105 protein-coding genes, 2 tRNA genes, 1 riboswitch and 4 other annotated features (1 of these 112 running past the window's edge) are annotated in these 115343 nt (G+C 35.9%); of the genes, 38 read left to right on the top strand and 69 right to left on the bottom strand.

Going from position 1 to position 115343, the window contains the following annotated elements; translation table 11 throughout:
• From RWM19_RS00535 to RWM19_RS00430, 22 genes are all read left to right on the top strand, one after another.
• Positions 1-207, top strand: the end of a protein-coding gene (locus RWM19_RS00535; protein WP_294025987.1) for a metallophosphoesterase. It extends 264 nt beyond the left edge of the window; 207 of the gene's 471 nt are visible here — the last part of the coding sequence; its start codon lies beyond the left edge, outside the window; the stop codon is at positions 205-207.
• A gap of 46 nt (positions 208-253) precedes the next feature.
• Positions 254-330: transfer RNA gene (locus RWM19_RS00530), tRNA-Arg, on the top strand.
• Positions 331-386: 56 nt separating this feature from the next.
• Positions 387-1085 (top strand): DUF3196 family protein, encoded by a 699-nt coding sequence (locus RWM19_RS00525; RefSeq protein WP_313982602.1) that lies wholly within the window; start codon positions 387-389, stop codon positions 1083-1085.
• A 143-nt stretch (positions 1086-1228) separates the two neighbouring features.
• Positions 1229-2629, top strand: coding sequence for a trigger factor (gene tig, locus RWM19_RS00520; RefSeq protein ID WP_313982600.1), 1401 nt, complete (start codon positions 1229-1231; stop codon positions 2627-2629).
• 74 nt (positions 2630-2703) lie between these two features.
• Positions 2704-5022 carry an endopeptidase La gene (gene lon / locus RWM19_RS00515; RefSeq protein WP_399553420.1) on the top strand — a complete coding sequence of 773 codons (2319 nt, stop codon included), beginning with the start codon at positions 2704-2706 and terminating at the stop codon, positions 5020-5022.
• Positions 5022-5606, top strand: a complete 585-nt coding sequence (yihA, locus tag RWM19_RS00510) for a ribosome biogenesis GTP-binding protein YihA/YsxC (protein WP_294023880.1) — start codon at positions 5022-5024, stop codon at positions 5604-5606. The genes lon and yihA overlap by 1 nt, the downstream gene beginning before the upstream one ends.
• 96 nt (positions 5607-5702) lie before the next feature.
• Complete coding sequence (locus tag RWM19_RS00505; RefSeq protein WP_313982595.1) at positions 5703-6776, top strand: UDP-N-acetylglucosamine--N-acetylmuramyl-(pentapeptide) pyrophosphoryl-undecaprenol N-acetylglucosamine transferase; 1074 nt, start codon at positions 5703-5705, stop codon at positions 6774-6776.
• The gene (gene murB / locus RWM19_RS00500) at positions 6769-7668 is read left to right on the top strand and encodes a UDP-N-acetylmuramate dehydrogenase (RefSeq protein ID WP_313982593.1); all 900 of its coding nucleotides are present in this window, start codon (positions 6769-6771) and stop codon (positions 7666-7668) included. Before RWM19_RS00505 ends, murB begins: the two co-directional genes overlap by 8 nt.
• Positions 7659-8726 (top strand): FtsQ-type POTRA domain-containing protein, encoded by a 1068-nt coding sequence (locus RWM19_RS00495; RefSeq protein WP_313982591.1) that lies wholly within the window; start codon positions 7659-7661, stop codon positions 8724-8726. The genes murB and RWM19_RS00495 overlap by 10 nt, the downstream gene beginning before the upstream one ends.
• Before the next feature lie 96 nt (positions 8727-8822).
• Positions 8823-9182, top strand: a complete 360-nt coding sequence (locus tag RWM19_RS00490) for an Asp23/Gls24 family envelope stress response protein (RefSeq protein WP_006526510.1) — start codon at positions 8823-8825, stop codon at positions 9180-9182.
• An 18-nt stretch (positions 9183-9200) separates the two neighbouring features.
• Entirely contained in the window at positions 9201-10808 is a 1608-nt protein-coding gene (locus RWM19_RS00485) for a DAK2 domain-containing protein (RefSeq protein ID WP_313982588.1), read from the top strand.
• Positions 10809-10887: 79 nt separating this feature from the next.
• On the top strand, positions 10888-12072 hold the full coding sequence (locus tag RWM19_RS00480; protein ID WP_313982586.1) for an MFS transporter: 1185 nt from the start codon (positions 10888-10890) through the stop codon (positions 12070-12072).
• A 2-nt stretch (positions 12073-12074) separates the two neighbouring features.
• Complete coding sequence (locus RWM19_RS00475; RefSeq protein ID WP_313982585.1) at positions 12075-12785, top strand: MBL fold metallo-hydrolase; 711 nt, start codon at positions 12075-12077, stop codon at positions 12783-12785.
• A gap of 38 nt (positions 12786-12823) precedes the next feature.
• Positions 12824-14836, top strand: coding sequence for an ATP-dependent DNA helicase RecG (gene recG, locus RWM19_RS00470; protein WP_313982583.1), 2013 nt, complete (start codon positions 12824-12826; stop codon positions 14834-14836).
• An 8-nt stretch (positions 14837-14844) separates the two neighbouring features.
• Positions 14845-15522: a ribonuclease III gene (gene rnc, locus RWM19_RS00465; protein WP_294021868.1), complete on the top strand. Its 678-nt coding sequence runs from the start codon at positions 14845-14847 to the stop codon at positions 15520-15522.
• 13 nt (positions 15523-15535) lie between these two features.
• Positions 15536-16810, top strand: coding sequence for a galactokinase family protein (locus RWM19_RS00460; RefSeq protein WP_313982581.1), 1275 nt, complete (start codon positions 15536-15538; stop codon positions 16808-16810).
• Between the two features lie 10 nt (positions 16811-16820).
• On the top strand, positions 16821-18305 hold the full coding sequence (locus RWM19_RS00455) for a helicase HerA-like domain-containing protein (RefSeq protein ID WP_313982579.1): 1485 nt from the start codon (positions 16821-16823) through the stop codon (positions 18303-18305).
• Positions 18306-18431: 126 nt separating this feature from the next.
• The gene (locus RWM19_RS00450; RefSeq protein WP_313982577.1) at positions 18432-22781 is read left to right on the top strand and encodes a PolC-type DNA polymerase III; all 4350 of its coding nucleotides are present in this window, start codon (positions 18432-18434) and stop codon (positions 22779-22781) included.
• A gap of 38 nt (positions 22782-22819) precedes the next feature.
• Positions 22820-23018, top strand: a binding site (T-box leader).
• Between the two features lie 44 nt (positions 23019-23062).
• On the top strand, positions 23063-24838 hold the full coding sequence (gene thrS, locus RWM19_RS00445; RefSeq protein ID WP_294022127.1) for a threonine--tRNA ligase: 1776 nt from the start codon (positions 23063-23065) through the stop codon (positions 24836-24838).
• Positions 24839-25020: 182 nt separating this feature from the next.
• Positions 25021-26511: a PTS transporter subunit EIIC gene (locus RWM19_RS00440; RefSeq protein WP_294022129.1), complete on the top strand. Its 1491-nt coding sequence runs from the start codon at positions 25021-25023 to the stop codon at positions 26509-26511.
• Positions 26511-27365 carry a hypothetical protein gene (locus RWM19_RS00435; protein WP_313982573.1) on the top strand — a complete coding sequence of 285 codons (855 nt, stop codon included), beginning with the start codon at positions 26511-26513 and terminating at the stop codon, positions 27363-27365. The genes RWM19_RS00440 and RWM19_RS00435 overlap by 1 nt, the downstream gene beginning before the upstream one ends.
• A 72-nt stretch (positions 27366-27437) precedes the next feature.
• Positions 27438-27938 (top strand): PTS glucose transporter subunit IIA, encoded by a 501-nt coding sequence (locus RWM19_RS00430; RefSeq protein ID WP_294023366.1) that lies wholly within the window; start codon positions 27438-27440, stop codon positions 27936-27938.
• Positions 27939-27978: 40 nt separating this feature from the next.
• Here RWM19_RS00430 and RWM19_RS00425 read toward each other — a convergent pair whose 3' ends face one another.
• Entirely contained in the window at positions 27979-29664 is a 1686-nt protein-coding gene (locus RWM19_RS00425; RefSeq protein ID WP_313982570.1) for a proline--tRNA ligase, read from the bottom strand.
• A 263-nt stretch (positions 29665-29927) separates the two neighbouring features.
• On the opposite strand from RWM19_RS00425, the gene RWM19_RS00420 reads away from it, so the two are divergent.
• Positions 29928-31436 carry an IMP dehydrogenase gene (locus RWM19_RS00420; protein WP_313982567.1) on the top strand — a complete coding sequence of 503 codons (1509 nt, stop codon included), beginning with the start codon at positions 29928-29930 and terminating at the stop codon, positions 31434-31436.
• 64 nt (positions 31437-31500) lie between these two features.
• Here RWM19_RS00420 and RWM19_RS00415 read toward each other — a convergent pair whose 3' ends face one another.
• Positions 31501-32073 carry a DUF5662 family protein gene (locus RWM19_RS00415; RefSeq protein ID WP_313982565.1) on the bottom strand — a complete coding sequence of 191 codons (573 nt, stop codon included), beginning with the start codon at positions 32071-32073 and terminating at the stop codon, positions 31501-31503.
• A gap of 93 nt (positions 32074-32166) precedes the next feature.
• Between RWM19_RS00415 and RWM19_RS00410 the strand changes: the two genes are divergently transcribed.
• Genes RWM19_RS00410 through RWM19_RS00375 form a run of 8 tightly spaced genes read left to right on the top strand, consistent with a single transcriptional unit; the run spans position 32167 to position 40601 of the window.
• Positions 32167-32547, top strand: coding sequence for a transcription antitermination protein NusB (locus RWM19_RS00410; RefSeq protein WP_294021693.1), 381 nt, complete (start codon positions 32167-32169; stop codon positions 32545-32547).
• The gene (gene xseA, locus RWM19_RS00405) at positions 32544-33953 is read left to right on the top strand and encodes an exodeoxyribonuclease VII large subunit (RefSeq protein ID WP_294023908.1); all 1410 of its coding nucleotides are present in this window, start codon (positions 32544-32546) and stop codon (positions 33951-33953) included. Before RWM19_RS00410 ends, xseA begins: the two co-directional genes overlap by 4 nt.
• Complete coding sequence (gene xseB, locus RWM19_RS00400; protein WP_294023906.1) at positions 33937-34152, top strand: exodeoxyribonuclease VII small subunit; 216 nt, start codon at positions 33937-33939, stop codon at positions 34150-34152. The genes xseA and xseB overlap by 17 nt, the downstream gene beginning before the upstream one ends.
• A complete protein-coding gene (locus tag RWM19_RS00395; protein WP_313982562.1) occupies positions 34142-34978 on the top strand; it encodes a farnesyl diphosphate synthase in 837 nt (278 codons plus the stop codon). Before xseB ends, RWM19_RS00395 begins: the two co-directional genes overlap by 11 nt.
• Positions 34979-34991: 13 nt before the next feature.
• Complete coding sequence (dxs, locus tag RWM19_RS00390; RefSeq protein ID WP_313982559.1) at positions 34992-36851, top strand: 1-deoxy-D-xylulose-5-phosphate synthase; 1860 nt, start codon at positions 34992-34994, stop codon at positions 36849-36851.
• Positions 36852-36860: 9 nt separating this feature from the next.
• Positions 36861-38504 carry a DNA repair protein RecN gene (gene recN / locus RWM19_RS00385; protein ID WP_313982556.1) on the top strand — a complete coding sequence of 548 codons (1644 nt, stop codon included), beginning with the start codon at positions 36861-36863 and terminating at the stop codon, positions 38502-38504.
• Complete coding sequence (locus RWM19_RS00380) at positions 38504-39694, top strand: DNA polymerase IV (RefSeq protein WP_313982554.1); 1191 nt, start codon at positions 38504-38506, stop codon at positions 39692-39694. The genes recN and RWM19_RS00380 overlap by 1 nt, the downstream gene beginning before the upstream one ends.
• Positions 39681-40601, top strand: a complete 921-nt coding sequence (locus RWM19_RS00375) for a tyrosine-type recombinase/integrase (RefSeq protein WP_294023397.1) — start codon at positions 39681-39683, stop codon at positions 40599-40601. Before RWM19_RS00380 ends, RWM19_RS00375 begins: the two co-directional genes overlap by 14 nt.
• Before the next feature lie 109 nt (positions 40602-40710).
• Here the strand turns inward: RWM19_RS00375 and RWM19_RS00370 are convergent, their stop codons facing one another.
• The 21 genes from RWM19_RS00370 to alaS all read right to left on the bottom strand — a co-directional run bounded on the left by RWM19_RS00370 (position 40711) and on the right by alaS (position 61562).
• Positions 40711-40995 (bottom strand): HU family DNA-binding protein, encoded by a 285-nt coding sequence (locus tag RWM19_RS00370; RefSeq protein WP_313982550.1) that lies wholly within the window; start codon positions 40993-40995, stop codon positions 40711-40713.
• An 81-nt stretch (positions 40996-41076) separates the two neighbouring features.
• Entirely contained in the window at positions 41077-42024 is a 948-nt protein-coding gene (locus tag RWM19_RS00365; protein ID WP_313982547.1) for a bifunctional oligoribonuclease/PAP phosphatase NrnA, read from the bottom strand.
• Entirely contained in the window at positions 42024-43220 is a 1197-nt protein-coding gene (locus tag RWM19_RS00360) for an acetate kinase (RefSeq protein ID WP_294023400.1), read from the bottom strand. The genes RWM19_RS00365 and RWM19_RS00360 overlap by 1 nt, the downstream gene beginning before the upstream one ends.
• Before the next feature lie 10 nt (positions 43221-43230).
• Positions 43231-43548: a YlxM family DNA-binding protein gene (gene ylxM / locus RWM19_RS00355; RefSeq protein WP_294021293.1), complete on the bottom strand. Its 318-nt coding sequence runs from the start codon at positions 43546-43548 to the stop codon at positions 43231-43233.
• On the bottom strand, positions 43538-44509 hold the full coding sequence (gene ftsY / locus RWM19_RS00350) for a signal recognition particle-docking protein FtsY (RefSeq protein WP_294021292.1): 972 nt from the start codon (positions 44507-44509) through the stop codon (positions 43538-43540). Before ftsY ends, ylxM begins: the two co-directional genes overlap by 11 nt.
• Entirely contained in the window at positions 44506-47451 is a 2946-nt protein-coding gene (locus RWM19_RS00345) for an AAA family ATPase (RefSeq protein ID WP_313982543.1), read from the bottom strand. The genes ftsY and RWM19_RS00345 overlap by 4 nt, the downstream gene beginning before the upstream one ends.
• A gap of 122 nt (positions 47452-47573) precedes the next feature.
• A complete protein-coding gene (gene mscL / locus RWM19_RS00340; protein WP_294023402.1) occupies positions 47574-47951 on the bottom strand; it encodes a large conductance mechanosensitive channel protein MscL in 378 nt (125 codons plus the stop codon).
• Between the two features lies 1 nt (position 47952).
• Complete coding sequence (locus RWM19_RS00335; RefSeq protein WP_313982540.1) at positions 47953-50100, bottom strand: U32 family peptidase; 2148 nt, start codon at positions 50098-50100, stop codon at positions 47953-47955.
• Complete coding sequence (locus tag RWM19_RS00330) at positions 50097-50579, bottom strand: DNA-deoxyinosine glycosylase (protein ID WP_313982537.1); 483 nt, start codon at positions 50577-50579, stop codon at positions 50097-50099. Before RWM19_RS00330 ends, RWM19_RS00335 begins: the two co-directional genes overlap by 4 nt.
• The gene (locus RWM19_RS00325) at positions 50563-51774 is read right to left on the bottom strand and encodes an L-serine ammonia-lyase, iron-sulfur-dependent, subunit alpha (protein ID WP_313982534.1); all 1212 of its coding nucleotides are present in this window, start codon (positions 51772-51774) and stop codon (positions 50563-50565) included. The genes RWM19_RS00330 and RWM19_RS00325 overlap by 17 nt, the downstream gene beginning before the upstream one ends.
• A gap of 1 nt (position 51775) precedes the next feature.
• A complete protein-coding gene (gene holA / locus RWM19_RS00320; protein ID WP_294023406.1) occupies positions 51776-52780 on the bottom strand; it encodes a DNA polymerase III subunit delta in 1005 nt (334 codons plus the stop codon).
• Positions 52781-52783: 3 nt separating this feature from the next.
• Positions 52784-54460, bottom strand: a complete 1677-nt coding sequence (locus RWM19_RS00315; protein ID WP_294023407.1) for a hypothetical protein — start codon at positions 54458-54460, stop codon at positions 52784-52786.
• Between the two features lie 158 nt (positions 54461-54618).
• Complete coding sequence (locus tag RWM19_RS00310) at positions 54619-55095, bottom strand: ComEA family DNA-binding protein (protein ID WP_294023408.1); 477 nt, start codon at positions 55093-55095, stop codon at positions 54619-54621.
• 42 nt (positions 55096-55137) lie between these two features.
• On the bottom strand, positions 55138-55614 hold the full coding sequence (gene greA / locus RWM19_RS00305) for a transcription elongation factor GreA (protein ID WP_294021283.1): 477 nt from the start codon (positions 55612-55614) through the stop codon (positions 55138-55140).
• 24 nt (positions 55615-55638) lie between these two features.
• Positions 55639-56271 carry a uridine kinase gene (udk, locus tag RWM19_RS00300; RefSeq protein ID WP_294021282.1) on the bottom strand — a complete coding sequence of 211 codons (633 nt, stop codon included), beginning with the start codon at positions 56269-56271 and terminating at the stop codon, positions 55639-55641.
• Positions 56264-56737 carry an 8-oxo-dGTP diphosphatase gene (locus RWM19_RS00295; protein ID WP_313982527.1) on the bottom strand — a complete coding sequence of 158 codons (474 nt, stop codon included), beginning with the start codon at positions 56735-56737 and terminating at the stop codon, positions 56264-56266. Before RWM19_RS00295 ends, udk begins: the two co-directional genes overlap by 8 nt.
• A complete protein-coding gene (gene mltG, locus RWM19_RS00290; protein ID WP_313982524.1) occupies positions 56730-57806 on the bottom strand; it encodes an endolytic transglycosylase MltG in 1077 nt (358 codons plus the stop codon). The genes RWM19_RS00295 and mltG overlap by 8 nt, the downstream gene beginning before the upstream one ends.
• Positions 57807-57808: 2 nt before the next feature.
• Positions 57809-58063: a DUF1292 domain-containing protein gene (locus RWM19_RS00285; protein WP_313982522.1), complete on the bottom strand. Its 255-nt coding sequence runs from the start codon at positions 58061-58063 to the stop codon at positions 57809-57811.
• A 35-nt stretch (positions 58064-58098) separates the two neighbouring features.
• The gene (gene ruvX / locus RWM19_RS00280) at positions 58099-58518 is read right to left on the bottom strand and encodes a Holliday junction resolvase RuvX (protein WP_006526466.1); all 420 of its coding nucleotides are present in this window, start codon (positions 58516-58518) and stop codon (positions 58099-58101) included.
• The gene (locus RWM19_RS00275; protein ID WP_294021297.1) at positions 58519-58782 is read right to left on the bottom strand and encodes an IreB family regulatory phosphoprotein; all 264 of its coding nucleotides are present in this window, start codon (positions 58780-58782) and stop codon (positions 58519-58521) included.
• A gap of 140 nt (positions 58783-58922) precedes the next feature.
• Positions 58923-61562 carry an alanine--tRNA ligase gene (alaS, locus tag RWM19_RS00270; RefSeq protein WP_313982520.1) on the bottom strand — a complete coding sequence of 880 codons (2640 nt, stop codon included), beginning with the start codon at positions 61560-61562 and terminating at the stop codon, positions 58923-58925.
• 36 nt (positions 61563-61598) lie between these two features.
• Positions 61599-61794: a binding site (T-box leader), on the bottom strand.
• Positions 61795-61937: 143 nt separating this feature from the next.
• Between alaS and RWM19_RS00265 the strand changes: the two genes are divergently transcribed.
• The gene (locus RWM19_RS00265; protein WP_313982518.1) at positions 61938-63089 is read left to right on the top strand and encodes an Mbeg1-like protein; all 1152 of its coding nucleotides are present in this window, start codon (positions 61938-61940) and stop codon (positions 63087-63089) included.
• A gap of 18 nt (positions 63090-63107) precedes the next feature.
• Here RWM19_RS00265 and RWM19_RS00260 read toward each other — a convergent pair whose 3' ends face one another.
• The 5 genes from RWM19_RS00260 to RWM19_RS00240 form a co-directional block, all read right to left on the bottom strand.
• On the bottom strand, positions 63108-65300 hold the full coding sequence (locus tag RWM19_RS00260; protein ID WP_313982516.1) for an ATP-dependent RecD-like DNA helicase: 2193 nt from the start codon (positions 65298-65300) through the stop codon (positions 63108-63110).
• Between the two features lie 8 nt (positions 65301-65308).
• Positions 65309-66460, bottom strand: coding sequence for a tRNA 2-thiouridine(34) synthase MnmA (gene mnmA / locus RWM19_RS00255; protein ID WP_313982514.1), 1152 nt, complete (start codon positions 66458-66460; stop codon positions 65309-65311).
• A 27-nt stretch (positions 66461-66487) separates the two neighbouring features.
• Positions 66488-66934, bottom strand: coding sequence for a Spx/MgsR family RNA polymerase-binding regulatory protein (locus tag RWM19_RS00250; protein ID WP_313982510.1), 447 nt, complete (start codon positions 66932-66934; stop codon positions 66488-66490).
• Positions 66935-67023: 89 nt separating this feature from the next.
• Positions 67024-68616, bottom strand: coding sequence for a putative ABC exporter domain-containing protein (locus RWM19_RS00245; RefSeq protein WP_313982507.1), 1593 nt, complete (start codon positions 68614-68616; stop codon positions 67024-67026).
• Positions 68613-69326: an ABC transporter ATP-binding protein gene (locus tag RWM19_RS00240; RefSeq protein WP_313982505.1), complete on the bottom strand. Its 714-nt coding sequence runs from the start codon at positions 69324-69326 to the stop codon at positions 68613-68615. Before RWM19_RS00240 ends, RWM19_RS00245 begins: the two co-directional genes overlap by 4 nt.
• A 379-nt stretch (positions 69327-69705) precedes the next feature.
• Here RWM19_RS00240 and trpS point away from each other — a divergent pair, with 379 nt between their 5' ends.
• A complete protein-coding gene (gene trpS / locus RWM19_RS00235; RefSeq protein WP_294026385.1) occupies positions 69706-70695 on the top strand; it encodes a tryptophan--tRNA ligase in 990 nt (329 codons plus the stop codon).
• 57 nt (positions 70696-70752) lie between these two features.
• Here trpS and RWM19_RS00230 read toward each other — a convergent pair whose 3' ends face one another.
• From RWM19_RS00230 to RWM19_RS00190, 9 genes are all read right to left on the bottom strand, one after another.
• Positions 70753-71631: a YitT family protein gene (locus RWM19_RS00230; RefSeq protein WP_313982502.1), complete on the bottom strand. Its 879-nt coding sequence runs from the start codon at positions 71629-71631 to the stop codon at positions 70753-70755.
• 66 nt (positions 71632-71697) lie between these two features.
• The gene (locus RWM19_RS00225; RefSeq protein WP_313982499.1) at positions 71698-72162 is read right to left on the bottom strand and encodes a RidA family protein; all 465 of its coding nucleotides are present in this window, start codon (positions 72160-72162) and stop codon (positions 71698-71700) included.
• Between the two features lie 3 nt (positions 72163-72165).
• The gene (locus RWM19_RS00220; protein ID WP_294021727.1) at positions 72166-72351 is read right to left on the bottom strand and encodes a hypothetical protein; all 186 of its coding nucleotides are present in this window, start codon (positions 72349-72351) and stop codon (positions 72166-72168) included.
• A gap of 60 nt (positions 72352-72411) precedes the next feature.
• Complete coding sequence (locus tag RWM19_RS00215) at positions 72412-72927, bottom strand: tRNA (cytidine(34)-2'-O)-methyltransferase (RefSeq protein ID WP_294021725.1); 516 nt, start codon at positions 72925-72927, stop codon at positions 72412-72414.
• On the bottom strand, positions 72924-73613 hold the full coding sequence (locus tag RWM19_RS00210) for a TIGR01906 family membrane protein (protein WP_313982496.1): 690 nt from the start codon (positions 73611-73613) through the stop codon (positions 72924-72926). Before RWM19_RS00210 ends, RWM19_RS00215 begins: the two co-directional genes overlap by 4 nt.
• Positions 73600-74193 (bottom strand): RdgB/HAM1 family non-canonical purine NTP pyrophosphatase, encoded by a 594-nt coding sequence (rdgB, locus tag RWM19_RS00205; protein ID WP_313982493.1) that lies wholly within the window; start codon positions 74191-74193, stop codon positions 73600-73602. The genes RWM19_RS00210 and rdgB overlap by 14 nt, the downstream gene beginning before the upstream one ends.
• Complete coding sequence (locus RWM19_RS00200; RefSeq protein ID WP_313982490.1) at positions 74186-75172, bottom strand: hypothetical protein; 987 nt, start codon at positions 75170-75172, stop codon at positions 74186-74188. The genes rdgB and RWM19_RS00200 overlap by 8 nt, the downstream gene beginning before the upstream one ends.
• A 48-nt stretch (positions 75173-75220) precedes the next feature.
• Positions 75221-75293: transfer RNA gene (locus tag RWM19_RS00195), tRNA-Gln, on the bottom strand.
• Between the two features lie 95 nt (positions 75294-75388).
• The gene (locus RWM19_RS00190) at positions 75389-75616 is read right to left on the bottom strand and encodes a hypothetical protein (protein WP_313982488.1); all 228 of its coding nucleotides are present in this window, start codon (positions 75614-75616) and stop codon (positions 75389-75391) included.
• A gap of 123 nt (positions 75617-75739) precedes the next feature.
• On the opposite strand from RWM19_RS00190, the gene gltX reads away from it, so the two are divergent.
• Positions 75740-77194, top strand: a complete 1455-nt coding sequence (gltX, locus tag RWM19_RS00185) for a glutamate--tRNA ligase (RefSeq protein ID WP_294021186.1) — start codon at positions 75740-75742, stop codon at positions 77192-77194.
• An 87-nt stretch (positions 77195-77281) separates the two neighbouring features.
• On the opposite strand, the gene rplT is transcribed toward gltX, so the two are convergent.
• From rplT to truB, 8 genes are all read right to left on the bottom strand, one after another.
• Entirely contained in the window at positions 77282-77638 is a 357-nt protein-coding gene (rplT, locus tag RWM19_RS00180; RefSeq protein ID WP_294021184.1) for a 50S ribosomal protein L20, read from the bottom strand.
• A gap of 16 nt (positions 77639-77654) precedes the next feature.
• The gene (gene rpmI / locus RWM19_RS00175; protein WP_006526445.1) at positions 77655-77876 is read right to left on the bottom strand and encodes a 50S ribosomal protein L35; all 222 of its coding nucleotides are present in this window, start codon (positions 77874-77876) and stop codon (positions 77655-77657) included.
• Between the two features lie 11 nt (positions 77877-77887).
• Entirely contained in the window at positions 77888-78436 is a 549-nt protein-coding gene (infC, locus tag RWM19_RS00170) for a translation initiation factor IF-3 (RefSeq protein WP_006526444.1), read from the bottom strand.
• Positions 78437-78611: 175 nt separating this feature from the next.
• A complete protein-coding gene (locus RWM19_RS00165; protein ID WP_006526442.1) occupies positions 78612-78938 on the bottom strand; it encodes an Asp23/Gls24 family envelope stress response protein in 327 nt (108 codons plus the stop codon).
• A gap of 48 nt (positions 78939-78986) precedes the next feature.
• A complete protein-coding gene (locus tag RWM19_RS00160) occupies positions 78987-80360 on the bottom strand; it encodes a hypothetical protein (protein ID WP_313982481.1) in 1374 nt (457 codons plus the stop codon).
• A 12-nt stretch (positions 80361-80372) separates the two neighbouring features.
• A complete protein-coding gene (locus RWM19_RS00155) occupies positions 80373-81689 on the bottom strand; it encodes an RsmF rRNA methyltransferase first C-terminal domain-containing protein (protein WP_313982479.1) in 1317 nt (438 codons plus the stop codon).
• Entirely contained in the window at positions 81682-82608 is a 927-nt protein-coding gene (locus RWM19_RS00150; protein WP_313982476.1) for a bifunctional riboflavin kinase/FAD synthetase, read from the bottom strand. Before RWM19_RS00150 ends, RWM19_RS00155 begins: the two co-directional genes overlap by 8 nt.
• On the bottom strand, positions 82608-83450 hold the full coding sequence (truB, locus tag RWM19_RS00145) for a tRNA pseudouridine(55) synthase TruB (RefSeq protein WP_313982474.1): 843 nt from the start codon (positions 83448-83450) through the stop codon (positions 82608-82610). Before truB ends, RWM19_RS00150 begins: the two co-directional genes overlap by 1 nt.
• Before the next feature lie 59 nt (positions 83451-83509).
• On the opposite strand from truB, the gene RWM19_RS00140 reads away from it, so the two are divergent.
• From RWM19_RS00140 to RWM19_RS00125, 4 genes are all read left to right on the top strand, one after another.
• A complete protein-coding gene (locus tag RWM19_RS00140; RefSeq protein ID WP_313982471.1) occupies positions 83510-84277 on the top strand; it encodes a tRNA 2-thiocytidine biosynthesis TtcA family protein in 768 nt (255 codons plus the stop codon).
• Between the two features lie 41 nt (positions 84278-84318).
• Positions 84319-84487, top strand: a riboswitch (Lysine riboswitch).
• Positions 84488-84541: 54 nt separating this feature from the next.
• The gene (locus RWM19_RS00135; protein ID WP_313982469.1) at positions 84542-85366 is read left to right on the top strand and encodes a transporter substrate-binding domain-containing protein; all 825 of its coding nucleotides are present in this window, start codon (positions 84542-84544) and stop codon (positions 85364-85366) included.
• The gene (locus RWM19_RS00130; protein ID WP_294021174.1) at positions 85366-86121 is read left to right on the top strand and encodes an amino acid ABC transporter permease; all 756 of its coding nucleotides are present in this window, start codon (positions 85366-85368) and stop codon (positions 86119-86121) included. Before RWM19_RS00135 ends, RWM19_RS00130 begins: the two co-directional genes overlap by 1 nt.
• Before the next feature lie 18 nt (positions 86122-86139).
• The gene (locus tag RWM19_RS00125) at positions 86140-86871 is read left to right on the top strand and encodes an amino acid ABC transporter ATP-binding protein (protein ID WP_313982466.1); all 732 of its coding nucleotides are present in this window, start codon (positions 86140-86142) and stop codon (positions 86869-86871) included.
• A gap of 45 nt (positions 86872-86916) precedes the next feature.
• Here the strand turns inward: RWM19_RS00125 and RWM19_RS00120 are convergent, their stop codons facing one another.
• From RWM19_RS00120 to rplU, 24 genes are all read right to left on the bottom strand, one after another.
• On the bottom strand, positions 86917-88614 hold the full coding sequence (locus tag RWM19_RS00120; protein WP_313982464.1) for a M3 family oligoendopeptidase: 1698 nt from the start codon (positions 88612-88614) through the stop codon (positions 86917-86919).
• 285 nt (positions 88615-88899) lie between these two features.
• Entirely contained in the window at positions 88900-92145 is a 3246-nt protein-coding gene (locus tag RWM19_RS00115) for an FtsK/SpoIIIE domain-containing protein (protein ID WP_313982462.1), read from the bottom strand.
• Positions 92142-94187 (bottom strand): S-layer homology domain-containing protein, encoded by a 2046-nt coding sequence (locus tag RWM19_RS00110; RefSeq protein ID WP_313982460.1) that lies wholly within the window; start codon positions 94185-94187, stop codon positions 92142-92144. Before RWM19_RS00110 ends, RWM19_RS00115 begins: the two co-directional genes overlap by 4 nt.
• A 28-nt stretch (positions 94188-94215) precedes the next feature.
• The gene (locus tag RWM19_RS00105) at positions 94216-94515 is read right to left on the bottom strand and encodes a pore-forming ESAT-6 family protein (protein WP_294025706.1); all 300 of its coding nucleotides are present in this window, start codon (positions 94513-94515) and stop codon (positions 94216-94218) included.
• A gap of 11 nt (positions 94516-94526) precedes the next feature.
• Positions 94527-94826 carry a WXG100 family type VII secretion target gene (locus tag RWM19_RS00100; protein ID WP_313982457.1) on the bottom strand — a complete coding sequence of 100 codons (300 nt, stop codon included), beginning with the start codon at positions 94824-94826 and terminating at the stop codon, positions 94527-94529.
• An 85-nt stretch (positions 94827-94911) separates the two neighbouring features.
• The gene (gene rbfA, locus RWM19_RS00095) at positions 94912-95274 is read right to left on the bottom strand and encodes a 30S ribosome-binding factor RbfA (RefSeq protein WP_294021167.1); all 363 of its coding nucleotides are present in this window, start codon (positions 95272-95274) and stop codon (positions 94912-94914) included.
• A 3-nt stretch (positions 95275-95277) separates the two neighbouring features.
• A complete protein-coding gene (infB, locus tag RWM19_RS00090) occupies positions 95278-97149 on the bottom strand; it encodes a translation initiation factor IF-2 (RefSeq protein ID WP_313982453.1) in 1872 nt (623 codons plus the stop codon).
• Positions 97150-97232: 83 nt separating this feature from the next.
• On the bottom strand, positions 97233-97490 hold the full coding sequence (gene rnpM, locus RWM19_RS00085) for an RNase P modulator RnpM (protein WP_294025710.1): 258 nt from the start codon (positions 97488-97490) through the stop codon (positions 97233-97235).
• 2 nt (positions 97491-97492) lie between these two features.
• Positions 97493-99238 carry a transcription termination factor NusA gene (gene nusA / locus RWM19_RS00080; protein ID WP_313982451.1) on the bottom strand — a complete coding sequence of 582 codons (1746 nt, stop codon included), beginning with the start codon at positions 99236-99238 and terminating at the stop codon, positions 97493-97495.
• A 9-nt stretch (positions 99239-99247) separates the two neighbouring features.
• Positions 99248-99709: a ribosome maturation factor RimP gene (gene rimP, locus RWM19_RS00075; protein WP_294025713.1), complete on the bottom strand. Its 462-nt coding sequence runs from the start codon at positions 99707-99709 to the stop codon at positions 99248-99250.
• Positions 99710-99814: 105 nt separating this feature from the next.
• Entirely contained in the window at positions 99815-101314 is a 1500-nt protein-coding gene (gene glpK / locus RWM19_RS00070; protein WP_313982448.1) for a glycerol kinase GlpK, read from the bottom strand.
• A 100-nt stretch (positions 101315-101414) separates the two neighbouring features.
• A complete protein-coding gene (gene ppdK, locus RWM19_RS00065) occupies positions 101415-104423 on the bottom strand; it encodes a pyruvate, phosphate dikinase (RefSeq protein WP_313982445.1) in 3009 nt (1002 codons plus the stop codon).
• Positions 104424-104586: 163 nt separating this feature from the next.
• Complete coding sequence (locus RWM19_RS00060) at positions 104587-105528, bottom strand: alpha/beta fold hydrolase (protein WP_313982443.1); 942 nt, start codon at positions 105526-105528, stop codon at positions 104587-104589.
• A gap of 49 nt (positions 105529-105577) precedes the next feature.
• Complete coding sequence (locus tag RWM19_RS00055) at positions 105578-108190, bottom strand: valine--tRNA ligase (RefSeq protein ID WP_313982440.1); 2613 nt, start codon at positions 108188-108190, stop codon at positions 105578-105580.
• Between the two features lie 36 nt (positions 108191-108226).
• Positions 108227-108423 (bottom strand) — a binding site (T-box leader).
• 223 nt (positions 108424-108646) lie between these two features.
• Complete coding sequence (locus tag RWM19_RS00050; RefSeq protein WP_313982438.1) at positions 108647-108910, bottom strand: DUF2500 domain-containing protein; 264 nt, start codon at positions 108908-108910, stop codon at positions 108647-108649.
• Between the two features lie 133 nt (positions 108911-109043).
• Positions 109044-109562: an NUDIX domain-containing protein gene (locus RWM19_RS00045; protein WP_313982435.1), complete on the bottom strand. Its 519-nt coding sequence runs from the start codon at positions 109560-109562 to the stop codon at positions 109044-109046.
• Positions 109563-109604: 42 nt separating this feature from the next.
• Entirely contained in the window at positions 109605-109847 is a 243-nt protein-coding gene (locus RWM19_RS00040; RefSeq protein WP_313982432.1) for a hypothetical protein, read from the bottom strand.
• Positions 109848-109922: 75 nt separating this feature from the next.
• Complete coding sequence (locus RWM19_RS00035) at positions 109923-111098, bottom strand: CHAP domain-containing protein (protein WP_313982430.1); 1176 nt, start codon at positions 111096-111098, stop codon at positions 109923-109925.
• A 128-nt stretch (positions 111099-111226) separates the two neighbouring features.
• Positions 111227-112240, bottom strand: coding sequence for a Holliday junction branch migration DNA helicase RuvB (gene ruvB / locus RWM19_RS00030; RefSeq protein ID WP_313982428.1), 1014 nt, complete (start codon positions 112238-112240; stop codon positions 111227-111229).
• A 9-nt stretch (positions 112241-112249) separates the two neighbouring features.
• Entirely contained in the window at positions 112250-112837 is a 588-nt protein-coding gene (ruvA, locus tag RWM19_RS00025; protein WP_294025730.1) for a Holliday junction branch migration protein RuvA, read from the bottom strand.
• A 5-nt stretch (positions 112838-112842) separates the two neighbouring features.
• Complete coding sequence (obgE, locus tag RWM19_RS00020; protein WP_294025732.1) at positions 112843-114117, bottom strand: GTPase ObgE; 1275 nt, start codon at positions 114115-114117, stop codon at positions 112843-112845.
• Between the two features lie 65 nt (positions 114118-114182).
• Positions 114183-114470 carry a 50S ribosomal protein L27 gene (gene rpmA / locus RWM19_RS00015; protein WP_006526413.1) on the bottom strand — a complete coding sequence of 96 codons (288 nt, stop codon included), beginning with the start codon at positions 114468-114470 and terminating at the stop codon, positions 114183-114185.
• A gap of 5 nt (positions 114471-114475) precedes the next feature.
• Positions 114476-114787 (bottom strand): ribosomal-processing cysteine protease Prp, encoded by a 312-nt coding sequence (locus tag RWM19_RS00010; RefSeq protein WP_313982421.1) that lies wholly within the window; start codon positions 114785-114787, stop codon positions 114476-114478.
• 5 nt (positions 114788-114792) lie between these two features.
• A complete protein-coding gene (rplU, locus tag RWM19_RS00005; protein ID WP_298664068.1) occupies positions 114793-115104 on the bottom strand; it encodes a 50S ribosomal protein L21 in 312 nt (103 codons plus the stop codon).
• A 17-nt stretch (positions 115105-115121) separates the two neighbouring features.
• Positions 115122-115190: a sequence feature (ribosomal protein L21 leader region), on the bottom strand.
• Between the last annotated feature and the right edge of the window lie 153 nt (positions 115191-115343).

Raw genomic sequence — 115343 nt, 5'->3', positions numbered from 1 at the left:
GGTCTAGTACGACATGCAAGAGAGCGCGGTTGTGATATTGTATGCTTTGGACATACGCATGTTCCATATGATGAACAGTTTGAAGAGATTCATTTATTTAACCCTGGTTCACTTAGCTATAATCGTGACGGTTCTAAGCCATCGTATATGATTTTACATTTTGATGGACAACAAGTATCTGCAGAATTAAAACGATATAAAATGTAAATTTAATCTTGAAAACTGATAGATATTTTGATATATTAATTGTGCTGTCCTCGTAGCTCAGCTGGATAGAGCTCACGCCTTCTAAGCGTGTGGTCAAGAGTTCGAATCTCTTCGAGGACGCCATATAGAAAAGATACCGTCGGCAATCAGTCGACGGTATCTTTTATCTAGGAGGCTATATGACAAATTACTACGATGAAATTCTTACTGAGATAGAAGGTTTAATGCAACAAGGCAAATATGGTGATGCGAATTTCTTAGTTCAAAAAGAATTGAATATGCCATATATTCCTATTGATATCGAACAAAAATTAAAAAGTTATAAAAGAGAACTAAACTATCGCTTGAGCGATGTAAAAGAGATTAAAGAAGATAGTTTGGATTCTCTATTAAGAAAGTTAAAAGGAAAGCCAAAGTCACAATTAGCAGCTGCCAGTGTATTGGTAACACGTAACTTGCGAGATTGCCTTGTTGAGATTAAAGATTATTTATCTAAAGATCCATGTCCAGAGGCAGCTGCGTTATTGATTGAAGGTCTTTCTGAACAAGAAATTTCTGATGAATTTACACTGATTAAGAATGGCGTTGAATATACATTCTGGTCAGATGATATTGTTCCTGTACATAAGTCTGAAGGTTTCTTGAAGGCACAATCCTATCTAAAAGATTGGTTAGAGAATGATCATCCAAATTTCTATGAGATGGCTAGGACGTTATTAATTCATGAAGTATATGTATTTTTACCGCTGTCTTATGATGTGGACGAAGCAGAAGATTTAGCACTTGCAATGCTGAAACAAGTATCAGATATGATGGATGAAGGGGAAATCTATCAGAAAGTATCTAAACAACTTGCATATGTGAAAACATTGCATTGACTTTCATCCCTAAACTTTGTAGGATATTAGCAGGCATAGTGGTCGAGTGCTAAAATCGACCGTAATATAGTAAAAACATAGCCGAAATATTGTATCTTTGGTATAATATGCAAGCAATAAAAAAGCGAAAAGGAGTTAATAAGATGTCAAATTGGACACTCAAAGAAAAATCAGTTGGAGATTTAACAGTTAAAATTGAAGGTAAAGAATGGGCAGATGCAGTAAAGAAGGCATTCAATAAGATTGCTAAGAATGTATCTATCAATGGTTTCCGTAAGGGACAGGCACCTAAGGCTTTGATCGAAAAGCGTGTTTCTGATAACGAAAGATTCATCACAGCTGTAGATGATAACGCAAACGTATGGATGCGTGCAGCATTAGAAGCTGAAAAATTAGTACCTATTAGCCAACCACAGTTGGATATTAAGTCTATTGATGCAAATGGTGTTGAATTAGTATTTACATTTGCTGTTATGCCTGAAGTGAAGTTAGGCGATTATAAGGGATTAGAATACAATCTTGATGAAGTTGCTGTAAGCGATGAAGAAGTTGAGGCTGAATTAAACCGTATGCGCGAGCAGTATGCAGAAGTTCAGACTAAGGATGGCGCTGCTGCTGAAGGCGATACAGTGAATATTGACTACGAAGGTTTCAAGGATGGTGTTGCATTTGATGGTGGTAAGGGTACTAATTATGATTTAGTATTAGGTTCCCATTCCTTCATCCCTGGATTTGAAGAACAGTTAGTTGGCGTTAAGGCTGGTGAAGAAAAGGAATTAAATCTTACATTCCCAGAGAATTACCATGCTGAAGATTTAAAGGGCGCAGCTGTTGTATTCAAAGTTAAGGTTAACGAAGTTAAGACTAAGGTATTACCAGAAGTTAACGATGACTTTGCAAAGGATGTTAATGCTGCCGGTGTTGAAACAGTCGCTGACTTAAAGAACATGATTCGTACACGTATCGAAGATGGTAAGAAGTCTCAGGCTGAAAACAAGGCTGATACAGCACTAATGGATAAGTTAGTTGAAAATGCAGAAATTGACTTACCAGAAGTACTTGTTGAAGAAGAAGTGAATAACCAAATTCAACAGTTAGCACAACAGATTTCTCAATATGGTATGAACTTCAACCAATACTTATCTATGATGGGCAAGAAGATTGAAGATGTTCGTGCTGAATATACTGATAACGCTACTAAGACAGCGAAGTTAAGATTGATTCTTGAAGAGATTGCTAAGGTTGAAGCTTTAGAGCCAACTGAAGAAGATCTTGAAAATGAATACAACAACATCGCTGCACAGTACAATATGCCGGTTGAACAAGTGAAAACATATATCAGTGTAGATATGTTGAAGCGTGATGTTCGTAACGAAAAGGCGTATGCATTCGTTAAGGAAAACGCTGCTGGTGGCAAGAAGCCTGCGAAGAAGGCTGCTAAGAAGACAACAAAGAAAGCAGAGAAGACTGAAGCTACAGAAGAAAAGCCGGTAAAGAAGACAACACGTAAAAAGAAGAGCGAAGTAGAAGAAACTGCTGAGTAATTCGTTTACAATATAGAATGTTAATAAGACGCTGCTCGCGTCTTATTTTCAAAAGTGATTCAGGAGGTATGAATATGAGCGAAAATGTGAATGTTCGTGTACCTGTCGTATGTACTAGAGGAATTGTTGTATTCCCTGGACATGATGTAATGATTGAAGTAGGAAGACCAAAATCAATCAATGCCGTGAATGAGGCAGGTGCCTCATACGACAGTATGGTTTGGCTTGTTTGTCAGAATGATATTATGGTAGACAATCCAACAGAGAAAGATTTATATACAGTCGGAACAATTGCGAAGATCAAAGTTGTACGTAAGAAAGAAGGTTTCATGCGTGTGACTTTTACTGGCATGCGTCGTGCGAAGTTAGCGAAACTTTACGATAGTAAAGAGCTAATGTATGCAGATGTTACTCCATTAACCGATTCTTATGGTGATAAGAGCGAAGAATACGCATTGGTGAAAAAGGTAGTTGATAAATTAGAAGGAATGGCGCAGGTAGCTGCAGTATTTCCACCTGAGGTTGTACAACAGTTATCTCTTGGTGTAAATGCTGAAACATTAGGGGATCAATTTGGTCAATATTTTAGTTTATTTGACCAAGCAACTCGTCAGCGTTTATTAGAAACGACAAACGTTAATGATCGTTTATTGTTAATCGTTGAAGAGTTGGAAAAACAGCAGCGTTATTCTGAACTTGAGACAGTCATCAATGATCGTGTTAAAGATCGTATTGATGATAGTCAAAAAGAATACTATCTACGTGAAAAACTAAAGGCTATTAAAGAAGAACTTGGTGATGTATCTAATATGACAGATGATGTCGCTGAGTTACGTGAACAGATTGAAAAAAATCCTTATCCAGAACATGTTAAACAAAAGGCACGTGAAGAGTTACGTAAATATGAAATGCTTCCTCCAGGAAGTGGAGAAGCAAGTGTTTCTCGTAACTATTTAGATTGGCTATTAACAGTTCCGTGGTGGCAAACTACAGAAGATATTGAAGATTTAAAGGCTGTACGTAATGTCCTTGATGAAGACCATTATGGTCTTGATAAGATTAAGGATCGTATTATGGAGTATTTAGCCGTAAAGCAGATGACACAATCTCTTAACAGCCCAATCTTGTGCTTAGTAGGTCCTCCAGGTGTTGGTAAGACTTCGTTAGCAAAGTCGATTGCTCGTGCATTAGACCGTAAGTTTGTAAAGATGTCTGTAGGTGGTGTGCGTGATGAAGCTGAAATTCGTGGCCATCGTCGTACATATCTTGGTTCAATGCCAGGTCGCATCATTCAAGGAATGAAGCGTGCTGAGGTATTAAATCCAGTATTTTTAATTGATGAATTAGATAAGATGGGTGCTGACTACAAAGGTGATCCAAGTGACGCAATGCTTGAGGTTTTAGACCCTGAGCAAAATGCAGTATTCTCAGATCACTATCTTGAAGAGCCATATGATTTATCTAAGGTCATGTTTATTGCGACGGCAAACTACTTAGAAAATATTCCTGGTCCTTTGCGTGATCGTTTAGAGATTATTGATTTGTCTTCTTATACAGAACTCGAGAAGGTAAGTATTGCCAAGGATTATTTGGTGCCTAAACAACTAAAAAACAATGGTCTAAAGCCAGCACAGTTTAAATTGAAAGATACAGAGATTCTATACTTGATTCGTCATTACACACGTGAAGCGGGTGTTCGTCAATTAGAGAGAATTATTGCGTCATTATGCCGTAAGACTGTTCTAGCAATTTTACGTGATAATAAGAAATCAATTACTGTTACCAAGAAACAAATTGGTGAATGGTTAGGGAAGATTATCTTTGAATATGGTAATAAAGAAAAGAAGAATCAAATTGGTTGCGTAACTGGTCTTGCCTATACACAGTTTGGTGGCGATGTACTTCAGATTGAAGTAAACCACTTCGAAGGTAAAGGTAGACTTGTTATTACGGGTCAATTAGGAGATGTTATGAAGGAAAGTGCATCTATTGCGCTTGACTATGTAAAGGCTCATGCGAAAGAGTTAAATATTGACCCTAAATTCTTTGATTCCAATGACATTCATATTCATGTGCCAGAAGGTGCAGTTCCAAAGGATGGTCCTTCAGCTGGTGTTACTCTAACAACTGCGATTGTTTCTGCACTTACAGATACACCGGTCTATCGTGATATTGCGATGACTGGTGAAGTAACACTGCGTGGTAATGTATTACCAATTGGTGGCTTAAGAGAGAAGTCGTTAGCTGCACACCGTGTTGGTATTAAGAAAGTCTTGATTCCAAAGAATAATGTTCGCGACTTAGATGATGTACCAGAAACAGTGAAAAAGGCAGTTACATTTATTCCTGTTGAGACTGTTTCTCAAGTGCTTAGGGAGGCGTTGGTGCACTAATGCAGTACCATGATGCATTCCTGCTAAAGACAGCAGCGTTAGAGACACAGTGGCCTGTGAGTGATTTACCTGAAATTATCTTTGTAGGAAGATCGAATGCAGGAAAAAGTACACTTATTAATGGCTTAGTGAATCGTAAAAACTTAGCATACTCTGGTAAGACACCAGGTAAGACAAGACTTTTGAATTTCTTCTCTGTCGATAACAAGGTTGTATTTACGGATGCACCTGGGTATGGTTATGCGACAAGTGATCGTCAAAGTGCTTTGGCATTCGCTAAGTTAATTGATCCATATTTTGCAAAAAGAGATCAGTTAAAAGCAATGATTATTGTATTGGATGCTAGAAGAGTTCCAAGTAATGACGATATACAAATGGTTGAATATGGCAAAGAATCACATCTAGCAATCTTTGCGGTATGCACGAAAATTGATAAGTTATCGAGAAGTCAAATGTTACAGAATTTAAAAAAGATTTCTGCAACTCTAGGTATCCAAGAGAATGCATTAATTCCTGTGAATTCTGAGAAAAAACAAGGCTTAGAAGTTGTTTGGGAAAAGATTGACCAACTTATAGCACAATAGATGGTTTCTACTTCGGTAGATACCATCTTTTGTTTTTACTTTGTCCATCTAAAAGCGTATTATGCTAAAATAATATTGAAATATTAGAGGTATCCTATGAAGATTATGATAGCGACAGGGGGAACTGGTGGTCATATTAACCCTGCACTAGATTTTGCACATATATTGAAACTACGTAATCCAGAAAATGAAGTTATTTTTGTGGGTTCTGATAACCGTATGGAAGCCACTGTCATTCCAGATGCTGGTTATAAATTCTATGGTTTGCATATTACAACAACAGCAGGTTCCATTATTTCAAAAGTGAAATATGCAACGTCGTTGATGCAAGCATATTTTGAATTAAAACAGATATTAAAGCAGGAGAAACCAGATATTTGTATTGGGTTTGGAAATTATATTAGTGTTCCGTTAATTCTTGCGGCACATCATCTCGGCATCAAAACAATGTTACATGAACAGAATAGCTTTGCTGGTAAAGCAAATAAATTTTTAAGTCATTTTGTAGACGCGGTTGTAGGATGTTATGAAAGCAATAAATTACAGATGTCGAAAGCAAATGTACGTATTTTAGGAAATCCATCCGCATCTGTTGTAAAGGATGTCGTTTTTAATCCAGAAGTGATTGAGAAAATAGGATTATCTAAAGATATTCCATTTGTTGTATTTATGATGGGATCGTTAGGATCATCATCTGTTTCAAAAGTTATTGATGAAGCAATTCCACTTTTTGATTATGACTTTCAGGTTATAATTGTAAACGGTAAAGCAAATTCTTATCAGTTTCAAAATACAGATTTCAACAATATAAAGTTTGTACCATATATCGATGGTAAACAAGCATTAAAGGGATGTACACTTGCTGTTACACGTGCAGGTGCTACAACAATCTCAGAAATTTGTGCTTTACCTGCAGCTGCTGTGTTGATTCCTAGCCCATTTGTTGCAAATAACCATCAGGTTTATAACGCAAAAGAACTGGCTGAAAAAGATGCGGCAATTATGATTGAAGAGAATGAGTTGAGTCCCCAATTACTGGCTACAACTGTAAATATGCTTGTTCATGATCAACTAAGATGCAACAAGTTAAAAGAAAATGCCCATAAGCTTGCTAAAGTGAATGCGGCAAATCAGATGATTGATTGGATTGAGGAGGTATTACATGGATAAAATTTTAGAGCGATTGAGCTTTTACGCTACTACAGAAGCAGATAAACCTTTAAGAATGATGACAACACTACGTATTGGTGGAAACGCAAAGTATGTTGTATACCCAGAAACTTATATTGCGATTGATGGAATCTTTCGTATTATCGAAGAGAATCAACTTCCATTTAAAGTAATTGGTAAGGGTAGTGATTTACTTTGTTCTGATGATGAATTTAATGGGGTTGTTATCTGCTTAGATCGTTTCTTTAACCATCAATACTTTGATGGAAATGACCTCGTAGCAGAAGCAGGGTGCTCAATTATTTCTTTATCGACAGAAGCGATGAAGCGCGGTCTTTCTGGATTGGAGTTTGCTAGTGGTATTCCTGCTACTGTAGGTGGATGTATTTTTATGAATGCAGGTGCTTATAATATCAGCATGAAAGATGTTATCAAAGAAGTACTTGTATATCGTGACCATCAGTTAGTATGGTTAAAGGTATCTGAATGTGATTTCTCCTATCGTCATAGTATCTTCCAATCTAATCCAAATTGGTTGATTTTAGGTGTACGTTATGGTTTAACACCAAAGCCAAGAGAAGAGATTGAAGCATTAATGGATTCTCGCCGAAAGAGAAGAGTAGACTCACAACCACTAAACTTTCCAAGCTGTGGTTCTGTATTTAAGAATCCAGAAGGACATAATGCATGGCAACTAATTGATGGTATTGGCTATCGTGGAAAACAAATTGGTGGGGCGATGGTTAGTGATAAACATTGTAATTTTATCTTGAACGTTCATAAAGCAACCGCACTTGAGTATTTGACTTTGATTGAAGAAATTCAAAGAGAAGTTAAAAATAAATATAATATTGATCTCAAGATGGAAGTGGAGAAGTTCAATTGGAAGTAAAGAAGAATCGATTAAACGCAGATTTCGAAAAGATTCCAGAAGCGGTTGAAAGAATCTTTAAAAATAAGCGTTTGGCAGCAAATCTTAAATTATTTCGTTCGAGACAACCAGCGTTATTTAATCTAGCAGTGGTAGTCGCCATTGTTGTGATTATGGTGATGTATTTACTATCACCAATGTCTTCTGTTAGAGCGGTATCAATTGATGGAACAAATTATTTAAGTGATGACTATATTAAGAAAATTGCTGGTGTGAATAACTCTTCAAAATTATATTTTACAGTACCTGTATTAGTGGAAAGAAAACTAGAAGTTAATCCATTAATTGAGGATGCAAAAGTCAGTCTAAACAGTGGTAATACGATAATAATTACTGTAAAAGAAAAGAAGTTAGTTGGCTATCAATCTGAGGGATCTGAACTAATTTGGTTCGGTAATGGTGAGCAAACGACTATTGATGATAGCAATCGACAAGTAGTCGCATCGCTTCCAAAATTAATTGGTTTTAGTGATACAGATTTATTAAAAAAAGTATCGGTCGCATTAAATGAGATTGATGATTCTATTTTGCAGCAGATTTCTACAATCTCTGTATATCCATTACGCTATGATGCACATGCATTACTGGTGCACATGCGCATTGGTAGTTACTTTGTAGCTTCGTATAACAATCTGAAGATTTTAAATGATTACTTTACAATCTACAGTCAAGCTACAGATAAAACAAAGTGTTTGTGGGGGACTAGCAAAGATCAAGTAGCCTATACAGCTGCTTGTCCATGGGAACAGAAGTCATCAGATACAGCAACGGCAGTTACAAATATTACATATTGGTATGATGCTGAAGGCAATGTTCGTACTGATGCAAGTGGTTTACCAATAGAGAAACACTTCTATACAGATGCTGAAGGAAATGTTGCAATTGATGCAAATGGGAATCCTATCGCAATACCAATTGATGATAAAGGAATTGAGGTTATTGATGATAAGTTCCAAGAAAATTACAAAGCAGGATATTATTCTACTGGTGTTTTGAATACACCAACACCTGCGCAGTAACATGAAAATCCTGTGAAATAAACGATATACAGGTAACATATTTTGTATAATAATAACCATTTTGATATAATACATAACGTTAGTAAGGAGTAACTTATGACAGTTGAAAAGAAAACAAACTATGGTAGTATCTCCGTTTCAGAAGAAGCAGTTGCTTCGTTAGCTGGTGGGGTAATTACAGAATCTTATGGTGTTGTTGGTATGGCCAGCAAACAAATTTTAAAAGATGGCTGGGCTGAACTATTAAAGAAAGAAAACTATACGAAAGGTGTAGTTGTTCGTAATGGTAAAGCTGGTTTAGAAATTGATTTATATATCGTTGTAAGTTTCGGTGTTAAGATCTCAGAAGTTGTTACCGAAGCACAGAAGAAAGTTAAGTATATGCTTGAAAAGTCACTCTCCCAGGAAGTTGCCCAGGTGAATGTCTTTGTTCAGGGCGTTCGCGTCGTAGCATAAGGATATGGGGTTATTGTAATGGAAAAGATTAATGGTTTAATTTTAAAAAATTTACTGGAAAGTGGAGCACACAATTTAAGCAATCAACGTAAAGCAGTTGATGCCATGAATGTATTCCCAGTACCAGATGGAGATACAGGTACAAATATGTCTTTGACTATTTTGAATGGTATCTCAGAAGTAACAAAAAGTGGATCTGAGTCACTATCAACTGTTGCGAAGATTTTCAGCCGTGGTTTATTAATGGGGGCACGCGGTAATTCAGGTGTTATTTTGTCCCAGATTTTCCGTGGATTTGCACAGTATGCTAAAGATAAAGAAGAACTTACGGTGAAAGAATTCTCTGAAGCTTTAATAAATGGATCTAAGATGGCGTATAAGGCAGTTATGCGTCCTACAGAAGGTACAATCTTAACCGTTGTAAGAGAAAGTTCAGAGTATGGGGAAATCTTTATTAATGACCATCCTGAAGCTTCTATGGAAGAGTTTGTAAATTATATTGTCGATGAAGCAAATGCCTCTCTACAGCGTACGCCTGAATTATTAGATGTACTAAAGGAAGCACATTGTGTGGACTCTGGTGCGATGGGTTATGTAACAATTCTTGAAGGTTTCAAGTCTTATCTACAAGGAAATCCAATTACTGAGAATCTAGCAGGTGGTAATGCAGAGAGCGAAGTTAGTGAAAAAGCTTCTGGATATCGTGTTGAATATATCGTTACTCTGAGCGATAACGGTAAGAAGACTTTTAAGGAAGAAAGAGTTCGTAAGCAATTAGAACAGATTGGTAATGATATCCAATTGGCTGTAAAAGAAGATACATTTGCATTAAGTGTACATTCTATGACACCAGGGGAAGTATTAATGCTTGGACAGAAGTATGGTAAGTTTACAAAGGTTCAAGTGGAAGATATTCAATCTGACTTACAACCATCCTTGATGGAAGCAGAAGAAGCTGTGATTGAAAATGCAGCTTATGGTATTATCGCTGTAGCTGCAGGTGAAGGATTGAAGAAGTTATTTACTGATTATCGTGTAAACTATGTTGTTAGTGGTGGTCAGACAATGAATCCATCCACAGAAGACTTTGTTACTGCGATTTCTAAGGTACATGCAGATACAATCTATATCTTGCCAAATAACTCAAATATTATTATGGCCGCAAAACAAGCTGCTGAAGTTACAGAAGATAAGAAGATTATTGTTATCGAAACAAAATCTGTACCACAGGGCTTAAGTGCTTGCATTAGCTTCAACCCAGAGGAAGAAGTAGATGTAAATACTGAGGCGATGAATGAAGCTATTACACTAGTTAAGACTGGTTCTGTTACTTACGCTGTTAAGGATACAACAGTAGATGGAAAGCAGATTAATTCTGGCGACTACATGGCTATCTTAGAGAAGGAAATTATCTTTAATGAAAAGGATAAGCTAGCTGTTACGAAGGAACTAATCAAGCAGATGTGTGATGAAGATACAGAAGTTGTAACACTTATCAAGGGTTCTGAAGCTACTGATGAAGAATGTGAAGAAGTTCGTCAATTTATAGAACAGAACTATAATGTAGATATTGATGTTGAAGATGGTCAACAACCTGTATACAGTTTCATTATCGGTGCTGAATAAATCTAATAGGGAACACTCCAATTGTGTGGAATGTTCCTTTTTTTAAATCCTTCATGTATGATATATACGTTAGGAATATATGGATAATACAAAGCAATTAAATATTGAATATTTTTCATTACAATCGTTATTTTGGATGACTTATTGCATGGTTGTTGGTTTTTCAGTAACCTATCTTTTATCATGCGGATATTCCAATTCTGAAGCAGGTTATATCTTGGCTTCCGCAAATATATGTGCTTTAATTTTACAGCCATTTTTTGCGGATTTAGCAGATCGCTCGAAGAAAATTAATGCTATGACTATATTTTTGGTTTCGATTGAGATTATCTTTGTATGCTCAATTGGACTATTCTTTATCGGTGTTCGTTCACTTATATTAACACTTATTTATGTCGTGATGATTACGCTAGCGAATGCCGTGATTTCATTTTTGACATCAATACAATTTTTAATGGATACTTCAAAGTCAAAAATTAATTTTGGCTTATGCAGAGCGGGTGGCTCATTATGCTTTGCGATTCTTTCGGCTTTGATGGGTATCACGGTTGAAAGAATCGGAATGAAATCGATTCCTTTGGCATTATTTATCATTGCGCTATTAATCATCGGATTATGCATATTTATTACTCGTCATAGTATTAATAGTAATATCAAAGCTGTATTGACTTTAGAGAAGAAACGTTCAAGTTCGTTGTTTGTCTTCTTCAAAGAAAATCCGAGGTTTATGATTTTATCTATCGCAATGTTATTTATCTATTACGCTCATGCCTTCATAACAAACTTTACGATTTCTATTGTGCGTAATGTTGGTGGAGACAATCGTGAAATGGGATATCTCATTGCGTTTATGGCACTTATGGAACTTCCAGGTATGATTGGCTTTAAAGAGATCAGTCGTCGTTTTAAAGTATCTTCTTTACTCTTATTTTCGATGATTATGTTTAGTATCAAAGCTATCATTGTTTGGTTATCTCCATCATTGATGACTTTAACTTTTGGTTTTGCTTTACAAGTTGTTTCTTTTGCGATATATATTCCTGCATCTGTGCAATATGCAAATATTATCATTGATGAGAAAGATACTGTTAAAGCACAGATGATGTTTAATTTAATGCAAACTGGTGGTGCGGTATTTTCATCAATCATCGGTGGATGGTTAATTGACTTTAGTGGTATATCACATGCATTACTGGTTGGTGCTATTTTATCTTGTATCGGTACGATGATTGCATTTGCAGGTATACAAAATACAAAGAGGTAACTATGAAGAAATTTACAAATCATATTTATTACATGGATAACAATCCAGAAACAGATCAACCTTACGTCTATCTGATTCATGGCTCTAAGTTTAACTTACAGATAGATGCTGGTAATAGTCCTGAAAACTACCATAAATTTTTATCGGAAGTGAAAGACTTAGGTTTAAATCCACCCAAGCTTTTAGCGATTACACATTGGCATTGGGATCATACCTTTGGTATGGTTACTTGTAGTGTTCCAATGATTGCTTCTGTAAAAACCAATGAATACTTAAAGAAAGTAAAAAATTGGAAATGGACAGAAGAGGCGATGCATGATCGTTTAAAGACAGGAGAAGATATACAGTTTTGTTACGATTGTATGCATAAGCAGTATTTAGATATCGGAACAATTCAAGTATGTAATGCAGATATTACATTTCATAGTGAAATAGAAATTGATTTAGGTGATATTCACGTAAAAGGTATTCAAATTGATACACCGCATACAAGAGATGCTGTTTTATATTATGTAAAAGAAGAGAAAATAGTAATTGCGGCTGATGCGGAATATGAAGACTATTACGATAATAATAGTCAGTATGATCCAGCGCGTTTAACATCCTTTATTCAATTTTTGGAGGGATTAGATTTTGCATATTATTTACGTGGACATGATGACTTTAAACTTACAAAAGAAGAAATCTTAAATAAGCTTAAAGCTGCGTTGTAAACGGAATCATTTTATAAGTTCAATGGTATAATAAACACATGGATTTAAGTGATAAAAGACTAAAATTAACTTCAAAGCGAGTACAAATATTACATGAACTTGGCCTTTATACAACAGATGATCTTTTGATGTATTATCCATATCGTTATGAGGTTATTACAACTTCTGCTTTTTCAGATTGGAAAATCAAAGATAAAGTCTGGTTTGAAGGGGAAGTTGTTCAACTTCCAAGAAGTTGGCGTAAAGGTAGACTTGTAACAACTACTTTTCAAGTGCGCTTTCAGGAGCAAATTTTGACCATTACTATATTTAATCGACCTTGGGCGAAGTCATTAAATTTAAACCAAATATTGACAATACAAGGTGTATATCAGGGTAACTGTAAAGTTACTGCAATGAGCTATGACACAAAGAGTTTGGTAGAACATGCGCCTATTACACCTATCTATAGTATTAAGGATGGGATTCGGCAAAAGACATTACAAACAATTATTCATTCTGTTCTAAATCAATTACACGATGAAATAATTGATGATATTCCTGAAGAATTTAGACAAGCATATCGATTGCTACCACTCAAACTTGCGTATCGTTGTATTCATATTCCAAGTAGTATGAATGAAGTGCAAGCTGCAGTACGTACATTAAAGTATGCTGAGTTTTTACGTTTTTTTACTGCAATTCAACTCATGCGTAGTACGGAGGGAATTCGTATTACAAAAAAGCCGAAAATCTTTTCGTCAAAGAAGATTCAGCAAGCAATTCAAAGTCTTAGCTTTGAAATGACAGCTGATCAAAGAGATACATTAGAGAAGATTTTGTATGATATGGGTAGTACGCATGCGATGTATCGCTTGGTACAGGGAGATGTTGGCTGTGGTAAGACTGTTGTGGCAACACTTGCCTTATATGCAGCTTTCTTAAGCGGATATCAAGCTGCAATGCTAGCACCAACGGAAATACTGGCTCGACAACATTACCAATCAGTAAATGAAGTTCTTGCACCATTTGGCGTTAAAACAGAAGTGTTATATTCAGCTTTATCATCTGCGAAGAAGAATGAGATATTAAAGGATGTGGCATCAGGGAAAATTGATATCTTGATAGGTACACACAGTATGATTCAAGATTCTGTAACCTTTCATAAGTTAGGATTAACTATAGCGGATGAACAACAGCGTTTTGGTGTTGCACAGCGTAAGGCTTTAAAACAAAAGGGTGAGCAAGTTGATTTCCTTTTGATGAGTGCCACTCCAATTCCTAGAACGCTTGCGGCATCTTTATTTGGAGACATGGATGTTAGTACGATAGAGACTATGCCAGCAGGAAGAATTACGCCTTTCACTACACTTATCAAAGAGAATAGTTTTCGTACAGTTTTAGAAGATGTAAAACGTCTTCTTATAAGTGGAAGACAGTTATATGTTATATGTGCAGCCGTCGATGAAAATGAAGAATATCATGCTAGAAATGTCTATGATACGATGGAATCGATACAGAAGTTATTTCCACAATATAAAGTAGCTTGCTTGCATGGTCGTATGTCCACAGACGAAAAACAAGCAATTATGCAAGCATTCCATGACAATGATATACAGATATTGGTATCTACAACTGTGGTTGAAGTTGGTGTCAATGTTGTTAATGCGACAGGGATGATTATCTATGATGCGGACCGGTTTGGTCTATCACAGTTACATCAGTTGCGTGGACGTATCCAACGTGGTAGTGAACAAGGATATTGTTGGTTATTAACAGCCAGTCAAGATGAACGTGTATTACAGCGTTTAGAAGTACTTGTTAAATCAAACAATGGCTTTGAGATATCGTATGAAGATTTACGTTTGCGTGGGCCTGGTGATATACTTGGTACTAGACAAAGTGGTGTTCCAGACTTTATTTTAGGAAATATCGTTGAGGATACCGCAATGATTAATCAAGCGCGAAAAGACGCTTTAAAAGTGATGGAATCTGCAGATAATCCGGATTATCAGATATTATTAGAAACCGTTCAAAAGCGGAATGAAAAAAATGCGGAATATGCGGATTAGGAGGTGTTATTTTGAATATTATTGAATGGCTAGAAAATCGTCATATCAAGGTAAATAATAAAAAGATGGTACAACAGGCTTTTATACATTCTAGTTATGCACATGAGCATAAGAGTAAGAATGATAACGAACGCTTGGAGTTTATGGGAGATGCAGTATTACAACTATGGTCTAGTAATGCGATTTATCCTTTGAATCTAAGTGAAGGGCATATGACACGTTTACGTGCACAACTTGTATGTGAAAAAGCATTAGCAATTTATGGTCGCCAGTTACATCTTAATGATTATTTATTATTAGGTTCTGGCGAAGAAAAGACGGGTGGTAGAAACAAGGATGCGATTATCGCAGACATGTTTGAAGCATTCCTAGGTGCATTATTCCTAGATCAAGGAATGAATGCAGTTGATAACATTCTTTCAGAAGTGATTACGCCAAGACTTGCACATCCTGAAGATGTGGGAGTGATTCATGACTATAAAACAAAACTACAAGAATATGTACAATCTGATTCACGACAGACAGTAAAATATGAACTGGTTAGTGAAACAGGGCCAAGCAACGCACCGGAATTTGTGATGAATGTTTTGGTTGATGGATTAGTACTTGGTACAGGTAGTGGACAATCTAAAAAGCAAGCAGAGCAAAATGCGGCTCGAAACGCATTTGAGAAAATGGCTAAATAATAAGGGGGATATAATGGTCATTACAGATATTATTAACGCAGTCAAGACAGGTCAATTAGACGATAAGTTGACAGCACTCTATGGTGCAGAAGCACTTGCATCACAAAAAGTGCGCTATGAAGAAGTACTTTTGAAAGCGAAAGATTTATTAGGGGATAAAGAAGCACATATCTTTAGTGCACCAGGAAGAACAGAAGTAGGTGGCAATCATACAGACCATCAATTAGGTCGTGTAGTCGCTGCTAGTATTGATTTAGATGTCATCGCGGTAGTTGTTCCTACAGATGATTTTATTATTACATATCATGCTAAGGGATTTAGTGTTAGCCCAGTTGATTTGCATAATTTAGAAATTAATGAGGCTGAAAAGAATACAACAGAATCTTTAATTCGTGGTATCGCTGCTGGCTTCACAAAAAAAGGTTATAAAGTTGGTGGATTTAAGGCATATTCAGAGAGCAATGTACTTTCTGGTGGTGGTATGTCTAGTTCTGCTGCATTTGAAGTATTAATCGGAACAATCTTTAGTCACTTATATAATGACGCAATGATTTCTTCAGAAGAAATAGCCAAGATTGGTCAGTTTTCTGAGAATGTATATTTCATGAAAGCAAGCGGTCTTTTAGATCAGATGGCATGTTCTGTAGGTAGCTTTGCGGCAATGGATTTTGCGAATAAAGAAAATCCACAAGTTACCTCGATCCCATTTAATCCAGCAGATTATGGATACGACTTAATTTTGACAGACGTCAAGGCAAGCCATGCGGATTTAAGTGATGAATATAGTGCTGTACCTCATGAAATGAAAGCAGTTGCCAAATTATTTGGTAAGGAAGTATTAAGCCAGATTTCCTTAAACGAATTGTTAGAGAATACTGCTAAGATTCGTAAGGAAGTCGGTGATCGTGCATTTTTACGTGCATATCACTTTCTAAACGAAACAAGTCGTGCCAAACTACAGGCAGAAGCATTAAAGAAGAATGATATTAAGACGTTCTTACACTTGGTAAATGAAAGTGGTCATTCATCTTATATGTATCTACAGAATGTGTTAATTCCAGGTGATAGTCACAATCAAGCACTCGCGATTGCGTTAGCTTTGAGTGAGTCTGTACTTGGTGATGATGGTGCGTGCCGTGTTCATGGAGGTGGTTTTGCAGGAACAATTCAAGCATACGTACCACACGCAAAGACATCTGAATATATCACCTTGATGGAATCTACATTCGGTAAAGATTGTTGCTACAAGTTACGTATTCGTGACTGTGGTGGTATTTGCGTTATTTAGCGAGGAAAAAATGTTAAAAGAAAACTATATTTTATTAGGAAAAGCAGGCGATAAAGAGATTCGCTTATTGCCAAACATGTTAAACCGTCATGGTTTAATTGCAGGTGCTTCAGGTACTGGTAAGACAGTTACATTGAAGGTTATAGCAGAATCATTAAGCCAAATGGGTGTATCTACATTCATCGCGGATGTTAAGGGCGATTTATCTGGAATGATCCAAGAAGGTGATTTATCTGTTATTTCTGGTAGACTTGAAAAACTTGGTATCACTGATTTTGAAGTGCGTAAGTTTCCTGTACATTTCTTTGATGTCTATCGTAAGAAGGGTCATCCAATTCGTGCCATCATGGAAGAATTTGATTCCTTATTACTTGCGCGTATTTTGGAATTAACAGATGCACAAGAAGGTAACCTTCAAATCATCTTGAAAGTTGCGCAAGATATGAACTTAGATATTATCGACTTAAAAGACCTACAGGCAATGACAAATTATGTTGGTGAACATGCTAGTGAGCTTTCTTTGAAATATGGTAATGTTACAAAACAAAGTATTGGTAGTATTCAGAGAAAGTTATTACAGTTAGAACAACAGGGTGGGACAAACTTATTTGGTATGCCAGCACTTTCTATCCATGATTTAATCTGTACTGAAGGTGGCTTAGGTATGATGAATATGTTAGAGTGCCAAGAGTTATTCCAACATCCACTTTTATACGCTACATTCTTGTTATGGTTATTAAATCGCATCTATCAGGATTTACCAGAAGTTGGTGATGTAGAGAAGCCGAAGATTGTATTTTTCTTTGATGAAGCGCATTTATTGTTCAAGGATGCACCTAAGGCGTTACTCGATAAGATTGAACAGATTGTTAAGTTAGTTCGTTCAAAGGGTGTTGGCGTATTCTTTATTACACAATCTCCAAACGATGTTCCTAATTCAGTTCTTGCACAATTATCCAATCGGATTCAACATGCATTACGTGCATATACACCTACAGAAATCAAAGCTGTTAAGCTAGCTGCTGATTCCTTCCGTGCAAATCCCAATTTAGATACCGCAGAACGTATTACGAATATGAAGACGGGTACTGCTCTTGTATCTGTGTTGGATGAAGATGGTGCTCCGACAATAGTAGAAGAAACAATGATCTTACCTCCAATGTCATCGATGCAGATTGCGGATGATACCCTAGTGATGCAGACAATTCAGCATGATTCTATCTATGGTAAATATGAAAAAGATATTGATCCAGAGAGTGCCTTTGAGAGTATGAATGCTATTAAGGAACAAGAGGAAGAAGAAGTTCGTCTTGCGAAAGAGAAAATAGCACAAGAAAAACTTGCGGCGGCACAAGCAAAAGAAGATGCGAAACGCAATAAAGAAAATGATTGGACTGGACGTATTGCTAAGAAGATTCGTAATCGTACAGAAACAGAATTAATCAATGTTGGAATTCGTTCCGCAAAGAAATTCTTATCCGGTTTCTTTAAGTAAACGATATAGTGGCTAGGACTTCTAGTCACTTTTCTTTATGGTCAATTCTATGTGTTTTCTTATTTAAGAATAGCAAGAATGAGATGTAATTTTATGTTAAAATAAGGGGATGAAAAGGAGTAAGGTATGGCACAATATTTAAGAGATTTAGTGAAGATTGATAATCAAGATGATTTATATGAAGAGATTGAAATTGAGAGAGTTCGATTATTTCGTGCACGGAATCTTTTAGAATTACACTTACATACTCCAAATGTATTATCTTTTGAGAGTTACCAAGAAATTCATCATAAATTAAAAAAACTTACTGGCTCAAATATCCAATTGTTCATACAGCCAGAACAGACTCGTTGTAACCAAGTTGAGATTCGAAAATACTTAGATGTTTTCTTTCAAGCAAATCCAGAGATGCGCATTCTTGAAAGTGGTACTTTCCAGTACGATGCGCAAAAGTGCATTATCAAATATGCGTTTGCTAGTACGTCTGATTGCGACCGTGCAAGTAGTTATATTGAACATGTAGAGTCCTTTTTAGGTACCATTGGTTTGCATGGTGTGACGGTTTTAACCGAAACTTTAATTCCAGTGATGCAAAATGAAATTAAGGAAGTTAGCGTAACGGTTGTTAGTGAAGAAGTTGAAAAACCACAAGAGAAACCAACTTATAAATACCAGCGTACCAAGATGGATGATTTTGAGAAAATAAGCTTAGTTGATGTACATGATCCTATTGTAGATATTCAATTCGAAGGTGAAGTATTTGGAAATGATTACATTGAAATACGTAAGACTGGTAGAACAATTCAATCATTTAGTATATTTGATGGTACAGATGCGATTGCGGTAAAAAGATTTGAAGGGCGTGGTGTAACGAAAGAGGATCTCTCATCAATTCATGATGGTGATTATGTTCGTGTCTATGGAACGATTTCTTATGATAATTTTGCAAAGGACTTAACCTGTATTGCGTCTAATGTTGTAAAGTTAGAAAAAGCAAAGATTGTTGATGCGGCAGAAACAAAGCGTGTTGAATTACACATGCATTCAAATCTATCGGAAATGGATGGTGTTTGTGATATCAAGGATATCGTAACCTATGTATATAACTTAGGACATCGTGGAATTGCGATTACAGATCATGCGGATGTACAGTCTCTTGTAAAAGCGTATAATACAGCGCAATCACTAAAGAAGAAAGATCCTGATAGAGAGTTTAGAGTTGGGCTTGGATGTGAGTTTAATCTTGCAAATGATGAACTTACAATTGTTCGAAATGCGACAAATGAAAATCTAGACGATGTAACTTATATCTCTTTTGACTTAGAAACAACAGGTTTATCTTGTTATTTTGACCACATTATTGAATTTGGTGCAGTTCGTATTAAAAATTCAACGATTATCGATCGTAAACAGTTATTTATTAAGCCTCCAGTATCAATTCCTGGATTTATTACATCAAAAACAAATATTACAAATGATATGGTGAAAAATGCTAAACCATTTGCGGAAGCGATTGATGAAATCTTAGACTATATCAAAGACGATGTATTGGTAGCACATAATGCGACGTTTGACTACTATTTCTTAAATGAAGAGTTACGTCGTATTGGCAGAAAACCATTAACCAATGTTGTAATTGATACCTTGGATATGTCTCGTGCTGTATTACCAGACCGTAGAGCATATCGTTTAGGTAACTTATCACGATACTATCACGTTAATTACAATGAAGAAGAGGCTCACCGTGCTGATTTTGATGCGGGTGCATTAGCAGATGTATTCTTGTGTTTATTAAAGGATGCTAAGGATAAGTTTGCAACAAAGACGATATCTGACTTACAATCCAAGTTACAGTCTGCAAAGTCTTTTATGAAAGTAAGACGAAGTCATGTTTGTGCTATCGCAAAAAATCATGATGGTTTAGTTGCGCTATATAAACTTGTTACAGAGTCTAATACAAACACATTAGCTGTTAATGGGAAGGCAACTGGAAAAGAGGGTACTGACGTGGCTGCTGAACCACGCGTTGTGCGCTCTACGCTTGAAAAGTATAGGGAAAATTTATTACTTGGATCAGCATGCTTGAATGGTGAGGTATTTGAACTTGCATGCAATGGTGATGATGCTCGCTTAGAAGAAGCGATGAAACTTTATGATTACATTGAGTTACAACCTTTAGGTAACTATTCTACTTCCATTGTATTAGGTAGCATTCCTAGTGTTGACCGTTTAAAAGAAGTACAAAAACGAATTATTCGTATGGCACAGAAGTTAAATATTCCGGTCTGTGCCACTAGCGATGCGCATTATTGTACACCTGAACAAAAAGTATTCCGTGATGTATATATCATGTCACAGGGTGTAGGAGGTACAATTCATCCACTTTATATTCGTGATGAAGCGTTACGTTTACGCACAAAGAATCCTGACCAACATATTCGTTTAACAGATGAAATGAAAAATGAATTTGCTTGGTTAGATGATCCAGATTTAATCGAGGAAATTGTTGTACGTAATCCGAATAGTATTTTTGATTTAATTGAAGAGGTAAGACCTGTTCCAGCTGGAACATACCCTCCAGTTATTGAAGGCTCTGATGACAAATTACGAAACATTTGTCATGATACTGCAATGCGTATGTACGGTTTCGAAGGTAAAGTTCCTGAGATTGTAACTGACCGTTTGAATAGTGAATTGGACAATATTATTCGTAATGGATTTGGTGTACATTACTACATTGCACATTTACTGGTTAAGAAATCAAATGATGATGGATACGTTGTTGGTTCACGTGGATCGGTAGGTTCATCTTTTACAGCTACAATGTCTGGTATTACAGAAGTTAATCCACTACGTCCTCATTATCTATGTCCAAAGTGTCATTACAGTGAGTTTTTTGATGATCCAACGATTGCATCAGGTTTTGACTTACCTGATAAGGTATGTCCGCATTGTGGTGAAACGATGCGCGGTAATGGACATAATATCCCATTCCAAACTTTCTTAGGATTCAACGCGGATAAGACGCCGGATATTGACTTAAACTTCTCTAATGAATATCAATGGCGTGCACATGCATTTATTAAAGATGTATTTGGTGAAGACCATGCATTCCGCGCAGGTACAATTGGTACGGTGGCTGAAAAGACTGCCTTTGGATATGTACAAGGTTATTGCGAAAAAATGAAGATTAACAACATGCGAAGACCAATGAAAGATTATCTTGCACATGGTTGTCAAAACGTTAAACGTACAACAGGTCAGCACCCGGGTGGTATTATCATTATTCCGCATGAATATATTGCGGAAGATTTTACACCAGTGCAGTATCCAGCAAATGATCCAACATCTGCTTGGAAGACTACACACTATGACTTTCATGATATTCACGATAATGTCTTGAAGTTTGATATCTTAGGTCACGTCGATCCTACAGCCATGCGTTTATTGCAGAAGATTGCTACAGTAAAACCTTTGGATATTCCAATGAATGATACTGAAACCTTATCTTTATTCTCGTGTGATGATGCATTAAAAGCAGATACGAGAATCTATAAGAAGGAAACAGGTGCGCTAGGTTTACCTGAGTTTGGTACACGTACGACACGTGGAGTACTCGAAGAAACTCGTCCGAAGAAGTTCTCTGATTTGGTTATTATTTCTGGTTTATCACATGGTACAGATGTATGGGCAGGAAATGCACAAGAATTAATTCGTCAAGGGCATACAATTGATGAAGTTATTGGGTGTCGTGATGATATTATGACTTATCTTCTAGACCATAACTTAGAATCATTAGATGCCTTTAAGATTATGGAATCCGTACGTAAGGGTAAAGGTTTAACCGAAGCTTGGGAGAAATCGATGATTGAGCATCAAGTTCCAGATTGGTATATTGAATCCTGTAAGAAGATTAAGTACATGTTTCCAAAAGCCCACGCAGTTGCGTATGTTATGATGGCTATGCGTATTGCATGGTACAAGGTACATGAGCCACTCAATTTCTATATTCAGTATTTAACATTACGTTGTGATACTTATGAAATTGAAACAATGGCGAAGGGCATAGATGTCATTCGTGCACGTATGAATGATATCAGTACACGTATTGCGGAACGTAATCCAGAAAATCCAGTTTCAAATAAAGAAAAGTCATTGTTTGATGTACTAGAAGTTTGTGAAGAACTATATGCGCGTGGATATAATATTTCTAATGTTGATTTATACAAATCACTTGCGGTGGAGTTTAGAGTTTCTCCAGATAACCCAAAGACAATCATTCCACCTTTTACAGTTATTGATGGATTAGGTGTAAACGTAGCAAAATCAATTGAGGAAGCACGTGAAAAGGGTGAATTTTTATCAAAAGAAGATATCCTTAAGCGTACACAGGTTTCTTCATCTATGTTAGTGAAGCTTGCACACATGGGTTGTTTAGAAGGATTACAAGAAAGTAATCAAATGAGTTTATTCTAATCTTGACGTTTTTCACAAGCAGGTCTAAAATTTGAATATCAAATGCGTTGAAAAGGACACGGTATGTATAGTGCTGATATAGAGAGTATCCTATTTGCTGGAAGGGATATGATGCATATATGTATTACTACCTTGGAGCAGTGCTCGAAAGAGTCACCGTAGTTCTACGTTACAGATATAAAGTGTCAACGTTTATCGTTGGAATTAAGGTGGTACCGCGCTATTAGCGTCCTTTTAAAGGAAGGGGCGCTTTTTGTTTGCCCCATTAAAGGAGGAAGATTATGAGAAATTTTAAAGAAGATGCAGCATTAAATACGTTAAATCATAGTTGTGCGCATTTAATGGCTCAGGCTGTAAAACATCTATACCCACAAGCGAAGTTCTGGGTTGGTCCAGTTGTAGAAGAAGGTTTCTACTACGACATTGATTTAGGTGATGAAGTCATTCGTGATGAAGATCTACCTAAAATTGAAAAAGAAATGAAGAAGTGTGCTAAAGCTGATAAGCGTATTGTTCGCCAAGAGATTACACGTGAAGAAGCATTAGAGCAGTTTAAGGATGATGAGTACAAGATAGACTTAATCAACCGTATGCCGGAAGGTACACATATCTCTATGTATACTCAGGGGGACTTTACTGACTTATGTCGTGGTCCACATACAGAAACAACAAAGAACTGTCGTTACTTTAAGTTAATTAAACACTCAGGTGCTTATTGGAAGGGCGATAAAAATAATAAGGTACTACAACGTATCTATGGTGTATGTTTACCAACCCAAGAAGAACTTGATTCTCACTTGGCTGATTTAGAAGATGCTAAACAAAGAGATCATCGTAAACTAGGTAAAGATATGCAAATCTTTATGTTCTCAGATATTGTCGGTGGTGGTTTGCCATTATGGTTACCAAATGGTCTTACTGTTAGACGTTTATTATCAGACTATATTATGAATAAAGAACTTGCTAGAGGTTACCAACATGTATTAACTCCGTCTGTTGCTAGTACAAAGCTATATAAGATTTCAGGACATCTTGCACACTATAAGGATGATATGTTCCCAATTATGTCACGTGACGATGATGAATTTGTATTACGTCCTATGAACTGTCCTGAACATATGATTATTTATAAGTCTCAATTGCATTCATATCGTGATTTACCAATTCGTATTGCTGAGATTGCAAACGACTTCCGTTTTGAAGCCTCTGGTGCTTTAACTGGCATTGAACGTTCACGTGCATTTACACAGAATGACTCTCATATTTTCTGTACAGAGGAACAGATTGCTTCTGAAATTAAAGCAGTTACTGAATTAATTCTAGATGTATATAAGGACTTCAATTTAAATCAGTTTGAATTCCGCCTTTCTTTACGCGATAAGGAAAATACAGAGAAGTATTTTGGTAATGATGAACTTTGGGAAAGAAGTGAATCTGAGTTACGTGAAGTATTAAAGGAAATGAATGTTCCTTATTATGAAGCAGAAGGTGAAGCTGCATTCTATGGTCCTAAGATTGACGTACAAGTACGTTCTGCATTAGGTCATGATGTAACACTTTCTACAATTCAGTTAGATTATCAGTTACCTGAACGTTTTGAACTAGAGTATGTCGCAAACGGCGGTGAAAAGAAGAGACCTGTTGTCATTCACCGTGCAATTCTAGGATCAATTGATCGTTTCGTTGCATTCTTACTCGAAGAAACGAAGGGTATCTTACCATTATGGTTAGCTCCTCGCCAAGCAGTTGTGATTCCTGTATCACCAGAAGCACATGGTGACTATGCAAAGAAAGTTGTTGAGGAACTACGCAAAATTGGTGTGCGTACAGAATTAGATGATCGTAATGAGAAACTAGGTTATCGTATTCGTGAAGCACAGACAAATAAACTTCCGATTGAAGTTGTAGTAGGCGATGGTGAAATTGAAAATAATGGTATTACTTTACGTCGCTATGGTTCTCGACAGGAAACTAAGATGTCCCTTGAAGATTTCTTAATTGCAATTAAAGCTGAAATTGATGAGAAGCGTTTAGCTCCAGAAATTCAAAAGGCTTAGTATTATAGGGAATAGACAAGTTCTATTCCTTTTATCTTTGCCAAAACATGAAAAAAAATTTCATCAATTCCATAATTTCGTAAAATTTTGTGAAATTGTGTTAAAATGCAATTAATAACGAAAGCGATTTCAGCAATGAAGTCCACCTGAAATACATCAGGTTATTCAGAAAGGGAATAGACATGGAAAACTACAAGAAAATAGCTGAAGAAGTTGTTGAAGCTGTCGGCGGTAAATCCAATATTCAGGAAAACTCAACATGCATGACAAGACTTCACTTAACTTTAGCTGACAAGTCTAAAGTAGACTTGGATCGCGTCAAGAAGATCGATGGTGTTATGGGAACTGTTGATGGCGAAGAACTTCAAATCGTTTTTGGACCTGGTAAGGTTACAAAGATTGGTGAAGAAGTATCCGCAATCACAGGTATCTCTGCTGATGAACGCAAAGAAGTTCACAATGAAGATTTAGAAAAAGATATCGACTTACAGGCACGTGCTAAGGAAAACAAGGCTGCTCAGCAAGCTAAACACAACGGACCAGTACAGGTATTCTTAAAGCATTTTGCAAATATCTTCTTACCTGCATTACCAGGTATTGCTGGTGCTGGTTTAATTTATGGTATCTTAAATGTATTGAAGTTATTCTTCAGAGTTCCAGGTATCGCTGCAGTACAACTTGACCCAGCAATTGCTCAATCTTGGTGGTATTTAACACTTAATACAGCTGGTTGGACATTATTTGCTTACTTACCAATTTACATTGGTATGAACGCTGCTAAGGAATATAAGGGTTCTCCAATTCTTGGCGGTATGATGGGTGCGATGTTCGTAGGAAATGCTGCTATGCCTTTATTAATGAAGGTTGGCGATCCTGCAGCAGGTATCAATTTACCAATTACTGGCACACCATTTGACGCTGCTGCTGGTGGTATCTTAGCAGCTGTATTTGGTGGTATTGTAATTGCTCACGTTGAACGTTGGTTAAGAAGTTGGGTTCCTGATACATTAGATATGATCTTAACTCCACTATGTTCATTAATTATCACAGCGTTCTTAGCAATCTTTATCTTACAGCCATTAGGCGCTGTGTTAACAAAGGCTATCTTTGCATTAGCTGATGTATTATTAAACAAGTTAGGATTCATTGGTGCGTATGCATTATCCGCATTACAGTTACCATTAGTATCTGTTGGTTTACACCGTGCATTCACTCCAATTCATACAATTATGAATGATCCAAATGGTGCTACTCATGGTGTTAACTACTTATTACCAATCTTACAGGTTGCTGGTGCAGGACAAGTTGGTGCTGTTATCGCATTATTTGCAAGAGCTAAGAAGAATCACAAGAAGTTATCTGAAGCTATCCTAGCTTCTGTACCTGCTGGTATTTTAGGTATTGGTGAACCATTAATGTATGGTGTTACATTACCATTAGGTAAGCCATTCTTAACAGCTTCATTAGGCGCTGGTTTTGGTGGTATTATGATTTCCCTATTCCATGTAGGTTCTGTTGCACAGGGTGTATCTGGTATCTTAGGATTCTTAATTGTTAATGAAGGTGGCGCTTTAGGTTACTTAGTTGGTTATGTAACTGCTATTGTAGCTGCATTCATCATCACATACTTCTTTGGATGGAATGAAGAGAAAGTGACTGAATTATTCGGTTAATGTTTGACTTTCATCTTCATACGACAAAGTCAGATGGGGTATTAAGCATTGAAGAGATGCTTGATACCCTTCATTTATCTTCCATCCAACCCTTTAGTATTACAGATCATAATCACGCATTAGCGTATGAGTGTTTTGATTACACTCAATTTCCATGCATTCCAGGTACTGAAATTGCCACAAGTTATAAAGGAGAGATTATCGAAATATTAGGTTATGGGATTAATCCATCGGTTATTAATGCATGGTATAAAGATTTTTATAGTGAGCAAAACTTAGAACGTATTGAAAAATTATTATTTAATAGAATTCAAGAATGTGCGCGCAGACAAGGGTATCTTTTCAATAATACACTTTCATTAAATTCATTTGAAAAAGGAATTTCAAAGAAGGTGATGTATCAGGAACTAGTTGATAAAAATCCTATGTTTGTTAGTTATTTTCCTACATATAAAGCATTCTTTAGACAAGGATTGTCAAATCCTGATAGTCCGTTTTTTATCAATGAAGGGGATACATATCTTTCGTTCGATGAAACGATTGACTTGATTCATCGTGCTGGTGGGAAAGCATTTTTGGCACATATTTTTGAATATGATGCATTCCGAAAGAATCACTATATTGATGAAGTGAAAGATAAGTTAGATGGTATGGAATGTTTCCATCCAAGTATTCCTATGAGGGAATCGGTTAAACTCTTTCATTATTGTGAAGAGAATGAATTATATGTAAGTGGTGGAAGCGATTTCCATAAACCAGAAAGACATATTCCGATGGGTGTTCATCTTGATGAAACATTGTTGTGTAGTTCTCGTTTTGACTGGATACCAGAAAGTTTACGAAATCTTTTATAGATTTTGAATGTCGTTGACACTAGAAACAAAACTATACTACTATAATGAAGTCAATGATAGGAGAAGAAAATTATGTTCAATTTTTTCAAGAAGAAAGAAGAATTAAAGAATAATATTATTGTGAATGATGATGCGATTGTTGCAATTGCGGATGGTCAGTTAATTGATGTTGCAACTGTTCCAGATCCAGTATTTGCAGAAAAGATGATGGGGGATAGTGTTGCCTTTACATATGATGGTGATAAGGTTGTACTATGTTCTCCAGCAAATGGTGAATTATCTGTTTTATTCCCTACAGGACATGCATTTGGCATTACTACTAAGCATGGTGTGGAATTACTTGTTCATTGTGGTGTAAATACAGTAGAAGCCAATGGTGATGGTTTTAAAATATTATCCAAGAAACAGGGTGATAGTGTAAAAGCAGGAGATCCAATTGTTGAGGTTGATTTAAAGAAACTACGTGCAAAGTACAATATGAGTACTATGTTAGTTGTAACAAATGCAAATACACAAACGATTCAATTTATTGAACCAACAACTGTAAAATTAGGTCAATCCATTATTAAGTAAAAAAAGGCTCTATACGTTTAATCGTATAGAACTTTTTTTCTTATAATAATTCTTTTAGTTTATCAATAACTTCTGTAACAGGAACTTCTATAGCGTCACCAGTGCGAGATTTTAATTCAACCTTGCCATCTGCTACACCACGACCAACTGTAATTCTAAAAGGAATACCAATTAATTCCATATCTTTAAATTTAACACCTGGACGTTCATCACGGTTATCAAGTACTACTTCAATGCCTTGGGCTAATAATGTATCGTGTAGTTCATTACCAATGCGAACTTGTTCTTCATCCTTCATGGAAATGATTACAATAGCTACTTGGAAAGGTGCTAAATCTTTTGGCCAATTAATACCGTTTTCATCGGCATTTTGTTCTGCTAGGGCAGCCATTGCACGAGCAGGGCCAATACCATAGGAACCCATCCAAACATACTGCAACTGATTGTTTTGATCAAGATACTGTAAGTCTAACGCCTTAGAATATTTTGTGCCAAGTTTGAACGTATTACCAACTTCAATACCATGTGCGAAGTGTACAACTCCTTCACCATTTGGATTTTTATCTCCTTCTTGGATATTTCTTAAATCCCCATGTCCGGTAAGAGTGAAATCTTTTTGGTTTACTCCTGTGTAGTGGTAACCAGTTTTATTTGCACCTACCACAAAGTTATACATGTATAGCACTTCTTCATCTGCATAAAGAGGGCATTGAATATTGACTGGACCAGCAAAACCAATTTCAGCATTAGTCGCTGCCATAACCATTGCAGGATCCGCAAGTTCAACAGAGTTAGCCTCTAGTAGTTTACGTAGTTTTGTTTCATTAACATCACGATCACCACGTACCATAACAGCTACTGCTTTGCCGTCAACGTTATAGATTAATGTCTTAACGAACTTCTTTACATCTTTCTTTAGGAAGTCTGTCACTTCTTCGATTGTACGTGAATGCGGTGTTTCGACTAGAGTAAGAGTTTCTAATGTGTCTTCCTTCGTTGCAATCTCTGGAACACAAGGTGCGACTTCAATATTGCTTGCGAAACTATCATCATCACTTAATACAAGGATGTCTTCACCAAGTGGAGTAATTGCCTGGAATTCTTCTGATAACAAGCCACCCATGACACCTGTATCTGCACGAACAATACGATAATCTAAGTGAAGACGATTCATGATATTCTTATATGCATTAAATTGTTTTGCATAAGATATATCTAATCCTGCTTCATCTTTATCAAATGTGTAAGAGTCCTTCATTGTAAATTCACGCACTCGAATCAAGCCATAACGTGGACGCGGTTCATCACGGAACTTTGTTTGAATTTGATAGAGGGAAAATGGCATATCTTTGTAGGAACGAATCTGCATCTTAGCAGCCATCGCAAATAATTCTTCATGTGTTGGACCTAGTACATAAGGGACACCTTTACGATCTTCTAACGAAAACATTCCTTTGCCAAAACCAGCACGTCTTCCAGAAGATACATAAACTTCCTCAGGAATCAATGAAGGCATTGATAATTCTTGGCAATCTATCTTATTCATTTCATCACGGATAATTGCGTAAATTTTAGATAAAACACGATTACCCATTGGTAACATCATATACACACCAGCAGAGCTTTTCTTGATCATGCCAGCACGTACAAGTAGATTTGAACTTACTGAATCTTCATCTTTCGCATTCTCGCGAATTGTAAAGAAATAACTGTTTTTTAATCGCATAATATACCTCTTATAACCCTTAAGATTATAACATAGTTACCTTTAAATAGAATATTATCTAAAGTTAACATTCTAAGAAATCTTGGGAATGTTAGAATGATTTTTTTGTATGCATTAATCTGAAATAAAATATATACAAAATACATAAATTGTTATATTTCATGCGTATTTATATGTTTTTTTGGAATATTTGTTCGGAATTATTTACATAACTTTATTAATTGATATAATTAGTAAAATTATAAAAGGGAGGAATTACGTTAATGGCATATTACTATGATGAACCTTCACATACTTTTAGTGAATATTTACTCGTTCCAGGATTTACAGGACCTGAAAATATTCCTACCAATGTTTCACTAAAAACACCACTTGTTCGTTTTAAGAAGGGTGAAGAACCAGCGATTTCTTTAAATATCCCAATGATTAGTGCAGTCATGCAGTCTGTATCTGGAGATCGTTTAGGTATCGCACTTGCGAAAGAGGGTGGAATGGCATTCATCTTTGGTTCACAACCAATTGAAAGTCAAGCAGCTATGGTTGCACGAGTTAAGAATCATAAAGCAGGATTTGTTATCAGTGATTCAAATGTGAAACCAGACGCAAAGTTCACTGAAGTTTACGCTTTGATTGAAAAAACAGGACATTCTACAATTGCAGTTACTGAGGATGGAACACCAAACGGTAAGTTAATGGGTCTTCTTACTTCACGTGACTACCGTATATCTCGTATGACTGGCAATGAACTTGTTAAGGATTATATGACACCACGTGAAAATCTAATCGTTGGTGGGCCTAATACAACATTATCATCCGCAAATGATCTCATTTGGGATAACAAGTTAAATACACTTCCTGTTGTGGATGAAAATGATCATCTTCAATACTTGGTATTCCGTAAAGACTATGATTCCCATAAGGAACACCCAAATGAGTTGTTGGATAGTGAAAAACGTTTATTAGTTGGCGCAGGTATCAACTCACGTGACTATGCGGAACGTATTCCTGCATTGGTAGCTGCTGGTGTAGATTGTGTCGTTATTGACTCGTCTGAAGGATATTCAATCTGGCAAGCAGAAACAATTAAGTGGATTCGTCAACACTATGGTGACACTCTGAAGGTAGGTGCTGGTAATGTCGTTGATGCGGAAGGTTTTAGATACTTAGCTGAGGCTGGTGCTGATTTTATAAAGATCGGTATCGGTGGCGGATCTATTTGTATCACTCGTGAAACAAAGGGTATTGGTCGCGGTCAAGCTACTGCTGTCATTGATGTTGCGAAAGCCCGTGATGAGTACTTCGAAGAAACAGGTATTTATATTCCTATCTGTTCTGATGGTGGTATTGTTTATGATTATCACATTACATTAGCTTTGGCGATGGGTGCTGACTTTGTTATGTTAGGACGCTACTTCTCAAGATTTGAAGAAGCTCCAGGTGAAAAGTTGGTTGTAAACGGCAACACTGTTAAGGAATACTGGGGAGAAGGTTCTGCACGTGCACGTAACTGGGCTCGCTATGACCTAGGACAAGGTAAGAAGTTATCCTTTGAAGAGGGTGTAGATTCATATGTTCCATACGCTGGCTCCTTAAAAGATAACGTTGCAATGACTGTTCTTAAGATTAAGTCTACAATGTGCAACTGTGGCGCATTAACAATTCCAGAATTACAAGATAAAGCGAAACTTACACTTGTTTCCGCAACTTCTATCGTAGAAGGCGGAGCACATGATGTTCAAGTAAAGCACAACGATAATACATATAACAAGTAGTATGTTAAAGGCTCTTATGAGCCTTTTCGTTTTGCCAAAATGAAAACCTATAGATAACTATAGGTTAAAACGATTGATATAAATCTTTCTTTTGGTGTAACAGTTCTTTTATTCTCTTAAAAGTATTTTCTTCACCATTTATTTGAATGTAGCGTAGTATGCGCTCAAACAGGTTGGCAGTAAGAGGATGGAGATTTTGTTCATCTTTACTATTTAGATAATAATTTAGTGGTGATGATGGTATATATTGTTCTTTTTGATACACTTTACAAGCTGCGATACGATCGCAGATACTTTCAACCACATAGTTTTGTGGCATTTTAATAGGTTGCCATTTACCATCAATCTTATCCCACCAATATTCCCAATGGTGTTTGTTAAGACCTTTGTGATGAAGCCAACCTAATGAATAGCCATTCAGTTCTTTCTCCCTTGTATAAGGTGAACGATAACCTTGATAATAACGAATACTAGGAATGAGTTCAGAGAAAGAATACTTTGATAAATCATGTGTCAAACCTTGCTTATATAAACCACATTTAAAACAAAACTTACGTACGAGTCTACGATGTTCACCTATTGTTTTAAGATGATGAAATGTTTTTTGAAGAAATGTTGGTTTGTTGTTTTTACTCATGGGACTATTTTAATCCAAGCAATGAAAACAGGCAAGATTATGCACAAAATAGGGATGAACATGGTAAAATATATGTTAGGAGATTATAGAAAAATGAATCGTCATGACCAAAGAGAAAACGCAATGATTACGGTATATCAATACCTGATCGTTCAACGAGATATTCACGCACTTATCAATGATGTTTTTAAAGTTGATGAAAGTGAAATTGATCCATATTTTATTGATGTCATTAAAACATCAATTGAAAATGAAGAACGCTATCGAGAATATATTAACGCAGTCTTAAAGAAGGGCTGGTCTTATGAACGTTTAGGCCTAATTGAGAAGGCAATCTTATTGAACGGATGTGCTGAGTTTGATTTAAAGAAAACGGAGTCTGCTGTTATTATTGACCAATCTGTTCAGTTAGCAAAACGTTACTGTGACTCTGATACATATAAGTTGGTAAACAGCGTATTAGATGTAATATGAGTAGACGAGTTGTCCCAGTCAGTACTCTTGTAAATTATTTAAAGAAAGTAATGGATGAAAATCCAGTTTTACATGGAGTTATGATTGAAGGGGAAATTTCTAATATTCGTATGCCTTACAGTGGCCACTGGTATTTTTCGCTAAAAGATGATCATGCGACCTTGAAATGTGTAATGTTTTCTTCGGCAAATCAGAAGTTAGGATTTAAGCCTGAAAACGGAGATAAAGTCGTTTTAAAAGGTGATGTAAGTGTCTATGTTGTAGATGGTAGTATGCAGATGATTGCGACCAATATGGAACGTAGTGGTATTGGGCAATTATATCAACAGTTTGAATTATTAAAAAAGAAGTTGAGTGATGAAGGTTTATTCGATGCAAGTTTAAAAAAACCTCTACCGATGTATCCGATGAATATCGCTCTTGTAACAGGTAATAATACTGCCGCAAGAGAAGATGCATTAATAACATTAAAGAAACGCTGGCCTATCGCAAAACTCACTGAGTATCCAGCCCCTGTACAAGGTATGGATGCTGCACCAAAAATTATTACAGCTTTACAAGCTGCGGATAATGGTAATCACCAAGTGATTATGTTAGTTCGCGGTGGAGGATCAATTGAAGATTTATGGTGTTTTAATGATGAAACACTTGCACGATATATATCTCAGATGAAGACACCAATCGTTACTGGCATTGGCCATGAGATTGACTTTACTTTAGTTGATTTTGTATCTGACTATCGTGCAAATACTCCAACAGGTGCGGTTGAAGCTGCTGTACCTGATATGCAAGAAGTTTTAGCGACTTTACAAAATTACAGAAGTCGTTTAATGACTGCTATGCGAAATACATTCATGCATGCAAAAAAGCGATTGGTTTATAATGCAAGTCAACCAGTACTTACAAAGCCTGAACGTTTATATCGCGATTCTATTACACGTTTGGATTATTTGGCTGAAAAGCTTATGCGTTTTCAAGGGTTACCGATTGATAAACGACATGAACTTAATGATAAGTTTCATCGGTTTTCACAATTGATACGTGAACGTTCTTTAGCACTACATGAAACAATACAAGATAATAAGCAACATTTGTTAATGTACGCAAAACAATGTGTTCAAACTAACAAGAATTTACTTGTTCAATATCAATCACAGATGAAACATGCATTAAGTATCACTGCAGATGAAAGAAGAACAAGATTAGAAAAGAATATGTCATTATTAAATGCATATTCACCACTGTTAGTACTAAATCGTGGATATAGCGTTACTTATAAGAATCACAAAGTTGTCAATACAACAGAAAAATTAGATATTGGTGACGAAATTAATATACGTTTGGCTGATGGCACAGTAGGTGCTCTCGTTCAAACAAAGGAGGACAGTCATGCCAACAAAGGATAAGTCATTTGAAGAATCAATGAATCGATTAGAAGAAATTATCAATGATCTTGAAGAGAATGAAAAACCTCTAGATGAAACGATTACTTTATTCGAAGAAGGTCTTCAATTAGTGAAGGCTTGTGATACAAAACTAAAGAAATTTGAAACACAAATCAATGATGTAATTCGTAAAAATGGAGAGACTGACGATGCAAATTGAGTCACTTCTGGAAAATTACATAAACTCTCTTCCAGATAGTACAACAAAATCTGCGATGCTATATTCATTAACCGCTGGAGGGAAACGAATTCGACCACATCTTCTCTATACTGTTTTAAAGGGATACAATGTTAATCCGGAGATTGGTAATCCGTTTGCTTGTGCATTAGAGATGATACATACATATTCTCTTATACATGATGATTTACCAGCGATGGATAATGATGATTTACGTAGAGGTTTACCAACATGTCATAAGCAATTTGATGAAGCTACTGCGATTTTAGCAGGTGATGGTTTATTAACGTATGCATTTGAGGTTGCGGCTACTTCAAACGAAGATAGTGATACAGTTATAAAATGTATTTCTATTCTTTCGAAAATGGCCGGTCCTAGTGGAATGGTATATGGACAACAGCTAGATTTAGAAGCTGAAAATAAAGTCATTGATTGGACCATGCTTCAAAGAATTCACGAACATAAGACAGGATGCTTATTGACTGCACCGTTGTTGATGGCATGCATACTTTCTAAACATGAAGAAGATATTCTTGCATGGAAAAAGATAGGATTTTCGCTTGGTCTAGCATTTCAAATTCAGGATGATATTTTAGATATCGAGTTAACAGCGAAAGAATTTGGTAAATCAAATTCTGACCAGAAAAATCATAAGGGGACTAGTGTTTCAATTTTAGGGATTGAACGCGCTAAAGAAGTGATGAACAATCTATATCAATCTGCAACTCATGAAATTCAGTCTTTAACTGGATTCAAATCTGAAGAGTTATTAGAATATGTTCATCAAATCCAACAACGTCGAAAATAGGAGATATATTTCTATGGAATTAAATGAAATTCGTGACCCCGCATTTCTAAAGACTTTAAATAACAGTCAACTAAAAGACTTAGCTGAACAAATTCGTACATTTTTAATCTACTCTTTATCTAAGACAGGTGGACATCTAGCAAGTAATTTAGGAATTGTTGAATTAACAATTGCATTGCACTACGTATTTGATTCACCGAAAGATAAGATTATTTTTGATGTTGGACATCAATCCTATGTACATAAAATTTTAACCGGTCGTGCCGATCGTTTTTCGACGTTGCGCCAATATAAGGGGCTATCTGGTTTCCAAAAACGTAGTGAAAGTGTACACGATGTCTGGGAAGCAGGACATAGTTCTACTTCACTTTCTGCCGCATTAGGTATGGCTGTAGCAAGAGATTTAAACAAAGAGAATTATAGTATCATTCCTGTTATTGGTGATGGTGCTATTAGCAATGGCTTATCTTTAGAGGCACTTAATGAAATAGGTGTTGAAAAACGTAATATTATTATTATTTTTAATGATAATAATATGTCTATTTCAAAAAATGTCGGTGCCATGAATGCAGGTTTTTCAAAGTTACGCACATTAAAGAGTTACACAACTTTTAAATCATCTCTGAAACGGTCCTTATCAGGTAATCCGATTGGTGATGCATTATATAAAGGTTTAAAAGTAGTTAAGGATTCAATGCGTGAAGCTGTAATTGATGGTGGTATTTTTGAAGAATTTGGCCTTGACTATATGGGGCCGGTTGATGGACATAATATTCATGATTTAATTCAAATTTTAGAGACTGCGAAGCATCATAGAGGTCCTACATTAATTCATGTTATGACAAAAAAGGGGAAAGGTTATTCTCCATGTGAAGATGATAGTGAGGGACATTGGCATGGGGTAGGTCCATTCAATATCGAAACTGGCAAACCATTGCATGAAGTACCTTGTGGATTCAGTGCTTGGGGGCCATTTATGAGTCAATGCGTTGCGGAGTTTGCACAGAATGATAAAGATATTGTTTCTCTTACTCCAGCTATGATTAATGGTAGTGGTATGGGTATCTTATTTGCTAAATATCCAGACCGCAGTTTCGATACTGGTATTGCGGAAGAGCACACAGCAACTTTCGCAGCTGGTCTAGCAATTTCTGGTAAGAAACCATATATGTGTATCTATAGTTCATTCTTGCAGCGTGCTTACGATGAGATTAACCATGATATCTGTCGTATGGATTTGCCAGTTGTAATTGGTGTAGATCATGCTGGACTTGTTGGTGGTGATGGTGAAACTCACCAAGGAACATTCGATATTGGTATTCTATCAGGACTACCTAATATGATTATTTCGCATCCAAAAGATGCCCAAGAAGCAAAAGACTTATTGTATACAGCCTTTAACCAGAAACATCCATTTGCTGTACGTTTTCCTAAAGGTGAGGTAAAAACATCTACTGTATGTAAAGCAAATTTCATTCCAATTGGACAGTGGGAACTTTTACATGATTCACATGAAAATAAAGTGGCGATTATCACTTACGGTGATATGGTAAATAAGTTATTAGATAAAGTTGTGTCTAATAATCTTCCAGTAACGGTTGTAAATGCTCGTTATATTAAGCCGCTTGACTATGAGATGATACAGTCTCTTGTAGAACGTAAATTAAAATTATTTGTATATGAGCAAGACTATAAGACAAATGGGTTAGGGGCATTCATTTTGCAATACCTAAATGAATCAGAGATTTGTCTTCCAATCAAGATTTATGGATTGCCAGACAAGTTTATACCACAAGGAACAAGTGCACAGCTTCGAAAAGAATATCACATTGATATGAATACCTTCTTAGCTGATGTACAACAATATTTGTAGGAGAATATTATGCTGAAACACCTGTATATAAAAAACTTCATACTAATTGATGAACTAAACCTAGATTTTAAATCTGGGTTTAGTGCGTTTACTGGTGAAACTGGTGCTGGTAAATCAATTATGTTAGATGCTATTTCCATTTTATGTGCGGAGCGTGCAGGTGCTTCTTATATTTCAAAGGGAAAAGAGAAAGCAATTATTGAAGGTACTTTTGATTTATCCCAAAATAAACATGCATTAGAAATCATGGCAGATGCAGGACTTGAAACAAATGAAGATGTTACCTTTACACGGGAACTATTATCTTCAGGTAAGTCAGTTATCCGCATTGATCATCGAATTGTCACATTATCTCTAGCAAAAGATATTCTACGTGATGAGATTGATATTCATGGTCAAAGAGATACTGCGTATTTGTTGAATACAACTAATCATATAAGATTACTTGATACATTTTTACAAGTAGATGAAGAACTACAACAAGTAAAAGATTCCTATCAATGCTATTCAAAACTATTAAAAGAGAAAGAAAAAGCACTACAGAATGAATTTAATGAAAATGATTTAGAGTACTTCCAATATCAGATTCAGGAAATCGAACAAGCTGATTTAAAAATTGGCGAAGATGAAGAACTCGCTGAAAAAGAAAGACAGTATAAACAAATCAAAAACTCACTTGATAAATATAATCAAGTTTTTTCACTATATGAAAATGGTTTAGCTGATTCTTTATATGATTTACAAAAATTGTGTTTAAATTTAGGCAGTGATGAAAAAACTACAACAATTCAAACATCTATTTCTGATGCATATTATTCTATCTCAGATAGTATCGATGAACTTCATAAACTCGTCGGCGAGTATGATATGGACGAGGAAGAAATTAATGAAATGGAAGAACGTCTCTTTACAATTCAAAAACTAAAACGAAAGTATGGTAATTCCATTGAGCAGATTCTAGCTCAGCAAGAACAACTCAAGCAACAAGTACAGATGTTTACACATCGAAAAGAGTTTATTGAACAAATGGATCAGAAGATTTCAACTGCACTTATTACTTATCAGGAATATGCTTCTAAGTTATCAAAGATTCGGCGAACACGTGCAAATGAACTTGATGATGCAATCCTTATTAATTTAAAGGAATTAATGTTACCAAACGCATGTTTTAAAACAGTATTTACAGACTGCAAACCTAGTGAACATGGAAATGAAAACGTTGAATTTATGATTGCCATGAATAAAGGGGAAGAGCCAAAGTCTCTTGTAAAGACCGCTTCTGGTGGTGAACTAAGTCGATTAATGCTTGGATTAAAGGTTATCTTTACGAAATTACAAGGAATTCAAACTGTCATCTTTGATGAGATAGATACTGGTGTTAGTGGTCCGGTTGCGACTGCGATTGGTCAAAAGATGAAGGCTTTATCAAAGTCATGTCAAGTCTTTGCGGTAACACATTTAGCACAGGTAGCAGCTTGTGCAGATACACATTACTTTGTATCGAAAGAAGACCAAGATAATAAGACTATTACACATGTAAGTGAACTCGATGAAACAGGACGTATTAATCAGCTTGCTTTAATTTCGAGTGGCAGTATTACAGACATCTCAACAAAAGCTGCACAAGAACTCTATCGGAGAAACCATAGCTAATGTATCACGTATATTTTCATATTGATTTAAATGCATTTTTTGCGAATGCAGAAGTATTATTAAATCCAGAATTGAAAGGGAAACCCATTGTAATTTCTGGTGCTACTAGACGTAGCGTAGTTTCTACAGCAAGCTATGAAGCACGTGCTTTTGGCATTCATAGTGCAATGCCTGTTAGTGAAGCACAGAAGCTTTGTAGAGAATTGATTATCGTTGAAGGACACTATACCTGGTATCGTAATCTTTCCGAACGTTTCATGGAAATTGTACGTTCCTATACATATCTTGTAGAACAAGCATCAGTTGATGAGTGCTATGCAGATATGACAGAAGCAATTAAAAAATTTGAAAAACCTTTAGATCTTGCATGGTCTTTACAAAAACAAATATACAATGAACTAGGATTAACATGCTCGATTGGTGTTGCACCAAATATGTTTTTAGCTAAGATGGCTAGTGATATGAAGAAGCCAAATGGTATTACTGTTCTTCGTATTCGCGATGTTCAAGAGAAGATGTGGCCTCTACCAATCAAAGATATGCGTGGGATTGGTACTAAAACAGTTCCATATATGCAAGAAATCGGTATTCGTACGATCGGTGATTTAGCAAACTTTAAAGATATCTCTAAGCTAAGAGAATTATTAGGAAAAAACACAGATGATTTTATTGAACGAGCTAATGGCATAGATCGTCGCGAATTAGAGACAGAATGGGATGCAAAATCAATGGGCATTTCCGAGACGTTATTAGAAGATATTAATGAATATGAGGAATTATCTGGATTAATTAGAACACTAGCTAGAACGCTCTCTAAACGTCTTAAAAACGCAAGTAAAGTAGGTAGCTCTATTCATATTCGAATCTGTTACTATGATTTTAGAAATATAACTCGCGCTATGAAATTATCTACGCCAATTTGGCGTGCTGATGAGATTTATAATGCTGCTATAGCGTTGTTTGAAGATAATTGGGAAGAAGGGGAAGCAGTACGCTTATTAGGTATTACAGTAGGCGATTTTGCGGACGAAAGTTATATCTCCTCGCAACTAAATCTATTTGATGAAACAGCAGCATTTAAAGCGGAGACAAAAGATATTATTAATGATTTAAATGATATGCTTGGTTTAAAGAAAGCATTTGTAAGAGCTAGTAATCTTTTAAAGGAGAATACTCATGAAGATTCATGATGCATTTACAGAATATTTTACAAATCTCAAAATTAACGAAGGTAAAAGCAAGCGTACAGTATCTTCTTATACAAATGATTTAAAACAATATATTCGTTTTTTAGAAGAACATAGCATTACTAATACAAAAAAGATAAAAGCAGAATTAATTGAAGAATTTATCGCAAACCAAGGCGAAAATAAAGCATCTACTTCATTAGCAAGAATGACAGCTGCAATACGCTCTTTTCATCAGTTTATGGCAATGATGCATGATGAATCTGATCCAAGTTTAAACCTACAAGTACATAAAGGTCCTAAAACATTACCTGTATACTGCACAGTGGATGAAATCAAGCGTTTAATGCAATCTTTTGACGATACCAATATTCAGGATAATTTAGATCATACATTATTAGAAACCATCTATAGCTGTGGTTTACGTGTTTCTGAAGTATGTAATCTGACAATTAACCGAGTAGACCTTGATACAGGGAAAATTCGTGTACTCGGAAAAGGGGATAAAGAGCGTATTGTACCAATACCAAAAGGTAGTATTTCACTTCTAAAGCAATATGTTTCAATAACACGCGTTAATCTAATTCAGAAAAAAACAAATCTATTATTTCTGAATCGTTTTGGTCGTAAGATTACTAGCAAATATGTAGAATTGCTATTGCAACGTAAATGTGTTGAGCTTAACTTTCAGAAGCACATTACACCGCATAAACTAAGACATAGTTACGCAACACACATGTTACAAGGTGGTGCTGATTTACGTAGTATTCAAGAGATACTTGGTCACAGTAATATTCAAACCACAGAAATATATACACACGTACAAAATAAACAATTATTTGATGCTTATAATAAGTTTAATCCTTTGGCTTCACAAGACTTAGATATTTCAACCAAGAAGGATGAGTAATCATTTGATATGATACTCATCTTTTTATATATTTTTAATTCGCATAACATACATTATGCGAAGTTATTTATATAATAGAAAAGACACTCAAAATTGAGTGTCTAGTAGATTACTTAACTAATTCCTTTAAGTTCTTAGCTGCCTTGAATCCTGGAACCTTTGATTCAGGAATTGTGATTGTTTCTTTAGTCTGTGGATTGATACCTGTACGTGCTGCACGTGTCTTCACTTCAAACTTACCAAATCCAGAAATATCAACACGACCACCATCTTTTAAAGTACTTGAAACAGTATCAAATACTAAATCAACGATTTCAGCTGCTTCTTTCTTAGTTAAGTTGTGCTGTTCAGCTACTAACTCAGCAATGCTCTTTTTATTTAGTGTTTCTGCCATATTTTGTTTCCTCCTAATATGTTTGTATTTTACTATAGTTTTTATAGCACATTCAATATTGACATTTTTTGTTTATATGTGCTAGTTGCTAACTTTATATAAATCCTTAAGCAAGTTTTGTAAATCATTTTCAGTAAGGTCTTTAACGCCCGAAGCATTCTTATGGCCGCCACCATGGTATTGGTTTGCAATTGTATTTATGATTGCTGTTTTAGAACGTAATGAGCCATCATATAGTTTATGCACATCTACAGTTTTCTCTGTAAAGATAGCCCAAATTGAGAATTCTTTCACATGACCAATCTCATCAATACGATTACGTGCTGATGAAGCACTGATATTGTATTCATGCTGGATAGCTTCTGGAATGATTACATATGCTAAATGCTCACCAAATAACTGTGTATTGGAACGAATCCAATTACTGAAATGGAATGTTTTGTAACTAACATCGAACAATTCTCTATTAATCTCTGGAATTGCCAAATCATATGACGCTAATTTTGCCGCCATTTCTAAGGTATGTTGTGTTGTGTTACTTGTTCTAAAGCATAAGGTATCTGTTAATAGCCCCTTATATAGGTATGTTGCAATCTCATGATTCATAATCTGGTTATCACAGCTTGCAAAGAAACCTGTGAGAATTTCACAAGTAGCAGCTGCTTCTTCATAGACATAATTCTGATTTCCATATGGATCAAGATTTGGATGATGATCAATTTTAATTACTTTTTTTGCAAGTACATATCGTTGATCATCAATACGTTCTTTATTTCCGGTATCCAAAATAATTGCCGTACTGCAGCGTATTGTATTTTCATCTACTATATCAGATGGTGGATAAACAGTTTGATCTGTTGTCTCATCCCCCAATCTATATACCCTTTTGTCGGGAAAGTTTACTTTAATCCAACTACACAAGCCATTCTGAGAGCTTAGAGCATCGCAATCGGGATGCGTATGTCTAAATAGTGTAATAACATCTGCATCCTCAATTGTCTTTAATAATTCCTTAAAATCGAGATTCATTATAGTCCTAACAATCTAACTGTATCGCGTGCAATTACAACTTCTTCATTTGTAGGAACAATCCATACCTGAACTTTTGAATCAGGTTTAGAAATGAGGCATTCTTTACCATGAATTGTAGCATTTAATTCGTAGTCGATACTTAAGCCTAAAGCTTCTTCCATAGCCTTTAAAATACGTTCTCTGCATGCGTCATCATTTTCGCCAAGCCCTGCTGTAAATGCAATTGCATCTACGTGTCCTAATTGGAAGTAATAGCCACCTACAACGTTAATAACACGGTTTGTATAGAGTTTTCCAGTTAGAATACCACGTGGATCACCAGCATCAATAGCTGCTTGAACATCACGAGCATCAGAACTTATACCTGAAATACCTAACATACCAGACTTCTTATTTAAATATGTATCCATATCATCTGGTGTGCATCCTAACTTCTTCATCATGTAGTATACAACAGTTGGATCAATGTCACCACAACGAGTGCCCATCATAATTCCACCTAATGGTGTTAATCCCATAGATGTATTTAACACTTTACCATTCTTGATAGCAGTGATTGAGGCACCGTTACCTAGGTGGCATGTAATCATGTTTAATGTATTAACATCCTTACCCATTAATTCAGCAGTGCGACGATTAACATACTGATGACTTGTACCATGTGCACCATAACGACGAATCTTATAATCTGTATACCATTCATATGGTACCGGGAACATATATGATTCTTCCGGCATTGTCTGATGGAATGCTGTATCAAAGACAAATACATGACCTATATTAGGTAAAGATTCCTTAAATGCTCTATAACATACTAAATGTGCAGGATTGTGTAATGGCGCTAATTCACCATATTCTTCAACAATCTTTTCAACTTCTTCATCTACAACTACAGACTGATCAAATGAGGAACCACCTTGCACGATACGATGTCCTGCACCCTTGATTTCATCAAGATTTTCTACAATGCCAAGTTCTGTTAATTTATTTAATAGAATATCAACAGCTACTTTGTGATTTGGAATTGGAAGTTCCTCAGTTTCCTTTTTTCCATTGTACTTAATCGTGAAGGCACCCATTTGTTGCCCAATACGTTCTGCCTGTCCGCTTGTTAATACTGTTTCGCTAGGCATATCAAATAATTGAAACTTTAGTGATGATGATCCTGAATTTACTGAAATGACTTTACTCATGTCTTCCTCCTTAATCAATTTCTGTATCTAAGCATTGGTCTATTAATTTGCTGACCTCCGCTGAACCAACTTTACGTATCTTATCATATAGCTTGCATCGCTTAGTATACGATGCATGCATGCATAATTTCTCTTCATACGAATCTAACTCGATTCTGCAACGTTTAATTGTATCGTGAATCGCCGCTCGTGATGTATTCACTAGTTCGCTGATTTCTTGCAACGATAAATCATCACGGAAGTAAAAATTACATATCTCTTGTTGTTTTTGTGTTAATAGCTTTTCATAGAAGTCTAATAAACTGTTGTAATATAACTTACTTTGCATTTTCTAATCCTTCTGAAATGCTATATAAATATGCATCTAAGTCAAATGGTCGCAAGTCTTTTGGCTGTTCCCCAAGCCCGAGATAATATACAGGGATATGTAACTTATGCTTAATCGCAATGACAATGCCACCTTTTGCTGTACCATCCATCTTCGTTAGGATAATACCACTAAGATTTGTGGCCTCGGCAAAAATCTGTGCTTGTGATAAACCATTTTGTCCAGTTGTAGCATCTAATACAAGCCATGTATTATGCGGTGCTCCAGGAATTTCCTTAGCTGCCACTCGATTCATTTTTGATAACTCATTCATTAAATTTGCTTTGTTCTGCAACCGACCTGCTGTATCGCATAATAAGATATCTATTTTATTTTCGATAGCATATCTGCATCCATCAACGATGGCTGCACTAGGATCTCCGTTCTCTATTCCCTTGATACACGGTACACCTAAACGTTCTCCCCATTTTGCAAGCTGATCAATTGCACCAGCGCGGAATGTATCCGCTGCAGTAAATGCGACTGACTTTCCTTGGTCTAAAAACATGCGTGCAAGTTTAGCTGATGTTGTAGTCTTTCCTGAGCCGTTAACACCTTCTAATAAGAAAACTGTTGTGCCATTTTCATTAAATGAAATTGGCTTATCTGGTGTAGCTTCATAAATCTCTTTCATTGTTTCAAGCAAGAAATTCATCGCCCATTTAAATGTAATAGTAGGATATTCAGAACATTTTATCTTCATCTGTTCGCAAATATAGTCTGCTGTTTCAATACCTACATCACTTTCCAAAAGGATAATTGTTAATTGTTCAAGGAACTCGTCATCTACCCCTTTGTATTTATATTGCATTTGATTTAATTGATCACCAAATGTTTGTTTTGATTTTTTAAAGCCTGATAAGTATGTTGCTTTATCATCTTTTTTAGAAAAGGCTTCTTTTAACTTATCTAAAAAACTCACGCTTGTACCTCCTCGGTTGTTGCATCTGCCATATTGAGTGCATCATGTAAAGTAACCTTTAACATTTGTGATACACCTTGGTTCTGCATTGTTACACCATATAGTACATCTGCATTTTCCATTGTACCTGGACGATGTGTAACAACGATAAACTGGGTTTGGTGTGTATAGTGATGTAAGTATTGTGCAAAGCGTTCTACATTACCTGGGTCTAACGCTGCTTCAACCTCATCAAGAATTACCATAGGTACTGGCTTAATCTTTAATATCGCAAAGAGTACGCAAAGCGCAATTAAACTCTTTTCACCACCTGAGAACAACATGTTATTTTGAACTGCTTTTCCTGGAGGCTGTGCATCAATATCAATACCTGTATTCAAAATATCAGAAGGATCTTGTAATGTAAGAACAGCTTTACCACCACCATAAAGAGCACGGAAGATGTCATTAAACTCAGCATTAACTTTATCAAAAGTTTCTTTAAACTGTCGCTTCATAACAGTATCCATCTCATCGATTGCTGCTAGAATCTTATCAACGCTTTCCGTTAACTCCGCAATCTGATTCTTTAGTGTCTCGTAGCGTTCATTTACTTCGTTATACTCTTCTGGTGCATTCATATTGATATTACCAAGGCGCTCAATATCTGCACGTAATTGTGCTACTTCTTCTTTGGCATTTTCAATCTGTTCATCTGTCACCTTTGTCTTAGCAAATTCATAGGTCAACTGATATTCACTTGCAAGTCTTTGCAAGCAAGCTTCCATACGTGTTTCAAGTTTACCTTGATCAATCTTTATCGCATTTGCACTAGCTTCTGCAGTACTTAATTCCTTACGCATTTGACGTGTTTGTTGTTCTTTGCGTTCAGCCTCTTGATTGATTTGATATCTTTGTTCACGTTTTGCCTTCATATCGTTCGTGATTGTATCACGCTCTAAATAAGCTTGATTCAAACGTACGATGAGTTCTTCTGTATGTGATTCGTCACCATCTTGATTTAAACCCTTTGGATCTAATAACGCTAAATCATTCTTTAACTTTTCGTATTTTGCTTTCTTTGCATCTACGACAGGTTCAAGTGCAGCAACTGCATAACGTTTTTCGCTCATAGCTTGTGCAGCTTTATCACGTGCTTCATTAGCTTGATTTAGGGCCTTTGTCGCTAGTGTAACACGAGCTGATTCAGCATCAATAAGCGCGTTAATTTCTTCTGCCTCTTTGCGCATAGTCATAATATTAGTATCATGACGAGTCTTACCACCAGTCATAGAACCACCACGGTGGATTACTTCACCACCAAGTGTAACAATCTTATACATACGCTTTGTTAGAGTTGATAATTCATTACCAGCTTCCATATCCTCTACAACAAGAACATTATTTAAAAGACTAGTAATGACCGGTTCAAATTGATCCTGATTCTTCACAAAGTCTGACGCAACGCCTAAATAGCCTTTTGTATTCTGACAGATAATTTGATTATCTTGTGATACATAGCGTGGTGTGCAAACAGTTAACGGTAAGAATGTAGCACGACCAGATTGGTTCCTATTTAAGAAGCGAATCGCATCACGTGCAGCTTGTTCATCAACTGTAACGATATGATTCATCGCAGCACCTAATGCAGTAGATACAGCTTCTTCGTATCCATTTTCGACCTGTAATACTTGCCCAATTACACCAAGAATACCAGATAATGCATTTTGATTATCCATAATAGAGCGAATACCTTGTTGGTTATTAAATGGATTACGCATTAACTGATCAATGACATTCTTGCGATTTTCTAAAGAGCGTAAACGATTAGAAGCTTGGTCATACTCACTACGCTTATCTACAATATTTGCGGCGGCAGCACTTAACTGTTGAGAATATAAACGAATTTCTGTATTTAAAGCATCTAAACGTTTTTGACGATCTTCAAATTCAACACGAGCCTCTTCAATTAATCCGGCAAGTTGCTTGGCTTTTTGCTCATTAGTGCCTGTTTCTACAATATACTTACGCTTTTCATCAAGCTCTGTACGACGCGCTTCTAAACCTGCAATCTCATTGAATTTCTTCATGAGTTCATCTTGTAAGTCATTAATTTCACGGTCTAATGTAGAAATTTGTCTTCTACTTTCCGAAAGCTTTGTTTCATTTATTTGAATATCTGTAGAAAACATAGTCGTCTTTGTTTCTATGTCAAACAGTGCTTTCTTTGCAGATTCGATATCGGCATGGATACTTTCAATATCTTGTACTAATACTGAGATTTCAATTTCTTCTAAGCGTTTTTTCTTCTCGCGATAAATCTCTGCTTTTCTAGCTTGTCTCTTTAAAGGAGATACTTGCTTTTCGAGTTCAATTAAAATATCGTTTGAACGATCAAGATTAGCTTTTGTTCTTTCTAGTTTCGATAAAGATTCTAATTTTCTCTTCTTATATTTAGCAACGCCTGCAGCCTCTTCGAAGATACCACGACGTTCAAGAGGTTTTGCTTCCGCAAAAGTTAAGACATTACCCTGCGAGATAATACTTAAACTATCTTTACCAAGACCTGTATCCAAGAATAGATCAACGATATCCTTTAAACGTACATTCTTACGATTGATTAGATACTCTGCTTCGCCAGAATCACGAAAAAGACGACGTGTAACTTCTATCTCGTCCTTGTCATCATTTAAAATGTGATTTGTATTGTCAAATACTAGTGTAACTTCCGCCATATTAACTCTACGACGGTCAGCACTACCCGCAAAAATAACATCATTCATTTTATCGCCGCGCATGCTTTTGGCACTTTGTTCTCCAAGTACCCAACGAACAGAGTCAGCGATATTTGATTTTCCACAACCATTAGGACCTACAATACCAGTAATTGGATGATCAAACTGGATAATCGTACGATCCGCAAAGGATTTAAATCCCTGCATTTCGATTCGCTTTAGAAACATAAAATCTCCTTAAATCTCTTAGATATTATAACAAAATCACCTTCTTCAAACCACAAAAACGGGAAATTTAACAAATATTAATTGAAAAAAACAGCCGAGATATACAGGCTGTTTCAGAAAGATTATTTGTTCTTTAATTGTTCTAAAATCTTTTCTAATAGAACTGTTTCATCGCTCTTTACAGGTGCAGCTTCTTCCTTCACTTCTGGTTTCTTAAGCTTGTTAATTGCCTTAACCATAACGAACAATACAAATGCTAATAAGAAGAAATTAATTACGGATGAGATAAATGCACCAATCATCAAGTTAACAGAACCTAAACTAATTACAACATTTGAGAAGTCAACCTGGAATATTACACCAACTAATGGGTTAATAATATTTTCAATAAATGACTTGATAATAGCTTGGAATGCACCACCAATGATGACACCAATAGCCATGTCCATTACGTTACCACGTAACGCGAACGCTTTAAACTCTTCAATAAAATTTTTCATATTATTTATCCTCCAATATAGATTTTAATTCGATAGTATCATCATCTAGAATCAAGTAATTACCCATGCAGAACGGATTGTCAGTTTTGAAGGCTGACGATTCTAAGATCGAAACTTCGTTAGCATTATATGATATTTCATAACGATTGCCACGTAAATCGCTCATAAACTTTAAATTTTGTTGATTTGTGAAACGATCTTTGATATGCATAAGAGTCCGTTTACCATAAACAAACTTATAAACTGGTGGTTGAAAGCCATAACGTTGTTTAAAAGCATCTAGTGTTTTCTCGATTTGTAAATCATTCATTTCCTCTGAAAGAATAACACCTTTCATACCTGGAATCGATAATACATATGCAATCGCATAAGAATTAACAACATTGAGTGTCATGCCCCCGATACAATCCACAAGCTTATTATTAAAATCTCCAACTTGAGAAACAACTGTATTGATAAGAGTTGCCTTACCTTCTTGTGATTCATGGATTACAGGGGTAACTGTATCATTCTCAACTACATTTAAGTAACTTTCACAATCAAATACTCTTGGTTTCTTTGTTTGAATAATATACTTGTAATTTTGGTCAAACACATTCTCTGTATGATAGTGATACGCTTGTTTGCCTAGTCTTATATGTTGAATAGCACGTAGATTATCTAATTTTTCTAATGCTAATCTACGAGTTTCGTTTATCACGCTAACTGGCAAGAAGATATGCTCAATTTCACCCTTAAGTTCTATAATTCGGTATGCAGATGCACCGGTTTTTGCAAGAGCTGCTTCAATCTTTTCTCTTGTTAGTGGTGCATTTTTTGCTAGTTCTAGATTCACTAAGCTTTCTTGGATAATTGTATGTTCACCATCAGAAACTATCAGTTTTAAAGGTTTTCCAATTCTTGCTTCGTAGGAAACTGTAATATCAACTAATCTACTAAACGCTTCAATGTGATGTTGTACTTCATCTAGCAATCTAGTATCTGTTGTTTTATGCAACTTTTGTCCTCTCTTTGGTCTTCCTTCTTTGCATTCTAGAGTAACAATCTGTCCAGGGTTTGCACTATTCACCAAGAGATTCTTTTGGTCATAAATTTTAACAGCAGTTAATCCAATATCTTCAGGTACGCTTAGAATACGTAAGCCATCATGCTGGTATAGTGGTTTTGAAAGTTTTACCTTTACTTTGCCTTTATAGAAATCTACAACTTCTCCAATTACAACTCCTTGATGATTCGGACGATATTGGCTCATACGTTTAGTAACATCATCATGGAATAGATGGCCTTCTGAAAAACCACGATTAAACATCAGCTTTAACTCTTCTTGACGTTTCTTTGTTACACAATATGTTTCATTACGATAATAAGCATCGATAGCTTCACGGAAAGTCTTTGTGATAAGCCAAACATATTCCGGACGTTTCATACGTCCTTCTATCTTCAAACTACTAACACCTGCTCCTAACAGTTTTGGTAATTGATCAATAACATTCAAGTCCTTTGGACTAAGAATATATTCTCCTTCTTCAAATTCCGAACCATCTTCCTTGTAGTATTTCATGCGGCAACATTGTGCACACATACCACGATTCGCACTGCGTTGTTTCGTAACAACACTAAACTGACATTGACCACTATAGCTAATACAAATAGCACCATATGCAAATACTTCAATCTCCATGCCACTCTTACATGCTTTTTTTACAAGTTCAATTGGTGTTTCACGAGCTAATACCACCCGTTTAACTCCTTGTGTTTTCATATATTCAATGCCAGCAATATTATGGACATGCATCTGCGTTGAACAATGAACTTCAAAATCTGGAAAACATGTACGAACATAATGAAACAGGCCAAAATCTTGAATCAATAAAGCATCCACATCATGGTCATATAAAAATTGAATTTGGTCTTTTGCAGCTTCAATTTCAGGTTCATATAATATGGTGTTCATTGTCACATAAACTTTTACTCCGCGAATATGACAATAACGTACTGCTTCAATTAACTCTTCTCTCGAAAAGTTTCCTGCAAATGCACGAGCGGAAAAAGAATTTAGTCCTAAATAAACTGCATCACAGCCAGCTTGTACTGCCGCAATTAACGCTTCCATATTTCCTGCTGGCGCAAGTAATTCAGTTTTCTTCATAAAACCCCCTTAATCTTTTGATACTCGTTTATAAGTTGCTCTAGTCTCATCTTTGCATTTGCGGCAGAAGTACTAGGCAAACTAATGTGTGGTATATCTAAATGAATATATTGATTATATAATACAGCTGCTTTCTTCCCAGTCGTAACAATCAACTGTATATTTGATTTATGGACTAAACCAGCAATATCATTCGTTTTGACATTCTTGATAGAAGAATCAGAAGATCCTTCAATAGTACAAGAATGAATTACATCCCACATTGCAATATGATGCTGATGACAAAATAACACACGGTCAGTAATTTCTACTTTGAATAAAGCCTCCATTACTGCCCAAAAACGATTGGTCTTATTTGCATAATACATCTTATTTTGTCTACTAATCACAGATGGAAATGAACCTAATATTAATACCCGTGAGTGTTCATCATAGATTGCATCCAAGGGATGTATAACTTTCTTAGCACTGGCTTTCATCGAAATACTTAGCCAGTCCACCGATGGATGTTTCTTTCAAACTCATCGGTATACAATTACCAGTTTCTTTCATAGTCTCAACGATCGTATCAAAACTTACTTTATGAGTAGCACGGACCTTGTTCATGTGAATCGCTAGATTTGCGGCATCAATTGCACGTAGGATACCTTGTGAATTACGTTCGATACATGGAATCATGACATACCCCATAACTGGATCACAAGTTAACCCTAAATGATGTTCAATTCCAATCTCTGCTGCGTATTCAATATCATTTAAATTACCACCCAGAATATATGCAAAGGCAGCACTTGCCATTGAAACAGCAGATCCCACTTCAGCTTGACAGCCACCAACCGCACCAGAAATCGTCGCATTATGCTTAATTAAATTTCCAAAGATACCACCAATAGCTAGAGCATCAACCATAGTATCCTTATCAATCTTCAAGTCATGAATGCAATGATATGTTAAAGCAGCGATAACACCACATGCGCCAAGTGTAGGCGCAGTTACCACCTTATGTGTATCAGCATTTTCTTCGCCTGCGGCGTAAGCATAGCTCATTAGTTTTAAATCATTTGCATACGAACAATTGTTTTCTAAACTCTCTAAATATAACTTACGTGCAACACGTTGCAATTTTAACTTACCAGGTAAAATCCCTGCTTCTGCAGTTATACCTGCATGAATACATTGGACTTCTGCATCCACGATATCAGAAAGATGTTGACGTAAATTTGGCTCATAAGAATAGATATAAGAAAGTAACGATTCATTTTTATCTTGTAATACTTGCTTAATTTCTTTTAGTGTATTTTCCTGATATACTTCATCGTTCCAATCAAGATCTTTTTCCACAATCCGAATACTACCACCACCGATGGAAAATACAGTCCAACGTTGCTGAAGTTCATGTTTATCATTGTATGCGCGAATATAGAATCCATTAGGAAATTCTTCTTCCCATTCAAGAGAAAAAATTACTTTCACTTCACCTAATAAAGTTTGTTCAATAATCGCATCTGTATGATGCCCTTTCCCGGTTAAGGATAAAGAGCCAAAAAGTTCAGCTTCATAGTAAGGAAATGCACCATATGATTCATTAAAGAGCTTGCAGGCTCTCTCTGGTGCTAATGTATGTGAACTGCTCGGTCCACGTCCTATTTTATATAGTTCTTTAATTGATTGCATGTTAACTCCCATTCTTTAATAAGAACTGTTCAAAACCATTTTTGGGATCAATTCGTCCCGCTTTAATACCTTGTTCAAGCGTTGCAAGTTCCTCTAAATATCGTAATACAGTCTTTGACTGTAGATGATAACAACTTTCTAAACCTTTTTTGATTGCCCAATCATCCGCATGTAGTCTTGTAGCAATCATACTATCTGATAATCCACGTTCATACAGTTTTTTAATGTTATATAAGCTACGTAATTTACTTGCAAGCATTGCAATCATCGCAACATAGTCATAACGCGCTTGTAACATTTCATCTACTGCTAATAATGCAGAAGATAAATCATGCGCAACGAATGCATTGCTCATTCTAAAGATATTTAAATCAGCGTTCATCGGTACGATATGTATAATATCTTCAAGATTCAACTCTTTCTTTCCATAAAGATCAATCTTTACAAGAGCATTATGAAATTTCAAAGTATCATTACTAACACGTTCCAACAATTCGCCTCGTGCATCACGTGTAAGTTTATATTTATTCTCTTTTAACTTATCATCTACATACTTTTCAAACTCCCACGGCTTCATGAGTTCAAATTTCACAATTCTAGTATCATAAGACATTAGAAGTTTATATTCTTTCTTTCTGGTATCAGCCGAAAATGTATGACAATAAAATACCAGTAACGTATTTGGATTCGGATTTTTAAGATACGCTTCAAGTGATTTTAAGCGTTGTTCTTTCTCTGCTTCTTGTTTCTCTAATTCTTTCTTAGATGTCTTTACTGCAGCACGCAAGAAATACGGTTCTTTTATTATGATAGCCTTTTTAGCAGAATCATCGAATAGAGAAAATGTATCACAAGCTACCAACGCTTCATCAAAACGAAATGTTTTAGCATTTGAAGCATCAAAGGTTGTGACATAATCTTTTCCTATAGAAAACTCTTTTAAAAGAGTAGCTAAGCGCTCCTCTTGTCGATACATATCTTTTCCACTCAATAAGTAAACTGTCATACGCTAACTTATTATAACAATTTTCCCAGACGATGTTAGAGCGAAATGCTTATGAAAGATACTAAAAAACGAAATATCTCCATAAGTTCCTGTATCCATCCACATAATACCCCTCTTATCCATTTCTTTAATGACAGCACGTGATGGTAAATGACTGGATAAATATGGTTGATTGATACAGATACATACTTTTGGTTGTAAATAATCAAAAAGTTCTGGTGGATTAGCATTTTTAGATCCATGATTTGCAAGTATCATCACATCAACATTTAAAGAATCATAATGATTTAATAAATACGTGATATCACTATGATCTAAATAAGTAAACACGATAAAAGTAAGTTCATTATATTTAAAATACCAAATTGGATGTTCAGTATTTTGCAAATTAAGTTGTTCTGCAACATAACTTTGAGGTGCTGATACTATCTCTACCCCTTCAGTATCATCCCCTAATTCCACCACTGCGAAAATCTTAGAAATACCTTTTGCATGTAGATAACTTTGTAAATCATTTGATATAACTGACTTTGGCTCAGATAGTACTGTTGCACAATTAGAAAGCATTGATTTTAAAATAATATTTGTATTTTTCGGAGTGTTTAGCACTGTTACTTCTGATAATGGATGAACGATAGATAAACTAAGAAATATTATCACAGTACTTGCGATAGTGTATATTCTAAATTTATGTTGTTTAAATAATGCATATACCATTGGTAAAAACAACATTCCAATACCTATGATATTTCCATTTATCTTGATTGATTGAATCTTCGAAATCATTCTAGAAACAAGCGATACTAGCTCTACTATATTTAGACCAGTATACAATTGAATAAAACCCATTATCCAAGTAAAACCCATAAAGTAGCGGATGATGGGATAAAACAAGAATGAAAGTAATTGGATTGATTGAAATTTAATACTACAAATGCTTCCAATCAAACAAGCAGTTATTATCTTACGATGGGATTTTGAAAACAGAGTTTGTAAACGATAAATAAGCGGTATTTGAAACGATAACGAATATAGAGCCCTAGGGAATATAACCAATAAAACTATCGATGAGATTAGAATTTTTACTCTTGTAGGAATATCCACAAACTGCAATATTCCATACAATAACGAGTACACTAAGATAATTGGATAATGATAAAACAGATTTAAAACAATAAGACATAATACTTTAATGATTTTACGTTGTCTTTGTGTACTAAAAAACTTTAAAACATATAACAATAACCATACACTTGCAATATATGAAAAACCAGTTTGATCAAAAATATCTGATATATCAATTCCCTTATTTTTGATGTGAAAGATAATTTGATATAAAATCTCTCTCTTTAAATTATCATCAAGCTTTTCAATATGGTTTTGTACCCAAGAGCGTAATGTGAAATATTGTTGTGTCACTTGTATTTCCGATTGATATGTATAGCCACTAAAACCATTCTCTTTTGCCCACTTGTATAATGAAAATCCATAAAATTTCGAATCATAATCAAATGAATGGATATGTTGCGTAACTTCTACCTCAGCATCAAATGGTAGAGTTGTATTCGTATACACTACAATCCGATTATCGCTATTTTCAATAATTGCATAATTACTTTTTATATCAACGATTCGATATGTTTCTGATGAGATAAAATGAATCTTAGGAAAATACGTCATACATAGGATACAACTTAGAAAAATACAACTCTTAATACTATGATGTCGATACCAATATAGAATACATAAAAGGAAAACAATGAATTTATAGATATCTTGCATATATAGACATAATAGATACATCAATAATACAAGTAATGGATTTCTTAGAATTCCTTTCATAAACAGATTTTATCTTTTATGAAATCAAACTTTGCTTGACCTATCCCTTTTACTTTCATTAAATCTTCTAATATCTGGAATAATCCATGTTGATTTCGATAATCAATGATTGCTTGTGCAGTTTTCTCACCGATTTTAGGAATTTGCAATAACCCATTCAAATCAGAAGTATTAATAGAAATCAAATTCACAGAAATATCACTAGATTTCGTTGGTATTGTTAATACATCTTTATCATGCAAAATAGTCTCTAGGTTCAAACTAGATATATCTGCATTTTCGTTTAAACCCGCTTTCGATAATAGTTCCTGTATTGTTGCATATGGATCTAGAGAAATTACACCTTGTCTTAATACAGCACCGTAAACCGTTACTTGAATTGAAGATTTACTATATTGATTTATATTGATAATGTTGAATTTACCTGATGATAAAATGATGAAACATAAAAAAACAGTAAGTAGTAGTCTCATACGTCCTCCACTTACTGTATTTGTTGTAATCTTAGTGATTCCTTACTTAATCTTAACAATTTCAACTGTATAAGGATTTGCGACACGTACTTCACAAACATCACCAACCTTATGGTCTAGAATTGCCTGTGCTAATGGTGTTTCATTAGATAGGCGACCATTTAAAGGATCTGATTCTGTTGAACCTACGATATTGTAAGTAACTTCCTCCTTAGTATCATTGAAGAATAATGTTACGCTAGAACCGATATGAACAGCTGACTTCTTACCAGCCTTTTTCGTATCAATAAGTTCATAGTTTCGCAGCATGTATTCCAAAGTTGAAATACGTGCTTCTACCTTTGCCTGCTCATCACGAGCCGCATCATAGTCCGCATTTTCTGAAAGGTCACCCTGTGCACGTGCTTCAGCTAGTTCCTGCTTAACTTCTTCACGAACAACATGGACGAGGTTATAGTATTCATCCTGTAATTTTTTTAGACCTTCTTCAGTAAGATATGTTTTATTTTCTTCAGCCATTTTATTACTCCTTACGCTTGGTTATTATAGCATTGTGTGCGTGATGATGCTACTGATTTTTGTTGTGAGTAAATCAATCGCAACCGTATTCTTGCCACCTTCCGGAATGATTACATCCGCATATTTCTTTGATGGTTCCACAAATGCTTCATGCATTTGCTTAACAGTTCCCACATATTGATTTACAACAGACTCTAATGTTCTACCGCGTTCTTTTACGTCACGAACTAAACGTCGAATAAATCGAATATCCGCATCAGTCTCCACGAAAATCTTGATGTCTAGTAAATTTCGAATCTTTTCTTCTTCTAATACAAATAAACCTTCCAGAATCAAGACATCACATGGATAACAATCTTCTGTTTCGTTACTACGTGTGTGATTGACAAAATCATAGATTGGTTTACGAATAGCTTTATTCGCAATTAGATCTTGAATATTTTCGATCAATAAGTCATTGTCAAACGCAAATGGATGATCGTAATTTGTCTTAATACGCTCTTCCATTGGCTTCTCTGCTTGATCTTTGTAATAGTCATCTTGCCGGATAATTAGTACAGATTTTTTATCCGCAAATGTCTTTTTGATTGTTTCAGAGATTGATGTCTTTCCAGATGCACTACCACCGGCAATGCCAATAATAATCGGTTTACTCATTCGTATTTGCCTCTTTCACTTCTGATTTAATAAGTATCTCATTTTCGTCATAGTATAAACGGATTGAAAATGGAACTTCGTTTCGAAACATTTTCTCCAGGAAGATACGATCACCTTCCCAAAGTTCTAAATCTAAAATATCCTTCTTTGGTATATATGCCAGTGTTCCCTCGCTACATTCATGTAGAGTTCCAACATAATCACTTGTTTGATATACATAGATTTCTTCATCTTCATGATGTTCATAATGAAAATGAATGATACCACAATATAGCGCAGATTGTACTTGATATCCTGTTTCTTCTATTACTTCACGTACCATGCATTCATATGGTGTTTCATTTGTCTTTAACTTTCCACCTACACCTATCCATTTACCGTGATTTAAGTCATGTTGTTTTTTATTACGTAATAACATCAACCACTTATCATCATGGACTAGATAACATACTGTACTTTTAATCATTTAAATTTACATGATCTTTCACATTTTGATTATGTTCTGTAAGTGTCTTTGCAAAGAATACTTCACCCGTCTTCGTATCTGCCACAAAGTAGAGATAGTCTGATTCAATCGGATTTAATACAGCTTTAAATACCTTCTCACCAGGATTCTCAATTGGTCCTGGAGGTAACCCTTTGTGTAAGTAAGTATTATATGGTGAATCAAACTCTGCATTAACTTCACAAGCTTGCCACTTATCTGTTTGACGGTCAAAATCGATTGCATAGCATACTGTTACACTAGACTGTAATAACATACCTTGGTTTAAACGATTATAGAACACGCCAGCAATTGTACGGAGTGTCGTTTCATCGCCTCCACCTTCGTACTGTACGATACTTGCTAAGGTATATAATTGATGAATCGAAAGCTTACTCTTAGCAATTGCATCTTTATTTGCTTCATAAACAACTTTTGTTTGATCTAACATCTTTAGTGTTACATCTTTCGCAGTTGTTTCTTTATAAAATTCATAGGTGTTTGGCGCAATATAGCCCTCTAGATAAATACGTACATTGTCTTGGAACATTTCATCAGTAATAAATAGATATGTAGACTTCAAAGAAGAAATCCACTCTTTATCATTCCATAACTGAAGTAACTCATCTTCTTTGACGTTCGTAACTGCCGCAATCTTTTCAGCAATATGTTTTGCCCAGTCACCTTCCGTAACGGTTACAGAAACAGTATCACTTGCTGCTGCTGTTGCACTATTTAATTTTTCTAAAATTGCTTGCAAATCCATATTACGATTTAATGTAAATGTTCCAGACTTAAAATTATTAAGCTCGTAGAGTCTAATATACAACTTCGCAACATTTACATCTTTGATTAGATTCTCATTTTTAAGATGTTGTAAGATATCAGCTGACGTATCACCAGTATTCACTTTAAACTCAACTTCTTCAGAAGTATCTGAAACAGCTTTAATTGATTGTGAATAATAAATATAAGAACTTACGCATCCAACAGCTAATATCAAAATGAGTAATAAAGGAATTAAACTTCTCTTTTTTCTTCGCTTAGCCATGTCTATTCACCATCATCTTCACTGATAAATGCACCTAATACTTCTTGGCACATTTCCCATTCTTCTTCATCGATAACTTCATCCATTGATCCATCTTCGTTATAACTGTATGCATACACATTGCCTTCTTCATCCGTTGGGTCTGTAAATAACACATACTTCTTTGTCTTATCTTCATTTTCAAACGTCAAAAGAATTTCAACTTCACGTTCATTGCCTGTATCATCAGTAATCATCATTGTGTTGTTTTCAATCATCTTATCATCTCTCCTTAAAAAAGGCGTTTGCCGCCTTACTTTACATTACGATCAAGCCAAGTCTGTAGAATCTGTACTGCAGCTAACTGATCAATTTTCTTTTTACGTTTCTTTCTTGATACGTCCGCTTCTAACAAAATACTTTCAGCTACAGCTGTCGTAAATCGTTCATCTTGCATCTTAACAGGGATACCAGATTCTTGTTCAAGAACCTCACCAAACTCTAGACAAATCTGTGCACGAGGACCAACATCATCATTCAATAATAGCGGTAACCCTAGTACTATTACATCTGGCTTTTCACGATCAACAATATCTAGCACTTTATCTAAGGCCATATTGTAATCATCGGGCTTAAAACGAATTGTCTCAATTGTTCTTGCGATGAATCCTGTATCACTAAAACTAACACCACAAGTTACGCTACCAAGATCTAAGCCTAGATAGCGTGTCATTTAGTGATTTGCCTCTAAATAGAAACGAACTAATTCTTCAATAATTTCATGACGTTCCACGGATTGGATCAAACTTCTTGAATTGTTATGTGAAGATATGTACGCAGGATCATCTGAGATCAAATACCCAGCCAACTGATTGATAGCGTTATATCCTCTCTCACTTAATGAAGCTTCTACCTGTTTTAAAACTTCGTGGATTGTTTCGCGACGAATCTCTTCAGAATTAAAGCTCATCGTTTCAGTCAAATTATTTTGTTTCATCATTTTGACTACCTCCATCTCTGTAAATATTTTATGTCATATTTTACAAAAAGTATATACAACCGCTTCATTTCATTGTGTTTATAACATGAAAACTGCCAAAAAATAGGTGCCATATAGGCACCTATTGTAAAACATGATTATTGTGCAAGAATTTCTCTTACTAATGCATGTGCTTCTTGTACTTTGGAAGTATCCTTGCCACCAGCTTGTGCCATGTCAGGTCTACCACCACCGTTACCACCAGTTAGCTGTGCAGCAGCCTTCACAATATCACCAGCCTTCTTGCCCTTAGCAATTGCGGCTTTCGAGCTAGCGCATACAAATGTCACTTTACCATCTGTTGTATTTGATACAAAGACAAATCCATCCGCAAGCTTATTACGAACATTTTCAGCATATGCCTTTAAGCTATTCGTATCAAATCCATTTAGGCTAAGTAGTACACAAGATAAGCCATTAATTATTTCAGCTTGCTGTACTGCTGTATCCGCTGATGATAATAATTCTGCTTGTTTATGTGCATCGTTTTCTTTACGGAGCTGCGCATTCTCTTCTTGTAGTGCAACTAATTTTTCTTTAAATCCTTGCCAAGATTGTAGTTTCATTAACTTTGCGCATTCAAGTAAGTACTGTTCTTCAGTCTTAAAGTCCTTATATGCATCATATTTTGTTTCTGATGTAATACGTCTAATGCCAGAGCCGATAGATTCTTCAGAAGTAATCTTAAATACGCATAAATCAGCAGTATTATTTGCGTGTGTACCACCACAGAATTCCTTAGAGAAATCTCCCATCGATACAACGCGGACTGTATCGCCATACTTTTCATCAAACAATGCAATTGCACCAGAATTCTTTGCAGCTTCAACATCCATCACTTCAGTAACGATAGGCTCAGCTAAAGCAATCTGTTCATTCACAAGACGCTCAACCTCATTCAATTGTTCTTCTGTAGGTTTTTCAAAGTGTGTAAAGTCAAATCTACCATACTCAGCACAATTATAAGAACCAGCTTGCGCAATATGATCACCCAACACCTTCTTTAAAGCAGCTTGTAATAAGTGCAGTGAACTATGATTCGCACGTGTACGTTGACGCTTTTCATAGTCGTATTCACCTTCTACCACATCACCTTCTGAAAGTGTACCATTAACGATTGTAATGTGATGTAGTGGTTGTTTATGTGGTGCTTTTTGCACATTCGTTACATTTGCTTTGAAATGATCATTCCAAACAATACCTGTATCTGCACACTGACCACCACTTTCCGCATAGAAACAAGTTTCATCAAGGATAATATCACCCTCATCAGTCAATGTATTAACACGTACACCATCCTTAAATAAGCCAATAACTTTACCTTTAGAATGTGTATCCGTATAACCTGTAAACTTACTCTCTTGTGTGAAGTCCATTAGGTCAGCTGATTGACCATGCATGGATTGAATATTTCCACGTGCTTCTCTTGCACGTGTCTTTTGAGCCTGCATTTCTTTATCAAAGCCTTCTGAATCAACACGATAACCTTCTTCTTCGGCAATCTCAGTAGTAAGTTCCTTCGGATATCCATAAGTGTCATATAACTTAAACATTACCTCACCAGGTAAAATCTTAGAGTCCGCATGTTCTGCCAATGCATTCTGTAAGAGTGCTTCACCATTTGCTAATGTCTTATGGAAAGATTCTTCTTCCTGCTTCACTAGCTTTTCAATTAATGAAATCTTTTCTTGTAAGTATGGGTAGTAAGAGATCATATTATCTGCTACAACCTTTACAAGCTTATACATGAAAGCACCATCGATACCTAACTTAATGCCATAACGTACCGCACGTCGTAATACACGACGTAATACATATCCACGACCTTCGTTAGAGAACATCGCACCATCCGCAATCGCAAAAGTAACCGTACGGATATGATCAGCGATTACGCGATATGCCATCTTGTATTCTTTTTCGCTATATGAATGTTTTGCATATTTCTCTGTCGCATGGATAATTGGTAAGAATAAATCAGTATCAAAGTTTGTTTCGCCATCTTGAATCAAGCATACAAGACGCTCAAGGCCCATACCTGTATCAATATTCTTCTGTGGTAATTCTTTATACTCATGACGATCAACTTCACCAGGACGACAATCATATTGTGAGAATACGATATTCCAGACTTCAATATAGCGATCATTCTCTAAGTCATCAAAGAATAACTTTTCACCAATTCCTTCTGGATCATACTTTTCTCCACGGTCATAGTATAACTCTGTATCTGGTCCACCAGGTCCACGACCAATTTCCCAGAAGTTATCTTCTGTACGACGAATGTGACTAGGAATCATGCCTACCTTAACCCATTGGTTATAAGCTTCATCATCATCTGGATAAACAGTTACATATAAACGCTTTGGATCAAATCCAATCCACTCTGGGGATGTCAAAAATTCCCAAGCCCAAGTAATCGCTTCTTTCTTAAAGTAATCACCGATTGAAAAATTACCCAACATTTCAAAGAATGTGTGGTGACGTGCTGTACGTCCAACATTTTCAATATCGTTTGTACGAATTGATTTTTGAGCATTACAAATACGATTTGAAGCCGGCTTCTCTGAACCATCAAAATACTTCTTTAGCGCTGACACACCAGCATTGATCCATAGAAGTGTTGGATCATTATGTGGAATAAGACTTGCGCCAGGTTCGATCATACAACCTTTAGACGCAAAGAAATCTAAGAACTTTTGTCTGACTTCATTTCCACTGAGTCGATATTGTTTTTCCATTGTTTTCCTCCTGAACAAATAAAAAACGTTCCTACATCCAGGAACGTAAATACGCGGTACCATCCTGATTCGCACAAATGTGCGCACCTCAATTACTCTGTAACGTAGAGATACGTTGCTGATTAAGCACTCTGTTAAAGGAAGCTTCAATATCGCTTATGGAAGATTTTCACCAAACATCTTCTCTCTACTTCACAGCCAATATCTACTTACCCTTTGTCATTGATTTCTATGAAATTCTAACATTAAAACACTTTAAAATAAAGCGAATTTCATCGATTCGTCAGAAATCTATTATTTTAGGTATAACCCGATAAAAATCAAATCAATGACGATAGAAAAATGATGTGGTACTCTTATTACGAGGTAATGCAAATGACAACGATTTATGACTATCTTGATTGGCGTGGAGATCTTCCATTTACTACTGATCCTTTTAATGAAGTGGATAACACAATCCTAAGTCTTTTGGCTTATGTTCATTATGACGGTATCAACAACATAGAAACTACATTCCAACCACTTCATCAGGTAAGAGATGAATTTTATAAACTACACACACGTGAAGAAATTGCAGAAGTAGAAACCTACAATGGTGTAAATGCTAGATTACTCGACAAGGTATGTGATACAGAGCGTTTCAAAGATGTAAAAATTGGTTATTATATCAGTTATTCCGATAAAGATTTTGTCGTACAGTTTTGTGCAGTAACCTTTAAACTCAATGATATGATTTATATTTCCTATCGAGGTACAGATAACACATTTATCGGTTGGAAGGAAGATTTCTATCTATCCTACACAACCGGAACCAATGGACAAAAAGCAGCGGTCGCATATATCGATCAATTATTTGAAAATGAAACTTTACCAATTCATGTTGGTGGACACTCCAAAGGTGGTAACCTTGCGATATATGCCGCATGTCATTGTAAGGAATCGATACGTAATCATATTACAAAGGTTTGGTCAAATGACGGACCTGGTTTCCAAGGTGAAATGTTACAGTCCCCTGCTTATCAAGCAATTCAAGATAAAATTACGCTCATTATTCCAGACTCTTCCATTATTGGAATCTTAATGAATAATGTTGATCCAAAAATTATCAAAAGCACTGTTAATAACGTACAACAACACGATGCCCTTACATGGATTGTAAAACGTAATCATTTTGAAAAAGCAGAATCATTATCCGCTAACTCCGTATTTCTAAACAAAGCAGTTGATAAGTTTCTAGAAAATTTATCTGAAGATGAAGCCAAGATTGCAATCGACGCGATCTTCTCTATTCTAGAATCAACAGATGCAGAATCATTTTCAAAACTAAAAGAAGGTGGCTTTGATTCCTTGAAGGATATTATCTCTGCCCTTCAAAAATTACCACCAGAGAAATCATCTGTTATACTACGCCTGATTGGAACGATGATTTCAGATAGTGGTAACATACTTGCAAATGATTATATGTCAAAAGTACAAGAACAATTCACTAAAGTAAAAGACTCATTTACCAAAAAAGACGAAAGGTGAGATTAATCCCTCACCTTTTTAAAATCCATAATCACCATTTACATATTGCTTTAATTTCTGTGTCAGTGTAGTTTCTCGTGGATGTAATTCTAATACTTGAATTCCACGTTTAAAAGCTTCAAGTTCACCCAATATGATTAATGCTTTCCGTGCTCTAGTTACACCAGTGTATATAAGTTTTCTCTGTAACATGCCCGCATGTCTTCGCGTAATTGGCATAATCACAATTGGATATTCACTACCTTGTGATTTATGAACACTAATACAGTATGCCAGCGTAATATTAATCCAATTCTCCGGCTTATATTCAACAATAATTTCACCAAATTGACAGATAATCGTAGTCTTATGATCTTCCGCATGCTTTGCATCAATGATTTCTACCAATACTCCAATATCGCCATTGTATACATCATCATCTGGTTGATTTTTTAACTGCAAAATCTTATCACCTTCACGGAAAGTCATGTATCCTGACTTAACTTCTGCTTTATCCTTTGAAGGAGGATTAAACGCCTCCTGTAAAGCATTATTGAGGTAATCGATACCTGCAACTCCTGCATACATTGGAGATAATATCTGAATATCATCTATCGAATAACCTTTCTGCAATGCATCTTCAACCATCATCAAAATATTTCGGCGTATGTCTTCTGGCATGCATGCAAAGAACTTCACATCATGATGATATTCCTCAACATTCACATTTCCAGTATTGATTGCATGCGCTAAATTAATAACATCACTATCAGATTCTTGACGATAGATATGCTTTAACTCAATCAGTGAAAACTCATTTGACTGCATTAAATCACGTAATACACAACCTGGTCCAACACTTGGCAACTGGTCTTTATCACCAATAATACAAATTTTTTTAATTCTCTTACTTGCAAGTAATAAGTTATAGAATAACCAGTTATCTACCATCGAAAATTCATCAACTATTAAAAGATCAGCTAGAATAGGTTCTTCATCATTTTTACCAAATGTATTCGTTTCTAAATCCCATTGTAATAATGAGTGGATAGTTGTGGCGTTTATTCCTGTAACTTCGGCCAAACGTTTGGCAGCTCTACCAGTTGGTGCGGCACAGATAATCGATGAAGATGGATACATCAATTTAAATAACTTAATCATCGCATTTACAACAGTTGTTTTACCTGTACCTGGACCACCAGTCATAATCATAAATGGTCTTTCAAAAAACACTTCTATTGCTTGTATCTGTGTTTCGTCATACGTTATGCCTAAATGTTCTTGTATATCCTCTAAATATGATAGTAATAACTTTGGATCATAGGGATCGATAAATTGATACGGAAACTCTGCTAAAAAACTTGCGATACCAATCTCCGCATCATATTGTGCGATTGGAAAAACACGATTATCTTCTCGATAAATTTGATGTTTTAAGATAGCCTCATTAAAGATTGCTTCAAAATCACATGCTAAGGAACCAAGTTCTTTAAAGAAAGTAGTCTCTAACGTTTCAAAGCGTACATAACTATTTCCATCTCGCATACATAAATCACTTACAAGAGAAACAAGAAGAGCGTATAAACGACGATTGTCCGTATCACTGATTCCTAAACTTTTCCCGATTTTATCGGCTGTCTTAAAACCAAAACCATCAACCTCTTCAATTAAGCGATAAGGATTTTCATTTAATTTGCTTAACGCTTCTTTACCATAGATGCGTGTAATCTTTGAAAGATTTCTTTGACTTAATCCATGGATATTTAAAAACTTTGCTAATTCTTCCATCCCATTATCAATTTGTAAACCCTCAATAATGGCATTGATTTGACGCTCAGACAAATCACCAATTTTTTCTAATATCGCATTGTCTTCACGTATTAAAGTTAAACAATCTTCTCCCAAAACATCCACGATTCGTTCTGCTGTCTTTTTTCCAATACCAGGAAAGTTTACACCTGATAGATAGCGAACAACACCTTCTTTTTCCGTAGGTAATAATTTTGCGAGTGTTTGAATTTGAAACTGCATTCCATAGCGAGGATGTTCAATGTAATTCCCATTAATGCGATATTGTATCCCCGTAATGATTTCTGGAATATTGCCAGTAACAGAAATCACTCTACCCTTTTCATCATTGACTTCAAACTTTGCAGCAGTATAAAAATTCCCTTCGTTACGGAAGAGAATATATGTAAATTTACCTGTTAACGTAATCAATGAATCGTCCATGAATCTCCTTATTTTTCTGTTTCAGGATGTACGAGTGATTTTACATGTTCCATAAGATCTACTTCATCTTTATAAACTTTCTCAATCTTCCCACCCGCAAACATCACATCACCATCATAGAATACTGCTTCTTGTCCTGGTGTTATACTACGAATTCCCTCAGGGAATAAAGCAGTCAATGTACCATCATCATTTAACACAAGTTCAACATCATTGTCTGCTTGACGATATCTAAACTTTGCATGACACTGCATAGGTAGTGTACGGTCAGCTAACCAATTAATACCAGTCACCAGACAAGATGTAGCGTATAATAAGTCCTGATGATTTGCATCAACAACATATAATTCATTTCGATAAACATCTTTTCCAACAACAAAGAACGGACCAATACCACCAATATCTAAACCTTTTCTTTGACCAATTGTATAGTACATAACACCTTGGTGTGTACCTACTTTCTGTTTAGTCGTAACATCGATAATATCCCCAGATTTCATTGGAAGATAATTGCTGAGAAATTCACGGAAACGACGTTCTCCAATAAAACAAATACCAGTAGAATCTTTCTTCTTTGCGATTGATAGACCAAGTCCTTCCGCAATGCGACGTACTTCCGGTTTCTCAATTTCTCCAAGAGGAAATAAAACATGTTCTAATACTTCGCGACGTATCTCTGTCAAAAAATAAGATTGATCTTTATTATGATCCACCGCTTTACATAAAACATGATGATTATCTTCTTCACCAAGTCTTACATAGTGACCCGTCGCAACCGTATCAAACCCTTTTTCTTTCGCAAATTTCATAAAGCTATCAAACTTGATATATCGATTACATAAAATATCAGGATTTGGTGTTCTGCCTAATTTGTACTCATCGATAAATGTCTGAAAAACATCATCCCAATACTCTTTAATAAAATCAATACGCAATAACTCTAATCCTAATTTAGCAGCAACATCCGCCGCATCCTTATAATCCGCTTCTTGTGGACAAACTGGATCGTATAACGTTGGATTTCCACTAAAATCTTCATTTGCGACTGAATCCCAGTTACGCATAAAAGCACAGGTTACATCATAACCCTGCTGTTGTAATAAATATGCTGCGACGGCACTATCTACGCCACCTGATAAACCTACAAGTACTTTTTTCATACTGCTTATTATACAACAAAAGAAGCCCTAATGGACTTCTTTCTGAAATGCTGTTTGAATTGTTTGACAAGCTTTGAAATTTGGGCAACTTTCATTACAACTGTGGTCTGCCAAGCGACGTAACTCTACCGGTACAAATACACCGATTTCCTCTTCGTCATATCCGACTTGGAAATTATTCTCACTCAATATGATTGGGCGTTTTAATACACTAGGATTACGCTTGATAAAAGTGATTAATTCATCTATCTTCATCGAATCAATATCAATATTGGTTTCTTGAATAATTTTAGAACGTTTAGAGATGATATCATCACTACCATTTTCACTTCTCATCAATAGATGCTTTATTTCGTTATCATTTAACAATGTCTTAAAGATGTTCTTCTCTATAAATGGAAGATTACGATCTTTTAACCATTGTTTCACTTTACGGCAACTTGCACATCCTGGAGATGTGTATACAACTATCATAATCATCCTCCTGTTTAGTGATTATATCACGCAATATTTTGAAATGAAATAGGACATAATTTATATTTTATAAAATCTTTATAAACTCCTTATTCCATAGCTTCCATCTTTTCAAAGGCGATTGATGATAATAAGAATGCAAAACATGCCATCACACCACTGGTCAAAATCATACCTAAAAATGCGGCCTCTAGATTGTTAAATACAATCATTGAAACAAGCGCAACAAATACTGAAGCACCCGTACTTACTAGCATCAAAAACAGATCGATAAACTGCGCGAAGAGTTTAAAATCCCCGATTGCTGGTGAAATAATAGTCTGTACCATCATATTAATGTAGATACGACTAGCATTGACACTTACCCCTACAAGCCCAGTCAAAAGAATCTGTAAAGGTGTAAGGCCTAGTACCGATCCACCAATTAAGGCAAGAATCATCGTATCGATAAAAGCACGAATATGTTCGATCTTTGTAGCATTCCATGTCTTATGAATCTTAGTATCCGGAAGTAAGAAAGTATAGTAATTCTGTAATTCTTTCATCCATTTTGAGCGTATAACACCAAAGAATGTAATGTAATACGTAACGATAATTGGGATAACAAATAAACGAACATTCATCAGATCATGCATGACATTATCCTTACGAGATAAGAAATGTAAAGCAACACCTGCTAGTAAGAATAAAAAAGTTCTAAACGAAAAGATAAAGAAACGATTCTTCTTATATTCTAAAAATTGACGATAAAAGATAGCTTTTGCATTGTACCCTTTATACTTTATCGATGCATGCATATACTTCTTAGGCTTTGCACCTACAATAGATACTTCGCCAGCTTTTGCATTTTCTATTGCTTGTTCATATTCATCCGAGAACTTCTCTGCCTCTTCATAATACTCACCTTCACATTTTGACTTATACGCTAGAAACGGTAGAAGAATTGCGGATAGAATAAATAACACTGTACCAAGAACGTTACTCCAATCATAGCCATAAAATATCCATTGCAATAACCCTATACTCCATCCAAAAATGGGAACCATTTTAATAAATGGAGACTTTAGATACTCTACAACAATTGTCATACTATAGCCATGATCGATTACAAGTAAAATGAATCCAACCGCTAAAGCAGCCAATACGATATATAAAAGATAAGAAAAATAACGTATATATTTATTAGGAATAGTTTCATTGCCATAGCATAAAACAATTAAACTCATTTCAATAAAGAAATCAAAACCCAAATAAACAACTACATACAATAAAAACTGTAATGTACTTGCCGGATATAAAATACAACCAAAAATACAGAAAACAATCATGAAAATTGATGAAACCAAAATACTTCTCAGACCACTAAACAACAAAATTTCTTTTGGATGAATCGGAGCTTGAAAAACAAATTGAACATCTGCTTTTCTAAACAACAGTCCTTTTCGCTTGAAGTACTGTATCAAGCCTGGAACACCTAAATACAGTTGTATCACCATAATTAACACAACAAATTCTGATGCGTTTGTGATACCAATCTTATTGAAAAAACTTTTATATCCAGCAGCAAGTAATACAAAATAAGCAATCGCTGCAATTAACATTAAAACAAAAGCTGGTTTTCGAATCAAGCGCTTAAATCCATTGATCAATATGCGTTTATGTAAGTAGATTAAAGCATTCATTCTTGAGACTCCTTTTCATCTTCTTTATCTGTTAGAGAAAAGAACAAGTCTTCAATATTTTGATTCTGTGTTCCATCGTTTTCGTAAGTACCAATTACTTTACCATGGTCCATAATATAAAGAATATCCCACAATTCCTGAACCATCTCTAGCATATGTGTACTTAGAAGAATAGTTACACCTTTATCCTTCATTTCAAAGATTACTTTTTTGAGTTCCTTGATTGCGGCTGGATCTAAGCCTACCATAGGTTCATCAAATAAAATAACCTCAGGCTTAATACACAAAGCACAGATGATACTCACTTTCTGCATCATACCTTTCGATAACTCATCTCCAAGTTTGTCTTTCTTATCCAACATTTCAAATCGAATCAAAAGTTTTTCTACTTCTTTATCTGTAATATGAGAATGATATGCACGACGAACATATTCAATGTGCTCCATCACAGTCAAAGCTCCAAACATAGCCGGAATTTCAGGTACATACGCAAATACCTTCTTGGCATCTACCGTCTTTGATGGTAAACCATTAATCTTAATTTCACCCTCATAACGCAGTAAACCTGCAATACTCTTGATTGTTGTAGATTTGCCAGCACCGTTAGGCCCTAGTAAAATACCCACTTTTCCACTAGGTACTGTAAAACTAATCTGATCAACTGCTGCTACCTTCTTATATTTCTTTGTTAAATTGTTAACTTCTAACATATCGTTAAATCCCCCTATCAACATGCATGAAAGATTAATTGTCATGTATATAAAATTACGCTTACTCTACAAGTATAACATGCAAAAATTATGCTTTGCAAATGTACAATCAAAAAGAACTTATCAATTATATTGATTTATGTTAGAATCATCGTGTATTTGGAATGCAATTACGCGTTGATTTCCCAGAGAGTCAGTGTTTGGTGTAAACTGATATTTCGACAAAGTATGTTTGGAGTTCCACTTATAGAATACCGGAGGTCCGTTATCCCAAATTAAGTGATCCTTTTGGATAAGTCGGGTGGTACCGCGCATATCGTCTCATGCGTCCCTTCAATATGATTTGAAGAGACGTTTTTAATTGCAAGGAGAATTCACTATGAAAAGAATGTTAAGCGGTATTAAACCAACTGGACAATTACACCTAGGAAACTATATTGGTGCATTACGACACTTTGTAGAATCACAGAATGAATATGAAATGTTTGCATTTATCGCAAACTTACACTGCATTACGGTTCCACAGGACCCAAAAGAACTACAAAAGAATCTGAAGGATTGTGTAGCATTATATCTTGCTTGTGGTCTTGACCCAAACAAAGCAACAATTTTCCTACAAACTGATGTTAAGGAACATGCACAACTTGGATTTATTATGTGTTGTCATACCTATATGGGTGAACTAAATCGTATGACTCAGTTCAAAGACAAACAAGCCAAAGGTGAAAAAAACCTCTCTGGCGGTCTATATACCTACCCCGCTTTAATGGCTGCGGATATTCTACTATATAGCCCAGATTATGTCCCAGTTGGTGAAGACCAAAAACAACACGTTGAGTTGACACGAGATGTTGCAGAAAGAATGAACAATCGCTATGGCCAACTCTTTACAGTTCCAGAGCCACTAGTAGCGAAAGTTGGCGCAAGAATTATGTCCCTTAGTGATCCAACAAAGAAGATGTCTAAGTCAGATGAAACAAATAAAGGATGTATCTACTTGTTAGATGATCTTAAAGTTGCACGTAAAAAAGTTATGTCTGCCGTTACAGATAGTTTAGGTAAAGTACATTATGACCCAGAAAACCAACCAGGTATCTCTAACTTAATGCAAATTTTATCCTCCCTATCAAATGAACGTTCATTTGAAGATATTGAAAAAGAATTTGAAGGAAAAGGCTATGGTGATTTCAAGAAAGCAGTTGCGGATGCAGTATGCGCTAAACTTGAAGAGATACAAACACGATACAATGAAATCATCAATAGTGATTTAATTGAAACAACATTAGCAAACGGAGCTAAAAAAGCAAGTGCAATTGCGTCTGAAAAACTTAACAAAGTTCAAAAAGCAATCGGAATGGAAATTCTTTAAACATAGGATGTGTATCAAAACGATACGCATCTTTTTATATATAAAAAGAGTGATGACTCACTCTAAAGGTTTTTGATAATAGTTACCGATAATCTTTTCAACCGCATTTAAGGTCATGAATGCATGTTCATCTGCCTTACGTATACAACTAATTACTTCCGGTAACTGATAGTTATTGACAGTAATTAACAACATTGTATGCGGTTGATGCTTAAAAGCACCTTCAACATTAATTTTCGTAATGCCATGACGTACTGTATTAAAAACAGCTTCACATACTTTATCTGCATGGTCAGTGATGACTTGAATACGTGTAATCTTATAACGTTGGTGCATTGTATTGACTACCTGTGTAGAAACATATTGAAAGATAATCGAGTATAAAGCTTTATCCCAACCAAACGCTAAGCCTGCAAGTACTAAGACAAATGCATTTAAACCAAGCAAATAATTCCAAGTAGGTCTTTTTAAACGTACCGATAAATCAATTGCGATGAAGTCCGTACCACCACTACTCGCATTTGAGCGAAGAGCAAGTCCAATCGAAAACCCATTAATGAGACCTCCAAAAACTGCAATCAATAACATATCCTGTGTAACAATAGGCACATTGATAATAATTGAAAATAGAGAACTTAATGAGAACCAAAGAACAGAATATAAAACAAACTTATGCCCAATACGATTCCAGATAAATAACACAACCGTAAAATTCATTACCCAGTAGATGACACCAAATGGAATTACGAAACCAAGGTGTCTTTCCACTAGCATTACAACGAGTCGTGAAATACCCGCAAACCCACCAGGGAATAAATTACCAGAACTTACGAACGATTCGATTCCAAACGCATACACAAGAGCGGACAATGCGATTGTCAGAATATATTGAATATCTTTCTTTGAAAAAGTCATGTTTAGTTTATGAATAGACATACGAACTTAATCTCCACTACGTACATGCTATATCATACCATAGAAAAATAAAAAGACCCTAGGGTCTTATTGAATATCTAACTTTGTTTCGCAACAATAATCATTACATGTATGGCAACCATCTTCCGCACATAGTACTTCAAGTGCGCGGGTATCCATCGCAAATGCTTCAATCTCTACCTTCGCATTAAATGCAATATCTTTTACTGCGACAGCACTTCTTGCTGGAAATGGCTTTTGAAAGAAACGAGAATAGACTTCATTCATTGCCGCAAACTCTTCCATATTCTTAACAAATACAGTTGTCTTTAAAACATATGACATATTTAAACCGGCCTCTGCTAATAAGGCATCAATATTTTTTAGTACTTGCTCCGTTTGAATACGAATGTCATCTGAAACAAGTTGCCCAGTTATAGGATCAATCGGTAACTGTCCAGAGATATATATAAAGTCTCCTGCACGAACAGCGGGTGAATATGGCCCTACCGCTACAGGGGCATTGTTTGAACTAATCGTTTCTTGAATCATTATTTACTCCTCACTATTACATTCCGAGTCATCAGAAAGTGTCGCAAGAAAATCACGATGTTTCGCTTGTCTTCTCTGCATCAACTTCAAATGTTTTTTACTCGACATCACAAGACAACAATACATAGCTAGAACTAACATAACCATAATGACAGCTAACGAAATGAAATCATCAAAGGTTTCTAACATGTAATCACCATCTTTCCTTGTAAGTATACCTATGAATAATGAGGTTGTCCAAATATATGCCTATTCAAACTGTTGTAAAAAATCTTTCCCTTTAATTACCTCTGTGTGTGATAGTTCTGGAAATCCAAGTTGATCTAAAACTTCATAAACGCATATTGCGACACAGTTAGAAAGATTTAAACTACGTGCTTCTGCCACCATTGGAATACGCACACAGCGGTCATAATTATCATGAAGAATATGTTTATCAATCCCAGTACTTTCTTTACCAAAGACAAGATATATATCCTTCCCTTCATCTTCCTTATAGTTAAACTCTGAAGGTGTCTTTTCACCATATCGAGTGATGTAATAATAGGAACCTTCATGCATGTTATAAAAAGTCTGCCAATCAGGATAGATTTTATAATCCAATTCCTTTACATAATCCATACCTGCACGTTTCAACGACTTATCCGTAATTTTAAAACCCATTGGCTCAATCAAGTGTAAACGACAATTCATTGCCATACAAGTACGCATAATATTACCAGTATTCTGTGGAATCTCTGGCTCATATAAAACAACATTAATCATACTAACCTTCTTTCAATTCTCTGTTTCAACAACACTAGCAAGATCTTCAATAAAACTATCATACTTATAAACAATACTATAATTCCAAAAACAACTGCAAAGAAAAAATTTGATGGAAACATATTGATCATAATTGAAACATTTGGATCTAGTAAAAATAAATCATTGTCGAAAAAAATGTAATGGAAATTCATCCAAAAGCCATTAAAGTCCACGATTGCATAAATCCCCACAAACAAAAGCAGTGAGCCCAAGAATAGTAGACCATTTCTATACGCATTTGCTAGTATCATATAACTTTCATTTCGATGCGTTAGCACCAAAAATGTTAATAACATAACACTGCCAACAAATAGAATCGTTCTTGTGGTCATTGCGTTTAGATATAAATTCTTAACATCTACCATATGCAGTGTTTCACGCTCATCAAAGACCTCACGTTCACTACCATTTACCTTTTCAATAACTTTTATATCATCCCTTTTATCTTGCATATAATCAAGTAATGCATTTGTCGCATTCATGAGTCCATCTTCAGAAATACCAATGCTTTCAGCTGTATGATTTATGGAATATTGAAAGCGAAAGAAAGAACGATTAAAGCATAATAAATCAATGGATGTTAATAATAGTGATAAAAACAAAGCAAGACCAGCAATTGCAGATAAAAATTTATAACCCTTCATGTTCCATCCACGCTTCTAAACGTACAACAGCTTTACCACGATGAGAAATACTATTCTTTTCTTCATTTGTCATCTCTGCCATTGTTTTCCCAAATGGTTCATAGAACACAATTGGATCATATCCAAAGCCATTCGTACCAGCTGGTTCAGTAGCGATAACACATTCCACAGTATCCTCAAATACAACCGGTTCTTGATTTGGTCTTGTAACCGCAATTGCACATACATAACGACAATTACGATTAGTTTCATCTTTCATACGGTCCAATACCACCCGATTCTTATAGGAATATGGTGTATCATGGCCTAACCAACGTGCGCTCTGCACACCTGGTTGTTTATCAAAAGCATCAATTTCTAATCCTGAGTCATCAGAAATCGCCATGATGTTGTACTTATCTGTTATTGCCTGTGCTTTGATAACTGCATTAGCTGAGAATGTTGTACCCGTTTCCTCAATCTCTCCAATATCCGGAAAATCAGCTAAGCTCTTAACTTCAAATCCTTTAGGTTCTAACATCTCTTTAAATTCTTTAATCTTACCAGCATTCTTGCTAGCAACTACAATTACTTTATCCATTTCGATAGATTCCTTTCATAAGATAATGATAATCCGTATTCTTAAATTCATTCACTGCATGTTTAAATGCAGTACTACTTGTTGTAACTCGTCCGTGCATGCATACATATGGATCAATATATCTCTTTTTCGCATTAACCATGATGTCACCAGAAGTATCTTTCACAACATCATAAAGTCTTGTATATTCATCCCAAGTATTACGTAAATCACTATGCGATATCTTATTAACCACTTCAATTTCTGATAGATATAAATCCGATTCTGTAAGGATATTATCTTTCAATGCCTTACGTAATATTTCAGCAAGTTTTTCCATCCCATAGCGGTCAAAGTCGCAAGAATATATCATCCCACAAGATAGAGCACCAAAGGCAAACTCTTCCGCAATCTCAGGATTCTGAAACATAATTTCCTTACTACCATCTTCAAGAACACCAACTACAAGATCATTATAATATTTCTCTATTTCGTTGATTTTACGTTTACGATAATTTAATAAATTTCCAAGAGTATATTCTAAACGATCAGAAGATAATCTTGGAGAGTCATTATCCGCAATCGGATATACGTGATAATCAGAAACTTCATCAACGGATATTCCATCACACAACAATTGATTCATAATTCCAACATCTTGTAATAAGATTTGTCTTGTTTCATCTTCAGTAGATTCTTGTACTAAATAATCATTTTTAACAAAATCTATCACATGTGAAAACACACGTGTTAAGATATCGTGAAATAGACCAGCCAACGTTTGTTTTTTATCATGTGTAAAATGCCATATGATACACGCTACACCAACACTATGTTCATAGCGTGAGTAAGAGCCATAGCTAGAAAATCCTGAGTGTGATGTAAACTGTAGACCACAGTTCATATCCACTCCTTTTAATCGCTGCATGGACTTTGAATAAAGATATGGTTCGATAAATACAGGATAGTCTTTTTTATATAAACTTTGCAATTCATTCATGACTATTATTATATAAAATAAAAGACCTGATTAACAGGTCTAATTAGGCTGGGATAGAGAGATTCGAACTCCCGAAATGGCTGGTTCAGAGCCAGCTGCCTTACCGCTTGGCTATATCCCAATAGCGCAATAACTATTATAGCGAAAAACCTTTCATATGCAAAGACTTTTTTCAAAGACAATTTAGTTATTGCGAATCGTTACATCAAAATAAACTTATTGGTTTGTAACTGTAAATCCAGCATCCTGGAATGCTTTTACGATAATAGATGGGTCAACACCATGGTTAGCTGCTGCCATTAATGGAGTCATAATCTTCGTATGCGGATTCTCATCTACGCAATGACGCATACCGCCAAATCCTAAGGTATCCATAATATCTAAGAACTCAGGAATTGTTGTTGCTAGTTCATAAACTGATTTTGTTAAATCGATTTCCTTCATATTTACCTCATTTCCTATAGTATTTTAGCAAGAAACGTTTAATTACGCATTTAATATTATCTTTCTGCATTGTTATAAGTACATAAAAAGCGTAAAATAAATAAGAATAAAAGGAGTATTACAATGGCTATTAGAACAAGATTTGCACCAAGTCCTACCGGCTATATGCATATCGGTAATTTGCGTACTGCATTATATGCATACTTAGTGGCGAAAAAAGACCCTGAAGGTGTTTATATCCTTCGTATCGAAGATACTGACCAAGGTCGTTTGGTAGAAGGTGCCACAGATATTATTTATGACACATTAAAAGCTTGCGGTCTAAAGCATGATGAAGGACCAGATAATGGTGGTAACTTTGGACCATACGTACAATCTGAACGTGTACGTAGTGGTCTATATCTCAAATATGCAAAGGAACTCATTCAACGTGGTGGAGCGCATTATTGCTTCTGCGATGAAGAATTAATTGCAGCGCAACGTGAACTACAGGAAGCTCGTGGTGAATCCTTTAAGTTTGATGATCCATGTAAGTTATTAACCGTCGAAGAATGTGAAGCCAGAATTGAAGCTGGTGAAAAGTTTGTTATACGTCAAACAATTCCTGAAACAGGAACAACATACTTTGATGATGAGGTATTTGGACGAATCACTGTTGAAAATAATACATTAGATGAACAGGTATTAATTAAGAGTGATGGCTTCCCTACTTATAACTTTGCTAACGTTATTGATGACCATTTAATGGGCATTACAGATGTTGTACGTGGTATGGAGTATCTGTCATCAACTCCAAAGTATAACTTAATCTATAATGCATTTGATTGGGACATCCCAAGATATATTCACTGTCCACCAGTGATGAAGGACGAACATTCCAAGTTATCTAAGCGTAACGGTGACGCATCCTTCCAGGATTTAGTTGCTAAGGGTTATTTACCTGGTGCTATCTTAAACTACATTGCTTTATTAGGTTGGTCCCCATCGGAAGATCGTGAAATCTTCACACTTGATGAATTAGTACAAGCTTTTGATGTAAAGCATATCGGTACTTCTGGTGCCATCTTTGACCCTGAAAAACTTAAATGGGTTAATGGTATGTGGTTAAGAAATATGGACCTAGATTCTTACGAGAAGTTAGTAACTCCATATATTGATGAAGCAGTAAAAGGCAACTTTAACCGCAGACAAATAGCTGCTATCTTACAACAACGTGCTCAAACATTAGCTGAAATTCCAGAGATGTTAACATTCTTTGACAACTTCCCTTCTTATTCCAATGATTTATTCATTAATAAGAAGATGAAGACAGATCCAACTATCGCTCTAAAGTCTTTACAAGCATCTTATGAAGCCTTAAAGAATCAAGAAGATTGGTCGGAAGAAGCACTACATACAACATTACTTGCCTTACCTGCTAAGTTAGAAATGAAGAATGGACAAGTTCTATTCCCATTGCGTCTAGCAATTACAGGTATGCAGTTTACACCAGGTGGTGCGATTGAAATCAGTTCTATCCTTGGTAAAGAAGAAACTCTTCGCCGTCTAGAATTATCAATCAAGCAACTTGAACAATAAATCTTTAAAGGGATGATATCCAAGTGATACCATCCCTTTTCTCATGTCCAAATAAAAAACCGACTTCATAGAAATCGGTTAAAGTTCTTACTTAGCTAATGCCTTCTTAGCTGCGTCAACCAATGCTTCAAATCCCTTTTCGTCATGAATAGCGATTTCAGAAAGCATCTTACGATTAACATTAATTTCTGCTAACTTAAGACCGTGCATGAACTGGCTATATGATAAATCATACTGTCTTGTTGCTGCGTTAATACGAGCAATCCAAAGCTTACGCATTTCACGCTTAGTTTGTCTTCTTCCGATATATGCATAACGGAGAGAACGCATCACTTGCTCATGGGCTGTTCTGTAAAGTAAGTGTTTACTTCCAAAATAACCCTTAGCTAGTTTTAATACTTTTTTACGTCTATTACGTGTAGGTGTTGATCCCTTTACTCTCATCTTCTTTACCTCCTAATTAACCTTGCAACAACTGTCTAGTACGCTTTAAATCGGAACTGTGTGCAGTTGTAGACTTAGCTAAATGCATCTTCTGCTTGTGTGTCTTGTTTGCTGCAAAGTGTGATACGAAGTTGTGCTGTACCTTCAACTTGCCTGTTGCTGTAAGCTTGCTACGCTTAGCGAAGGTCTTCTTTGTTTTCATTTTGATCTTCTTTGGCTTTCTTGCTTTTGCTTTCATAGTATTCTCCTTTACTTACCTTTTTTTGGTGAATATACAACAGATAATGTATTACCTTCCATAGCGGCGGATTTACTTACATCTGCTATATCTGAAATTTGCTCAGTAAACTTGTTTAAAACATCACGGCCAACTTCCTGTCTTGTAATCATACGACCACGGAAGCGCATATCGATACGAACTTTTTGGCCAGCTTCAATCCATTCTCTTGAACGCTTTAATTTTGTTTCAAAGTCATGTTGATCAATAACTGGAGAAAGACGTAACGCCTTAACCTCTGTAACATGTTGATTCTTCTTAGCTTCCCTTTGCTTCTTTTGATCTTCGAAGTGGTAACGTCCATAGTCAAGAATCTTACATACCGGAACTGGCGCATTCGGCGCAACACACATCAAATCAAGTTCCATACTGTATGCTTTTTCTAAAGCCTCACGGCGTAACATTGTGCCAAGTTGTTCCCCATCAGGACCAATTACTAGTACTTCTTTGAAATGAATGTCGTCATTAACCATGTCATGAGACTCTGGTCTTCTGTTTTTATTATTCTTAATTTTACCCAAGTAAACCTCCTATAAATTTAAAAGCAGGTACGAAGATTGCACCTGCTAAAATAATCATTTTGATCATCTCGGCATATACCCAAATCCGTAGGATATCAGGTGAGAAGCGGTGCTCCTTCTTTCCGTTTTTCAAATTCCTATACTATTTAACTAAATTTCCTTATAAATGTCAATACTAGATTTCAAAATCAATGACATTTACCGTCACATCTGCAGGCTTAAATCCTGTCATAAAAACGATATTCTCATATATCTTATTCTGTACTAATTCACATGTAGCAGCCACATTAGCGCCATACTTCACTTTAATATCTGCAGTGATGTGTAATTGGTTATCATCTACCTTTACAGTTAAAGGCTTTGTAAAGCGTGCCTGTGGTACACGAATTGCATTTTCAATATCATCAATACTAATTTCTGCAATTGACTTAAATACTGTCTTGTTAATAGCTATTAAGCCATTTTCATTCTTCTCATTTAAAACAACATAATCTTGTGCCATGTTATTCACCTCTTATATTTACTAGTTTATTATAACAAAATATCAGGTTCAATGGAAATGATCCGTAATTAACCTAGCGAGTTCTAACTTGTTTTTGTCATAGTACTCTATGAATTCTTTGTAATCATCGTATTCATTCTCTAATTGTGTCACGTAATGACGGAATGTTTGCATACACAAATACACCTTATCTTCATGAACAATTTCAATATCATCTATCGCTACAAGTGCGTTAGCTAAAACGAGTTCTAATTCATTCTGGATTGCAAGTGCTTTGTCATCATCAAACTGCTTGAATGTGTTGCGATACCAATTTGGTTCAATAAGCAAACGTTTGATGATGATACAGAAATCTGTGAAATCATCAATATTACTACCTGGCTGTATACTGAATAACATTGCAAAGAATATGTGCCATTGGAAGTTCGAGTTTAACTGTTCTTGCCAATATTTCGCAAAGATTCTACAGAATTCATCATTGGTTTGATGTTCTCTTTCAAGATGAATCTCTTCTGATAAATCAAGTTTACTAGTCGCAAGCATATTGAGCGTTTCTAGATAATCCATCATTCTTTCTTTATTGTGTTCTCCATTGATGAAGTCACGAACATACACATACTGTGCAATCATTGCAGAGCACTTCTTAAAGTCAGACGTAAACCCAACTGATTCTCTCATCTTACGGTTCACTAATTCATTAATACTACGCGCCACAAACTGCTTAAAACCAACTTCATCCATACCAATCTGGGTCTGCTTGCTTTGATGACTAATCTCGTCATACATGATTTCAAGTTGTCTATCAACGACATCTAAGTTATCACGTATCGCACCTAACATATCTTTATTGAATTGATCATAAAGTATAAAATCAGGATTTTTGTAGACAACTTCATGTTCAATTTCACTCCAAAATGCATGCACGAGTGATTTAATCTGTAATTCGAAACGTATGATTTCATCATTAAAAGTGTAGTAACCATCTATTCGATAAATTGTAAAACCATTCCGCTGTATCTGTGGCTGAAAAACACTTAAATCAATAAAAATGTCTGGATTATGATTTGCCACAAAGTAAGGTGTTCCCTTCATTCGTGTAAATTTATTAAATAACGTTTTATATAGTTGATCTTCATTACGAATAAAACGACATTGCATCGTAATCCCAATTAAATCAGTTAAGTGAGAGATTGCATCCTTACCAGCTTCGTATTGAAGATAGAATTGATTTCGAATTAACTTTTCTTTTAAACTATCTTCCGCTTTGATTCTAGAACGTAAAGAAATAACCGGATCTTCTCCATTTAAAAATTCATCTGAAAAGAATTGGTTTAGCTTTCCTTCTGCGTATTGGTATATCGCACTCTTACTTTTATAATATGCCATCGTTTCATCAATAAAAGAAAATAAGTCTAATTTCATGGATTCATCCTTTCATCGTAAACGTAAATTTTTTGGGTATTTATTCTTTAGAGCAGTACCATCACTTTTAGCACCACCTATCACAACACCATGATAGCACACTGCATACCATCCCTTGTTACAAGAAAGATTTAATTGTTCCCCTCGCATATATCGTAGAACATCTTCTTCCTCTAAATTAATCGTATTTTTAAATTTTGTGTAGGCTGACATAAATAGTGCATGACTTGGTGTAAAGCGATTCTTTTCTATTTCCCCAAGAAAAACCTGATGGCGTAGTAAATGGCATTTACCAACTTCATAGAATGGTTGAATACCGCCATATACCTTGTCATTTTTTACAAAATAATATGGATATTGCTTTACAAATAATGTATCAAAGAAATCTTTAGCCTCCTTTGGTAATGGTTGCGATTGCATTATCTTTTTTGTTGATTCTGTAAATTCACCATCTTTATGAAGTTTCGCAATAAAATGACCTTCGCCACCATCCATCGGAAAAATTCTTCTTGCGTAATCAGTATGACTTCCAAGATCAAATGCTTTTCTACCAAAATCGACTTCAATTGGAACTAGGTGCATATCTGGATGTTCTTGCATAAATTTTTTCATGCACATTTCATTTTCTTCCATTGCAAATGTACAGGTACTATAAACCATTGTTCCACCAGGCTTTAAGCACTTATATGCTTCATCTAAGATACACGATTGACGCACAGCACATGCTTGTACATTCTCTAGACTCCATTGTTCTACTGCTTGATCTTCTTTGCGAAACATTCCTTCACCAGAACATGGTGCATCACAGAGTACCATATCAAAAAACTCTGGAAATGCTTTAGAGATATCTTTAGGATCATTATTCAATACAATTGTATTTGCACTACCACAGCGTTCAATATTCTCTAAAAGTATACGTGCTCGGGTAGCATGAATCTCATTTGCTACAAGTAAGCCTTCTTGTTCTAACATTTCAGAAATTTGCGTAGATTTCGAGCCTGGTGCTGCACACATATCTAAAACCTTTATACCTGGCTTAGGATCTAAAATTGTGACTGCTGAACTTGCACTAGGTTCTTGGATATAAAAGAATCCAGCCATATGCTCAGGCGTAAAACCGACACCACTTTTTATATTTGCGTAATATCCATTTTTTGCAAATGGACTCTTTTCTAAATCAAAATTTGTATTCGCAAAAAAATCATCCGGCGTAATCTTAAGAGTATTAATACGTATCCCTTTTCGTGCTGGATTATTTAATTTTTTTAGATATGCCGGATATTCATCCTTTAGCATTTCTTTCATTCGTTCTAAAAATAATTCATTCATACTTTAATAATATTTTCTTAATGTCTCTAACATCTTGTTCAAGTTGCAAAATTAAATTTTCACGACTCTTAAAGCGAATCTCAGGACGTAAGTATTCTAATAACTGCACCTTTAGAATTTTTCCATACAGAGTACCGCTATATCCAATAATATATGTTTCTAAAGATAACTTTTCAGAAGTATTGAACGTTGGATTATGACCAAGGTTCGTCATTGCACCATACACATGATGATCAATTTCCACCATGCTTGCATACACTCCCTCTTTCGGTAACAAGTATTCATCCGAGTAGTCGATATTCGCCGTCGGAAAACCCATCAATCTGCCTTGTTGATGACCACAACGAACGATACCTTCAAGGCTATAGTACTGTCCTAGCATCTTTTTTATCGCTGGCATATTGCCTTGCACTATCGCATCACAGATACGCGTACTAGAAATCTTACCCACTTCATCTTCAACCGCATCTACAACAACGACATCATAATCCGTCTCTTCTTTTAGCGTATTACAATCACCTGCACCATGTAATCCATAGTGAAAATCAAAACCACAAACAATACCCTTTAAATTTAACTTTGCAAGAGTCTTATGAATAAAATCAGTTGGTGAAAGTTCACTCATCTCTTTATCAAAATCTAAAATGATAATATTTTGAATTCCGAGTTCAACTGCACGATTAATTCTTTGTCGCATGGTAGTGATGTGCTTTACATCTTTTAGCCCTTTGATAGTTACCCATGGGTCTGGTTCAAATGTAATTAGTGCAGATTCACAGCTATGTTTTTGTGCAAGAGCTACTGTCGCCTTTACCAAAGCTTGATGACCTAAGTGCATACCATCAAAATATCCAATGCAAGCACACATTGGATTTTGATATTTTTGTACTGTATGAACTCCAATATTGATTACACGCATTAAAATAAACCTCTTAAACAATGATACAATCCATCTTCTCGCAATGCATAAGCCGCAAGCAACTCACCATTAGATGTAAAGATAACTTGTGGATCACGGATATCTAATTTGATACGCTTACCATTTTTAATATCCACCACTCGATCCGTTTCAACAATCTTATATGTTGGATCAATGACCTGTATTGGTGATAAGAATGAGACATCAGATTCTAAATCTTCAAATGTACAAGCATCCTTTAGGGATAGATGTTCTATTTTAGTACGGACTAATGATGACATAATTGCAAGTTCATCTAATTGTTTTCCAAAGTCCGTAATTAATGTACGAATATATGTACCCGAAGATACCACTGCATTCATTCGATAATTGATTTCATCAATCTTCTCTACTTCTAGTGAAGAGATATGTACAGATCTAGCTTCACGCTCAATCTCAATTCCTTGACGAGCATACTCATATAGTTTCTTACCATCTTTTTTGAGTGCTGAATACATTGGTGGAACTTGTAAAATATCACCAGTTAAGGATTGAACTGCATTATCGATTTCCGCTTCTGTATGGATTGATGGAGTCTTTGTATTAATAATTGTTCCCCAGATATCTTCAGTATCTGTCATCTCACCTAGTTTTAATGTAGCTTGATATGCTTTGTGGTTCTTTACACAATACGGTAAAAGCTTGGTATATTTACCAAGCAAAATAATCATTAAGCCAGAAGCTTCAGGGTCTAGTGTCCCTGTGTGGCCAATCTTACGTTCATGAAATATCCTACGGCATTTGGCAACAGCATCAAACGATGTCATTCCAGCCGGTTTATTTAGTAGTATTACTGCATCCATATTGCGTTAATATTATAGCAACATCATGATATAATAGCAAAGTTTGAGGAGCTTAAATTATGTCATTAAAAAAGATTATTGGTGCTATCTATAAAGCAGATACAGATTATAACTTAATCCAAAATGGAGACCGTATTTGTGTCGGTGTCTCCGGTGGGAAAGATAGTATCTTACTATTATATGCATTGTCTATTTACCAAAAAGCCGCAAAGCGTATAAGTGGGAAAGAATTTTCCGTGATTGGAATACATCTTGAGATGGGCTTTTCTGATATGGACTTTACAGAAGTACGTAAGTTTATGAAGGAACATGATATCGAATATGTTGACTATCCGACAAAACTCTATGATATTTTACAGTTACATCCAAATAAGAAAAACGGAAATATCCAGTGTTCTCTTTGCTCTACCCTAAAAAAAGGAGCAATCGTTAAAGCAGCGCAAGAATACAACTGTAATAAAACTGCATTTGCCCACCATGCAGATGATGCAATCGAAACCCTCTTTATGAACATGATCTATGGAGGACGTATCTCGACTTTCACACCTGCAATGTATCTAAAAAATTCTGGTATGGGTTTCATCCGTCCGTTTGTATATGTCTATGAGGATGAAATCAAAAATACTGTTAGACAAGAACAATTGCCAATTGTTAAGAGCACCTGTCCTAATGACGGCTTTACAAAGCGCCAAGACACTAAAGAATTACTTGCGAGTATTTACCAAACCTATCCATTCGCAAAAAAGAACTTCTTAACTTCCCTATCTAATCAAGAACAAATTAAACTATGGGTCAAAGGCGAAGAATGGGAAAAATCAAACAAATAACTTGACATTCAATTTCAAATGTAAGAACATATAAACAATAAAAACCGAATAGAGGTAGCGACGCAAAATAGTAATGCATGGAGCTGGCAAGCAATGATATGTATGAAAGGTAACCGTCGCCGAACGTATAAACTGGCAAGTTTATCTCGTGGGGATATAGAGAACATCTATATCACTCCTTCATGGAAATGAAGTGGCGCTATGACTTATGGACACAGAACCCGTATGTGATAGCATGCGGGTTTTTTTATAAGGAGAATATTTATGAACATGATTAGAAAAGTATCAGTAGCAGCGTTATCCCTCGTATTACTAGCAGGTTGTGGTTCAGTATCCACAAAAGAAACACATGACGATCATAAGTTAACAGTAGGTATGGAATGTAACTATGCCCCATTCAACTGGTCTACAACAACTGCAAATGAATACACACAACAGATTTCAACAGTAGACTATTGCGATGGCTATGATGTCGCAATCGCAAAGAAGGTTGCGGATTCATTGGGTATGGAATTAGAGGTTGTAAAATATGACTGGGATAATTTAATTCCAGGTTTACAAAACAATGAAATTGATGCGGTCATTGCAGGTATGACTGCTACAGATGACCGTAAGATGTCTGTTGACTTTACAGATCCATACTACACTAGTCAAGAAGTTGTGATTGTACGTAAAGATAGTTCACTTACATCCATTACAGATATCCAAGATCTTAAAAGCAAAACAGTTAAGGGCCAATTAAACACTCTTTACGATACAATCATCGATCAGATTGAAGGTGTTAACCATGGTACTGCAATGGATAACTATCCTTCCCTTGTGAATGACTTATTAAACAACGGTTGTGATGCGATTACTGCAGAACTACCTGTTGCTGAAGGAATTGTCGCATCAAATCCAGATTTAACATATGTAACATTCAAAGAAGGCCATGGATTTAAAGCAGATACATCGGTATCTATCGCGGTTAAGAAAGGTAATACAGAATTACTGGATAAGATTCAAAAAGCATTGAATTCAATTTCTGAAGATGAACGTCAACAAATTATGTTAGAAGCTGTAAAGAGACAACCGGCGGTAAACAAATAATGGAATTCATTAATACTATTATCGAATTATTGATACGTTACTGGCCTAGTCTATTACTAGGTATACAAACAACGCTCATCGTTGCTTTATCTGGCACGATTATTGGTCTTGTGATTGGTTTATTTATTGGTGGTTTACGTGCTGTAAAAGTAGATCGTACATCTCCTATCTTTGCAAAAATTCTAAAGAAAATTTTCCAAGTATTATCAAGTATTTATATTGGTATCTTCCGTGGTACTCCAATGATGGTTCAAGCTGTATTTATTTACTATGCACTATTAAATGTCATTCATTGGACAAATCTACAAGCAGCTATCTTTGTTATCTCCATTAACACAGGTGCATATATGTCGGAAATCGTACGTTCAGGCATTCAGTCGGTCGACCCAGGACAGATGGAAGCAGCACGTTCTCTAGGTTTATCAAATGGACAAGCAATGTTAAATGTCATCTTGCCACAGGCAATCCGCAATGCCTTCCCTGCTATCGGTAATGAATTTATTGTAAACATTAAGGACTCATCTGTACTAATGATTATTTCAATCACAGAACTGATGTTCCAGGCAAAATCCATTGCTGGCACAACTTATAAATTCTCAGAAACTTATTTTATTGAAGCACTAATTTATTTAATCTTAACAACAGTTACTTCTATGATATTAAACGTAATTGAAAAGAAACTAAATCAAACTAGTTCAAGCTTGCCACAAAGCGTTACAACACCTGAACAAATGAAGTTCAGCGGCAAAGAATGATAGAAAGGAAACGTTAAAATGTCTAATCCACTTGTAGAAATTAAAGATATCCATAAGAGCTTTGGCTCATTAGAAGTATTAAAAGGCGTTGACTTTTCTGTCGATCAAGGTGAAGTTGTTTGCCTGATTGGAAAATCTGGTTCAGGTAAATCCACTTTACTTCGTTGTATTAACTTGTTAGAAACACCTGATAGTGGAATGATTCATGTATTTGGTGAAGATGTACTTTCCATAAAAGATGTTAATCAGTTCCGTAAACGCGTTGGTATGTGTTTCCAGCAATTCAATCTCTTCGCAAATTATTCTGTAATTGATAACTGTATCATGCCACAGTTAAAAGTACTTAAAGTCTCTAAGCAGAAAGCCACAGAAACTGCACTATATTATCTTGAAAAAGTTGGTATGCACGAATTTGCAAATGCAGATGTTAGAAGATTATCTGGAGGACAAAAACAGCGTGTCGCAATAGCTCGTGCACTATGCATGCAACCAGAAATCATGTTGTTTGATGAACCTACTTCCGCATTGGATCCAGAAATGGTAAACGAAATTCTAGCAGTCATCAAACAACTAGCAGAAGAAGGATTAACAATGATTCTTGTTACACACGAAATGAATTTCGCAAGAAATGTTGCGAATCGAGTAATCTTTATGGATAACGGTAAGATTGAAGAACAAGGAACTCCTGAAGAAATCTTTACAAATCCAAAGAGTGAACGTACTAAAGAGTTCTTAAATGCTGTTTTATAAATAATAACTAAAGGACTTGCATGCATGCAAGTCCTTTTCATTTGCTTATAACGCAGTATCATCAATACTATTGAGATGATTTTCTAGGTAAGTAATAATTTCCTTCACTGTCCCCTCTTCAAACGGAACACGAATACCTGCTTCCTTTACAAGTTTTGTAAAAGATAATGTACCACCAAGTCTACATAGTTTCTTGTAATCTTCCCAGTATGTAGGATCCTTCTTATCCATACGGATATAGAACTGTTGTGCACATACTTGTGCTAATGTGTAGTCGATATAGTAGAATGGGCTTTCGAAAATATGACCCTGTTGGTACCACCATGTACCTTCTTCCAAGATATCGCAACCTTCATAATCCTTATAAGGCATATACATCTTTTCTAATCTTCTCCAACACGCCTTACGCTCTGCTGGTGTCATATCTGGATGTTCATATACTTCATGTTGATAGTGGTCTACTAATGCACCATATGGCAAGAATGTAATTGTACCAGCCATATGAGAGAACTTATACTTTTCTGTTTCTTCTTTAAAGAATAATTCCATCCAAGGATACGCAAAGAATTCCATAGACATGGAATCAATCTCTGCAGATTCCATTGTTGGACATTTGACATCTATTAATTCAATCTGATCAGATAGATATGCTTGGAAAGCATGTCCTGCTTCATGTGTTAATACGTCTACATCACCAGATGTTCCATTAAAGTTACTAAAGATAAATGGTACATCATATTCGTAGATTTCAGTTTCATAACCACCCATCTGTTTATTTGGGCGGCTTACAAGATCCCATAACTGATTAGAATTCATTACATCGATGAACTTACCAGTTTCAGGTGACATCTCATGATACATCTTCACAGCGTAATCTACTAATTCTTCTGCCGTACCATGAGGTTTTGCATTACCAGACTTAAACGAGAATCCTAGATCATAGTATGCAAGTTTATCATAGCCAATACGCTTTCTCTGCTTTTCAAATAAGCGAGCAGCTGCCGGTGTTACATAGTCAAGAATCTGCTTACGATATCCTGCAACCATCTCTGCGTTGTAGTCTAAACGATTCATACGATAATAACCTAATTGAATGTAATTATCATAGCCAAGTTCTTTCGCCATCTTATGACGTACCTTTACTAACTTATCGTAGATTTCATCAAACTCAGCAGAATGTTCCTTAAACCAAGCCATCTTCGCTTCATAAGCTTTACGACGCACTTCACGGTCAGGTGTATCAACCTTAGCACTGATTTCAGAAAGGTTTAATACCTCACCATCAAATTCGATCTTCGCAGAAGCCTTTAGTTTACCATACTCACTTGTCAGTTTGTTTTCCTCAATCATGAGCGGCACAATACGTGGGTCAAATGCCTTAATGGAACATTCACTTAACTGGAAGTAAGTCTCTGGAATTTCCTTTAACAATTCTTCTCTAAAAGGTGCTTCTAATACAGCCTTTACTAATTCATTCTCAATGACAGAATACTGTGGACCTGTCTCATCCCAATAGTTATTCTCTGCATCATAAAACTCATCAGCTGTATTGATACTGTGACGGATATTAACAAGTGTAATCATTGTATATAAATGACGACGTAACTTGTTCATACGCCAGAATGCGTCTAGAAATGTTGCGGCATCCTTCGCCTGTTTCATCTCTGAAACAAGTTCTTCCATCTTGGCCTTTGTTTCTTCAAAGTCAGGACGGGTATATTTCATATCATTAAATTTTGTCATATAAATAAGCCTCCATGCCAGTATTTTAACACCGTTCAATAAACCTTGAAAGTCATACCATCTTTTACACGTAAAGTTCTTAACGATTCGTTAGATTTACAATATTGGTTCGTATCCACACATTGAATGATTGGTTGATTCGATAACTGATATATACAACTAAAATCTTGATTCTTTAAAATAAATATCTGTTCTAAAATATCCTGAAAATGATTGTCTAAATTTACTCTACATTCATATTCCTTTTTTATAATTGGAAACTGAATGTAAATACATAAAGTATCGCTATGACTCATGTCTATCACCCATTTGAAAGAAGCTACATTCAAGTAACTGTTGGTGCATCATTACCAAACCATAGCCAGGTTTCTTTTGGATACATTTTTCAGTTGTAGAAAATAGTGCTTGTATTTCCTGCACGTTATCATTGCTTAAACTTATCTTAGAAGAGATAAGCGTTAAAATACGATACGGTATATTTACTACACTTTGATTTAATATTAACAAGTGAATATCATACTTTTGATTTGTTTCTAGTAGTTTAATTAGAAGTTCTTTATAGTAATCATTCTGTAAAAATATTGTTAAATCCGTAATTAACAAATATGAATCATTTCTATCTTCTAAACTTTGAAATAACTCTTGCATCGTTTCTACATCATCTGTATGAATAATATTTTTTTCTTTTGCATTCTTACAAAATAGATCATCAATCACAAATACTTGTTGATTTCTTTCGTGAATTCGATATAACAAAAGCTGAATTAAATTCTCTCTTTCTTGATATGATTTTCCAATAAACAAATAACTATGATGAAGATTGAAATCTAAAATAAGTTTTGGTTGTTCAAATAAGTAGTAATCATCTATATAGCCGATGGATAATTCTGTATCAACATCGACTGGAAATAACGGCAAAGGATTTAACCATAATGGTTTAACTTTTTTAGGGTGTAATCTACGTATGAAATTTAAAACTTGCGTTATCTGAGCTTGCTGATGCTTTTGAAAGGAAGAAGTGGCTTCAATATTTCCTTCTTGGTCTAAGATTTCGATATGCCGAATCGATTCTTTTTTCGCATGTGCGTATCCTGCTATACCATATTGAATTCCTCCTGCATTAGATAAATAGAATTCACCCGGCCTTTGTAAGGAAGCAGCTCTAGCATCATGAAGAAGTTCCATTGAGTCTTGTCGATCTGCGACACGCATACATATACGGAAGTTTGTATTTGCCCATATTTGATCATTTACAACACCTGCAGGTTTTTGTGTTGCCAGTATCAAATGAATACCCAACGATCTTCCTACACGTGCAATAACAATTAGTTCATCAAGGAATTCTGGCCTTTCCCTTTTTAGTTCAGCAAATTCATCTACTACAATTACCAGTTCAGCTAATGAAGGATATTCAGTATTTGATGTAATTGCTTTTCGATATGAATTTAAATTAATTACAGGATACCCAAACTGATTAGATACTTCTTTAAATAGTTTCTCACGATAGGAACATATGCTCTTTAATGCATGTAAGGAACGCTTCATATCTTCCACATCAAGATTTGAAAGATTGCCGCAGATATGTGGTAGTTCATGACCTTTTAAACATAATACAGAGCCAGCTCCACCACCTTTAAAATCGATTAATACAATTTGTAAGTCTTTAGGCGAAAAAGAAATTGCTAGAGATAAAAGTAATGTTGTAATTAATTCACTCTTTCCACTACCTGTTGTACCTGCAATTAATCCATGTGGTCCATCCTTACATTCATGCAAATCAAAGTATATTGGTTGATGATATGCATCCTTCCCTAAACGTATTTGCATTGATTTTGTTATATCACTATGACACCATCTTTCACTAATATTTAATTCCTCAATCGTATCAACATCATACATTGAAAAGAAAGAATAATTGTTGTCAATTGTATGATGATATTTAGGAAATAATGTTTGTTGAATATCAACTTTTATGAATTTATAGAAATCTTTACACCGATGTACTGTCTTTTGTTCATGATCAAGAACAGTAACTTCATCTCCCTTTTTACTCAGTAAATGTGTCATATGACAGTGATCAATAGTATCAAATGTAATCCATTCTTTAAATTCACTAAGATACTGCTTCGTAAAATTAAACAGTACTTTTATACCAATGAAGTTCTGTGTCTTTGCTCGTAAATTTTGAATAGAAGAAGAAATACAACGTGAACCATTATGATAAATATGTGGAATCTTTTTTAACCAACTAAACTGAATAAAATCATTTGTATCAATCAAACAAGCAATTATTACATCTTGCGGTCGATAAGACATAGAAATATACCTAAGTACATCAAATGTAAATTCATTTAATTGATGTAAAACAACATGATCACCACTTTGAAGTTTCAAAAAATACGGCGCATCTAACGACCTTGCATAACTTACAATGTCATTAAAACGTTGTTGAAATGCACTATCACTTTTTTGAAATTGGAATGATTTTTCAAAAACAAATTTAATGGCACTTTCTGCGTAACCAATTGGAAGATAAATGCATTTTGGATATAACTGCAGTAGTAACTGATTATCATTTACATATAGTCTCTTAACGGAATTTAAATATGATTGATGCATATTATCTATATTTGATTTTAATTGTTCAAGGTAAGCTTCATATTCATTTTTACGTAAGTGTATCTTTTTCTGATTATCTTTTTTCTCATGTAGTTGTTGTAAAGGATTCCAAATAATTGTACTTAACAACATCACACTTGGAAGTAGAATCATCGGTAACATATCTAATATATCTCTACCATTCATATATCCACGATACATGGAGATAGATGCTCCACTCATGGATGCTAAACTCATTGTAATTGCTGGTCCTATAGAGAAAATAACAGACCTTTTTTCATATTGACTGATATGTTCAGGTTCATCTACTGTTAGTGTATATTCATTTATTATTTCTGGTTGATAGATTGTTGTTCTATCTACGTATTGAATTGGAGATAACATAGTTGTCTTAGGAGTAAACTTACTTAAATGGCAACTCGTATTTGATGGATAGTTTACGATGATAAAATCTTCCTCAAATAGAATTCGTAGATAATATGTTTCTAGCAAATCTCCTATTTTATATATCGCATTATGGATACGCTTATGATTCATATATGCATGAATGGAAGAATTTACTTCAATTTGTTTTGTATCAAAATGTATCGTAATAGCGTTTCGATTTAATAACTCTGTAGAAACAGTTATATCATTCATGACTGTACCAATCACTATTGTATCTTGATAAAGATATGACTTAAATCGGCTCCATCCTTGTAGTAAGGGTATGGCTGTAAACCGTATATCATAAATCATACACGATTGTTCATGTTGCAGCAGATAAGAAACACCATCTTCAACAAGCTGTATTACAACACTATTTTCTTTTTGATATAACGTAAAATGAGAACCGAATACTGTATGTTCTACTCGATTCTCATCAACCAATATCAAGCATAGTTCATCTTTATATTCAGTATATAAAATCATTTCCGATTTATCTCAACGACCAATATATGACAATGCACGAGATGCTTTTTGTCTTTTGTTTGTATCACAATATCTGTACCGCCTGATTTATTTCCAATTACTTCACCCGCTGAACTAACTTCAGCGATATCTGTATTCTTACTTATATAAATTAAGTCTTCAACAGTATATCCTTCTGGTAGACCTGTCACTTGTATACGTGTACTGACCCCAACACCAGAAATTAATGAATAATCTTTTAATGTAATTCTCTTTTTCACCTGTATTGCTTCTACATTTGGTACTTTTTCTCTATCTTCGCAACTGCAATGATCAACACTCATCCAGTTTTCATAGGTAACTTTCCCCTTTGGAAACAGAGGTGCATTTGATTCACTAAGAATAGGAATATTTCTGCTAAAACCAAATCTTCCTGCTAAGCTATTACTACTATTCAGTTTTAAATTACACAGCCAATATGCATTTAGTTCTGTACATACTTTGATATCAGGATTTCCTTCAGATAACTCTTCCACAAGATCTGGTTGTACATCAATATCAAATGGTTCTGCTTTACCTTCTTCGTTATAGAGATATGTTTTAGTATGGAAATACCCTTTCGCACCTGCATCAATCTCTGCATCCATTATATTTTGATTGAATGCATGTAATGCTAGGTTCGTACCAAGTGTAATACCTGTTTCAGCACGAATTGATGCGGTAGCTTTCTTACTATGATCAGAAATAATACGCATATTACCATTACGAATCTCACATCCCAAAACATGATTTTGTACAAATGATAATTCAGCTTTACCAGTCGCATATATGTTTAGATTCAGTTTCATTACAACAGATACCATAGGAGCATTTGGCATAGGAATCTTAACCGTACATAATGTAATCGTATCCGTTATAACTTCTTGTTTTGTTTGAAAGATATTCTGTACGGTACTAATAAAATCTTTTGGATTTAGTTTTGAGAAATCTCCATATAACTCCTTATACATACCATTACGTAAACCAATATTCTCTAAAGTAGTAAAGTCTGCTTTCAAATAGCCGTATTGAATTCTATCTTCATCCTTGTCCCATTTATATTGAATATGTAGATTATCTAATGCCGCATTTGCATACAACAGTCCACCAACTTGCAATTGTTTAGAAACCTCTGCATGTAGAGAACTAGTAGTACCTTTTAGTGCTATTCGAAAGCCATTTATTTCGAATGTATGATTGATTAAGCTGGTTGACATTAAGGACAGAGAGTGACTTTGCTCTGTCCCTTCTTGAACTACATTTCCATTTCCATCAACTATTTTTGCATGATTAAACTCTAAATCTGTACCACCTTGAATATCAAATTGTTCAATAACATCTTCCATATTCACTTGTTCTAAAGTTGTTAATATTCCTTGATTTGTATACTCACAATTTACTACACGATAGTATGTATCATCATATACGATATACATTCCATTTCTTATAGAAGAATCTGATTCAAATAATGCGGTTAATCCTTCTTCATCAAATTGTTTCGGCTCATCATCCGCAAACTGAACGTCATCTTTCAATTGAACTGTTGTTTGTGTATCTGTAAATTTTCGATTATTAACAATATCAATAACCTGTGCTAAATATCCAAAAGCCTCTTCTTTTGAAATCTGATCTTTTGGACGAAAACGTTGTCGCTCATCAAGGCTCATCAAACCACTGGCAACGGCAGCCTTGACTTGATCTGGATAACTACAATCTTGTAAATCTTTAATAGTATCTGAAAAACCCTCATGTGTTCTTGAGATAAGATTCATTAATGTATACGCAACCATCTCTCTTGTTAATGTAGCTGATGGATTAAATGCTTTGGATGGGTTTAATACTTCCCATTCAACAGATGATTGTACAACAGTAAAATACGGCGAATTAGAAGTTATATTTAAAAAATACGGTTCCTCTTGTTGATAGTATGTGATGCCTGCTTGTGCAGTAAGTTCCGTTAGCCATTCTCCATTTGTCATTGTATCTGTCACCTTCTTTTTACATCCAACAAATGGAACTAACATACATAACACAAGCAGTACGGCAAACTTCCTAATACTGAATACCGGATGCATTTCCTGTAATTGTTGTTTCTAATGAATCATAACTAGAAACTGTAGTATCTAAAAACTTTGCATACGCATCAATGAGTACACGATACTTCTCGAAACGATTTGCAAATAATTGGAAACGATTTCGAATCTCCTCACCACCATCAGAAACCCAAGTACCATTTAATGATGTTATTTCTTTTTGCATTGCAGTTAAATCATCATACATCATTTGATTCGTTGAACGTAGTTTGGCTGCTGTATCACTTACTTCAGCTAACGAAATTTGAATATTACTCATTTTTTCCTCCTTTACATTCCTAGCATACCAGCTTGACTCGTTAATTCATCTTGCGTATTACGATAACTACGCGCGCTATTACGTAAAAACTCAATATACTCCGTACATAAAATTGATAATTGTTTAAAGTCTGACTGTAATGATGAAAGTTTGGTTGTAAATGCTAGGTTATCTTTCCCTTGCCAACCAGCATTCATCGCATCTACAGCAGAAAATAATGTTGCGACATTCTTCAGATAGGAAGTGTTACGTTCCTCCATGCGCATGGCACACGCTTCTAATTGCATTGGTTCTACGGTAATCTTTCTCATAGTACCTCCTTTCACTTTCTATATAGTGATATAAAGGCTGACTTCCCCTAAAAAAAAACAGAGGATTTCTCCTCTGCTTTACATACTATTCAGATTCTTTCTTTTCTTCACGATGAATACGAGCAATGATTTCATCAATATGTCGACCATTCATCTCTGTTTCATCAATAACAAAACTTAACTCAGGTACACGACGAATTGTCATGCGCTTGGAAAGTTCTGAACGGATAAATCCTGCAGCACGGTTCAATGCACGTAAACCAGCTTGCATACGCGGATTCTGTCCTAAGAATGTTACAAACACCTTCGCATAACTATGGTCATTTGAAACCTGAACATCCGTAATTGTAACAAATCCAACATCAGGATCCTTTACACCAAACTGGATAATTTCAGAAATATTCTTACGAATAATTCCTTCCAATCTTTTTTGTTTTACACTTACCATACTTTATCCTTCTAATGGTACTTCACGATCTTCGTATGCTTCGATTGTATCTCCAATCTTAACATCGTTATAGTTTTCAATCGTAAGACCACAATCAAATCCAGATAGTACTTCCTTAGCATCATCCTTGAATCTCTTAAGGGAAGCAAGTTTACCAGTGTAGATAACGATACCATCACGAATTAAGCGGATATTACAACGAGAAACAAGCTTACCATCTGTAACCATACAGCCAGCGATTGTACCAATCTTAGAAGCCTTATATGTTTCACGAATCTCTGCCTGTCCAATAACAACTTCCTTGTATACTGGCTCAAGCATACCCTTCATCGCAAGTTCCATTTCTTCTGTTGCCTTATAGATGATGTCATGCAAACGAATTTGTACGCCAGCTTCTTCAGCCTTCTTACGAATATTTGCATCAGGGCGAACAGAGAAACCAATAATCATTGCATTCGATGCACTAGCAAGCATGATATCAGATTCTGTAATAGCACCAGCTGTAGCGTGAATAACATTCACACGTACACCAGATACATCTAACTTCTCCATAGAGGACTTAACAGCTTCTGCAGAACCTTGTACATCCGCCTTGATGATAACTGGAATTTCCTTTAAATCACCAGATTCAATCTGTGATGATAAGTCTTCTAAGCTCATTGCGCTTGTCTTACGACGGTCGGCATCAATCTTACGACGCTTACGTCTATCCGCAACTGCACGTGCTTCCTTTTCATTCTCATAAGAACGGAAGATATCACCAGCTTCTGGTACATCATTTAAACCAATAATCTCTACTGGCCGTGATGGACCTGCTGTCTTAAGTTCATTACCATTTTCATCTGTCATACGACGTACTTTACCAAAACATGTACCAACTACAACTGGATCACCATGTTTTAATGTACCATTCTGTACAAGCAATGTCGCAACTGGACCTCTGCCCTTATCAAGTTTTGCTTCAACAACTGTACCAGTTGCTGTACGGTTAGGGTTAGCCTTTAATTCCTTTACATCAGAAACGATTAAGATTGTTTCTAATAATTCATCAATACCATCACCCTTCTTCGCACTAGTATTGACGAAGATAGTATCGCCACCCCATTCTTCAGGCATGATTCCAAGTTCAGCCATTTCAGACTTAACGTGGTCAGGATTTGCATCTGGCTTATCCATCTTATTTACAGCAACAATAATTGGAACACCAGCAGCCTTTGCATGGTCAATTGCCTCACGTGTCTGAGGCATAACACCATCATCAGCCGCAACAACAATAACAGCTAAGTCAGTCACACTAGCACCACGTGCACGCATAGCAGTAAATGCTTCATGTCCTGGAGTATCTAAGAAAGTGACCTTACGACCATTGACTGTAACCTGGTACGCACCGATTGCCTGTGTAATACCACCAGCTTCGCCAGCAGCTACCTTAGAACGACGGATTGTATCCAATAATGTTGTCTTACCATGGTCTACGTGACCCATGATCGTAACAACAGGTGGACGCTCCTGTAGATCTTCCGCAGAATCTTCTTCTACATCTTCCAAGCTATCTGCTTCTCTTTCTTTCACCTTAACGGCTTCAATGTTGTAATTCATGCATACAAGTTCAACCATTTCATCTTCAAGTGCACTGTTGATGGTAACCATCTTACCTTCCATAAACAATGCTTTGATGAGCTCACTTGATTGACGATTTAATTTATCTGCTAATTCACCAACTGTAATACCATCAGTGAATGTAATCTCTGTAATCTCTACTGGTTGTTTAGATTGATGATTCTCATTCTTGTTAAATGGTTTTTTCTTCGTATTGTTACGATTGTTGGAAACATTCTTCTTATTTGCAGGTTTGCGTTTTGTTGGAACTGGCATTTATGTACCTCTCTTTCTTTGTTTGAGATTTGCATCTCGAAATACTGTATCGGTAACATCCCTTCCTTTCAAAATGGATACCACTACTTCATTGCTTTCGCAATTTCATCCCAGAATTCATCTGGAATCTTTTGGGATAATGCTTTTGCTAAAGCATTATTCTTCTTAGCAATTTCAATAACTGCTACGTCTTTCTTTAAATATGCACCATGACCATTTGTTCTACCTGTTGTATCAACAGCTAATGTACCCTCTGGTGTTCTAACAACGCGGAGCAACTCCTTTTTAGGGAGTTGTTCTCCGGTTGCTACACATTTACGCATTGGAATTTTCTTAGGCATGCTTACATGTTTTCATCGTCATCGTAGTATTCTTCATACTCATCGTAGTCGATGTCATACTCCTTCTCTGCTTCAGATTCCTGTTGAGCTTCAATTTCAGCCAGCTCTTCTTCACTATAAACAGGACGATTGTCAGCAACAAGCAAGTTCTTCTTGATTTGTTCTTCAAGATCCTTGTTTCTAACCTTGTACTCTTCTTCTTCCTTCTTCTTTTTCTTCTTGTACTTAGAATCTGTATTCTTAGGCTTAGAAGAATCAACAAGTTTTTCAAAGTGTGAAACATAAGTAGCCTTCTTAGCTAGTTCCTCTAAGTCCGCATGCTTACGAGAAGCTTCTTTTTCTTCTGCAGTCTTTTCAACTACAACTGGCTTCTCCTCTTCAACTGTCTCTTCGACCACTTCAACCACAGGTTCTTCAACAGGTGCTTCTTGATGTTCTTCTTCATCTGGTTGATTAGAAATCTCATCGATAATTGTATCGTTTACTCTTTCCATCATTTCTTCTGGAATGTAGTCTTCATCTTCATCAACAATCGCATCAGGATTTTCAGCTCTAAACTTAGCAATCGCTGCAAGTCTCTTTTCTTCTTCTTCCTTAGCAGCAGCCTTTTGGCGTTCAACATTCTTAGCCTTTGCTTGTTCAGCTAACTTTTGCTTCATTACTTCAGCCTGAGCGAGTAATTCATCATAATCCTTGCCCATATCTTCTAGTTCTTGACGTGTCTTAATATCAATCTTATGACCTGTTAACTTCACCGCAAGACGAGCATTCTTACCACGCTTACCGATAGCTAACGATAATTGATCTTCACTAACGATAACAAGTAAACTATTATCATCTTGTCCTGGTAGAACAGAGATGATTTCCGCAGGTGCTAACGCATTCTTAACTAGTTCTGTTATATCATCACTCCATTGGAAGATATCAATCTTTTCACCATGTAATTCATCGATAATCTTTTGAACACGAGAGCCACGAGGACCAATACATGAGCCAATTGGATCTACATCAGGATTATGTGAGAGAACAGCCATCTTTGTTCTTTCGCCAGCTTCACGAGCAATTGATTTAATTTCTACAACACCCTGATAAATTTCAGGAACTTCTTTTTCAAATAAACGCTTAACAAGAGTCGCATCAGCACGTGATACTAATACCTGTGAACCCTTTGTTTCTTTTTGCACATCAGTAATTACAACACGAATACTTTGTCCTTCTGTTAGTTTTTCATGAGGAATCTCAGCTGACTTAGAAAGTAAAGCAACTGTCTTACCCAAACTAATTAAAGTGAACTTATCCTTAACTGATTCAACAGTACCGATAACCATCTCATCCTTCTGGTCAATGTATTCGTTATATACTGCAACCTTTTCAGCTTCACGAATCTTTTGACGGAATACATTCTTAGCTAAAGAAGCAGCAGCACGTGACATCGAAGTAATTTCCTTCTTTTCACGAACTTGTCCACCTAACTCAGCATTAGAATCAATCTTCTTAGCATCTTCTAATGAAATTTCTAATTCATCATCTTCTACTTCTTCAACAACGTTGTAGTACTGGTAGATATCAATCGTCTTACTCTTCTTATTGATTTCTGCCTTTACTTCAATATCCTGTAATTCAGAATCCTTCTTGAATGCTTTCGCAACAGCTTCTGTTAATGCCTCTAATACGATATTCTCAGGCACATTCTTGTCATCTTCCACACCGCGAATCGCATTTAGAAGTTGTGTGTATTTAATCTCCATGATTTCTCCTTATAATTTAATTGCTAATCTAGCAAAACAAATATTGTTCTTTTCAATCGTTGCAGTACGTTTTACCGCTTTATCACGATACTCTAATTCAATCGCTTCAGCACTAGCAGCACGAACAAATCCAGTAATCTCTACCATCTTCTTAAATGGTTCCTTGAGTTGTACATAGATGTATTCATCTACTAACTGTTCAAACTCAGCATAATCCTTAATCTCTCGCTCTGCACCAGGGCTACAGACTTCCAAACTATACTCTTCTTTAATTGGATCATACTTGTCCAAGACTACGCCAAGCTTTTCACTTACCTCTGCACAAATATCTAAGTCAATCGCATGTGCATCATTGTCAATTGCGACCTGTAATGTCTTTTCATTACTAAGCCAAACAATCTCGTAAAGTCGAACGTGGCATTCGTCAAATACTGGCTGAAATAATTCGATCAATTTATCAATGTTTTCCATATGCCTCCAGACATAACACAAGGAGAGCTTCCGCTCTCCTTATTTCGTTTACAATATACCCCATTTTTAAGGGATTTTCAAGCACAATTCCTCTATAGAATAAGATTATTCCACATTTTTTGTAAACATCCGTGCACAGGCAACTGCCTTTTGCCAACGCTCATATAAATCATTTACATCTGAGATATTCATCATCGGCGTAAAGATATGACTATTTCTTTCTCTTTTTAACTCATCTAAGTTACTCCAATACCCAACTGCAAGCCCCGCTAGATACGCTGCACCAAGTGCAGTAGATTCAACGTTTTCTGGACGTTCAATTACACATTGCATAATATCACTTTGAAACTGCATCAGATAATCATTAGCAGAAGCTCCACCATCTACACGTAATGCCTGAATCGCAATGCCAGAATCTTCTTTCATCGCATCAAGAATATCTCTATTTTGATAGGCAATAGAATCTAATGTTGCTTTCGTCATATCCTCTTTACTTGTACCACGTGTAATACCAAACATCGCACCCTTACAATCATTATCCCAATACGGAGCACCTAACCCTACAAATGCAGGAACTACAATTAATTCATGTTCTTCCTTTGCAGACAAAGCAAGTTTCTCCGACTCTTTTGCCGTCTTAAAAAACTTCAACTGATCACGTAACCACTGTACCGCACTACCAGCCACAAACACTGAACCTTCAAGGGCATAAGTAATTTCACCCTGATAACCCCAAGCAATCGTAGTAACTAGACCATGCTTACTTGGATGTGGTTTATTACCAGTATTCATTAACATAAAGCAACCAGTACCATAAGTATTTTTTACGCTGCCACGCTCGAAGCACTGTTGTCCAAATAGTGCAGCTTGTTGGTCACCGGCAGCGCCAGCAATCGGTACACGCTTACCAAAGAAATACTCAGAAGCAGTATATGCAAAAATACAACTACTATCTTTTACCTCCGGTAACATACACTTTGGAATATTCAGAAGACTGCATAATTCATCATCCCACTTCTTATCATAGATATTAAATAACATTGTTCTAGATGCATTACTGTAGTCCGTCACATGTGCTTTCATTCCAGAAAGACACCATATCAACCAAGTATCAATTGTACCCGCAAGTAACTCACCACTTTCTGCACGCTGTTGACCATTTTCAATATGATCCAAAATCCAACGAATCTTTGTTGCAGAGAAATATGGATCAAGTTGAAGGCCTGTCTTTTCACGAATCATGCTAGCATGATTATTTTGTTTTAACTGATTACAGATTTCTGCAGTTTGACGAGATTGCCAAACGATTGCCTTATAAACAGGGATGCCTGTCTTCTTATCCCATACAACCGTTGTCTCACGTTGATTCGTAATGCCAATACCTTCAATCTGTTCTGGTTTGATATTAGCATCCAGCATACTTTGCATCATACAAGACAATACAGATAACCAGATTTCATTCGCATCATGTTCCACCCAACCAGGTTTAGGAAAGTATTGTTGAAATTCTTTTTGCGCAGAAGAAACAACCTTAGCATCATGATTAAAGATTATCACTCGTGAACTAGTTGTTCCTTGGTCAATCGACATAATATATTTTTCCATGCGTATACCTCATTATCATAGAAATTAAATAAAATTAATTACAACTCAATTATAACGTATTAAAAAGGACTGCCAATATGATAGCAGTCCTAATCATCAATTACTTAGACTTTTTAGTTGTCTTTTTTGCAGGAGCTTTTTTAGCTACTGGCTTTTTCACTACAGCCTTAGGAGCTGCTACTTTCTTAGTAACTTTCTTAACAGCTTGTTTTTTCGCTACTGGTTTCTTAGCAGCTGGCTTTGTAACCTTCTTAGCTGCAGGTTTAACTACCTTCTTAGTAGCAACCTTCTTTGTAGTCTTCTTTGCTACTGGTTTAACAGTTTTCTTAGCAGGAGACTTCTTAGCCACTGGCTTAGTTACCTTCTTGGAAACTGTCTTTGTTGTTGCTTTCTTAGCTACTGGTTTTTTAGCAGTAGCCTTCTTCGTAGCCTTTTTAGCAACTGTCTTCTTTGCTACAACAGTTGATTTAACATCAGCACGAATTGCGGCTTGCGCAGCTGCTAAACGAGCGATAGGAACACGATATGGTGAGCAAGAAACATATGTTAATCCAACACGTTGGAAGAACTCGATACTTACTGGGTCACCACCATGTTCACCACAGACACCCAAGTGAATGTCCTTACGTGTTGAACGACCCTTTTCGCAAGCCATAGAGATGAGCTTACCAACACCATTTACATCTACGTGTGCGAATGGATCGTTATCGTAGATATGCTTACTGTAGTAATCATCTAAGAACTTACCAGCGTCATCACGTGAGAATCCAAATGTCATCTGTGTTAAGTCATTTGTACCGAAACTGAAGAATTCAGCTGTTTCTGCTAATTCATCAGCATTTAACGCAGCACGTGGAATCTCAATCATTGTACCGATCTTATAATCCTGCTTCACTCCAGCTTCCTTGATTACTTCGTCAGCAGTTGTACGAATAATCTGTGCAACATAGTCAAGTTCCTTCTTTTCACCAACTAATGGAACCATGATTTCTGGAACTAGCTTCCAACCACGGTGCTTCTTGTTGATGTTGATAGCAGCCTTGATAATTGCGCGTGTCTGCATGACACCGATTTCTGGATATGTAACGTCTAGACGACATCCACGGTGACCCATCATTGGGTTGAACTCGTGTAAGTTTGCGGCAGCAGCCATCAAGTCTTCTACAGAGATTCCTAATGCCTTAGCAACTTCTAATGATTCTGCTTCAGCCTTTGGTAAGAATTCATGTAGAGGTGGGTCTAGTAAACGAATTGTAACACTTCTGCCACCCATTGCTTCGAAGATTCCTTCGAAGTCACCTTGCTGCATTGGTTCTAATTGCTTTAATGCAATCTGACGTTGTTCAACGTTTTGTGCAACTACCAATTCACGGATAGCCTTGATACGTTCTGGGGAATTGAAGAACATATGTTCTGTACGAACAAGACCAACACCCTCAGCACCAAAGCTTACTGCTCTTGCTGCATCTTCTGGTGTATCAGCGTTTGTACGAATCTTCATAGTTCTACGTTCATCAGCCCATTGCATGAACTTCTTGAAGTTACCAGAAATTGTTGCTGGAACAGTCTTGATTTCACCACGGTAAACTAAACCAGTGGAACCATCTAAGGAAATGATATCTCCATCCTTGAATACTTCACCCTTGACTGTGAATTGTAACTTGGATTCGTTAACCTTAATATCTCCACAACCAGATACACAGCAAGCACCCATTCCACGAGCTACTACAGCTGCATGAGATGTCATACCACCACGTACTGTTAAGATACCTTCAGATACATGCATACCTTCGATATCTTCTGGTGATGTTTCTAGACGAACTAAGATAACCTTACGTCCCATTGTTGCCTTTGTCTTAGCTTCTTCTGCAGTAAATACGATTTCACCACAAGCAGCTCCTGGTGAGGCAGCTAAGCCTTTTGCAATTACATCATTCTTCTTTTTCTTTAGGTCGTCTGCGTCAAACTGTGGATGGAGTAAGTCATCTAATTGCTTAGGATCTACCATGAGTAACGCTTGATCCTTCGTTACAAGACCTTCCTTCTCCATATCTACAGCAACCTTTAAAGCAGCTGCAGCTGTACGCTTCGCATTACGTGTTTGTAACATGAATAGTTTTCCATGTTCAATTGTAAATTCCATATCCTGCATGTCATGGTAGTGCTTTTCCAAACGTGCACAGATATCTGTGAAGTCCTTATATGCCTTTGGCATTACCTTCTTAAGTTCTGCAATTGGAGAAGGTGTACGAATACCAGCAACAACGTCTTCACCTTGCGCGTTAATTAAGTATTCACCAAATAATTTTCTTTCACCTGTTGCAGGGTTACGAGTAAAGGCAACACCTGTTCCACAATCATCACCCATGTTACCGAATACCATGGTTTGAACGTTTACTGCTGTTCCCCAAGAACTTGGAATATCATTCATCTTACGATAGAAGATAGCACGATCATTATTCCATGAACGGAACACAGCTTCGATTGCACGTTCTAATTGTACTGTTGGATCCTGTGGGAAATCTTCCTTCAATTCTTTCTTATAGAAAGCTTTGAAACGATTTGTTAATTCGAACATATCCTCAGCATCTAATTCGATATCCTGAGTAACGCCCTTCTTTTCTTTAACTTCATCAATGATTTCTTCAAAACGTGATTTGGATAATCCCATTACAACATCAGAGAACATCTGTACGAAACGACGATAAGAGTCGTATGCAAATCTCTTGTTGCCAGACTTTTCTTCAACAACCTTAACAACTTCATCATTCATACCTAGGTTAAGAATTGTGTCCATCATACCTGGCATAGATGCACGTGCACCTGAACGTACAGAAACAAGTAAAGGATTCTCTAATCCACCTAATTTCTTACCTGTTGCCTTCTGTAGCATTTCAACATGCTTGTGAATTTCGTCCATGATATTCTTATTGATTTTCTTACCATCTGCGTAATATGCATTGCACGCTTCAGTTGTGATGGTAAATCCATCCGGTACTGGCATACCTAAAATGCTCATTTCAGCAAGGTTAGCACCTTTACCACCGAGCAGTTCACGCATGGAACCATTACCTTCAGAAAACTTATAAACATACTTTTTAGTAGCCATTATAGCCTCCCTTTATCTACTGTTTGATTATAAAGCAACCGGTTACATTTCTCAATACATACAAATCACTTTTGTGAGATTATCCAAGAAATTAACTTACTCTTTTCCATGCACGCATGAAACAGAAAAGACGATATCTTATCGATACCGTCTACTTAATTTGTTATTTTACATACTTTTTAATGAAGTCAAAGAATCGTGGGAAGTATTGTGGATCACTTGTTAAATTACCAAATCTGCCCTGCTCTGAAACATACATCTCTTTCTTGCTTGCACAAGAATAATAGTTATCATACGCGTGGCTAATTGGAACGACGTGATCTTGTAAACCATGTAGGAATAACATCGGAGTTACAGCGTTTCTTAACTGACGTTGTGTACTAATATCATTGAGACTAAAATGCAATACTTGTCTTACATAGAAGTCGACAGATGGCATCACAAACTTACCATTAAACTTTGTAATATCCTGCACTTGCGTTTGGATGATATCTTTGATTTCTTTATATCCACCTTCTGCGATTGCACACTTTACATTACGCGGTAAATAATCACCAACTGCATTCATGACAGAAGCTGCACCTACGTTTATACCAAACAATACAATCTCTGCTAGTGGATCAAGATTGACTAAGAAGTTAATCCAACTAATTAAGTCATAATGTTCACACCAACCAAGACCAGTGTACTTACCTTCAGACATTCCATAACCACGAGCATCCGGTGCTAAGATATTAAATCCACGATGGTCAGCCTCCCACATATGTTCTAATAATGTTCCACTATAAGACGCAATTCCATGTTGGATGATAATCCACTTATGGGAGTCTTCTTGATTCACGATTCGTAATGCATGAAGTTTTAATCCATCATAAGAATCAATGAAATCATCGAAACGATTGCTATGTGCAAACCACTCATTTTTTTCCATCTGTAATAATGGTAGCTGCATTGACGTACCACATTTTTGTAAAAATCTACTATTCTGTAAATCAAACGCATTGCGGAATACATAGTATCCAGCACCTGCATATGCGCTAGCACCAGCCACAGCAGTAACACCCAATACTTTTAATAGCGTATGCTTGTTTTCTTTATTTGACATACTGCACCTCCGTCAATCATGGATTGTTATCATGATTATAACATGTCCACTACTTTTTCAATACATTTAAGCGCTCTTCAATAACAGCGTATTGTTTCTGATATGCTTCAAGTTTTTGTTTTTCATTTTCAATCTTCGCTGCTGGAGCCTTCGCAATAAATCCTTGGTTAGAAAGAATTCCTGTAGAACGTGCAATCTCAGACTTAAGTCTTTCAATCTCTGCTTCAAGCTTCTTGATTTCTTCTTCTGGATTACTTAATTCGCTAGATGGAATATATAAGCTACCACCTTGAATTGTTTCGACTGTTAAGTCTCCTTCAAGTATATCCTGCCACTGTGCCTTTGCAAGCTTCATGATAATTGCAGACATTGCTTCATCCGCCATGATTGTATTACCGTCAAGATCCTTTAATGCAATATGAATTAATGTAGATGGTTTCAAATCATTTACAATCTTAACTTCACGAATCTTTTGGATTGCAGAAATTACTCTTGCCATTGCAGTTAAATCACAAGCAGTTACATTTTCAATAACAGTTGGCCATGATTCTAAGTTGATACTTTCCTTAGCACCTGGTAATAAATCATAAATCTCTTCAGTTACAAATGGCATAAATGGTTGTAATAAACTAACAATAGCCTTTAAACATACGTATAGAGTTGATTGTGCAGCATGTTTAGCTACTTCATCCGTACCATTTAATGCCGTCTTGCTCATCTCAACATACCAACTACAGAAGTCATCCCATACAAAGGAATATAGTTCGTTACCAACTAAAGCAAATTCATACTTCTCCATGTTTTCAGTAACATGTGTAATTGTTTCGTTAAGACGATTGATAATCCATGAATCCGCAAGTGATAGATTTGTTAAATTGACATCTTCTACTTTCATTCCTTCAGGAAGGTTCATGAATACAAATCTAGACGCATTCCAAATTTTGTTAATAAAGTTACCGGCTGCCTCAACCTTTTCAGGAATATAACGCATATCCTGTCCTGGTGTTGAATTTGTTGTTAAGAAGAAGCGTAATGCATCGATACCATACTCCTCAATAACCTTCATTGGGTCAATACCATTACCAAGTGACTTCGACATCTTACGGCCTTGCGCATCACGTAATAAGCCATGAATGAGTACATCCTTAAATGGACGATTCTTTGTAAAATGTCTTGCCTGGAATGCCATACGCGCAACCCAGAAGAAGATAATATCGTACCCTGTAACCATTGTATTGGTTGGATAATAACGTTCAAGATCTTCAGTTTCTTCCGGCCAACCTAATGTCGCAAATGGCCATAGAGCACTGGAGAACCATGTATCAAGTACATCTTCATCCTGTACCCAGTTTGTTGTATCCTCCGGATCAGTTTCACCAACGTATGTTTCACCAGTCACAGTGTTATACCATGCAGGAATGCGATGACCCCACCACAACTGACGAGAGATACACCAGTCTTCAATATTTTCTAACCAACCATTGAATGTCTTTTCAAAACGTTCTGGATAGAAGTTAATCTTTATTTCTTCATCAGCTTGATACTTTAGTACATCTTGAGCAAGTGGCTTCATCTTAACAAACCACTGTTGTGATAGATACTGTTCAACAACGCAATGTGTACGTTCAGAGTGCGCTACGTTATGTGTCATCTCTTCAATCTTAACGAGGTTTCCATCTGCTTCGATTTGTTTTACAAGAGCTTCACGTGCTACATAACGGTCCATGCCTTCATACTTACCACAGAGTTCATTCATTGTTCCATCTGGATTCATACAGATTGGCTTTTCTAAATGATGTCTTTCCGCAATCGCAAAGTCGTTAGGATCGTGTGCTGGTGTACACTTCATTGCACCAGTACCAAAACCAATCTCTACATAGTCATCACCGATAATAGGTAATTCCTGTCCATTTGCTGGATTTGTAGTATGTTTCCCAATCAAGTGATTCAGTGTTTCATCGTTAGGATTTACCACAACACAAACATCACCAAACATTGTTTCAGGACGTGTTGTTGCAACGACGAACTCTTCACCAGTTTCCTTTACAACATATTTGAAGTGATACATCTTACCTGGGTCATCTTGATAATATACTTCAATATTACTTAATGCAGTACGTGCTTCCGGATCCCAGTTAATGATACGCCAACCACGATAGATTAAACCTTCATTGTAGAGTTTAACAAATACATGACGAACCGCATCATTAAAACCATCATCCATTGTAAAACGCTCACGACTATAGTCTAATGAGTTTCCAAGTTTACCCCATTGTGTACGGATTGTTTTAGCATATTCTGCCTTCCACTCCCATGCACGTTCCAAGAACTTTTCACGTCCTAAATCATAGCGAGAAATACCTTCACTCTTTAAGCGTGCATCAACCTTTGCCTGTGTTGCAATACCTGCATGATCCATACCTGGTAAAAACAACATGTCATAGCCCTGCATACGCTTATAACGTGCAATAATATCCTGTAATGTATTATCCCAAGCGTGACCGATATGTAAAATACCAGTAACATTTGGTGGAGGAATTACAATTGTAAAAGGATCTTTCGATTTATCACCTGCAGTGAAATATCCTTTTTCAATCCATCGGTTGTATTTGCCTTCTTCTACGGCTTTGTGGTCATACTTTTGTGCTAGATTCTTTTCCATATTACCTTCTCCTTAAACATAAAAAAAACGTCCTATGCATAGGACGTGTATAAACGTGGTACCACCTTTGCTTACTTCTCAAATAGCGTAACGTGCATCCCTACGGCATCTTCTACTACTACTTCAAAGACACAGCTCCAAGACTACTTCATATTTTCGTTTTATCTGTTTCCACCAATCACAGACTCTCTATCAAAACTGTCAATATTACTACTTCTTTTCTTTGCTTTGGTTAGATTATACCATTGTATCCATCATTTTCAATAAGAAATAATTTAATGAATTACGCTAGATTATAAATATATATTATTCAGCTTTTTCTCATCCTTGTAGTTAACTTTGATAATTTCCTTCGCTATCAATGCATATCTCTTCGTGAGCAAAGAAATGCCTAAGAGACGTTATATATTGATTTTAGAAAATATATTGTAGTTCCAAAAAATTCTGCTACTCACTTTACTCTTTTATCCAATCACCAAAAGATATCAATTGATATCCTTGGAACACTAGCGGCCCTTCCATACCAATATCTACAACATTATAGAAAAATACACTTACCTCAAAATTCTTTTCTCCTTTTTCTGTCATAAAAACCAATTCATATAACGCCTCTGGAGTTGGAATTTTACCCGGAACAGCAAAATATTTACTCACTTTTTTATCAATCAATTTTGCAAAAACCGATTCCCTATTGTATTTATTTTTTGTGGAGCCAAACATATTCAACACCTCCTGAAACACACTATTTTTATTTATTATAATCTAGAATTATCAGTAATGTAAAATAATTTGGGGTTTTAGAAAAAGCGCCGAATTACCAACTATAAGCAGAATCAGGCTCTACAGCGTGCACTTACTTTTGATATAAACTGTTTGCTTGATGTAGATGGAATAGAAATTTAATAAAACTTTCATCATACGGTATAAACTTCTTTAAACCAATCATGTCTATGATTTCTTCAATACCTGCCCATTTTACAGCCTGTACTTCTTCATATTGAAGGGTCAATTTTGAAATATCAATCTCTTTTTCTAGAATATAAATATCATCAAAACCTTCACTAAAATACTTTGTAATAACAGGTGGGGTATTTTCTAAATCAATCTTTAATCCAATTTCTTCAGCAACTTCTCGCATTGCTGCCTGACGACTATTTTCACCAATCATAGCAGAACCACCAACTGTTACATCCCACATATTGGGCCATCCCTCTTTAAAGGTTTGTCTTTGTTGAATCAACATTTGGTTTTTTGCATTAAAGATACATACATGTACAACTAAATGATAAAGATCTTTCGGAATATCATCTCCACGTGTTATTACATGATTTATCTTTTCGCGATCAATTGTATATAAATCCCACTTTTCCATAATAATCCTTCTTTCTATTATCAAAAAATCCGTTTGACCGGATTATAAACGAATAATTGATTTTACAATTGGTAGTCGCATTACAACTGCCGTAACTCTACGATCAGCTTCAAAGAAGAGAATATAGATAATCAGTTTGATATATGGATGTAAACTCAAAAATCCATTTATGATACTAAACAAGAATACAAAAACCATATATATCGCAATATATACAGCAAATGTCATTAAGAAGTAAGCAACCTGATTCATACGTAAATTTCGTTGTTCATCTTTTCTACTCATATAGGTATTTTATTCAAAACAAGTAATGATTTCAACTATCAAAAATGGAAGATACATAACGTATCTTCCAAAATCTTAATAGTGAATGTATTCGAATCTTGATGGATTAGAGATAACACGTGAGTATGGCTGACCATTACGGCTTGCACCACATTCAGATGTAATAACAGAACCATCAGTTGTAATACCCTCTACGATTGCAACGTGACCATAGTAACCATCTGAACCTTCTTGCCCAGCCGCAAATACCATGACGTCACCAACCATCGGTGTATTAGAAACAGAATATCCTAAACTACGAGCTGTATTTGCCCATTGGTTACCATTACCCATCAAACTACCAGCAGTTAAGCCTAACTGATGGCGACGGATATATACCCACCATGTACATTGGCTAAATGAGTAATTATTACCAGTATCACCAGTTTCATGATCCGTAATTAATCCCGCTTTTGCATAAGCCTTCCAAGCTTCATCGGCATCCGCAAGTAATTGCGCAGAACTGATAAATGCACTAGAATTCGAACTATTTTCAAGCGCTTGTTTCGCAGCTTGAATCTTTTCATTTTCCTTTGCTTTACGCTCTTCTTCAATCTTGTTATCAATCACTTCTTGCGGAGTCTTTACTGTAACATTCAACTGTGCAAATGACTTATTACCAGTTGTATCTACAACAGTATATAAAACAGTGTAGTTACCATCTGTTGACATATCTACGTTTCCAGTAATTGTTAATGCTGGTAAAACACCAGAATCATCATTAATATATGAAATGTAGTTGGAAGCGTTCCAAGTATCACCATTGTTAACAGTAACAGAATCAGACTTCAATTTAATAACAGGAGCAGTACTTGTTACAACCTTAATCAATACCTTTTGGATAAAGGAATATCCCAGTGTCTTATCATCAGTATCTTTATTGACTAAAGTTACACGCGCAGTTGCCTGTTGAATACCTGTAAGGTTACGATCAAAGCCTTCTAATATTAACTTTGTTTTACCCATATCGATATTCTTATAATCCATATCTGTTAGAGACTGACTTCTTTCCTGTAAGATAGAATGCTTAATCGTCTCTTGTGGATTTAAATCAGCAGAGCTAACTTCGATGACCGGTAAAACTTCTGTATCGATTGTTGGAGCCGTGTTATCTGCATATACATGTTGTACAGAAGCATATCCACCAAGTAGTACTGTGGCGATATATGCTGCTGCAACAAGACTTGTTTTCTTATTTTTCTTTTTAAACATATCATTATTTTATATGATTCATTGCCTTCTTTGCAAGAAATCGGTAATTTTTCACATAAAATTCACGAATTTTCAGGTCTTTTTACATAAAAAAGCACACATTTAAGTCATGTGTACTTAATAAATTCTTAAAACAATGTATCGGTATGTGTGATATGCAAATGCTCGTAAGCCTTTTCAGTTACAACACGTCCACGACTAGTACGATTCACAAAGCCAATCTGTATGAGATATGGTTCATACACATCTTCCAGTGTTGTTGTCTCTTCTGATATTGCGTTTGCAAGAGATTCAAGACCTACTGGACCACCATGGAAACGTTCAATAATACCTCGCAAGTAACGAATATCGACTTCATCTAAACCAAGGGAATCCACCTTTAAACGGTCTAGTGCAGTTTGAGCAATCTCCTTAGAGACATGACCATCGTTAAGCACTTGTGCAAAATCACGGATACGACGTAGCAAACGATTGGCAATACGTGGTGTGCCACGAGAACGACGTGCAATCTCATCCACTGCAGCAGTATGAATTGGTGCGTTCAATACACGTGCTGTACGACTAACGATAGAACATAACTGATCTTGATTATAGTACTCAAGTTTCGCTACGATACCAAAGCGATCTCTTAGTGGTGCTGATAAATCACCAGCACGAGTCGTCGCGCCAACAAGAGTAAATGGAGGTAAATCCAAGCGTACACTTCTTCCACCTGCTCCATTTTCACCACCAACCATAATATCTAATTCAAAATCTTCCATCGCAGGATAAAGAACTTCTTCTACTTGCTTTGGTAAACGATGAATCTCATCAATAAACAATACATCTCCTGGCTCTAATACCGACAATATCGCTGCTAAATCACCAGCTTTTGTAATGGATGGACCAGAAGCCACTCTAACCTTAGAGTGCATCTCGTTGGCTAGAATAAACGAAAGTGTAGTCTTGCCCAATCCTGGAGGACCATACAAAAGAACATGATCTAAAGATTCATTTCTCTGTAAAGCCGCCTGAATATAGATACGTAAGTTTTCTTTTAGCGTATCTTGGCCTATATATTCATCAAGTGTCTGTGGGCGAAGACTTTCTTCATCATCACCCATTTCTGCATTTGCAGATAACAAACGATCACTCTCTTCCATATGCCTCCTTTACTTTTGTTTGACTAAGAATTGTAATCCGAGTTTTAAATACTTCTCGGTTGTTAATCCAGGGTTTTCACTCATCATATTTGCGACTGCAGATAATTCTCCCTGTTTATAGCCTAAATTCTTTAAACCTTCTAGTGCTTCGCGAACTTCCGCAGGATAAGATACTGTATCCTGTTTTGGTGATGATGTAGGTACAGCAACTAACTTGCCCTTTAAATCTAATACAATCTGACTTGCGGACTTTGCACCAATACCAGGCATCTTCTTTAATAGAGTTACATCACCTGATTCAATCGCAGAAACAATAGATTGATAACCACACTTACTTAACATCCCCATCGCTGTCTTAGGTCCTAGTCCCTTAACAGAGATTAACTTTAAGAATAATGCTTTTTCATCCTGGCTTTCAAAGCCAAATAAACTAATATCATTTTCCGTAATATGAAGATATGTATAGATGAATACTTCATCATTTAGATGTAAGTTTTCTGGATGTGGATATGCCATCTGATAGCCAATATCATGACAATCAACTACAACCCAATCCGCACCATACGATGCTACTTTTCCTTTTACAAATGCTATCATATCACTCACTCTTTATAATCCATGATAAAAGTATTTACGATAACTTGATCACCATCACGCGCGCCAGCTTCATAAAGTGCCTTATCAACACCCATCTTCTGTAGTGTCATCGCAAACTGATATGTCTCTTCTTCCTTATCGAAGTCAACTGTATCAAATAAACGATCAATCTTTTCAGAGTCAACCTTAAATCTACCTGGACCAAGTTTTACAATCTTAAAGTCTGGCTTCTTAGGTTCATAACGATATACAACGGTCTCTTCTGTACTTTCAGGAGTTTCCATCTCAACCTCACGAGCTTTATCAATTTCCGCAAGTGCTGCATAGAGAACCTCATCTAAACCTTTATGCTCTATTGTACTTGTTTCATAGACTTTAATATCTGGATACTTCTTTTTAAACTCCTCCAAATACATGTGTGCATATTCGTCATCCATCTTATTAGCGACCACAATCTGAGGACGCTTTTCAAGTGCTAAATCATAGGTAGCTAACTCCTTATTGATGATTTCATAATCTTCAACAGGATTACGCTCTGCACCAGACATATCAATGACGTGAATCAATACACGACAACGCTTGATATGGCGTAAGAATTCATGTCCTAAACCCTTACCTTCACCGGCACCTTCAATTAGACCTGGCATATCCGCTAGCACAAAACTACGACCGTTTGGCATCTGTACAACACCAATATTTGGTTCCAGTGTTGTAAAAGGATATGCAGCAATCTGTGGATTCGCTCTTGTTACAACGGATAAGAATGTTGACTTACCAACAGATGGAAAACCAATAAGACCAGCATCTGCCAAAAGACGTAATTCTACTTGAACATCTAAGCTTTCACCAACTTCACCTGGTTGCGCATATTCAGGAGCATCATTTCTTGAAGTTGCAAAGTGCATATTACCTAGACCACCCTTACCACCACGAGCAATCAATACCTTTTGTCCTGGTTTTGTAAGGTCAGCTAAAAGATCACCATTGGCCGCATTACGAATCATCGTTCCAAGAGGAACAGGCACAATGATGTCATCTCCTGATTTACCATGCATCTTTTTGATTAATCCTGGCATACCATTGCCAGCCTTAATCTTACGTGTAAACTTTAGCTTCATTAATGTTGTTTCATTGGTATCAACAGCGAACCAAATATCGCCACCTTTACCGCCATCACCACCAAAAGGTCCACCATTTGCGTAGAACTTCTCATGGCGCCAAGCAACACAACCTCTGCCACCATCACCTGCTTTTACATGTAGTTTTACCAAGTCAATCATCAAGGAATCTCCTTTCCTTTAAAAAAGCTCCTGAACCTGTCAGGAGCATTCCATTACTGTTTAAATTAAGCTTCTTGAGGATAAACAGAAACCTGCTTCTTATCCTTGCCAAGACGCTCATACTTAACGATACCTGCAGCTGTTGCAAACAATGTATCATCTCCACCGCGCATAACATTCTTGCCTGGGTAGATCTTTGTGCCTCTCTGACGATAGATGATAGAGCCAGCGTTTGTATACTGACCATCAGCCTTCTTAGCACCTAATCTTCTGCCGGCAGAATCACGGCCGTTCTTTGTGGAAGATACACCCTTCTTACTTGCAAAGAACTGAATATCCAGTGTGAACTTCATAGTATTTACACCTCCATTTTTTTAATTTTAATAAATCGTTGATTCTGTTGTTGAACTGTCTTTAATTGAATAATACCTGCAGCTAGTAACAAATCACTTTCTGCTGTAGGATTATCCACTTTAACCTGAATCAGATTATCACCGACTGTCATTTTCTTAACATCAGTTAATTCATCTAATGCATTCAACAAACCGAATGTAATACCGCTAACTGCTGCACATACCAAATCTTTACCACTCTCAGCAAAACCAGCGTGACCGCTAATTTCTAATGAAGTAATGTGATTATCATGCTGCGTATAACGGATATCAATCATGAGACTTAAGCCTCGATAGCTTCAACTGTCAACTTTGTATATGGTTGACGGTGACCCTGCTTACGACGAGTAGAGCCCTTCTTAGCCTTATACTTGAAGATATGGATCTTCTTTTCCTTGCCTTGCTTTTCAACCTTGCAAGTAACCTTAGCACCCTCTACATATGGAGTACCAATCTTTGTTGCTGCGTCACTAACAAGAACTACCTTGTCGATAACGACTGTGCTTTCTGGTTCAACATCTAACTTTTCAACGAAGATAGACTGACCTACTTCAACCTTAAGTTGCTTTCCGCCTGTTTCGATAATTGCGTACAATTTGAACACCTCCTGACATTTATCATAAGACGCGCCATCAAGGGGACTTACGTACTTAACCCTTTCCTGAGCGGTTACAGACCTCGACAAGAGGGCTGATAACATAAATATACTACATGTAAAGTCCTTTTACGTCAATGATTTCTATTAAATTAACACGTTTAACTTATATTAATTAACACGTTCCTCAATTATTTTTGAAAGTTCCTCTTTTGATTTTATTGTTGGTGAAGGTTCCC

Source organism: uncultured Solobacterium sp., assembly GCF_963517755.1.
Lineage (GTDB): Bacteria > Bacillota_I > Bacilli_A > Erysipelotrichales > Erysipelotrichaceae > Bulleidia.
This window is presented reverse-complemented; position numbering and strand designations above follow the sequence as displayed.

Coding starts and splice junctions, on each gene's coding strand:
- RWM19_RS00525 (WP_313982602.1), top strand. CDS start 387: ATGACAAATTACTACGATGAAATTCTTACTGAGATAGAAGGTTTAATG.
- tig (WP_313982600.1), top strand. CDS start 1,229: ATGTCAAATTGGACACTCAAAGAAAAATCAGTTGGAGATTTAACAGTT.
- lon (WP_399553420.1), top strand. CDS start 2,704: ATGAGCGAAAATGTGAATGTTCGTGTACCTGTCGTATGTACTAGAGGA.
- yihA (WP_294023880.1), top strand. CDS start 5,022: ATGCAGTACCATGATGCATTCCTGCTAAAGACAGCAGCGTTAGAGACA.
- RWM19_RS00505 (WP_313982595.1), top strand. CDS start 5,703: ATGAAGATTATGATAGCGACAGGGGGAACTGGTGGTCATATTAACCCT.
- murB (WP_313982593.1), top strand. CDS start 6,769: ATGGATAAAATTTTAGAGCGATTGAGCTTTTACGCTACTACAGAAGCA.
- RWM19_RS00490 (WP_006526510.1), top strand. CDS start 8,823: ATGACAGTTGAAAAGAAAACAAACTATGGTAGTATCTCCGTTTCAGAA.
- RWM19_RS00485 (WP_313982588.1), top strand. CDS start 9,201: ATGGAAAAGATTAATGGTTTAATTTTAAAAAATTTACTGGAAAGTGGA.
- RWM19_RS00480 (WP_313982586.1), top strand. CDS start 10,888: ATGGATAATACAAAGCAATTAAATATTGAATATTTTTCATTACAATCG.
- RWM19_RS00475 (WP_313982585.1), top strand. CDS start 12,075: ATGAAGAAATTTACAAATCATATTTATTACATGGATAACAATCCAGAA.
- recG (WP_313982583.1), top strand. CDS start 12,824: ATGGATTTAAGTGATAAAAGACTAAAATTAACTTCAAAGCGAGTACAA.
- RWM19_RS00460 (WP_313982581.1), top strand. CDS start 15,536: ATGGTCATTACAGATATTATTAACGCAGTCAAGACAGGTCAATTAGAC.
- RWM19_RS00455 (WP_313982579.1), top strand. CDS start 16,821: ATGTTAAAAGAAAACTATATTTTATTAGGAAAAGCAGGCGATAAAGAG.
- RWM19_RS00450 (WP_313982577.1), top strand. CDS start 18,432: ATGGCACAATATTTAAGAGATTTAGTGAAGATTGATAATCAAGATGAT.
- thrS (WP_294022127.1), top strand. CDS start 23,063: ATGAGAAATTTTAAAGAAGATGCAGCATTAAATACGTTAAATCATAGT.
- RWM19_RS00440 (WP_294022129.1), top strand. CDS start 25,021: ATGGAAAACTACAAGAAAATAGCTGAAGAAGTTGTTGAAGCTGTCGGC.
- RWM19_RS00435 (WP_313982573.1), top strand. CDS start 26,511: ATGTTTGACTTTCATCTTCATACGACAAAGTCAGATGGGGTATTAAGC.
- RWM19_RS00430 (WP_294023366.1), top strand. CDS start 27,438: ATGTTCAATTTTTTCAAGAAGAAAGAAGAATTAAAGAATAATATTATT.
- RWM19_RS00425 (WP_313982570.1), bottom strand. CDS start 29,664: ATGCGATTAAAAAACAGTTATTTCTTTACAATTCGCGAGAATGCGAAA.
- RWM19_RS00420 (WP_313982567.1), top strand. CDS start 29,928: ATGGCATATTACTATGATGAACCTTCACATACTTTTAGTGAATATTTA.
- RWM19_RS00415 (WP_313982565.1), bottom strand. CDS start 32,073: ATGAGTAAAAACAACAAACCAACATTTCTTCAAAAAACATTTCATCAT.
- RWM19_RS00410 (WP_294021693.1), top strand. CDS start 32,167: ATGAATCGTCATGACCAAAGAGAAAACGCAATGATTACGGTATATCAA.
- xseA (WP_294023908.1), top strand. CDS start 32,544: ATGAGTAGACGAGTTGTCCCAGTCAGTACTCTTGTAAATTATTTAAAG.
- xseB (WP_294023906.1), top strand. CDS start 33,937: ATGCCAACAAAGGATAAGTCATTTGAAGAATCAATGAATCGATTAGAA.
- RWM19_RS00395 (WP_313982562.1), top strand. CDS start 34,142: ATGCAAATTGAGTCACTTCTGGAAAATTACATAAACTCTCTTCCAGAT.
- dxs (WP_313982559.1), top strand. CDS start 34,992: ATGGAATTAAATGAAATTCGTGACCCCGCATTTCTAAAGACTTTAAAT.
- recN (WP_313982556.1), top strand. CDS start 36,861: ATGCTGAAACACCTGTATATAAAAAACTTCATACTAATTGATGAACTA.
- RWM19_RS00380 (WP_313982554.1), top strand. CDS start 38,504: ATGTATCACGTATATTTTCATATTGATTTAAATGCATTTTTTGCGAAT.
- RWM19_RS00375 (WP_294023397.1), top strand. CDS start 39,681: ATGAAGATTCATGATGCATTTACAGAATATTTTACAAATCTCAAAATT.
- RWM19_RS00370 (WP_313982550.1), bottom strand. CDS start 40,995: ATGGCAGAAACACTAAATAAAAAGAGCATTGCTGAGTTAGTAGCTGAA.
- RWM19_RS00365 (WP_313982547.1), bottom strand. CDS start 42,024: ATGAATCTCGATTTTAAGGAATTATTAAAGACAATTGAGGATGCAGAT.
- RWM19_RS00360 (WP_294023400.1), bottom strand. CDS start 43,220: ATGAGTAAAGTCATTTCAGTAAATTCAGGATCATCATCACTAAAGTTT.
- ylxM (WP_294021293.1), bottom strand. CDS start 43,548: ATGCAAAGTAAGTTATATTACAACAGTTTATTAGACTTCTATGAAAAG.
- RWM19_RS00345 (WP_313982543.1), bottom strand. CDS start 47,451: ATGTTTCTAAAGCGAATCGAAATGCAGGGATTTAAATCCTTTGCGGAT.
- mscL (WP_294023402.1), bottom strand. CDS start 47,951: ATGAAAAATTTTATTGAAGAGTTTAAAGCGTTCGCGTTACGTGGTAAC.
- RWM19_RS00335 (WP_313982540.1), bottom strand. CDS start 50,100: ATGAAGAAAACTGAATTACTTGCGCCAGCAGGAAATATGGAAGCGTTA.
- RWM19_RS00330 (WP_313982537.1), bottom strand. CDS start 50,579: ATGAAAGCCAGTGCTAAGAAAGTTATACATCCCTTGGATGCAATCTAT.
- RWM19_RS00325 (WP_313982534.1), bottom strand. CDS start 51,774: ATGCAATCAATTAAAGAACTATATAAAATAGGACGTGGACCGAGCAGT.
- holA (WP_294023406.1), bottom strand. CDS start 52,780: ATGACAGTTTACTTATTGAGTGGAAAAGATATGTATCGACAAGAGGAG.
- RWM19_RS00315 (WP_294023407.1), bottom strand. CDS start 54,460: ATGACGTATTTTCCTAAGATTCATTTTATCTCATCAGAAACATATCGA.
- RWM19_RS00310 (WP_294023408.1), bottom strand. CDS start 55,095: ATGAGACTACTACTTACTGTTTTTTTATGTTTCATCATTTTATCATCA.
- greA (WP_294021283.1), bottom strand. CDS start 55,614: ATGGCTGAAGAAAATAAAACATATCTTACTGAAGAAGGTCTAAAAAAA.
- udk (WP_294021282.1), bottom strand. CDS start 56,271: ATGAGTAAACCGATTATTATTGGCATTGCCGGTGGTAGTGCATCTGGA.
- RWM19_RS00295 (WP_313982527.1), bottom strand. CDS start 56,737: ATGATTAAAAGTACAGTATGTTATCTAGTCCATGATGATAAGTGGTTG.
- mltG (WP_313982524.1), bottom strand. CDS start 57,806: ATGGCTAAGCGAAGAAAAAAGAGAAGTTTAATTCCTTTATTACTCATT.
- RWM19_RS00285 (WP_313982522.1), bottom strand. CDS start 58,063: ATGATTGAAAACAACACAATGATGATTACTGATGATACAGGCAATGAA.
- ruvX (WP_006526466.1), bottom strand. CDS start 58,518: ATGACACGCTATCTAGGCTTAGATCTTGGTAGCGTAACTTGTGGTGTT.
- RWM19_RS00275 (WP_294021297.1), bottom strand. CDS start 58,782: ATGAAACAAAATAATTTGACTGAAACGATGAGCTTTAATTCTGAAGAG.
- alaS (WP_313982520.1), bottom strand. CDS start 61,562: ATGGAAAAACAATATCGACTCAGTGGAAATGAAGTCAGACAAAAGTTC.
- RWM19_RS00265 (WP_313982518.1), top strand. CDS start 61,938: ATGACAACGATTTATGACTATCTTGATTGGCGTGGAGATCTTCCATTT.
- RWM19_RS00260 (WP_313982516.1), bottom strand. CDS start 65,300: ATGGACGATTCATTGATTACGTTAACAGGTAAATTTACATATATTCTC.
- mnmA (WP_313982514.1), bottom strand. CDS start 66,460: ATGAAAAAAGTACTTGTAGGTTTATCAGGTGGCGTAGATAGTGCCGTC.
- RWM19_RS00250 (WP_313982510.1), bottom strand. CDS start 66,934: ATGATAGTTGTATACACATCTCCAGGATGTGCAAGTTGCCGTAAAGTG.
- RWM19_RS00245 (WP_313982507.1), bottom strand. CDS start 68,616: ATGAATGCTTTAATCTACTTACATAAACGCATATTGATCAATGGATTT.
- RWM19_RS00240 (WP_313982505.1), bottom strand. CDS start 69,326: ATGTTAGAAGTTAACAATTTAACAAAGAAATATAAGAAGGTAGCAGCA.
- trpS (WP_294026385.1), top strand. CDS start 69,706: ATGAAAAGAATGTTAAGCGGTATTAAACCAACTGGACAATTACACCTA.
- RWM19_RS00230 (WP_313982502.1), bottom strand. CDS start 71,631: ATGTCTATTCATAAACTAAACATGACTTTTTCAAAGAAAGATATTCAA.
- RWM19_RS00225 (WP_313982499.1), bottom strand. CDS start 72,162: ATGATTCAAGAAACGATTAGTTCAAACAATGCCCCTGTAGCGGTAGGG.
- RWM19_RS00220 (WP_294021727.1), bottom strand. CDS start 72,351: ATGTTAGAAACCTTTGATGATTTCATTTCGTTAGCTGTCATTATGGTT.
- RWM19_RS00215 (WP_294021725.1), bottom strand. CDS start 72,927: ATGATTAATGTTGTTTTATATGAGCCAGAGATTCCACAGAATACTGGT.
- RWM19_RS00210 (WP_313982496.1), bottom strand. CDS start 73,613: ATGAAGGGTTATAAATTTTTATCTGCAATTGCTGGTCTTGCTTTGTTT.
- rdgB (WP_313982493.1), bottom strand. CDS start 74,193: ATGGATAAAGTAATTGTAGTTGCTAGCAAGAATGCTGGTAAGATTAAA.
- RWM19_RS00200 (WP_313982490.1), bottom strand. CDS start 75,172: ATGAATGAATTGCAAAGTTTATATAAAAAAGACTATCCTGTATTTATC.
- RWM19_RS00190 (WP_313982488.1), bottom strand. CDS start 75,616: ATGAAGGAAATCGATTTAACAAAATCAGTTTATGAACTAGCAACAACA.
- gltX (WP_294021186.1), top strand. CDS start 75,740: ATGGCTATTAGAACAAGATTTGCACCAAGTCCTACCGGCTATATGCAT.
- rplT (WP_294021184.1), bottom strand. CDS start 77,638: ATGAGAGTAAAGGGATCAACACCTACACGTAATAGACGTAAAAAAGTA.
- rpmI (WP_006526445.1), bottom strand. CDS start 77,876: ATGAAAGCAAAAGCAAGAAAGCCAAAGAAGATCAAAATGAAAACAAAG.
- RWM19_RS00165 (WP_006526442.1), bottom strand. CDS start 78,938: ATGGCACAAGATTATGTTGTTTTAAATGAGAAGAATGAAAATGGCTTA.
- RWM19_RS00160 (WP_313982481.1), bottom strand. CDS start 80,360: ATGAAATTAGACTTATTTTCTTTTATTGATGAAACGATGGCATATTAT.
- RWM19_RS00155 (WP_313982479.1), bottom strand. CDS start 81,689: ATGAATGAATTATTTTTAGAACGAATGAAAGAAATGCTAAAGGATGAA.
- RWM19_RS00150 (WP_313982476.1), bottom strand. CDS start 82,608: ATGCGTGTAATCAATATTGGAGTTCATACAGTACAAAAATATCAAAAT.
- truB (WP_313982474.1), bottom strand. CDS start 83,450: ATGGATGCAGTAATACTACTAAATAAACCGGCTGGAATGACATCGTTT.
- RWM19_RS00140 (WP_313982471.1), top strand. CDS start 83,510: ATGTCATTAAAAAAGATTATTGGTGCTATCTATAAAGCAGATACAGAT.
- RWM19_RS00135 (WP_313982469.1), top strand. CDS start 84,542: ATGAACATGATTAGAAAAGTATCAGTAGCAGCGTTATCCCTCGTATTA.
- RWM19_RS00130 (WP_294021174.1), top strand. CDS start 85,366: ATGGAATTCATTAATACTATTATCGAATTATTGATACGTTACTGGCCT.
- RWM19_RS00125 (WP_313982466.1), top strand. CDS start 86,140: ATGTCTAATCCACTTGTAGAAATTAAAGATATCCATAAGAGCTTTGGC.
- RWM19_RS00120 (WP_313982464.1), bottom strand. CDS start 88,614: ATGACAAAATTTAATGATATGAAATATACCCGTCCTGACTTTGAAGAA.
- RWM19_RS00115 (WP_313982462.1), bottom strand. CDS start 92,145: ATGATTTTATATACTGAATATAAAGATGAACTATGCTTGATATTGGTT.
- RWM19_RS00110 (WP_313982460.1), bottom strand. CDS start 94,187: ATGTTAGTTCCATTTGTTGGATGTAAAAAGAAGGTGACAGATACAATG.
- RWM19_RS00105 (WP_294025706.1), bottom strand. CDS start 94,515: ATGAGTAATATTCAAATTTCGTTAGCTGAAGTAAGTGATACAGCAGCC.
- RWM19_RS00100 (WP_313982457.1), bottom strand. CDS start 94,826: ATGAGAAAGATTACCGTAGAACCAATGCAATTAGAAGCGTGTGCCATG.
- rbfA (WP_294021167.1), bottom strand. CDS start 95,274: ATGGTAAGTGTAAAACAAAAAAGATTGGAAGGAATTATTCGTAAGAAT.
- infB (WP_313982453.1), bottom strand. CDS start 97,149: ATGCCAGTTCCAACAAAACGCAAACCTGCAAATAAGAAGAATGTTTCC.
- rnpM (WP_294025710.1), bottom strand. CDS start 97,490: ATGCCTAAGAAAATTCCAATGCGTAAATGTGTAGCAACCGGAGAACAA.
- nusA (WP_313982451.1), bottom strand. CDS start 99,238: ATGGAGATTAAATACACACAACTTCTAAATGCGATTCGCGGTGTGGAA.
- rimP (WP_294025713.1), bottom strand. CDS start 99,709: ATGGAAAACATTGATAAATTGATCGAATTATTTCAGCCAGTATTTGAC.
- glpK (WP_313982448.1), bottom strand. CDS start 101,314: ATGGAAAAATATATTATGTCGATTGACCAAGGAACAACTAGTTCACGA.
- ppdK (WP_313982445.1), bottom strand. CDS start 104,423: ATGGCTACTAAAAAGTATGTTTATAAGTTTTCTGAAGGTAATGGTTCC.
- RWM19_RS00060 (WP_313982443.1), bottom strand. CDS start 105,528: ATGTCAAATAAAGAAAACAAGCATACGCTATTAAAAGTATTGGGTGTT.
- RWM19_RS00055 (WP_313982440.1), bottom strand. CDS start 108,190: ATGGAAAAGAATCTAGCACAAAAGTATGACCACAAAGCCGTAGAAGAA.
- RWM19_RS00050 (WP_313982438.1), bottom strand. CDS start 108,910: ATGTTTGGCTCCACAAAAAATAAATACAATAGGGAATCGGTTTTTGCA.
- RWM19_RS00045 (WP_313982435.1), bottom strand. CDS start 109,562: ATGGAAAAGTGGGATTTATATACAATTGATCGCGAAAAGATAAATCAT.
- RWM19_RS00040 (WP_313982432.1), bottom strand. CDS start 109,847: ATGAGTAGAAAAGATGAACAACGAAATTTACGTATGAATCAGGTTGCT.
- RWM19_RS00035 (WP_313982430.1), bottom strand. CDS start 111,098: ATGTTTAAAAAGAAAAATAAGAAAACAAGTCTTGTTGCAGCAGCATAT.
- ruvB (WP_313982428.1), bottom strand. CDS start 112,240: ATGGAAGAGAGTGATCGTTTGTTATCTGCAAATGCAGAAATGGGTGAT.
- ruvA (WP_294025730.1), bottom strand. CDS start 112,837: ATGATAGCATTTGTAAAAGGAAAAGTAGCATCGTATGGTGCGGATTGG.
- obgE (WP_294025732.1), bottom strand. CDS start 114,117: ATGATTGACTTGGTAAAACTACATGTAAAAGCAGGTGATGGTGGCAGA.
- rpmA (WP_006526413.1), bottom strand. CDS start 114,470: ATGAAGTTCACACTGGATATTCAGTTCTTTGCAAGTAAGAAGGGTGTA.
- RWM19_RS00010 (WP_313982421.1), bottom strand. CDS start 114,787: ATGATTGATATCCGTTATACGCAGCATGATAATCACATTACTTCATTA.